Origin of the sequence: Rhizobium sp. AN6A, from assembly GCF_900215635.1 — a bacterium.
Taxonomy (GTDB): Bacteria; Pseudomonadota; Alphaproteobacteria; order Rhizobiales; family Rhizobiaceae; genus Agrobacterium; species Agrobacterium tumefaciens.
Window position 1 is genome coordinate 2,760,219 of record NZ_OCNC01000004.1, and the last position, 109,368, is coordinate 2,869,586.

Consider the following 109,368-nt stretch of genomic DNA (forward strand, 5'->3'; position numbering starts at 1 on the left):
TAGGGCGACAGGTTGAAAGAGCCGTCCCTGCCCTTCGAGCCAATCCAGCCGATCGGCCGGGGCGCGACGATAGCCTTGAACGGATCATGCGGCAGGCCGTGCTGGTTGGTGTCGGTAGTGTAGAACATCATACGTCCCCAACCCAGGTTACCACATCCGCAAGCTCCGGCCGTGGCCGCTCCACAAGCGGGAATGTCGTCGAGCCTATATGAATATATCCGGCGACCTTTTCGTCTGCGGCAATCCCCAGTTCCGACAGGAAGGCCGGGTCGAAGGCAAGCCATTCCGTCAGCCAGTTCGCCGCATAACCATTGGCGTTGGCGGCGAAGATAAGATTGAGACACACCGCACCGGCGGACATGACCTGTTCCCATTCCGGAATCTTGAAATGCGGCTTGGCGGTGCTGATGACGGCGATGACGACGGGAGCGCGCGTGAAGCGGGTGCGCTCCGCGTCCTGCTGCTGCAGGTCCAGTTCCGGGTTCTTCTCAAGCGCGATCCGGAGAGCCTCCTCGCCAAGACGCACGCGGTCTTCGCCGCGATAAACGATGAAGCGCCACGGCGCCAGTTTGCCATGGTCAGGCACGCGCACGGCAAGGCGCAGGATTTCCTCGATTTCCGCTTTCGATGGACCCGGCTCGGCAAGTTGCAGGGCGGGGGTGGAGCGGCGAACCTTGAGATAGTCGAGGAGCTTGATGTCACTTGTCATGATCAAAATTCTTCCATTGTGCTGTCATCGCGAAATTATGGGCCTTGAAATAGCCACGGCATTGGTTTTGAAGTGATGCGGGAAAATCAAGAAGTCAATCGGTATCGAAAATGTCGGCAATCAAAATCGCGGCACGTCTGGCCATTGCGTTCGCCGCGGTCGGCGTTTTATCACAGGCAGCCTTTTCGCAAGACGCTTTCAAGGACTTCAAGCAGCTTGGCGGCACGCCTAAAATGCCGAAACTTAATGCTTTCACCGCTCCTACCGCCCCGAATGCCCCCGCAAGCACCGCCCGCGATATCGCCATGGAAGCGAAGCTGACGAGTGAAGGCGAAGCGGTGAAGGAAGGCCTTTCCTGGCGCGTCTTCAGCCCCATTCCGGGCGCTGACGGCAAATTGCCGATGCTGGCAAGCTCCGAGGGTGGTTCGGCGCAGTTCCATCTGGTACCCGGCGAATATTTCGTCAACGTTGCCTTCGGGCGCGCGGGTGTTACCAAGAAACTCAATGTTCCAAGTTCCGGTAATGTCCAGAAACAGGTGCTGATTCTCGATGCTGGCGGTTTCGTTCTGAATGCGATCGCGGGTTCCGACAAACAGATCTCCGCTAACCAGCTCAAATTTTCCGTCTATTCCTCCGACGCGCGTCCGGATGGCGAGCGCGGCCTTGTCATGGCCGACATCAAGCCCAATACCGTCGTGCGCCTCAATGCCGGCACCTATCATGTCGTTTCCGAATACGGCAACGTCAATGCGGTGGTGCGCGCCGATATTCAGGTGGAGGCAGGCAAGCTGACCGAAGCAACCCTGCAGCATCAGGCGGCACAGATCACGCTCAAGCTCGTCTCCGAACAGGGCGGCGAAGCCATTGCCGATACGGCCTGGTCGGTGCTGAACGGCGGCGGCGACGTTGTGAACGAAAGCGTCAGCGCGTTTTCGACCATGGTTCTGGCGGAAGGCGAATATACCGCCATGGCCCGCAACAAGGACAAGGTCTACCAGCGCAACTTCAAGGTCACGTCAGGCCGGGACGCCGATGTGGAAGTGCTGATGAAGGATCAGGCGCCGGAAGACATGACAGGCGATTTCGAATAGGCCTCACTACCCTCAGCCAGTAACGAAAACGGCCCCCGAAGGGGCCGTTGTTTTTTGTCACGCAACCTGCTTCTTCGCCGCAAGCTTGCGCTTCACATCCGGCGGCGTCGCCTCTTCCACGAGGCTTGTAATCGCATCTTCGAGCGACATCGGCGTCTGGTTCTGCGAACCGAGACGGCGGATGTTGACAGTGCGCTCTTCCGCTTCCTTGCGTCCGCAGACGATGATGACCGGAACCTTGGTCACCGAGTGCTCGCGGACCTTGTAGTTGATCTTCTCGTTGCGGAAGTCGGTTTCGACAGCCATGCCCGCCTCGCGCAGTGCTTCGGCAACCTCGCGGCCATAATCGTCCGCATCCGAGGTGATCGTCGCGACCACGACCTGAAGCGGCGCGAACCACAAGGGCATATGACCGGCAAAGTTCTCGATCAGGATACCAAGGAAGCGCTCCATCGAGCCGCAGATGGCGCGATGGATCATCACCGGCTGCGTCTTTTCAGAGTTCTGGTCGATATAGAAGGCGCCGAAACGTTCCGGCAGGTTGAAGTCCACCTGAGTCGTGCCGCACTGCCATTCACGACCGATAGCATCCTTCAGCGTATATTCGAACTTTGGCCCGTAGAAAGCGCCCTCGCCCGGCAGAATGCCGGTCTTGATGCGGCCGCCGGACTGTTCCTCGATGGTCTTCAGAACCTCCATCATGACGCTTTCAGCGCGGTCCCAGAGATCGTCGGAACCGACACGCTTTTCCGGACGGGTCGAAAGCTTGACGACGATCTCGCTGAAACCGAAATCCTCATAGACCGAGAGGATCAGGTCGTTGATGCGCAGGCATTCCGCCGCCATCTGCTCTTCCGTGCAGAAGACATGCGCATCATCCTGCGTGAAGCCGCGAACGCGCATCAGGCCATGCAGTGCACCTGAAGCCTCGTAGCGATGGACATTGCCAAATTCAGCAAGGCGAACGGGCATTTCGCGATAAGACTTCAAGCCATGCTTAAAGATCTGCACGTGGCCGGGGCAGTTCATCGGCTTCAAGGCAAAGACGCGCTGGTCCGCATCCTCGTCATCGGGATGGGTAAAGGCATGGGCGGATTTCACCGCGAACATGTTTTCCTGATACCAGCCCCAGTGACCGGAGGTTTCCCACAACGACTTGTCCAGCACCTGCGGCGCGTTGACTTCCTGATAGGTATTGGCGAGCCGACGGCGCATATAGGCCGTCAACGTCTGGAACATGCGCCAGCCTTTGCCGTGCCAGAAGACCACACCCGGACCCTCTTCCTGGAAATGGAACAGGTCCATTTCCCGGCCGAGGCGACGGTGGTCGCGCTTTTCGGCTTCGGCCAGAACGTGCAGGTAATTGTCCAGCTCTTCCTGGGTCGCCCAGGCGGTGCCGTAGATGCGCGACAGCATCGCATTGTTGCTGTCGCCACGCCAATAGGCACCGGCCACCTTCATCAGCTTGAAGGCCGTACCGACCTGACCCGTGGACGCCATATGCGGGCCGCGGCAAAGATCGAACCAATCGCCCTGATAATAGATCTTCAGGTCCTGACCTTCGGGAATGGCATCGACCAGCTCGACCTTGTAGTTTTCACCCTTTGCGGCAAAGACTTCCTTGGCCCTCTCGCGCGACCAGACTTCGCGGGTAAACGGCTTGTTGCGCTGAATGATCTCCTTCATCCGCTTTTCGATCTTCGGCAGATCTTCCGGCGTGAAAGGTTCGTTCTTGGCAAAGTCGTAATAGAAGCCATTCTCGATGACAGGGCCGATCGTCACCTGCGTGCCGGGCCACAACTCCTGCACGGCCTCGGCCATGACGTGGGCGGCATCGTGGCGGATGAGTTCCAGCGCGCGGCTGTCCTCACGCGTGACGATTTCTATCTTGCCATCGGTGATTGCCTCGGACAAATCGCGCACGGTGCCATCAAGCGCAATGGCGACAGCCTTCTTCGCAAGCGATTTGGAGATGGATTCGGCGACCTCGCGGCCGGTCGTGCCGGCGGGATAGCTGCGTACGGAACCATCGGGAAATGTAAGGGAAACGGTTTGTGACATCGTCGAATGCTCCTGATCCAGTCCCGCCAACGAATGCGGGTGGTGTTGGAATAAAAAGAACGCCCTCTTTCGCAGATGGGCAGGCAGGCTGATAAAGAATTTTGCCGTTCCAGTCAAAGGTGAACGGCGGCTCAGCGAAGCATTTCGGCAATTCCATTGACGGTATTGGCGTTGCGGGTCGTGCCGATGCCGAGCTTCTTCGTGGTCAGCGCAGAGAGAAGCCGGCTTTCGCTTGGCTTTCCGCAAAAGTCGATCCATAGGTCACCGCCGACAATGGCAATCTTTTCCTTCTGGCGGTACTTCTCGAAGAGTCCGAGATAATCCCCGGCAAGCGGCTCGCGCATCACCCTTATGCAGACATCCGGTGGATTGCCATCCGGAAACGGGTTCTTGGCAGTCAGGGCCAGCCAATCGGGCGCTGAGCGAACGAGAATATCGACATGTTTGCCGAACCGTTTTTCAAAGGCGCGCTCCAGCGCCTCCTCGATTTCGCAAACAGGCGCCTCCGGTGCACGGAAGACCAGATTTCCGGTCGCAACCAGCGTCCTGCATTCCTCAAAGCCCAGCTCCTGCGCCATTTCACGCAGATCGGCCATGATGAGCCGCTTGCCCGCGCCGAGCACGATGCTGTGCAGAAGAGCGACATAGGTCATCGATGCAGCATCCAGTATCGCCAGGGCGTCCACCAGTGCTTGTCAGCGGCCAGCGTTTCCGGCACGGGGTCCAGCCCGCTGGTGCCGCCTGGACCGCAACGCGCGACGCGAAACAGTGTCATCCACCCGCCCGGCCAAAGTCCGTGGCGGGCGATCGCCTCATAGCCATATTCGGAACAGGTGGGAATGTGGCGGCAGGAATTGCCGACGAAACCCGACAAAGTCAGCTGATAGAGCCGGATGAAGCCAACGCCGAAAAGACGGCCGGGGGTCTTCGCAAAGGCTCCGCCCCAGTTGCGGGATCGCCCGACCTTCTCCCCCGTCTTCTGATGTCCGCAGTCCGGTTCACCGCACATCGCCTAACCCGCAGCGTTCAGAACCGGCCGGGCTTCGATCTGGTCGAGAGCATCGACCACCGCTTCGAAGGTCAGCATGGTCGAGGCGTGGCGTGCCTTGAAATCCCGGACGGGTGAAAGCACCCGCATATCCTCGAAACGGCCTGTCGGCCCCTCGCCGCCCTGCTTCAGCATGGCGAGCATGTCTTCCCGCGCCTGCCTAATATCACCGCTGGAAGCGCCGACGACATGATGCGCCATGATCGAGGCGGATGCTTGGCCGAGGGCGCACGCGCGAACCTCGTGTGAAAAAGCCGTGACGATGCCGCCTTCGACCTTGAGATAAACCTTGAGTTTGGAGCCGCACAGCCGCGAATGTTTTTCAGCGCTGGCATCGGCATCATCAAGCACGCCGGTCAGCGGAATATTTCCGGCAAATTCCAGAATTCGGTTGTTGTAGATATCGTCCATCATCAGGTATCCGGCGTTCAAGAATGCCCAAAAACGGGACAGGTCATTTTTTTCAAACACAGCGTTTGTCGCAGTGGAGCTTTCCTGCCCTTCATTCCCATTATATGCTAACGAGCTTTCTGGACATCAAGCCGATATGAAATTAACGGCTCCGATACCGAAATATCAGCATCGGCCTTGCCAAAATGCTGTAAAACAACCAGATAGCAGCAACGGTGGACGAAGTCCCCGCTACGAAAAACAAAGTTCAGGTGCGGCCTTGACCCGCATCGGGAGAGACGGAATGGATGCGATCGTGAAGAATTTCCCCGGCGCTGGCGCAAAACCCGATGTGGCAGAGGCTCGCCCAAGCCAGACGGAAGCGGAAGAAGCAGTGCGCGTTCTTCTGCGCTGGGCAGGAGAAAATCCCGCCCGCGAAGGACTTCTGGACACGCCGAAGCGCGTTGCCAAGGCCTATCGCGAACTGTTCGCCGGTTATGAGCTGAACGTCCAGGACGTTCTCGGCACGACCTTCGAGGAAGTTGGCGGTTATGACGATGTAGTGCTGGTGCGCGACATCCCCTTCTTCTCCCATTGCGAACACCACATGGTTCCGATCGTCGGCAAGGCGCATGTCGCCTATCTTCCGGCTGGGCGCGTGCTCGGCCTGTCGAAGATCGCCCGCGTCGTCGAAATCTTTGGCCGCCGCCTGCAGACGCAGGAAAACATGACCGCGCAGATCGCAAGATCCATCGAAGAAACTTTGAAGCCGCGCGGTGTGGCCGTCATGATCGACGCCGAACATATGTGCATGTCCATGCGCGGCGTAAACAAGCAGGGGTCCACGACCCTCACCACCAGCTTCACCGGCACCTTCAAGAACGACCCGGCAGAGCAGGTGCGCTTCATGACCATGGTGCGGAACCGCTAACGGTTCCGCTTTTTCCCCGGGGTAGCAATGTCCATTTCGTTTCCGTCCGCGCCTGCGGACAAGGAAGTGCTTGAAAATTCAGGTCTCTTCTCACCGAAATTCGATGCCCACGGCCTTGTCACCGCCGTGGTCACCGATGCGCGTGATGGTGAATTGCTGATGGTCGCCCATATGAATGCGCAAGCCCTGTCGCTGACGCTGGAAACGGGCATCGCCCACTATTACAGCCGCTCGCGCGACAAGATCTGGAAAAAGGGCGAAACCTCGGGCAACCTGCAGACGGTGAAGGAATTCCGCACCGATTGCGATCAGGACGCCGTATGGCTGAAGGTCTCCGTCGCCGGCCATGACGCGACCTGCCATACCGGCCGCCGCTCCTGCTTCTACCGCACGGTCGAGTTGGCCGATGGCAATGCCATGACCAGAATCACCGACGATACCCGCCATTTCGACCCGGCGACTACCTATTCTGGCACGTGAACGGCCACCTTCCATCCGCCGCACCAATTTGCTACCAATAATTCAGGATTCGGGGAGGAATAGACCGGGTCCTGGGAGCAGGCAGGGAGTGTACGGTCATGTTGGGCTGGGGAAGCAATCGTCACAATGCTCTTGCGGCTGGCAACACCGAAACAATCGTCAACGAGATCGTTGATACTCGCCGGATTGCGCTTGCGCTCGGCGGTGGTGCTGCGCGCGGCTGGGCCCATATCGGCGTCCTGAGGGCACTAGACGAGGCCGGGGTGAAGATCGGCATGATTGCCGGAACCTCGATCGGCGCGCTGGTCGGCGGTTGTTATCTCGCCGGAAAGCTCGATGAGCTGGAGGAATTTGCCCGTTCGCTGACGATGCGGCGCATTGCCGGCCTGCTCGATCTGACGATCGGCGGCGGCGGTCTCTTCGGCGGCATGCGGCTGACCAAGCGCATGCAGGAGCATCTCGAAGGCTTGCGCGTCGAAAACCTCGAGCATCCTTTCATCGCCGTCGCCACGGAATTGCGCACCGGCCATGAGGTCTGGATTCACCAGGGCGACCTGGTCACCGCGCTTCGCTCATCCTATGCGTTGCCGGGCATTTTCGAGCCCGTGCAATGCAACGGCCGCACCCTGATCGACGGTGCTCTCGTCAACCCCGTGCCGGTTTCGGTCTGCAGGGCCTATGAGCAGGCGCTCGTCGTCGCCGTCAATCTCAATTACGATCTGTTCGGCCGCTCTGCCGTGGTCAAACATTCCTCTTCGCCCCCGAATGGCGCAACACCTTCCCTGGAAGGTCCGCCGCGCCCCGGCCTGCCGGGCGTCATGGTGCAGGCCTTCAATATCATTCAGGACCGGATTTCGCGCTCGCGCCTGGCGGGCGACCCGCCCGACCTCATGCTGCATCCCCGTATCAACGATATCGGCCTGTCGGAATTCCATCGCGCCAGCGAAGCCATCGACAGGGGATACGAGGAAACACGCGCCCGCGTTCCCGAGCTGGAGCGCATGCAGCAGGCGTTCCGACGCTAACGTACACCACAAATAGTCGTGCTGAGCATTCCAGCTTGCGGTAGCAGCGGCCTCCTACGCCGTCATTCCTGCGCGTACCACAGGAATGACGGAGTCGTTTCGAAATGACTATTGCGGACGCGCCGGAAACGAAACCTCATCCGGCGATATAGGCCTTGATATGTTCGGCTTCCGCCTCGATCTCGCCGATCCGCGCCTTTACCACGTCACCGATGGAGATGATGCCGGCCAAACGACCGTCGTCCTCAACCGGAATGTGGCGGAACCGCCCTCCGGTCATGATTTCCATCAACTCGTCGGTGGTGGAATTGTGATGACAGCGGATGACGTTCTTGGTCATGGCCACCGAAACGGATTGCATAAGGGAGGCAGCGCCCTCGCCTGCCACGACCTTCACCAGATCGCGTTCCGTGAAAATACCGAGAACGACGCCGTCGGCATCGGTCACGACGAGTGCACCGATCTTGTGCGCATTCAGCGTTGCTGCCGCCTCGCCGATGCTTACGCTCGGTCCCACAGTCACGACATTCCGGCCCTTGCGGTCGAGAAGATCTTTTACGAATGTTGCCATGCCTTCCTCCTCCTGTCAGCAATCTGCAACGCGGCAAAGTCTCTCCGCGGTTGCAAATCATGGAACATGGTGCGCTGAGGCCTATGCGAATGCAATCCCGGATGGGACCTGCACAAGCAAATTTGCGCCACGACCGACAAGGAGCGTGATCGCCCTAGAGCGGGTGTTCCACACTCTCACTGGAAAGGTTTCCGCGGATCGGGCGATCGAACAGGCCGAAGAACAGAAAGCCGAGCAGAAAGCCGAAGACATGCGCATCCCAGGCGACTTCACCGCCGACATCGCCAAACAGCGGCACGCCGACAGCAATCAGGACATTGCCGAAAAGCCACATCAGCGTGAAGATCAGCACGGTCCTGTTCGAAAGCGCCGCGACAATGCTCTGCCTCGGCATCAGATGGCCGAAAGAGGCGCTGTAGCCGCCGCGTGACGGGAAAGCGAAACGGCATGCGGCTCCCATCAGCGCCGAAACGACACCGGATGCTCCGATCAGAACCGTCACATCGCCCCAGTTCAGCGCCGCGTGGCCAAAGGCCGAAACGGCGGCGGATATGCACCATAACAGTACGAAGCGAAGCGTTCCGATCCGGCGCAGAACCGGCGCGCCAAAGGCCATCAACCACAATCCGTTAAAAAGAATATGCTCGATGCCGCCGTGCAGAAAAGAATATGTCACCGGCGTCCAGAGCCATTCCAGCCCCTGCTGGGATAATGGCACCGCGTAACGCAGCGGAATGAAGCCGAAGGTGAAGATGAACCAGCCGTTGCCATCCTCCGACAGAAGATAGGCCGGAACCACAAAGGCCAAGAGCAGCGCCGCCAATATGCCGACCAGAAGCGGCGGCAGGTTGAAGACGGGATTATGTGCGTCCTCTTTCAGTTCCTGACTTTCCGAAACCGGCGGCTGTTCGCCGTCGCCGTTGGACATGATTCCATCCCTGTTTTTGTGGAAATTTGCGTCTCCCGAGCAATATAGGAAGCCCGGGTGAAAAAAAAGCCGTCCTGCCTTTCGGGCCACGACGCAAAAACCGCAATCGGTTCAAGCGCCTGTACCCAGGGGCAGTCCGGCCTGCACGCCCGCCGTAAAATTACGGGCGAAAGCATCAATTGTGCTGACTGGGAGCATGTCCCCGACATGGCCGCAGCGATGCCACGGCCTTGGTCGCCGCGCAATCTCAACCATTTGTTAACCTTAACAAAATCGGTTGGCATGAAATTCGCTACACCACAAGTAACAGACGTTCGGATGGACATGATGTCCCAAAAACGAACATGGAGAACGATGCTATGAAGAGCATGGCCGGACTGGAGATATATGCCTATTGGGACGCCCTGCGCGGCAATAAACCGGCGCCCCGCCGAGAAGACTTCGATCCCGCAAAGCTGAAACATCATCTCGGCGACCTCTTCATCCTCGCGGACAAGGGAGAAAGAACGCCATTCTTCCGCCTTGCAGGCACACACCTGTGCGACCTGTTTGGCCGGGAATTGCGGGACAGCCCGTTCTCGGATCTGTGGCCGGCGGCAAGTGCCACCTTCCCCTGCCGTGTCGCACGCGGCATCCTGCAACATCAATTGCCCGTGGTGTTCGATATCGAAGCGGAGGACGACCATGGCGCGGCGCCGCTTGCTTTCGAAATGCTGCTGTTGCCGCTAAGTTCGGATAATGACGCCGCCCCGAGGTTGCTCGGAGCGCTGCTGCCGGAGCGGCCCCGTCACGAATTCGCAGCACCGATCAGTTGCCTCGTCATGAAAAGCAGCCGCCTGCTACGCATGGATATCGCGCCGACAACGTATTCTACGAATGCGCGAACCGCTGTCATGCCGCATGCGGTAACCCGCTGACTGCCGTGTCCCACCCCGCATGGTGAGGGTGGATCGCGTATGATCGCGCCGGAATTTCGCACGAAATACGTCAAAGCTGTAACGATTTTGACGATTGGAAAAATTGTAAGGGTTAAACAATACAGTCTGTTAACCCGGGCGGCGTAGAGATTTCCCATCATCATTGGTTACAATTGCGCTGTCCATGTTCTCATCACGTTCGGTCAACACTGCCCAAACCCTGCGTCCGGTTGAAGAGGTTCACTTCGACGATCCCGTCCGTGTGTCCTTCACCGGCCGCCTCATGTTGCCCGATCACCAGGAATATGATTGCACCGCAACCGAGATGACCGCCGAAAGAGCGCTGTTCGCCTGCTCGGGCATTGCGCGCAACGGTGATCGCGTCATCGCCTATCTCCAGCATATCGGCCGCATCGAAGGAACGGTTACGGCGCTTACCGCGTCGGGCTTCGTCATTGCCATCAATGCGCCCGAACGCAAGCGGGAAAAGCTGGCCGCCCAGCTCGCATGGATCGCCAAGCGCCAGCTGCTCGGCCTGCCCGAAGACCGCCGCCACGACCGCCTGACACCACGCAACACCCGGGCACATCTGATGCTGGAAGACGGCGTGCTTCTCGCCTGCCGGCTGATCGACCTTTCCTTGTCGGGCGCAGCCATCGAGATCGAAAACCGGCCTCCACTCGGCACCAGGGTCCAGCTTGGGAAGAACATGAGCGGCAAGATCGTACGCCACTTCATGGAAGGCGTTGCGGTCGAATTCGACCGGGTCCAGTCGCCCGACGCCCTGATCGAATTTCTCTAGATCATTTTCCAGTAATACCGTGGAGCGGTATGTCCGTGCAGCAAGTGCGGCATTCGCCAGATCTTGTCACGGCTATCGCTTTCCGGTGCTCGGGCCCTGAGCCGGAATACAGGCAGCCCAGGTCTCTGGGCTGAAAGAGCTTTTCCCGCCACACAGACGCACATCGATCCGATTCCGGCTCAAGGCCGGAATGATGGGAGCAGAGTGCTTTCGTCTACAAAAATGCCGCTCGTGCATTTGCGCCGACAGTTTTAAATGCTGCTTTCCCGCATTGTGGATTCCGTTGAAACCGACTGATGTACTATCCGGTCAGAGTGCCCGGCGCGCTCCATTTCGCGTTAGTTCTCGCGCACAACAGCACTGGAAAATCCCGCTCCAGGCATTTCTTCCAAGAAAAAAACAGTTTTCTTGAAGTTTTTTTCGCTGCCTTTTTGCCCTGTCCCGACTTGAAACACCAATCCCAAAACGGGAAATCCGCGTCTTCGGTACGCTCCGCGGCCTGACTACCCAGCATCGCAAAAATATCTCTGTGGCGAAAATCGCTTTCAATACAGCCACCTAAATGGCTACCAAAAACCTAAGGTCGAGATGCGTAAAATTGTAATAAAATTTGCTTCAAACACGCGTAAAAACTAACTCGAATACAGTTCAAAACAACCGCTAATTTGCTGAAATATAAGCTCAAATTGACACGCGCATCTTTCCGCGGGGTCAAAATATACATGCGAGTGTCTCCTCAACACGGGGAGACAAGCAATGAACAAAAACAACCGTTTCGGTTTCTTTCTGATCGCATTCATCGTCAGCGCCATCGCCCATCAGGCCAGCGCTTCGCCATCCGCCGCCATGCGCGTGATCGGCAAGGCCAACCCGCCGATCGGCCACTACGAGTTCTGCCAGACCTATCAGAGCGAATGCCAGCCGACATCGGTGGATAACGGCCCGATGAAACTGACCGAAGAGCGCTGGAAGACGATGCTCGACGTCAACTATACCGCCAACACCACGATCACGCCGATGACCGACATGGAAATCTACGGTGTCGAAGAGCGTTGGGCCTACCCCACCACGGTCGGCGATTGCGAAGACTTCGTGCTTCTGAAGCGCAAGATGCTGATGAACAAGGGCTTCTCCGCCAACAACCTGCTGATCACGGTTGTTCTGCAGCCGAATGGCGAAGGCCATGCAGTTCTGACCGTTCGCACCGATCGCGGTGATTTCGTCCTCGACAACATGCGCAACAAGGTCATGAACTGGTCGGAGACCGAATATACCTACCTGAAGCGTCAGGACACCGCCAATCCCGGACGCTGGGTGAAAATACAGGATGGCCGCGCCACCACTGCGGTTGGCGGCATCAACTGAAGCCAGCCAAACCCACGCAAATACCGTCTCCCCAAATGAAAAAGCCGGCTCCGCAAGGAAGCCGGCTTTTTCATTTCAATCACATCCATTGACGATCAGAGCAGGCCTAGCTCGGCCAGTTCCCGCTTGAGGTCGGAGGGCATCTCCTCGCCGCCGAAATCACCGCCGCCGAGATCGCGTGGGGCCTCGTTGTCCTTGAGGTAGCGCCAGCCCTGAAACGGCCGCTTCGGCGCAGGCGACGTCTCGATCACCTCGGGGCCGAGAATGAGGTCGCAGCGGGTAATGCCGTCGTCGCCCTTGAAGGAACGTATGTCGAGAAGTTTCTGCCGTGCCTGCACCTGGCCCTTGATGACCCAATAGAGCGAACCGCCTTCCAGCAATTCTTCAAGCCGTTTCGGGATCATCCGCGTGGTATGGACGCTGTGCGGCTCAAGGCCAGCGGCGATCGCAGTCAGCGAGCGATGCGCGACCCAGTCTCTCAAATCCTGGAGTGAATCCGCGCCGACGCAAAGTTTTATAAGATGTAGAGGCATATGCTTATCAATGCCTTTTTGCGGCGGGCGTCAAGCATATGGGCCATGCCTGACGCCCTGCCCGCTCAGCATTCCACAACGTTGACGGCAAGACCGCCGGTGGAAGTTTCCTTGTACTTGTCGCTCATGTCGTTGCCGGTCTGGCGCATGGTTTCGATACAGGCATCGAGCGGCACGAAATGCTGGCCGTCGCCCTTCAGCGCCAGGGACGCCGCCGTCACAGCTTTCACCGCACCCAGCGCATTACGCTCTATGCATGGCACCTGCACCAGACCGGCGATTGGGTCGCAGGTCATGCCGAGGTGATGCTCGAGCGCGATTTCGGCGGCATTCTCCACCTGTTCCGGCGAACCGCCCATGACGGCGGCAAGGCCTGCGGCCGCCATGGCGGCAGCGGACCCAACCTCGCCCTGACAGCCGACCTCGGCACCTGAAATAGATGCATTATGCTTGATGATGCCGCCGATGGCGGCCGCCGTCAGCAGGAAATCGCGAACATCATCAACGGTCGCATCCTCGTGGAAATGCCGGAAATACCGGACCGTGGCCGGAACGACGCCCGCAGCACCGTTGGTCGGCGCTGTCACCACGCGCCCGCCCGCAGCATTTTCCTCGTTCACGGCCATGGCATAGACGCTCAGCCAGTCATTCGCCATGACAGGATTGAGCCGGTTGCTGCGCCATTCCTCATTCAGCTTCTCGTAGATGGAGCGGGCGCGGCGGCGCACCTTCAGGCCACCCGGCATGATGCCGTCCACCTTCAGCCCACGCTCGATACAGCCGTTCATCGCCTCCCAGATCTGGTCGAGGCGCTCGTTCAGCTCGTCGCGGGAGATTACCGTTTCTTCGTTTGCGCGCTTCATCTGGGCGATGGTGCGGCCGGAGCGGCCCGCCATCTCAAGCATTTCCCGCGCCGTGGCGAAAGGATAAGGCACGCGCGGACCATTATCGATGGTCTTGCCGCGCTGCTTGATCGCTTCCAGTTCCGTATCGGTCACGACGAAACCGCCACCGACGGAATAATAGATGCGCTTGAGAAGCAGCCTGCCCTGATTGTCGAAAGCGGAAAAGGTCATGCCGTTGGCATGGCCGGGCAGCGGGTTCTTCTTGTCGAAGACCAGATCCTCGGCTGGGTTGAACTCATAGGAGGGGTGGCCGGGTGGCGACACGGTGCCGGCCTTTTCAACCTTTTCGATGATCGGGTCCATGGCGTCGGGGTCGACGAGATCCGGCCGCTCGCCCGTCAGGCCGAGAATGACCGCACGGCCGGTGCCGTGGCCAATGCCGGTAAAGGCAAGCGAACCGTGCAGGCTGACCTTCAGGCGCGATACGGAAGCACCCGCCGGACGCGGCCATTCATCACCGAGGATCAGCGCAAGAAAGCGGTTCGCCGCCGTCATCGGCCCCATCGTATGCGAGCTGGAAGGACCGATACCGATCTTGAAGACGTCGAAGACCGAAAGAAACATGAGGCTTACCTTGAATAAGAATGGATTCCACCGCCATCATATCCAAAGCCGCGACGGATCGCCACAAAAGAGCGGCACCGGCTTTTGCAGCTGCGACATGCGGGCCGCAGAAACGAAAACAGCACGGTTTCCAGAGGAAACCGCGCCGTTTCAAAACCCGTCATTCATGAGAAGTGCTTATGGGCTGCCAAAAATGTACGTCAATGCGAGAAATGCGGCAAAGCCTGCAAGCGCGCGCAAGGTGACGGCCCAACAGGATTTCTGAGCGGTTTCTTCCATGATTACTCCAGCTATTCACTCTCCGGGCGATCTTCAAGACCGGGCCCGTTGGGGGAAGCATTTATTAAAATCCGGCGCAGAACGCAAATGCAAAAAGCGGCTAAATGAAGGCGTTTTTGACGGGCTGCCATTCGCCACTTGCATAGGTGTGTGAAAAAACAAGGCGTTAGATCTGAGCTTTCGGGTTACCCCTTTTCGCCGTTCGCCTCAATTTGAACCAAAGTGTAACCGGTTTATGAAGGTTTCGCACAAACACCTGTTGAAGCCAGCGGCAATCGGCATTCGAGGGTTGAATTTCCGTGTCCGGACTGTTGTGCCTTGAAAGCCTTTCGGCTCTGCCTTATCGACAGAAGCCGGCAACGGGATTCGTCATTACATGCAGCAGGCATCATCTTTTCCGGACCGCGAGACGGTCGCATCGAAACTTGCCTCGCTTGCAAGCGAGGACAAGGCGTGGGTGCTGCTTTTGATGGAAAACGTGTTGCAGGATGAAAACCTGCTGGCCGGCCTCAATCTCTATCTCGATCAACAGGCCAATGCCCGCTTCCTCAACAGCCTGAAACTGGAGACATCAGGCGAATGGCTGGGCTGTAACGCCCCTGCCCGGCTGCAGATACGCATCACGGAAGCGGCCAAGGCCAGCCAGCATCCTGCCTATCTGGCCTTCCGCAAGGGACTGACGGCATCGGCAGGCCTCGAAAAAGCCTACCCCAAGGCACCGATCTGACTTAGTCAGGCACCCTGTCGACGACAGCGATAATCGGCCCCATGGGAAACAGGGAATCGCGTCTTTTCATCGCGGGAATGTCGACACTGGAAATCGTCCCGTCGAGATAAAGCGCGTTTGGCGCATCCAGTACATCCCTGAACAACGTCGCGAAGTCGTAAAAACGCACGGTGTTTTCCGAAATCGCGAAATGCACCATGCCGTCGCGCGACACGCCGACGCCGTTGCGGCGTTTCAGGCTGTCGCTATCGGGCAGAAATCGCGGATGCAGCTTTCCATCGATCACCAGCATCGGGCCGGACTGGGTGGCAAAATCCGGCTTCAAGCCGGCAGAGACATAGGCCTGCGTTTCCAGAACGCCCGCCATTGCACCCTTCAGATAAAACACGCCATTCGGCAGAAGATGGAAATTGCCCCACCCGCCGCCGGTAATAATCGGCGAACGTTCGACGCCGTTTTCGACAAAGAGGCCAACGGGAGAATAGTCGGAATGATACATGCCGCCATTCATGGCGAAGACGCTGAACATGTGCTGCCGCCACAGGGCGGAGGATAGATTGGAGAAGGAGCGATATCCCTCACCCGAGACATGATCTCGGTCGTAAATCCGGATCATGCTTTTCGCCGGATCGAAACTGCAGACAATGTAACGTCCGCCAGCATGCTCCAAGGTTTTGCAGAAATCCGCCTGTCCGCCCGCCTCAGCCGAAAACGGCAAAAGCAATGGCAGGAGCAAGCCAATCAGTGTTTTCATCGGTCTTTTCATCGACGCCCGTTCATGCCCTCTCGCCCCGTCTTAATACGGCGCGATTCTTACACATGAACTGTGACGGTGAAATCAGGTCAAAGAAAAGGCGTCCCCTTCATTCAGGGAGACGCCAGACCTTGGAGGGGAGAGACTTAGCGACGCGCGGCGCGGTCTACGTTACGTCCTGCGTCCTGCGTGGCGTCTACTGCATTTGCCGTATCCCGGCCAACGCCGCGAATGGTATTACCGCAGGAACTCAAGGTCACGACGGTCAACAAAGCCACGAAAACGGTCGAAAGAATACGTGTGATCATTTGAAATAACTCCCCTATGACTTGCCGTCCAAAGGCAAGCGCCGATGTGATATGCGTCACAATAACGTGAGCATTGGAAATCGGTTCCACCGGCGTTTGAAAAAATCCCGTCGGTGAAAATTAACATGGTTTTGAACTTCGCGAGGGAAACTCGGGCGCAGGGATCATGATCGGGAAAATCGTGTGGGTGACATGACTGAGATAAACAATCGGCTACTGGTGATGACGGCGGGCGGGCTGAACCCCAATGTCATGATTAATGCGCTGGCCGCCCGGTTTCCGGATATCCATGTCATCGTGGAGCAGGCGGAGAGCAAATCGGCCATTCTGAAGAGACGGGCGCGGCGGCTCGGCTGGATGACGGCCGCAGGCCAGATGGCGACGATGATCGCCTCCCGACTCGGCAAGCGCTTCACTGTTCGGCGCACCAATGAGATCATTGCCGAACATGGCCTCTCTGCCGATCTCGGCCAGGCCGTTCCCGTTACACACGTTGCCTCCCTGAACGACGAAGAGTGCCACAAGGCCGTCAACACCTTGCAACCGGCAGCGATCTTCACCATTTCCTGCCGCCTTCTGACACCGGCAACCCTTCAAGCCCTGCGTTGCCCGGTCATCAATTTCCACGCCGGCATAAATCCCGCCTATCGCGGCCAGATGGGCGGTTATTGGGCGCTGGTGGAAAAGGACCGGGGTAATTTCGGCGCAACCGTGCATCTGGTCGACAAGGGCGTGGATACCGGCGCAACCCTTTACGAAAAGCGGCTGAAGCCCTCGCCTTCCGATACCATTGCCACCTACCCCCTGCTTCTGACCGCCGCCTCTGTAGATATTGCGGTCAGCGCTATCGAGGACGCCCTTTCCGGCAGCCTTGCGCCGCAACCGCCCTTGCCTGGCAAATCGGTGCTGCGGTTTCCGCCGGCGATCTGGACATGGCTGTGGAACGGCCTAACCAAACGTGTGTGGTGAGAACAACCAGCCATTGCCGCCAGCCGAACGCATGAAATCAAGCTTCGTCGCAGATGCAGGGCTGTCTTGCCGCAACAGGCAAAGACGTGGGCAAAAAACCGGTGCATGATAAGGAAAAGGACCAAATTCAAATTGCACGATATCTCGACCTCTCCCGCCATTGCCGCCTCCATTGAAGCCTCACCCGCACAGGTGCTCGGCCCGGCAAGTCTTGCCGGTCTCTTTCCACAGGGCGTGCGTGTCTATCTGACCGACACCGGACAGGCCTCGCAGGACAGGCTGGTCGACGCTGCAAAACATCTTCGCGATCTCGGCTACACACCAGTGCCGCATCTCGCGGCACGGCGCATATCGTCTCGCGTGCAATTCGAGGAGCAGGTGAAGCGGCTGGCAGGCGAAGCGGGTGTGTCGGATGTGCTGGTAGTAGGCGGTGGCGTCGCCACGCCGGCTGGTCCCTTCGCATCCAGCATGGATATGCTGTCGACCGGCATCTTCGATCACTGCGGGATAAATCAGATTGCAATCGCCGGCCATCCCGAAGGCAGCCCCGATTTCAGCGAAGAGATGGCGACGGCCGCCTTGAAGTTGAAGTATGATTTTGCCGAAAGAAGCGATGCGGCAATGCGCATCGTCACCCAGTTCGGCTTCGACCCCGCGCGCTTCATTGCCTGGGCGGAAGGACTTGCCGCCTCCGGCATCGACTTGCCGGTGCATATCGGCGTCTCCGGCCCGGCCAGGATCACGACGCTGCTGAAATATGCAGCACTCTGCGGCGTCGGCAATTCCATCGCCTATCTGAAAAAGAACGCACTCTCCCTGACGACGCTGGCCAAGGGCCATTCACCGGAAAGCGTGGTCGGCCCTATCGAACGGCACTGGCAGGCAAATCCGGCAGGCCCGATCCGGCAAATCCACGTTTTCCCCTTTGGTGGGCTACAGAATTCGGCAGACTGGCTGGTCGGTCGTGGAAGCTGGCAAACCGGCGATGCGGACTTTTCCGCAAAGCGGGACACGGTAGCGATCTAAGCCCACCTTTGCCTATGGCGCGACGGACGCTCGCCGTCGCGCACTCCCGTTATAAAGATCTACCTCAGGCCGCCTTGGCGACCTCGACAAAGGCATTGCGGATGCTTTCCGCGACCGCAAGGATGGGGCGCGAGGGTCTTTCGCCCGTGATCAGGCGAATATCGAAATAACCAAGTTCCGGCAGGCCTTCCTTGTCGCTGAGAATGACCATGTCGTTCTGCACATAGGAGCGCGGCAGGGGCGCGATGGCGAGATCGGCGGCAATTGCTGCGCGCTGCGCCATGGTATGGCCGCTGAGATAGGCCACGCGGAAATTGCGCCCGCGCTTTTCAAGCGAGTTGATTGCCTCCGAACGCCAGATGCAACCTTCTTCCCAGATCGATATGGGCAGCGGATCGCGCAGATAGGCCGTGCCGCATTTCGCCCCTGCCCAGACGAGACGTTCGCGCATCAGCACCTCGCCCGTATCCCGCAGCGGATGCGACGCACAGTTGACCAGTGCCAGATCCAGCCGCCGTTCATCCATGCGCTTGTAGAGATTGGAACTGGAATCGATCGTGACATCGATCATGATGCCGGGGAAAACCTCGGCAAAACGCTTGAGGATACCCGGGAGCAAACCGCGCTCGCCAATATCTTCCGGCGCACCGAGCCGGACGACGCCAGACAGTTCAGGCATGACGAAACGCGACACGGCCTCGTTGGACAGCGCGATCATGCGGCGCGCATAGGTAAGAAGCGTTTCGCCATGCGCCGTCAAAGTCACCGAGCGGGCATCGCGCAGGAACAACGTCGTCTTCAGCTGTTCCTCCAGCTTCTTTATCTGCATGGAAACGGCGGACGGCGTTCTGAACACCACCTCTGCGGCGGTGGAGAAGTTCCCGGTCTCGGCAATCGCGACGAAGGTTCTCAGAATGTCGTTATCCAGCAGCGGCAACGGTTGGCGGAAAGTTACGGTCATGGCACGAACCTTCAAATATTTTGATTTATAGATGGATATCATTTCGTTTGATTGAATGTCAACACGGGCGCACCATCCGGGACATCGAATGACAGGGCAACTAATGCCTTGTCGGAATGAAGCGCTGGCCCATCACGGAAAGACAGAAAGTCCGGCAGGCGGCGAGCGCAGGTCATTCCTAAAATTGATGAATGACATAAAATTCATTCTCTTGTTTGATGAGATATGTAAGCGCATACCGAAGTCGTAAACAGGATCGTGGTTCACGAAAGGATCAAGACATGGCCATGATACATTATCACCCCGCAGCGAACCGTTCGTCGCAACGCCACTCGACCGGTAGCTGGCTCCAGCGCCTGTCAGGCCAGATTTCCGATCTCCATGCGTCATGGAAGCGCGCAAGAATGCTCCGCGCGCTGGAAGCTTTGCCGCCTGAAACATTGAAGGACATTGGATGGCCGACAACCGACAGCAACCGCATCAGGGTCATCCGCAAATGATGCGCAACCCCATGGCTCGCAACCGTCTCAGGACTTGCGAGCCATCCGCCAATCCCGAAACGCCGCGGCAGAGGCGTAAAATGACCTGCCTGTTTTACATGCGACATGACGCCCTTTAAAAAGGCTTGTCGCAAATTTTGCATATTTCAAAAGCTATTTTTTGACAGCCCGGATTCCACGGCGTATTTTTCGTTAAAGATGTCGGAAACAGGACATCCAGAAGACCGATTCCAAGGGAGGAATTGCGTATTCGCAACGGAGCACGGGCAAATGAGCAGGAACTCCCAGAAGAAACGCTCAATCGTCTTTTTTCTCATTCCGCAATTTACCATGCTGCCGTTCGCCGCAGCGGTTGAAACGCTTCGCATCGCCAATCGCATGCTGGGGTATCAGGCTTACGAATGGCGCCTCGCCTCGCTCGACGGCCAGAAGGTCATGTCATCAAGCGGCATCTGTCTTGAGGTCGACACCTGTCTTGCCGATGAGCGCCGATATGTCAGCGGCGAAAACCGCGTTGAAATGGCGATCATCTGTTCGGGCATCGATGTCGACCAGCACATCAACAAATCCGTCAATGCCTGGCTGCGTGAAGCCTATAATCGCGGCATCGCCATCGGCAGCCTCTGTACCGCCGCGCATATCCTCGCGCAGGCCGGTCTCTTGAACGGCAAACGCTGTGCGATCCACTGGGAGAACCTGCCTGGTTTTTCCGAAGCCTTCCCGCAGGTCGAAGTCTATGCAGATCTCTTCGAGGTCGACAGCAACATCTACACCTGCGCCGGCGGCACCGCGTCGCTCGATATGATGCTGAGCCTGATCGGTCAGGATTTCGGCGAAAATCTCGTCAACCGCGTCTGCGAGCAGCAATTGACGGACCGGGTGCGCAGCCCCAACGACCGCCAGCGCCTGCCACTGCGTGCGCGCCTCGGCGTTCAGAATAGCAAGGTCCTGTCGATCATCGAATTGATGGAGGGCAATCTGTCCGAGCCGCTGTCGCTGCTCGACATCGCCGATGCGGCCGATCTGTCGCGCCGACAGGTGGAGCGTCTGTTCCGGCAGGAAATGGGCCGCTCACCCGCCCGCTACTATCTTGAAATCCGCCTGGACCGCGCCCGCCACCTGCTGGTGCAATCGGCCATGCCGGTGGTCGAGGTTGCCGTTGCCTGCGGTTTCGTCTCCGCTTCGCATTTCTCCAAGTGTTATCGCGAAATCTACAATCGCACGCCGCAACAGGAACGGGCGGAACGCAAGCTGCTGATCAGCGCCTCGCGGATGGCAACCGCGAGCCAGGGCAAAGCCGCGCACTGACGCGGCTTTGAACCTCTAGCACGAAAAAGCCCTCGCCTCAGGGATGAAAGCCTCTCCTCCGTCATGCCGGACTAGATCCGGCATCCAGCCACGGCGCGTCTGCGCAGTGAAAGGTATTGCCTGCGATCAAGTCCGGGGTGACGGAGTGGACACCAACTCAAGGTCACGCAAACGGCCGCACCGCGTGGGCCAGATCCTCTGCCGTCATACCTGCACCCGCCCTGCTGCCCGCCTCGCCATGCAGCCAGACACCGGCAGCGGCGGCCTCAAAGGCCGGCGTTCCCTGCGCAAGCAATGCGCCGATGATCCCGGCCAGCACATCGCCTGACCCCGCCGTCGCAAGGCTCGACGGCGCATTGGTATTGACCAGCGCGCGGCCGTTCGGCGCGGCGATGACCGTATCCGCACCCTTGTAGACCAGCACTGCGCCGATGCGCGCCGATGCGGTCTGCGCCTTCTCGATCTTGCTCAGTGACATGTCAGTGGCGAGATCGGGAAACAGCCGAGCAAACTCGCCCTCATGCGGCGTCAACACGAATTTCCCCGCGCCTGAAATCATCCGGTCGAACAGGGTTTCCGGGCAGTCCTTGAAAGCGGTGATCGCATCGGCATCCAGCACCACCACCTTGTCCCCGAGCAGGGACACGAATTGCCGCGCCTTTTCGAGATCGCCGAAACCGGGACCGAGGACGAAAGCGCCGTGGCGTTTGTCGTCCAGCCAGTGGCGCAGATCGTCCGCATCATCCAGACCGGTGCTCATCACCGCCGTCAACGTCACCGAAAGCACGTCGAGCGCCTGCTTCGGCGCGGCGATGGTGACGATGCCCGCCCCCGCCTTCAGCGCCGCAATTGCCGTCATGCGGCTTGCTCCCGTCGCGTGTGGCGGTCCGGAAAAGACGGTCAGATGCCCACGGCGGAATTTATGCGTTTCCATTTCGGAGCGGGGCAAGGTGTCGCGCCAGACAAGTGGATCGTTTTCCGCAACCGATCCCGCATGAGCGGCGAGAATGCGGCAGGGTATGCCGATATCGAACACCTCAAGCGTCCCGCACAGTTCCCGCCCCGGCATCAATAGATGGCCGGGTTTTCGCGCCATGAAGGTTACGGTCCGCTCCGCCTTGAACGATGCACCCAGAGGCACGCCCCTCCTGCCGCAAAGACCAGACGGCAGATCGACGGCGAGAATCGGCACGGCCGCCTGCGTCACCGCATCGATCACGCGCCGAAGCTCCGACGGAATCTCGCGGGACAATCCGGCACCGAACACCGCGTCAATCAACACGTCACCCGCCATGGGCACATAGTCGCCAAGCGGCAGGGCTGTGACGCCGCTGCCCTCGAAAGCCGTGCGGGCATCGCCTTTCATTGCCGTGACGTGGCCAAGATGATGAACCGCAACTGTCGCCCCGCTTTGCACAAGCGAGCGTGCGGCAACGTAACCATCACCGCCATTATTGCCGCCTCCGCAGAGCACGACGAAACGCAGCGCGTCCGGATAGTGGCGAAGGGCCGAAGCAGCGACCGCCTGCCCTGCCCGCTCCATAAGATCGTATAGGGGAATGCCGGATTGGCTTGAGGCCGCATCGATGCGGGCCATCACAGCAGGGTCGATAAGAGAGAGATTCAATAGGGATTTCATGACGCGATCATCCCTTCAAAACGCCGGAAAGGCAATCGATACAAAAATAAGCAAATGGCTGCGGCGAAATAATAATCAAATGCATAAAATATAAACAAATCAACAAAACGCCGTCAGTGCATTCCGAAATATTCAACATAACTAAAATAAGGAAAACCGACAGAATTGATGACGGATTTTTCGGGTTTTGGTGAGAAATTGGCTGGAAAACAACAAAAAGCGAATGCATTTTGTGCCAGAAAGCCGGGCAAGCGAAGTTTTTTCTTCAAGCCCGCTTCCGATCTGGCACAATACGTGCATTCTTGTGGCAGAGCGGGAATAACCTGCTTTAACGGGAGAAGCGGAGAGATATTTTCTCATGAAAAAGATCGAAGCGATCATTAAGCCTTTCAAGCTCGATGAAGTGAAGGAAGCCCTTCAGGAAGTCGGACTTCAGGGAATCACGGTCACGGAAGCAAAAGGCTTTGGTCGTCAGAAGGGCCACACGGAACTCTACCGCGGAGCAGAGTACGTCGTGGACTTTTTGCCGAAAGTGAAAGTCGAAGTCGTACTGGCGGACGAAAATGCGGAAGCCGTCATTGAGGCTATCCGCAATGCGGCACAGACCGGACGTATCGGCGACGGAAAGATTTTCGTTTCCAACGTCGAGGAAGTCATCCGAATCCGTACCGGTGAAACAGGCGTGGACGCCATATAATCGGAACCAGGTCCTGAGCCGGGGAGGCTCAGGTTTTTCACCTCGTCACCACACACTCAAGGAAAACGTTTAAATGACGACCGCAAACGATATCTTGAAGCAGATCAAGGATAACGACATCAAGTTCGTGGACCTGCGCTTTACCGATCCCAAGGGCAAGCTGCAGCATGTCACCATGGATGTTGTCTGCGTAGACGAAGACATGTTCGCCGATGGCGTCATGTTCGACGGCTCCTCGATCGCCGGCTGGAAGGCCATCAACGAATCCGACATGGTGCTGATGCCCGATCCGGCAACTGCCCATACCGATCCGTTCTTCGCCCAGTCTACCCTCGTCATCCTTTGCGACATTCTCGACCCGGTTTCCGGCGAAGCCTATAACCGCGACCCGCGCGGCACCGCCAAGAAGGCCGAAGCCTACCTCAAGGCCTCCGGTATCGGCGACACCATCTTCGTTGGCCCCGAGCCGGAATTCTTCGTCTTCGACGACGTGAAGTACAAGGCAGACCCTTACAACACCGGCTTCAAGCTGGACTCGTCGGAACTGCCGTCCAACGACGACACGGATTACGAAACCGGCAACCTCGGCCACCGTCCGCGCGTCAAGGGCGGTTACTTCCCGGTTCCGCCGATCGACAGCCTGCAGGACATGCGTTCCGAAATGCTGACGGTTCTCGCTGAAATGGGCGTCGTCGTCGAAAAGCACCACCACGAAGTCGCCTCCGCGCAGCACGAGCTGGGCGTGAAGTTCGACACCATGGTATCCAGCGCCGACAAGATGCAGATCTACAAGTACGTCGTGCACCAGGTCGCCAATGCCTATGGCAAGACGGCAACCTTCATGCCGAAGCCGATCTTCGGCGACAACGGCTCTGGCATGCACGTGCACCAGTCGATCTGGAAGGGCGGCAAGCCGACCTTTGCTGGCGACGAATATGCCGGCCTGTCTGAGAACTGCCTGTACTACATCGGCGGCATCATCAAGCATGCCAAGGCCATCAACGCCTTCACCAACCCGACCACCAACTCCTACAAGCGTCTGGTGCCGGGTTATGAAGCTCCGGTTCTGCTGGCCTATTCCGCCCGCAACCGCTCCGCATCGTGCCGCATTCCCTTCGGCTCCAACCCGAAGGCAAAGCGCGTCGAAGTCCGCTTCCCGGACCCGACCCAGAACCCCTACCTCGGTTTTGCAGCCATGCTGATGGCCGGCCTCGACGGCATCAAGAACAAGATCCATCCCGGCAAGCCGATGGACAAGGACCTTTACGACCTTCCTGCCAAGGAACTGAAAAAGATCCCGACCGTCTGCGGCTCGCTGCGCGAAGCGCTGGAAAGCCTCGACAAGGATCGCAAGTTCCTGACCGCCGGCGGCGTGTTCGACGACGACCAGATCGACTCGTTCATCGAGCTGAAGATGCAGGAAGTCATGCGCTTCGAAATGACCCCGCATCCGGTCGAATTCGACATGTACTACTCGGCCTGACCGGCATTTGGGACGCCTTTAGAGGCGTCCCTTCCCGCTCGGCGGTTTTCCCCTGGAAAGCCGCCGTTTTCTTTTGATGCCCAGCCATGTCGCGAACAATGTCGATCAAGCCAGCCTCTCAGCAAACACGCCTCACGGACTGGCTCATCTTTCTGGCGGTACCGTTCTTTTTCTCCAGCAACATCATTTTCGGCCGCGGCGTCATCGGCGAGGTCTCGCCCTTTATTGCCGCCTTCATTCGCTGGATCGGATCGAGCCTCATCATCGCCCCCTTCATGATCGCCGACTGGCGGAACTGCCTCGCCTTCGTGCGCCAGAAAACGCTGCTCTGGCTCGTTCTTGGCATTCTCGGCATGGGCGTCTGCGGCGGCGTGGTCTATTGGGGCCTCACAATGACGACGGCTGCCAACGGCACGTTGATCTACACGACTTCGTCGCTGTTCATCATCCTGTTCCAGCGCATCTTTCAGGGCCGCCCGATCCGCAGGCTCGAAGTGGCGGGCATGATCATCGCTTTTGCGGGCGTGGCGGCAATCGTGCTCAAGGGCGATATGTCCGCTCTCTGGCAGATGAAATTCAACATTGGCGATTTCGCCATTCTGACGGCAGCGATTGCCTTTGCGGTCTATTCGCTGCTGTTGCGCGATCCCGCGGCGCGGCAAATGGCCTCGTTCAGCCTTTTCGGCCTCATCGCCTTCTCCGGCGCGCTGGTCCTGCTCCCACCCGCAGCGGTGGAACTGGCGCATGGTGGCCTGCTGCCGGCCACGGCCATCGCCTGGGCCAAGATCGGCGGCATCATCCTGTTCGCCTCGCTGCTTGCCTTTTATTGCTTCACCCATACGGTCCGCGTTTTCGGCCCCGCCACGGCAGGCATCACGCTTTACATGATGCCACCCGTCTCGATTGTCATGGCCACGCTTTTCCTTGGTGAAACGTTTGAAACATATCACGCCATCGGCATCGTGCTGGTTACAGGCGGCGTCGTCATCGCCACCGCACCGATCGGCCGCAGGGTCGCTTAAGAGCATCACGGGAAAAAGGGCCGGATACCGCTAGCCCTTGATATTTCCCATTCCGCACCCAACTATTAGTGGGAAAGGAAGTTCATACCATGAAACAAAGAGACGCAAAATTTACGCTTGGCGAGATCGTCCGCCACAAGGTGTTTCCGTTCCGCGGTGTGGTGATTGACGTGGATCCGGAATATGCCAATACGGAAGAGTGGTGGAACGCCATCCCCGCCGATATTCGCCCGGAGCGCGACCAGCCCTTCTACCATCTCCTGGCCGAAAACGATGAGACGGAATATGTCGCTTACGTTTCCGAACAGAACCTCGTCCACGATGAAAACGAGGCGCCTCTCCGCAACCGCAATATCGAGCGGATGTTCGACAAGGCGCCCAACGGCGAGTGGCGGCCGAAGATGTCGCTGGCGCATTAGAGCACGCCCGGTTTGACAACAACCATAAGGGCGCTGTGCGTTTTTACTGAAAATACGTCGGGATCAAAACCGCGCATAAAAAAACCGGCCTGAAAACAGGCCGGTTTTTTCGTGTTCTCGTAAAGAGATCAGGGCTTCGGCGCGCCCTTTGCGGCGTCCTGAGCAGCTTCCAGCTTCTTGCGGGCCTCTTCAGCCTTTTTCTGCATGCCTTCCTGAAGGCTGCGCTGGCTTTCCGCGAGCTGCGACTGTGTGATAGCCGCGCCGTCATAAGCGCCGGTAAAGCCGGTAAGCGCGATCTTGATGGGGTTTGGCGCGCGGCGGAAGTTGATCGAGGTGAAGACGATCTCGTTGCCCTTCTTCAGCGACGCAATCATGGCGTCCGTCAGCGGAACTTCGGCCGTGCACTTGTCGGGAAGGCAAACAGCGTAATCGAGCTTCTGACCCTTGCCACCGTCGATCTGCATCATCACACCCGGGGGAATGAGGCGCGCGGTCGGAACGGAAACCTGGAGCAGCTTGCGGTTGACCTTGCCCTCGACAGTGATGAGGCCGACGGCAGTGATCATCTGGCCGTTCTGGGCAAGAACCACGTTCTGCACGACGCAGACATCGTTGTCTTCCTGCTTGGAGCAGGTCTTGAACCAGCCGAGCGGCGGAGCGCCAGCGCCCTGATTGGCGGGAGCATCCTGTGCCTGCGAGATGGCCGGAGCGGAAACCGCGCCCAGGGAAAGAACGAGAGCGGACAGAGCTGTCCGGGTGAATGTGTTTGCCTTTTGCATCATAAGAGTTCCGTCTCCTGAATGTCTGCCAGAACAGAACCGCGGGTCCTGCTCGCCGATGGCGGTATCCTTCTGCCCGTTCAACTGTCGTTTAAATGAGGCAAATGCGTGACCCGTCTCTTCCGGCCACCCTGTTACATGCCGTTCGCGGCGATATCCAGCACTTCTTTAACTTTTTCTTGAGGCAACCCAAGATTTCCCGCCCTCGCATGGGTCCAGCCATGGGCTTGTGCTACATATTCGCCAGAATCATAACAAAAAACCAATCGTGACGATAACCGACCACGACGACAAAACGGACCGACAGTTGAGACAGGATAGTGACATGCGCAAGCTTGCGGCCCTCATCCCCGCATTGTTTCTTTGGGGAACGGCGCTGCTTTCTCCGGAAATTGCCGTGGCGCAGCCGCTTCACGGCATTTCCATGCACGGCACGCCGGAACTTCCCGCCGACTTCCGGCACTTCCCTTATGTCAATCCGGACGTGAAAAAAGGTGGTCGCATATCCTACGGTGTCGTCGGCACCTTTGACAGCCTCAACCCCTTTGTTCTCAAGGGAATGCGCACCACGGCGCGCGGCGTCTGGGACCCTGAATTCGGCAATCTCCTCTACGAGCCGCTGATGCAGCGCTCGAGCGACGAGCCTTTCAGCCTTTACGGCCTGCTTGCGGAAACCGTGGAGTGGGACGAGGAACGCACCTTCACCCAGTTCAACATCAATCCCAAGGCCAAGTGGTCGGATGGCGAGCCGGTGACGCCTGACGATGTTATCTTCACATTCAATCTCCTGAAGGAAAAAGGCCGTCCGCCGTTCAACAGCCGCCTAGACGGCGTGGCGAAACTGGAAAAGATCGGCGAACACGGCGTCCGCTTCACCTTCAACGACAGGGCGAACCGCGAAACGCCGCTCATTCTCGCCTCTTCCACCCCGATTTTGCCGAAACACGCAATCGATCCGGAAAAATTCGAGCAGGCGGGCCTCGGCGCTGTTGTCGGGTCGGGTCCATACCGAATCAAGACATTGCGGCCGGGTGAACGAATCATCTGGGAGCGAAACCCGGACTATTGGGGCAAGGATATCCCGAGCAAGGTCGGCTTCGAGAATTACGACGAGATCAGCATCACCTATTTCCTTCAGGTCACCACCATGTTCGAGGCCTTCAAGAAAGGCGATATCGACATCTATCCCGAAGGCGACGCCATCAACGGCACCTCCGATACGTCTCATTGGGGCCAGGCCTACAACTTCCCCGCCGTTCATCGCGGCGATATCGTCAAGGATGTGTTCCAGCCGCGCCTGCCATCGGGCATGTTCGGCCTTGTCTTCAATACCCGCCGCGCGGTCTTTGCAGACGAAAAGGTGCGCGAGGGCCTGTCCTATGCGCTCGATTTCGAGTGGATGAACAAGAACATTCTCGGCGGCGCCTTCAAGCGCACACAGAGCTACTGGCAGAACTCCGCGCTCGGTGCCTATGGCAATGCCGCAGATGAGCGCGAACTTGCGCTGCTTGGCGATGCGGCCAAGAGCATGCCGCCGGAACTTCTGGCGGGAACCTATGCCATGCCCACCACCGACGGGACCGGCGCGGACCGCAAGGTCCTGAAGCTCGCCGTCGATAAGCTGAAAGAGGCCGGATACAGCATCAAGAACGGCAGGATGTCCGACGCCAATGGCCGCCAGCTCGCATTCGAGATCATGACGCAGAACCCGGCGCAGGAACGCATAGCGCTTGCCTATCAGCGTTCGCTGAACCTGATCGGCGTCGCCATGGGCATCCGTTCGGTTGACGATGGCCAATATCAGGCACGCTCCAACAGCTTCGATTACGACATGATAATCCGGTCCCTGCCCTCATCGCTCTCGCCGGGCGCCGAGCAGCTCAACCGCTGGAGTTCATTGTCGCGGGATGCGCAGGGCAGCTTCAACTATGCGGGTGCGGCCAGCCCCGACATCGACCGAATGATCGAGGCCCTGTTGCAGGCCCGATCCACGGAGGATTTTCAGGCGGCGGTGCGTGGCTATGACCGCCTTCTCGTCGCCGGCCACTATGTCATTCCGCTCTACTACATTGGCGCGCAATGGATAGCCCGCTGGAAATATATCGACCGCCCGGATATGACCCCGATATCAGGCAATCAGAAACAGACCTGGTGGGATGCGCGGGCGCAATAACCCGCCCCTGCCCGGTCCAAGACAACGGAAGATAAAGCCATGGAACGCATCGTTATCGACGTCGTATCGGATATGGTCTGCCCCTGGTGCTATCTGGGCAAGGCAAGGCTCGATCTTGCCATTGCCGAGGTGCAGGACGAAATCAGCGTCGACGTGAACTGGCGACCTTACCGGCTCAACCCGGATTACCCGCCTGAAGGCGTTGACCAGAAGGCCGCGCTTGAGGAAAAGCTCGGCAAGGAGCGTCTAGAGCAGGCCCATGCCTCGCTGGTTGAACTCGGCAAACAGGTCGGCATCCATTACGATTTCGATGCAATCAAGATTGGCCCGAACACGCTCGACGCACATCGCCTGTCGCTCTGGGCACATGCGGAAGGCCGCGACGTTCAGGAAAGGATCGTCACCGCTTTGTTCAAGGCGAATTTCGAGGAAGGCCGCAATATCGGCGATCATGCCGTGCTGACCGATATCGCCGAAAAGGCAGGCATGGACGCCAAGGTGGTAACACGGCTTCTGGCATCGGATGCGGACAAGGACACGGTAATTGCCGAAATTGACGCGGCGCAGCAAATGGGTGTTTCCGGCGTACCGTTCTTCATCGTCGACCAGAAATACGCCATCAGCGGTGCACAAACGCCTGATGTATTGATTGCTGCACTGCGGGATATTGCAAAAATCAAGGCGGACGAGCATAAGTCGATGAACTGACGGTCGAACACCGGCAGCTTGCCCTAATCGATAAACTGTTGGTGTTTTCCCGTGTCCGACCAGACCCTGAAAGGCATTCTGCTTGCCTTTGCCGCCTTCGCTGCCTACGCATGGAGCGACGCGAGCGTTAAACTCATAGAAGGCCAGATTTCGCCGATCGAATCGGCCTTCTTCGGTGCCCTGTTCGGCCTCATCGCCCTGCCCTTCATCCGCAAGCGCAATGATCGCTGGATGGATGTGGTGAAGACGACCAACCGGCCTTTATGGATCATCCGATTTTTCGCCGCCGGTACGGGTGCCGTTGGCAGCGTCACCGCTTTCACCCATCTTTCCATGGCCGAAGCCTTTGCGCTGATCTTCCTTCTTCCTTCGTTCGTCACCATCATGTCGGTGGTGTTTTTGAAGGAACAGGTGGGCATCCGCCGCTGGTCTGCGGTCATCATCGGTTTCCTCGGGGTGCTGGTCATCCTGCGGCCGGGTTTCCGTGAACTCGGCATCGGCCATATCGGCGCCATCATCGGCGGCTTCAGCGGCGCACTCAGCATCGTCATCTTCCGCGCCATGGGCCCATCGGAAAAGAACGTCTCGCTGTATGGGGCCGGCGTATTGGGCTGTCTTACCATCAGCGGCATCGCCATGCTGCCAACCTTCATCATGCCGGGCGGTGAACAATGGTTGCTGCTGGCGGGATATGGACTGTTAGGGGCGCTTGGCAACGTGCTTGTCATGTATGCTGCCCAATATGCACCCGCCGCCATGATCGGCCCAACGCAATACAGCCAGATGCTCTGGGCCATCCTGTTCGGTTACCTGATTTTCGGCGACCGTATTGATGGCTGGATGTTGATGGGCATCGCCCTGATCGTCGGCTCCGGCCTGTTGACGCTCATCCGTGAGAAGCAGCGAAAAGTGCCGCTGCCCGCCTCCATCGCCGCAACCGACCAGAATGTGGCCGTCGGGATCACGCCGGAAGACGAGCGCTAAAGTCGAAAATGCATGAGAACCAGCGACGCATGTTTGCGTCGCTGGCATGGCATTCGATCAATCACAAACCCTGACCCGATACATGTCGCCCCAGGCGTTCTGTCGCCAAGCCACGTGGCAGCGCGGATAAACCGGTTGGTAAGCAACAGGCGGTCCATAAGCTGGCGCGGCGTAGACGGGTGGACCGTAGGCTGGTGCATAATAAGCGGGGCCATAAGCGTAACCGGGATGCCTTGCCCCGGCGATGAGCGCTCCGCCAATGATCGTTCCTGCGATCCCGGCGGCAAGGCCGCGGCCGAAATTATTGCGCGCTTCCGCCTGACTGGTGGTGGCAATTGTGGTGCCCGCAATTGTCAAAGCAACCAGACCAGCGGTGGCAAACCTGTTGATGTTGGTCCACATCGTCCTGCTCCTTCAAGACCCGGCGGCTTTACGATCCGCCGCACCGGGTATGAAGGAAAGATTACGCCCACGAAGACTACCGATACATGTCCGTCTCGTTACATCGCGGTAATGTCGCTGAGCCTTTGCTGGTTGGGTTTTACGAGGACTGACCAATGGATAATGAACCGAAGGAGGGTGTGGCTTACCCCCCTCTGCCCTGCCGGGCATCTCCCCCACAAGGAGGGAGATCGGCAAGACGCGCTGTCACCACTTCATTCTCCAACGTCAAGATGGGCAAAACTTCGCCGCATATTGATCTCCCCACCTGTGGGGGAGATGCCCGGCAGGGCAGAGGGGGGTAAACCCCACCCACCTTCGGTCAGTTGTCGAACGGGCAACCCCCTGAAGCTCAAATCTACGACCGAGCCAGCTCCGCCAATTGCGTCATGACCATCGCCGCACCCGCCAGCCGTTTTTCCGGCGTCGGCAGATCGCGGTTCAGGAACAGGCTGTGGTCCGGGCGGATTTTCGCCATCGAACCCTGCTTGCCAATGTAACCGACAAGCGCTGCCGGATTGGGGAATTCCTTGTTGCGGAACTGCACAACCACGCCTTTCGGCCCGGCATCCACCTTCTCGACATTGGCCGTGCGGCAGAGCGACTTGATGTAGACGATCTTGAGCAGATGCTGCACTTCCTTCGGCAGCGGGCCGAAACGGTCGATCATTTCTGCACCGAAACCGTCGATCTCGCTTATATCCGCAAGCTCGCCGAGACGGCGGTAGAGACCCATGCGCAGATGCAGATCCGGCACGTAGTCTTCCGGGATCATCACCGAGGTGCCGACCGAGATTTGCGGCGACCAGCCGCTGTCGCGCACCTCTTCGTCACCCTTCACTTCGGCCACGGCCTCTTCCAGCATCTGCTGGTAAAGCTCGAAACCAACTTCCTTGATGTGGCCGGACTGTTCTTCGCCAAGCAGATTGCCCGCGCCGCGAATATCGAGATCGTGGCTGGCAAGCTGGAAACCGGCGCCGAGTGTGTCGAGCGATTGCAGCACTTTCAGCCGCCGCTCCGCCATCGTCGTCAACACCTTATTGACTGGAAGGGTGAACAGCGCGAAGGCGCGGACCTTGGAACGACCGACACGACCACGCAGCTGGTAAAGCTGGGCAAGACCGAACATGTCGGCGCGGTGCACGATCAGCGTATTGGCGGTTGGCACGTCGAGGCCGGATTCGACGATGGTGGTCGAAAGCAGCACATCGTATTTGCCGTCATAGAAGGCGTTCATGATGTCTTCGAGTTCACCCGCCGCCATCTGGCCGTGCGCCACCGCCACCTTCAGTTCCGGCACGTCCGACTGCAGGAATGCATGGATATCGGCGAGATCGGCAAGGCGCGGGCAGACGTAAAAGCTCTGGCCACCGCGATAATGCTCGCGCATCAGCGTTTCGCGGATTACCAGCGGATCGAAGGGTGAAATGAAGGTGCGAACCGCCATGCGGTCCACTGGCGGCGTGGTGATGAGCGACAGCTCGCGCACGCCGGTCATGGCCAGCTGCAAGGTGCGCGGAATGGGCGTTGCCGACAGCGTCAGCACATGCACGTCGCTTTTCAGCTCCTTCAGGCGCTCCTTGTGCTTCACACCGAAATGCTGCTCCTCATCGATGATCAGCAGGCCAAGATTGGCAAAGCTGATGCCCGCACCGAGCAGCGCATGGGTGCCGACGACAATGTCGGTCTTTCCATCAGCCACTTCCTTCTTGGTGAGCGCAAGCTCCTTCGAACCCACAAGGCGCGAGGCCTGCTGCACCCGGATCGGCAGACCGCGAAACCGTTCGGAAAAGGTACGGAAATGCTGTCGCGCCAGAAGCGTGGTCGGCACCACCACCGCCACCTGAACGCCATTCATGGCGGCAAGGAAAGCGGCGCGCAAGGCCACTTCGGTCTTGCCGAAACCGACATCGCCGCAGATCAGACGATCCATCGGCCGCCCGGCACCGAGATCGTCGCGAACAGCGTCGATGGCGTTCAGCTGGTCCTCGGTCTCGTCATAGGGGAAACGGGCGGCAAACTCGTCGTAAAGCCCGTCCGGTGCGATGAGCGCCGGCGCGTGGCGCACCAGACGCGCGGCTGCAATGCGGATAAGCTCGTCGGCCATATCGAGCAGGCGCTTCTTGAGCTTGGCCTTGCGCATCTGCCATGCGCCGCCGCCGAGCTTGTCGAGCGTGGCTTCCGCGGCATCAGAACCATAACGCGAGAGAAGATCGATGTTTTCGACCGGTAGGAACAGCTTGGCGTCGTCGGCATAATGCAGCTCCAGACAGGCGCGCGGCGCGCCCGCTGCCTCGATGGTCTGGAGACCGACGAAGCGACCGATGCCGTGTTCGGCGTGAACCACGAGCGAGCCTTCGTCCAGCCCCGCCACTTCCGCGATGAAATCCGCGCCGCGCTTGCGGCGCTTGGAACGGCGCACCATGCGGTCGCCAAGAATATCCTGCTCGCCGATGATCGCGAGCGTTCCGGTCTCAAACCCGGCTTCGAGGCTCAGCACCGCCGAAGCCGCCTCACCCTTGCCGAGTTTCTCCACCTCTTTCAGAGATGTCACCGGCTTGATCTTTTCAAGCCCGTGTTCGTTCAAGACCTGCAACAGCCGGTCGAGCGAACCTTCCGACCAGCCGGTGATCAACACCTTCCAGCCCTTGGCCCGGCGCTCGGCAATGTGCTTTACCGCCAGATCGAAAACATTGACCCGCTCTTCGCTATCGCCTTCGGTCGGTGGACGTGCCCAGCGCGGTCCCACATGGGCATCAAGCGTCGCGACCGGGCGGCCTCCGCTATCGTGTTCGTTGAAGGGCGTCAGCCGCACCGCATTGACGCTCGCAAGCGCCGCCTCGAAGCTCTTGCCGTCGAGATAGATTTGCCCAGGCGATACCGGCTTGTATGGCGCGCCCTGCGTCGAGCCCTTGGTCTCGCCGGAAGCCCGCCGCGCCTCGTAATAATCGAGGACCAGCTTGGAGCGTTCCTTCGCCGCCTCGCGCGCCGTATGGTCGGTGACGATACGGAAACCGCTGAGATAATCGAAGGCGGTTTCCAGCTCTTCGTAAAACAGCGGCAGCCAGTGCTCCATGCCGGCATAACGGCGGCCTTCGGAGACGGCCTGATAAAGCGCATCGTCGCGCGTCGCCGCACCGAATAGCGACAGGTAATTCTTGCGGAAACGGCCGATCGTATCCGGCGTCAGCGTCACTTCGCTCATCGGATTGAGATCGAGCGAGCGCGCCTGTGCGATGGTGCGCTGGCTGGCCGGATCGAAGGTGCGGATGCTTTCCAGCGTATCGCCGAAGAAATCGAGCCGCACCGGCTCTTCGGTGCCCGGCACGAAGACATCGAGAATGCCGCCGCGCACGGCGAATTCACCCACTTCACGCACCGTCGCCACCCGGTCGAAACCGTTGCGCTCCAGCCGCGCGGCGATGTCCTCCATGCGGATCTGGTTGCCGGGCTTGGCCGAAAAGCCCAGGCTCTCGATGATGTCGCGCGGCGCCATCTTCTGCAGCATGGCGTTGACAGTGACGAGAACGATGGCCGGATGCGGTTTCTTGGCGTGATTGATGAGGCCGGCAAGTGCCGCGAGCCGGCGCGCCGAGGTGTCCGCACTCGGTGACACGCGGTCATAAGGCAGACAATCCCAGGCCGGCAGCGTCAGCACCGGAATATCCGGCGCGACAAAACCAAGGATCTGTTCGAGATCGGCGACCCGTTGGCCGTCCGACATCACGTAAGCCACCGATGTTCCCGCCCGCGCCATATCGGCGAGCAGCAGGGCTTCCATGCCGGAGGGCACGTTTCCGATGGTCAGCGGCGTATCGGCCGACGCCACCAGCTTTGCATCGAATCCGGCTATCATGTTTCAGGCCTTCAGGGTTTCGGCTGTGACGAGATCGAAATCGGGACGGTAAGAGGCGATCTTCTCGAACAACGGGGTCTGGAATTTTTCCGGCACCGGCAGGGCACCTGTCACCATCTTGACGAGGTCGTTATCCTCTTCCGCCATGATGATTTCCAGCTCGTCGAGCTGATCGTCGGAAAGCCCGGCAATATTGTCTTCCGCAAATTGCCCGAGCACCAGATCCATCTCGCGAATGCCCCGGTGCCAGCAGCGGTAAAGTATCCGCCTGCGCCTCGGATCGAGGTCGGCGCTCGTGCGCACCAGTCCAGTCATCGCATTCACCTTTCGGTTGGCTATTCAACAGGATGTTGATTGCGCCCTCCTATAGAACAGGAGGCGAACGCTTGGAACCGGTTTTTATCGAAATAATGCCACGGCGACTAAAATCTGCCGGTGATAAACAGCCTTTGTCGGGCGCCACGTCTTGCATAACGCGTCCCCTTCCCCGATTTTGCTGAGCATGCGTCCCGCCATTCTCGATCCGCTATTTGCTTCCGTCTCCACCCTTGCCGGTGTGGGGCCGAAGCTTGCCGACCTTCTGGCCAAACTGCTGAGCCGGGAAAATGCCGACGACACCCGCGTGATCGATCTTCTGTTCCACGCACCATCAAACGTCATCGACCGGCGCAACCGCCCGGGCATCGCTCTTGCCACTCCCGGCGCCATTGTCACCATCCAGGGACGTGTCGACCGGCATCAGCCAGCTCCACCAGGCAATCGTTCCGCACCCTACCGTGTTTTCCTGCATGACGAGACCGGGGAACTGGCGCTGACCTTCTTCCGCGCCAAGGGAGACTGGCTTTCCAAGGCCTTGCCCGTCGATGAAGAGGTTCTCGTCAGCGGCAAGGTGGACTGGTTCAACGGCCGCGCCTCCATGGTGCATCCAGATTTCATGGTGAAGCTTTCCGAGGCCGAGAACCTGCCGCTGGTCGAAGCCGTTTATCCCATGACAGCCGGGCTGTCTCCGAAGGTGCTGCGGCGGGCAATCGAAGGCGGGCTTTCGAAACTGCCGGTCTTTCCCGAATGGATCGACGAGGCCCTGAAGACCCGTCAGGGATTCGGCGACGTGGCATCGAGCTTCCGTGAGCTGCACGACCCACGCGACAGCGCCGATATAGAGCCGCAGGCCCCGGCGCGTAGACGGCTTGCCTATGACGAATTCCTCGCCGGACAATTATCGCTGGCGCTGGTGCGGCAAAGACTGCGCAAGGTCGCGGGCCAGCCGATCCGCGCCAAGGGGGACATTGCTGCAAAAATCCTGTCGCAACTGCCCTTCTCCCTGACGCCGAGCCAGAATGCCTCGGTGAAAGATATCCTGACCGATATGGCCAGCGAGGACCGTATGTTGCGGCTGTTGCAGGGCGATGTCGGCGCGGGCAAGACGCTGGTGGCGCTGATGGCTATGGCAACCGCCGTCGAGGCCGGCGGACAGGCCGTGCTGATGGCCCCGACCGAAATTCTTGCCCGGCAGCATTTCTCCACCATCTCCAAACTCGCCAATGCCGCGGGCATCACGGTTGAGGTGCTGACCGGCCGCACCAAGGGCAAGGAGCGTCGCGAGATCGAGGAACGCGTGGCCTCCGGTGAGGCACAGATCGTCATCGGCACCCACGCGCTGTTCCAGGACAGCGTGAGTTACAAGAACCTCGTGCTGGCCGTGGTGGATGAGCAGCACCGTTTCGGCGTACACCAGCGCCTGCGTCTCACCGCCAAGGGCATCACGCCGCATATGCTTGTTATGACCGCCACGCCCATTCCCCGCACGCTGGTGCTGGCCGCCTTCGGCGACATGGATGTGTCGAAACTCACCGAAAAACCGGCCGGACGAAAACCCATCCAGACCGTGACGATCCCCACAGAGCGCATCGGCGACATCGTTGAGCGGCTGCGCGCCGCGCTGAAGGAGGGCAAGAAGGCCTACTGGATCTGCCCGCTGGTGGAGGAGACGGAAGAGTCCGACCTGATGTCGGCTGAGGAACGCCATGCGGTTCTCTCGCAGATGCTCGGAGCCAATATCGGTCTCATCCATGGGCGCATGAGCGGCCCGGAGAAGGACGCCGCCATGCTGGCTTTCAAGAACGGCGAAACCCGGCTGCTGGTGGCAACGACGGTGGTGGAAGTGGGTGTCGACGTTCCGGACGCCACGATCATGGTCATCGAACATGCCGAACGTTTCGGCCTTGCCCAGCTTCACCAGCTGCGTGGCCGGGTTGGACGCGGTGACGAGGCCTCCACCTGCATCCTGCTCTACAAGGGGCCGCTCAGCGAAAACGGCCGCGCCCGACTTTCCATCCTGCGCGACAGCGAGGACGGCTTCCTGATTGCGGAAGAGGATTTGAAGCTGCGCGGCGAAGGCGAACTCCTCGGCACCCGCCAGTCCGGCACCCCGGGCTTCCGCATCGCCAGCCTCGAAGCCCATGCCGACCTCCTGGAAATCGCCCGCAAAGACGCCGCCTATGTCATCGAGCGCGACCCCGAATTGACCGGCCCGCGCGGCGAAAGCCTGCGCACCCTGCTCTATCTGCACCGCCGCGACGAAGCCATCCGCTTCCTGCACGCCGGCTGAAAGTGAACCGCCATGAACATGATCGACCCACGCCGCCCACCGCCCGCCTTCAGAAAGGGCTACGCGCTCTGCTCGCCGCAGAATGTCCTGCAACCCGACACCTTCGCCAAAAGCCAGAAGAAAGCGATCGGCAAGGCCTTCAAGAAGCCCGGCCGCAAGAAGGCATGGACGGAGGCACTGGAACAGGGCTGGAGCGTGCGGCTGGTCTATATGCGGCTTTTCGTCCCCGTGTTCCACGCGACCACGACGGGAACAGAGGTGGATGATCTCGATGACGAGGATTGATCGAGGCGTCTGAGAAATAGTTTGGTTAAAGTGCCGACGGCCATCGCTGCGAGGTGTGAATAACCGTCAGGATTTCGATATCCCGGCCAACACGATAGACAACGATGTAGGAAATGTCGGACAGCACGGCTTCCCGCGTTCCCCTAATGCGCCCGACCCGTCCCATAGCTGGTTGCTCCACCAAGATATCGGCCGCTGAAACAACACGGGAAATCACGCGGGCGGCAGCGGCCGGATTGTCCGTTTCGATATGCCTGCCGATTTCATCGAGCCGTCGCAGCGCCCGCACAGTCCAGCGAATTCTCCGGTCGCTCATGACGGCCGAGCGGACTTTACATATTTTCCGACAATGTTTGCCAGATCGTCTTGCGTTCCAAACTCGCCGCGATCCGCTTCCGCCAAACCGGCCTCGATTTCCGCGAGCTGCCACTCTTCGCGAGCAACAAAGTCCTCAATCGCCCGTGCCGCCATGTAGGACCGCGAGCGATCAAGCTTTTCCGCCAGCTGTTCAAGCTTGTTGGCAACTTCGTCCGGCAAGCGCACCGTGAATGCAGTCATGGTTGCGACCTTTCGTGGTTCACTATGATTATCGGTGAACCACATTGGTTCGTCAACCTTGGGCATCAAAACTCAAGGGAGAACAGAGCAGCGAACCCAGTGCGTGACAAATCCTCAAACCGGCGCAATCATTTTCGGCGGCGTGAAATCCGGAGCCACCAGACCACCTGATATCAGCAGTTTCGCCGCGTCTTCCGGTGTCATGTCCAGCATCACGATCTTGTCCTTCGGCACGAACAGCAGGAAACCCGCCGTCGGCACCGGAGTCGGCGGCAGGAAGACCGCGACCATCTCCTGGCCCATCTCGTTGAAGCGATGGGCAAGCTCGCCCTTGACCTCCGAGGATACGAATACCATCGCCCAGGTGCCGGGTGACGGAAACTCGATAAGGCCGACCTTCTTGAAAGAGTTCGAATGCTCTTTCAGGACGGATTCGAACAGCTGCTTGATGCTCTTGTAGATAGGCCGCACCAGCGGCATGCGGTTGAGAACGGATTCGCCGACGCCAACGATCCATTTGCCAATGAGGTTGTTGCCGAGAAAGCCGATGAGCGTGATGCCGATAACGGCGATCAGCAGGCCGAAGCCGGGAATCGCCACATCGAAATATTGCTCGGGATCGTAACGGGCGGGAATATAGGGCTTAACCCAGCTATCCGCCCATTGCAGGAAGCTCCATACCAGCCACATGGTGATGGTGACAGGCGCAAGGATGAGGACGCCCGTAAGGAAGCTGTTGCGCAGACGGGCTGCGAATGAAATTTTGACTGGAATATCGGTCATTTACCGTTCGGAATTAAGCGTTGTCGCTATCGAAACCCGGATGAAAACCGACAATGCCGGATGGAGTTCCACCATGCAAGCGAAGAACTGTGAAATATTCGTCAGGAATTCCGGTGGCGCTCATGCCCTCAACATGGCGAAAACCGAAGCGGCCGTAATAGTCCGGATCGCCCGCGACAACTGCACCAGAAGCACTCAGACGGTCCAGCGCGGCAAGCCCTTCCCGAACCAGCCCTGAACCGACACCCTGCCTTTGCCGGTCCGGCGCCACCGATAAGGGCGCAAGACAGAACCAGCCGGTCTCGCCGCCCGACAGTGTTACCGGTGAAAAACCGACATGGCCGATGATGCCTTCGCTGTCCTCGGCAACCAGAGAAACAGTCAGCGCACCGGCCTCGCGAAGCCGTTCGATGATCAGATGTTCCGTCTTGTCGCTGTAATCGACGTTACGGAAGGCATCTTCCGTAACGCGAGCAATCGCTTCTTCATCGCCCTGCCGCTCAGGCCGGATGATCATTCCACCGTCACCGATTTCGCCAGATTGCGCGGCTGGTCCACATCCGTGCCCATGAAGACGGCGGTGTGATAGGCCAGCAGCTGGATCGGCAGCGAGAAGACCATCGGCGCGATCAGCTCGTCGACATTCGGCAGCGTGATCGTCGCCATGGTGTCGAGCTTGGAGGCAGCTGCGCCCTTCTCGTCGGTTATGAAGATGATGCGGCCGCCGCGCGCGGCCACTTCCTGCATGTTCGAAACCGTTTTTTCAAAGAAGCGGTCATGCGGCGCGATGACGATAACAGGCATGTTCTCGTCGATCAGTGCGATTGGCCCATGCTTCAGCTCGCCGGCTGCATAACCTTCGGCGTGGATATAGGAAATTTCCTTGAGCTTCAGTGCGCCTTCCAGCGCCAGCGGGAAGCTGGTGCCGCGGCCAAGATAAAGTACATCCTTGAAACGCGACAGATCGCGCGACAGCGCCTCGATCTGTGGCTGGATAAGGTTCAGCACCTTGCTCATGATGCGGGGCATCTCGATCAACTGCTGTACCAGTTCCTTCTCCTCGCCCGGCTTAAGCGTACCGCGCGCCTTCCCAGCGGCGATTGCCAGAGACGCGAGAACCGCAAGCTGACAGGTGAAGGCCTTGGTGGAGGCAACCCCGATCTCCGGGCCTGCAAGGATCGGGAAAATGGCGTCCGATTCGCGCGCGATGGTCGATTCCCGCACATTGACGATGGCGCCGATCTTCAGCCCCTCCTGCTTGCAGTAGCGCAGCGATGCGAGCGTATCGGCGGTCTCGCCCGATTGCGAGATGAAGAGCGCCGCCTGAGACGGCTGAAGTGGCATTTCGCGGTAACGGAATTCCGATGCGACATCGATTTCCACCGGCAGGCGCGCATAACGCTCGAACCAGTATTTGCCGATCAGGCCGGAAAGATAGGCCGTGCCGCAGGCGGAAATGGCAAGGCCGGAAAGCCTGGCGAAATCGATCGCCTTATCGGCATCCTTCACGGTTTTGGAGGCGAAATCCACATAGTGACTGAGCGCATGGGAAATGACTTCCGGCTGCTCGTAGATTTCCTTTTCCATGAAATGGCGGTGGTTGCCCTTGTCGACCACGAAAGCCGTCGCCTGCGAAATCTGGCGCTCGCGTTTCACCGGCTTGCCGGAGAAATCGATGATTTCCGCACCTTCACGGGTCACGATTGCGCAGTCGCCATCCACCAGATAGGTGATCTCATTGGTGAAAGGCGAAAGCGCGATCGCGTCGGACCCCAGGAACATCTCGCCCCTGCCGTAACCAACGGCAAGCGGCGGGCCGGAACGCGCCGAAAGCAGCGTATGGGGATCGTCCTGAAACATCACCACCAGCGCATAGGCACCCGTCACATGGTTCAGCATCTTCAGCATTGCCTCGCGATGGCCAAGCCCTTCGCGGGTGTATTTTGCCAGAAGCTGCGCCACCACTTCGGTGTCGGTCTGGGTGGTGAAGGTTGCACCCTCTGCGCTCAGTTCCTCGCGCAATTCGGAGAAGTTTTCGATGATGCCGTTATGAACGACGGCAACGCCTTCGACGAAATGCGGGTGGGCGTTGGTTTCGTTCGGCACGCCGTGCGTCGCCCAGCGCGTATGCGCGATGCCGACGACACCTGGCAGCGGCTTTTCAGAGACCAGCTTTTCCAGATTGAACAGCTTGCCTTCCGCCCGGCGACGGTCCATCGCGCCATTGTCGATGGTGGCGACACCCGCCGAATCGTAACCGCGATATTCGAGGCGCTTCAGCGCATCGACAAGCCGTTCAGCAACGGGCTCGGTTCCGACAATTCCGACAATTCCGCACATATATTTCTCCAGACGGCGATCTCTTCACCGAAACTTCCAGAGTATTTCCGCCTTTCCCTGAAATGCGAAAATACTCCACCTTTTTGTTCTGACGCATTTCCTGACGTAAAACCGCTGCGCACCTTTACTGGAAATGCTTTAACCGTTTCTCTGAAATCGGCAATTATGCCGCCGGTCACTTTCAGTATCGCTCGGTAACGTCTCTCAAGAGGATTTTTTCTTCGCTTCCTTCAGCGCTTTCGCCCGCTCGCGCAAGGCGACCGCCCTGCCCGGTTTCACCTCCTGGCGCGCCCGCCCGAAAGCCAGCGCATCGGCAGGAACGTCATCGGTAATAACGCTGCCGGAGGCGATATAGGCCCGCTCTCCAATGGAGACGGGAGCAACCAGCGACGAGTTAGAACCGATGAAGCTGTTGGCTCCGATCCGCGTTTCGGACTTGTTGTAACCGTCATAATTACAGGTGATGGCACCCGCGCCGATATTGCTGCCTGCACCCACGAAAGCATCGCCGATATAGGTCAGATGGTTGACCTTTGCGCCCTCGCCGATCTCGGCCTTCTTGACCTCACAGAAATTGCCCACCTTGGCATTGGCGTGCAGGTTTGCACCCGGACGCAACCGCGCAAATGGACCGACAACCGCACCCTCGGCCAGATAGGCCCCTTCCAGATGCGAAAATGCATGAATGATCGCACCCGGCTCGATCGTCACGCCGGGACCGAAAACGACGTTGGGTTCGATCAGGACATCCTGACCGATCTTCGTATCGAAGGAAAGGAATACTGTCTCAGGCGCGATCATCGAAACGCCGTCGACCATCAATTCGTGACGGCGGCGCTCCTGCCAGAGCCTCTCGATGAAGGCGAGTTCGGCGCGGTTGTTGCAGCCGGTCAATTCCTTTTCCGGCGCATCGATGGCAATGGCGCGGCGGCCGAGAGAACGGGCGATCTCGACGATGTCAGTCAGATAATATTCGCCCTTCGCATTGCTGTTGCCGATCCGGCCGAGCAAATCCAGCGCATTGCGGCCGTTGATCGCCATCAATCCGCTGTTGCACCAGGTGACCTTGCGCTCCTCGTCGGTGGCGTCCTTTTCCTCGCGGATCGCGACCAGCTCGCCATTCTCGACCAGAAGCCGCCCGTAACCCGTGGGCCGCTCGGTGTGGAACCCGATGACGGCCACATCGGCACCGCCGGCAATCGCCTCGCGCGCCCTGTCGAGAGTGGCTGAGGTGATGAGCGGCACATCGCCATAAGCGACGATGACATCGTCAAAACCGCGTTCGATCGCCTCGCGTGCGGCAAGAACCGCATGGCCGGTGCCCTTGCGTTCCTTTTGCAGGAAAGCCTCGACCTGCAGGCCCTTGAGACTTGCCGCAGCAGCGACATTGTCGGCATCGCGCCCTACCACCAGCGCCACCGCGCCGACGCCCGCTCCAGCAACAGCCTCCACCACATGTCCGATCATCGGGCGTCCAGCGACCGGATGAAGCACCTTGGACTTCGAAGACTTCATGCGCGTGCTGTCGCCCGCTGCGAGAATAACGGCTAGAGAGCTGCGCTCCATAAGACCTCCAACACCCCGTCACCGGCCACAGGTGGCCCGGACAGGGGCAATGTTTGACTTTACGCCGGCCAGCATTGCGGACGGGCGTATGGGTGATTTCTTTCCGGCACTGCTATAACGGCGCCCCACTTAAGAAACCATGCAAATCTCCACCAAATTTCCACGCCGATTTTCATCAAACGTGATCAGCGGCAGGCTGACATGATCTATGGGCGGGAGTTACGGGCCGTGAATTCGAGTATCTGCTGACGGCCGTTTTCAATCAGCCTTTCCATCTCGCGCCGGGCTGCCGCCTCATCGCGCAGGCGAAACGCTTCGACGAGTCGCAGGTGAGAGGCAGACACGTCGGAAATCTCGTTGGGATCGGCTTCCGGGTTGCTCATCCGGAAAATGCCCGCCAGCGCCGCCTTTATCAGCGAACCGACGGTGCGCATGAACGGGTTGCCGGACATTTCGGTGATGAGGACGTGGAAATTCATATCCGCAAGCGCGCGCTTTTCCTTGGAATAAGCCGTGTTGCCCATCTCGTTGGCGTAAGCGACAAGCCTTGCGATATCAGCGTCTTTTGCCCTGGCGGCAGCAAGACCCGCGCCATAGGGTTCGAAAGCCTGGCGGATATCGTAGAGATGCAGCAGGAATTCCTCGCTGACACCAGCCTCGAAGTGCCAGAGCAGCACCTCGCTGTCGAACATGTTCCAGCTTTCGCGCTCCGTCACACGGGTACCGATGCGCGCCTTGGGGGAGATCATGCCCTTGGCGGTGAGCGTCTTCATCGCCTCGCGAAGCACCGTTCGAGAGACTTTCAGCCGCTCCATCAGCTCGGCATCGCCCGGCAGGATGTCACCCGTCTTGAAAAATCCGGACACGATATCGAGACCGAGCTTGTGAACGACCTGAGCATGATTTGTCCGCAACTTTCGAAAACCGATCGCCGCATCGAGCATTCCGCGCTGCAAATTCCATGTCCTTCCGTTCGGTTGAAGATGTAAAAATCGCGCCTGACTTGTGTAATCCAGGAAAGCAGCCCGATTTTCAACGCAGAATACAGTGAAAAACATCAACGCGCGTGAAAAGCAAAGCCAAACTTCGTTCGAACAATAAAACACATCAAAATAACAAAGACCGCGCATGAATTGCATGCGCGGTCCCGTTAGCAGCTAGTACCTGCGTGTCACATTATTGCGGCAGCTTGTCGTCCACGCCGGCAACGTAGAAGTTGAGGCCGAGCAGAACACCGTCTTCAGCCTTCTCACCTGCCTTCAGCCATTCCGAACCATCCTGCTTCTTCACCGGACCGGTAAAGGGATGCAACTCGCCCGACTTGATCTTGGCTTCGGTTTCCTCAGCCATCTTCTTCACGTCATCAGGCATGTTGGTGTAAGGCGCCATGGTCAGGATGCCGTCCTTCAGGCCGTCCCAGATGGATTCGGACTTCCACGTGCCGTCAAGCAGGGCCTGCGTGCGCTTGATGTAATAAGCGCCCCAGGTGTCCTTGATCGCGGTCAGCTGTGTCTCCGGACCGGCCTTGATCATATCGGAAGCCTGACCGAAGGCCTTGATGCCGCGCTCGGCTGCAACCTGCATCGGAGCCGTCGTGTCGGTGTGCTGCGTCAGGATATCGACGCCCTGGTCGATAAGCGCCTTGGCGGCATCGGCTTCCTTGCCGGGGTCGAACCAGGTGTTGGCCCAGACGACCTTGACCTTGAACTCAGGATTGACGGACTGCGCGCCAAGAACGAAAGCGTCGATGCCCATCACCACTTCCGGGATCGGGAAGGAAGCGATGTAACCGGCAACACCCTTCTTCGACATCTTTGCGGCGATCTGGCCCTGAATGTAGCGGCCTTCATAGAAACGCGAATTGTAGGTCGCGACGTTTTCAGCGTTCTTGAAGCCGGTGGCATGCTCGAACTTCACCTTGGGGAATTTCTGGGCAACCTTAACGGTCGCATCCATGAAGCCGAACGAAGTGGTGAAGACCAGCTCACAGCCGGAACGTGCCATACGCTCGATGGCGCGTTCGGCATCCGGGCCTTCCGGAACGCTTTCGAGGAACGGCGTTTCGATCTTGTCGCCGAAATGCTTCTGCAGCTCTTCGCGACCGATTTCATGCGCCTGCGTCCAGCCGCCATCGGTGCGGCTGCCGACATAGATGAAGCAGACCTTCTTTGCGTCGGCGGCCTCAGCCGAAGAAACGACGCCTCCAAGAGCCGCTATGGAAGCAGTAAGTGCGATGACCAGTTTTTTCATTTTTACCCCTGTTTGGTTTGGAGACTGGAAGTTTTTCTCACCGGTCCGGCACGAAGGATTTGCCCAGTGATGCCGGCGTGTTGATCAAGGTCGTGCGGCGATTATGCGAGATGATGACCAGCACGACAATAGTTGCGATATAGGGCAGCGCCGAAAGCAGTTGCGACGGCACGCCGATGCCGAATGCCTGGGCGTGCAATTGCCCGATGGTGACAGCGCCGAACAGATAACCGCCCGCGAGCACCCGCCATGGACGCCAGGACGCGAAGACGACGAGCGCCAATGCGATCCAGCCACGCCCGGCCGACATGTTTTCCACCCATTGCGGCGTATAGACCAGCGAAAGCTGCGCGCCGGCAAGCCCCGCGCACGCACCGCCGAACATGACAGCCAGATAGCGTGTGCGGATGACGTTGATGCCAAGCGCATGGGCAGAACCGTGATTGTCGCCGATGGCGCGGATCTTGAGACCCGTGCGGCTCTTGAACAGAAACCAGCTGATGCCGGCAACGAGCGCGATGGACATGTAGAAGATCAGGTCTTGCCGGAACAGCAAGGGGCCGATGAAGGGTATCTCCGACAGCACCGGAAAGACGATGGGCTGCAGCTTGACGCCCGGCAGGCCAACGAAGCTTTCGCCCAGCATGCCGGAAACGCCAAGACCGAGAATGGTCAGCGCAAGGCCGGTCGCCACCTGGTTGGTAACGAGCGTCAGCGTCAGGAAACCGAAGAGGAGCGAGAAAACCGCGCCCGACGCGATACCGGCCAGAATGCCGAGATAGGGCGAACCGGTCATATGCGCGGCAGCGAAAGCGCAGACCGCGCCCATGATCATCATTCCCTCGACGCCGAGATTGAGGACGCCGGAGCGCTCCGCCACCAGCTCGCCCGAGGCGGCAAGGACGAGCGGTGTCGCAGCAGTGATGACGGTGAGAAGGATGGCCTGAAGCATATCCATCATGCCGCTCCTTGGCTGTTATGCGCCTTGCCAGTCAAGACGACCCTGATGCGGTAGAAGATCAACGTATCGCAGGAGAGTACGAAGAACAGCATCAGCCCCTGAAACACGCGCGTCACCTTGTCCGACACACCGATGGAAAGCTGCGCCGCCTCACCACCAAGATAGGTCAGTGCAAGCACCAGCCCGGAGAGGATGATACCGAGCGGATTGAGGCGGCCGAGAAAGGCGACGATGATGGCGGTGAAGCCGTAACCCGGAGAAATGCTGGGCTGAAGATGACCGATGGAGCCCGAGGCTTCCGAAATGCCCGCAAGCCCGGCAAGCGCGCCGGAAAGCAGCATCGAAAACCAGACCATGCGGCTCGATGAGAAACCGGCAAAACGCCCTGCCCGCGCCGATTGGCCGAGAACCGTGACCTCGAAGCCTTTCAGCATGTAACGCATCATGAACCACAGCGCGATGGCCGCCACGATGGCAAACACGAAACCCCAATGCGCCCGCCCCGATGCCAGCATTTCCGGCAGCACTGCGCTCTCGTTGAAGGGCTTCGTCTGCGGGAAGTTATAGCCGCCCGGATCGCGCCACATGCCGCGCGTCAGCCAGTCGAGAAAAAGCTGCGCGACATAGACCAGCATCAGGCTGACGAGAATTTCGTTGGTGTTGAACTTCGTCTTCAACAGCGCCGGAATACCGGCATAGAGCGCGCCGCCGATGGCGCCCATCACCAGCATCAACGGCAGGATGAGTGGCGAATGCCAGTCCGGATAAAGCACCGGCAGAATGGAACCGGTGATCGCGCCGATGGTGAATTGTCCTTCCGCGCCGATGTTCCAGTTGTTGGAGCGATAACAGATAGACAGGCCAACCGCGATCAGGATCAGCGGTGCGGCCTTGATCGCCAGCTCATGCAGCGACCAGACCTCCAGCACAGGCTCGATGAAAAAGGCGTAAAGCGCATCGAGCGGATTTTTGCCGAGTATGGCGAACATGATGGCGCCGACGAGCAGCGTCAGCACCAGTGCCAGAAGCGGCGAGAGAAGGGTAAATAGCTTCGAGATCCCTGCCCGTTTTTCAAGCTCAATGCGCATGCTGGGCGGCTCCTGACTGTGTGTGGACGCCGCCCATCAGCAGGCCGATCTTTTCAAGCGTCATGTCTTCCACCGGATAGGCCTGCGAAAGCTGCCCATCGGAAATGACCGCGATATTGGTAGCAACCTCGAAGATTTCATCGAGGTCCTGGCTGATGACGATGACGGCCGAGCCGGCCTTGGCGAGATCGACCAGCGCCTGCCGGATACGGCTCGCCGCCCCCGCATCCACACCCCATGTCGGCTGGTTGACAACAAGCACGGCGGGCTGGCGATCAAGTTCGCGCCCGACGATGAATTTTTGCAGGTTGCCGCCTGACAGCGATCCCGCCAGCGGGTCCGCGCCGCTTTTGCGTACATCCATAATTTCCGATATCCGCCGCGCCGCCGCCTTGATAGCTGAACCCCTGACGATGCGCAGAAAACCGCCCGTCAGAAACGCCTTGCGGTCGGAGCGCGCCCGCGCCAGCAGAAGATTGTCGGAAAGGCTCATGCCGGGAACGGCGGCATGGCCATGGCGCTCCTCGGGTACGAAACCGGCGCCCATCAGCCGCCGGCCATTGATGCCGATGCGACCGACCGGCTTGCCACGCAGATGGATCGCATCATTATTATAGACCGGATATTCGCCCGAAAGCGCATCGAACAACTCGCCCTGCCCGTTTCCGGCAACCCCGGCAATCGCCAGCACTTCGCCGGCGCGCACAGTCATGGAAACCGCTTTCAACGCCACGGCAAACGGCGTGCGCGGCGCAACGGAAAGCCCCATGACTTCGATCTGCGGTTGACCGAGGGCATCGCCCGTCGGTCGCGAAACGCTTGCGACATCGCTGCCCACCATCATGCGCGCCAGAGATGCCGGTGTTTCCTTGCGCGGATCGCAGGCGCCCGTAACCTTGCCATGGCGCAGAACGGTGGCGCGGTCGCAGATACGCTGCACCTCTTCCAACCGGTGGCTGATATAAAGTACCGAACGGCCTTCGGCCTTCAGCTTGGCCAGCGTCTCGAACAGCTTGTCCGCCTCCTGCGGCGTCAAAACCGAGGTCGGCTCGTCGAGAATGATAAGGCGCGGGTTCTGCAACAGGGCACGCACGATCTCGATACGCTGGCGCTCGCCAACCGAAAGATCGGCCACATGCGCATTGGGATCAAGCGGCAGGCCATAGGCGCGCGAAAGCTGTTCCGCTTCCTTGGCGATTTCCTTCAATGAAATTTTCGGGTCCAGCGACAGGGCGATGTTTTCAGCAACCGTCAACGCCTCAAACAGGGAGAAATGCTGGAAAACCATGCCGATGCCGAGCCTGCGGGCCTCGCTTGGCGAACCTATGGAAACCGGCTGACCCTGCCAGACGATATCACCCTCGCTCGGCGAGAGCACGCCGAACAGCATCTTGACGAGCGTGGACTTGCCCGCGCCGTTTTCACCCAGAAGCGCGTGGATTTCGCCCGGCGCTATATCGAGGTCGATGCCGTTGCATGCGGCGAAATTGCCGAACAGCTTGGTCAGCTTGCGAACGGACAGGAGAGGCACGGCCTCCGGCGCCATAGTTCCAGTCACGAATTCCCTCTCTACACCGGCTGCCCATGCTTTCTTCGAAGCATTTCAGCAACCGTGGTCATTGTTCCCAATCAGGCCGCAACACGTATGCAATGCTGCGCGATCATGATTTATTGATAACTGTTTTGCTGCTGCGCACAACTGAAAAAGACGTTGCTTAAATGCAATTTGCACAAGCAATAAACGGCTTTACGCTTTTCTTATTTCGCGCCGAGCGCGGGGAAAAACTGCAATATTCCGCCGATGCAATAGAGATAAAGCCCGCTCGCCACAAAGCCGATCACCGCCCAGTATGGCGTTTCGAAATGCATCAGCAACGCATAACCGCCAAGCGCACACCAGACGAACACGATTGCCAGATTAAGCGGCCGCAATCGCTTCACGCGCACCGGATGCAGGAAATTGATCGGCAGGAATGTCAGGAACACCGAAACGGTAACGACGGTCATGGCTGTTGTGGCGCTGGCATCCATGACGAACAGCGTGAACACCACCATGTTCCACACCACCGGAAAGCCGGAGAAGAAATATTCATCTGTCTTCATGCCCATGTCGGCATAATAAATGGCGCTGGACACCACGATCATGCCAGCCGCAACGAAGGACAGCGGCTCGCCGATCATGCCGCTCTGGTAAAGCGCAAAGGCGGGCAAGAGCACATAGGTGACATAGTCGATGATATTGTCGAGCGTATCGCCGGACCAGTTGGGCAGAACTTCCTTCACCCGAACCTTGCGGGCGATGGGTCCGTCAATGCCATCCACCAGCAGCGCAAGCCCCAGCCACCAGAACATATCGACAAAGCGGTGTTCGGAAGCGGCGACGACGCCAAGAAAAGCCAGAAACGACCCGGATGCCGTCAAAATATGAACGGAAAAGGCGCGGATTTCCGCGTAGGGAACACGCTTGTAGTTGAAAATTTTCATGGTCAGCGTCTGCGCCCCGCTTTTCATCCGCCCTATTCATTCCGGTATGCGGCCATTCACCACGCTTTGCAACCGGCTGATCTGGCTTATCCTAGGACTAATATAGCGGTACAACCAACGAATGTTTACGCCGGGATGTTCCGGGGTCAAAGTGGATTTACCCACGCAAAGCCTTTATGATGCCTTGGAAATAACAACGGATCAGGACCATGAGACACTTCGATATCGCCATCACCGGTGCGGGACTTGCGGGCCAGATTGCGGCCATAGCGCTTGCGCGGGCGGGCCGCCACGTGGCGCTTGTTGCGCCCTCCAGCGAAAAGAAGGACCGGCGCACGACGGCGCTGATGGACCAGTCGATCCGCTTCATGGACCGCCTTGGCCTCTGGTCGCGCATAGCGCCTGCCGCAGCCCGTCTTTCCACCATGCAGATCATTGACGGCACCGACCGCCTGCTGCGCGCGCCCACCGTGCAGTTCCGCTCCTTTGAAATCGGGCTGGATGCATTCGGCTGGAATATTCCCAACGCGGCGCTGCTTGGCGTGCTTAGCGAAGCGGTCGAACAGGAACACAATATTACCCGCTTCGACACCACCGCCGAGACGATCGATATCGGCAACGACCGTGTATCGGTAACGCTTGGCGACGGTGAAGCGCTCTCCGCCGATTTTCTGATCGGCGCGGATGGCAGGAAGTCGATGGTGCGGGATGCAGCCGCGATCGGCGTCAAATCCTGGTCCTATCCGCAGACGGCCATCGTTTTGAACTTCAGCCATAGCCGCCCGCACGGCAATGTCTCGACAGAATTCCATACGCCCACGGGACCTTTCACGCAGGTTCCCCTGCCCGGCGACCGCTCCAGCCTCGTCTGGGTTGTCACGCCGGCGCAAGCGGAAGAGCTGACGGCGCTGCCGCTTGACGCGCTCAGCCTCAGGGTTGAGGAGCGCATGCAATCCATGCTCGGCGCCGTTACGGTGGAAGACAGCGTACAGGCATGGCCGCTGTCTTCCATGACCGCGCACCGCTTCGGCAAGGGCCGCGTCGCCCTTATCGGCGAGGCTGCGCATGGTTTCCCGCCCATCGGCGCACAGGGTCTGAACCTCAGCCTGCGCGACATCATCGCCCTCACCGAACTGCTCGGCGCCGTCTCCGACCGCCCGATTGCGGCGGATGCCGGCAGCAGCTTCGACCGCAAGCGGCGGGCGGATGTCTACACCCGCACCCTCAGCGTCGATCTCCTCAACCGGTCGCTGCTTTCCGATCTACTGCCGGTGCAGATGGCGCGTGCGGCGGGCCTGCATGTGCTATCCGGCATCGGCACGCTCAGAAGCATGGTCATGCGCGAAGGCATCGAGCCGGGGCGCGGATTGAAGGCCCTGCCCTCGCTGCTGTTCGGCAGCTTCAAAAAGGCTGGATGAAATAAACCACGCCCGTCAGCGTGAAGACCGAAAGCACCGTCGAGATCAGGATCGTCGCCGACGCCCTCTCCTGCCAGACGTGATATTGCTGGCCGATGACGAAGACATTCGTCGCGGTCGGCAAGGCCGCAAGCAGCACGGCGGAATAGATCCATACCGGCTCAAACCGCCCGAGCGACGAGAGCACAAGATAAGCGGCAAGCGGATGCAAGATAAGCTTTGCCGGGACGATATAGCTGATTTCGACCGGCACCCGCTTCATTGGCCGCAGCGCCAGCGTGACACCCATGGCAAACAGCGCGCAGGGTGCTGCCGATTGCGCCAGATAATCCACCAGCCGCTGCACCGCCTCCGGCGGCTGCCATGACAGCGAAGCAGCCAGAAAACCGGCGATTACCGACACGATGAACGGGTGAGTAATGACCTTGCGCGCCACATCCAGCGCAAGCCTTGCCGCAGAGCGCTTGTCACCGCCCGCAACCGCCATCATCGCCGGTGCGACGATGAAATGGGCGGCGTTTTCGAGACAGACGATCAGCGCGACGGGCACTGCCGCTTTTTCACCGAGCGCCAGAAGCGCAAGCCCCGGCCCCATATAGCCAATATTGCCGTAGCTCGCCGCGAAACTCTGGATCGTCGTTTCGGCGAGATTGTTCTTTCTCACGAACCGGCCGATCAGGAACACCAGCAGGAAAATACCGTAGGTGCAGGCAAGACTGGCGGCAACGAAATCCATGCGCGTCAGTTCTTCCACCGGCGTTTTCGACACCAGCTTGAAAAACAGCGCCGGAAGCGCCGCGTAGATGATGAAGGTGTTCAGCCAGCCCATCGCCTCGACCGGCTGTTTCGTTATGCGCGCCGCGCCGTAGCCGATGAAGATCAGGCCGAAAAACGGCAAAAGCAATCCGACGATATCGGCCACAGTCTTTCCCCCGCGTATGAAATACGCGGGGAGGCTTAGCCGATTTTCATCAGGATCGGAAAGGTCTCCTGGAACCATATCGCCACATTGGTGATGAAACCGGTCATGAAAGCGAGGCCGGTGAGCACCAGCAACACACCCATCAGCTTTTCCACAAGACCGAGATGGCGGCGGAAACGGACGAGGAAACGCATGAAGGAACCGGAAAAGGCGGCAGCAATCCAGAACGGCACTGCAAGGCCAAGCGAATAGACCGCAAGCAACATCGCGCCATCGCCAACCGTGTCACGCGAGGCGGCAACGCCGAGGATCGCGCCGAGGACAGGACCGATGCAGGGCGTCCAGCCGAAGGCAAAGGCAAGGCCCATGACATAGGCGCCGGAAAGCGTGGCCGGTTTGCCCGCCCCCTGAAACCGCGCCTCGCGCGAAAACAGGCCAATGCGGAAAACGCCGAGAAAGTTAAGGCCCATCAGGATGATGATGAAACCGCCAATCTTGGCGAGAATATCGAGGTTCTGGCGCAACAGCGTGCCGATCGTCGAAGCACCGGCACCCAGCGCCACGAAGACCGTGGCAAAACCAAGCGTGAAGAAGAAAGCCGAAAACAGCACGGCCCTGCGGATTTCAGGCCGCGGCGCGGTATTCTCCGTCCTGAACTGCTCCACCGAAACACCGGCCATATAGCAGAGGTAAGGCGGCACCAACGGCAGGACGCAGGGCGACAGAAATGACAGGGCACCGGCCAGAAGCGCGCTGAACAGGGAAATATCGGCAATCGACAAGAAAGAACTCCGCATTGACGCATGTCTCCCAAAAGCGGGAATCGGTTTTGGGATAACGTCACGCGCAAAAAGATAAGCAAGGCGCGTCGCGATTCCCGAGATTCGCCGCGTTTCACGCTCTCATTTTGGCGCATGCCATTGCCGCAAAACGATTTCACCCGTTTCCCAGACATGTCTGAAGCCGCTTTTATCCCCAGCCGCCCCCTCTCTCCAATCACCTTTTCGGGGGTGCGACAAAAAAAACCGGATTGATTGTAGAAAGCGCTTTTTTTGGGTTGACCGAACGGATCGCTCTACCTATGTTCCGCGCACTTCCGAAGGGCATCCCAGCCCCGACACGGGAGAGCGTAGCTCAGCCGGTAGAGCAACTGACTTTTAATCAGTAGGTCCAGGGTTCGAATCCCTGCGCTCTCACCATAAAAATCAATCACTTAATATCGAAACCGGCCTAAAATCAGCTAGAATAATCCTGACACATGTCTCGCGCCGTATGAGATGGTGAAATGGACTCGCGTTCTGTTCTCGGTGATAAGGTCCGCGTCTACCGCCGTGCCGACAGCTCCCTATGGTAATGCTCCACCTACCTCGAAGGAAGGGAGTGGCGCGTCAGCACAAAAACCGACAGTCTGTCTCTGGCCAAAGAGTTTGCCGAGGACTGGTATCCGGAGCTTCGCGGCAAGAGCTGTATCGGCCAGTTGAAGACCGAGAAGACTTGTACCCAACGCGACTAAAACAGTTTCTACTGGAGTAGGTACCGCTCACCAACGGCCAGCGCAATCCGCGCTATATGAAGGATCACGAGGCGGGTATCGACAACAACATCCTACCCTACTTCGGCAAGATGAGCCTCAGTGCCGTCACGGCGGCCACGGTGCGAAGGGGTTTCGGGCGATGCAGCGCCAGCCGCAAGCGGCGGCCGCCACTCCTCCAGTCAGTAAATCATAGATCTTTTTCTCAGGTGGATACAAGATAGTGCCATGGACCATAAGTCACCCTATCTCGTTAGAGTAATAGATGAAAGAGATGCCGCTATGTTCGAAAATGCATCTTTCAATTCTTTAGCGTTTTTCGCATCAAAGTAATACTTCGGCGATGTCGCGCAGCTACGCATCGCATTTTCGCCTATCCGGTCATCAACCAGAAACGACACCGTATACACGTCAATTTTCTTGGATTGAGCATACGAGCATATCGACTGCATGTCGCTATACGTCTTACTCAACTCATTGTCGTTGCTGGTGTCGAGATGTTTTCCAGTCGATTGATCGAGCTTCATCGTATTGGCCCCATCTGTCATAAGCACCAGCACTTTTCGGGGGCGTCTGTTATCGTCATCGTAGGCAAGACCTTCCGAGAAGGGTCTCGTTGGCGAGAGGATATTGACCCCCCAAATTAGCCCAGCCGGAATATAGGTCGAAGGCTTATATGCCCCCACCTGTACGACCATGTTGACAATACCCGAACGCACCTGATTAAGCTCAGAGGTGAGCGGAATTATCGGATCCAGGCAATTTTTCGTGGGGCTTAAGATCCCCGGATACCGGTCGCTTGGCGAAGCGTCTGTCAGGCGTAATGTCCCTGAAGTTCGAGAACCCACACATCCATGCCAACTATATTGCTCCCCCCCTACACATCGCTCATAAGGCATGACGTTTCTCATTTCACATCGATACGGTGTGCAGTCGTACCTTTCAGTAACGCCGTCTACAGTTCTTGAGCAACTCTTAGACTCGCCGCGTTCGCATATCCTCTCCGTATTCTTCCATTCACACGAACGCTTAGTAGTGAACTCATCTGGAACAGAGACCCAACTACGAAAGCGATTATACAATCCTACATTCACGTAATCGGCGTAAGGGACGAGACCGATCTTAAGAATCCCACCCGGCTCCTTGTTTTTCTCCAATACGCTGACCAATTCCGTTGCAGCCTTCTTGAGCGCTTGTAATTTCTCCCCATTCATCGACCATGTGTTGTCCAGTACCATAGCGACCTCAATGGTCTGTTCCGTGGCCCATTTAGCCTCCGCGGTTATTGAAAATGTCAATTCTTTGATATTAACCAATTTCATAAAGGTTGTCGTAAGAGTACCGCTGGCTGATGCGGATAGGACATTTGGATTTCGAGAGCGGTTGAATTCTACCAGCGAGATCGCACCCGACAAACCTGGCCTTTGGCCCTCGAGAAAGTTGATCACAATCTCCTTGAGTTCACTATCTTCGGATCTTCCCGCCACAGCAGCCGCGAGTACAGCCGCGTCGAGTGATCCTTGCGCCTCGGTCTTTGCAGCTAACAATCTCGATAAATCTAAAGCACAACCAGCCGCAATAATAATGCAGGGCAATAAAATGGCGCTCAGTACAGCAAATGTTCCTTTTTCATTTTGCTTGTAAGATTTCCATTGTTTTAGAATATATTTACGTGAATTGCGAAACGCCAGATGTATAGCGCGCATGGGTATAGTCCTCAAGAAATGCGTCATAATAGGGATAAGTTGATAGGTATCGTCACCTTGCAACTGGCGTTGATCGAGCCGATCAAAGATTGGTAATCAGCACGCTCACCAACCTGACGGTAACTTGCTGACCGCGCGCTGCGTCATGAGGGCTGAGCGATGGAGAGGTCGAGATCAGCGCGAGCGATCTGCAAAGCCGATTCAGCGTTTCGAAGATCAGCCTCCGAACTGGCGTGACCGGAATGAAGTTCTCGGGTTCGCAGCCACAGTGCCAATTAGGACACCCCATTTGACGAGGTCCGCCAAAGCGGAATCACCGCCTGGATCAACCGCTGCAAAGAAACAAAAAAGGACGGAATTTCCATTGAAAATGATTCACATATACACGATTAAACGGTTACTCTCCGCTTATAACTCAAAATGATAAATATCAATATTACAAAAACCTGAAAACGCACAATAGTTACCTAATTATTTTTTCGAAAAACTATATTTTTTATCACTAAAACTATATGTATACTTAAATTACACTTCAAAGCTGCATTAAACCGATTACCAGCAGGAACCTGCGTATCAGCGTTGCGTTACGACAGATCTCGTCCCTGAAACTGCCTTCAAGATAAACGCAAATCGCCGCGACACGCCGTCCCCTGGCTAGCGAACGGGCCAATAAAGCCGATCATGCAAAGCATGGTAAGGTGAGATGTCGCAATACCCGACCGGTCGGGGGCAATATGCGGGCGGCCTTCGGTCCGGAGGCGGTCGTCGGATTGGCGCGGGCCAAGGGAGAAAGAGCAATGGCAATCCATATCGAAGACGACAGTGACATGCTCATACCTCAAGATCTGGCGGAGGGAGCGAGCCGTTATCTGGGGAAACCGCTTGAGCTGCTGCCGGACAGGGAAAAAGCAATATTTCGTCGTCTTGCAGCAAGGCGCACCATCTCGACGGACGCGAATGCGGTTTTCGACGAGAGACTGACGCCCGGCCAGCGGCTTGCGGATGCGGTTGCCAAATTCGGCGGTTCCTGGACCTTTATCCTTATATTTGCGGCTTTGCTTGCGATATGGCTGAGCGCAAACATCATCGCGGCTTCGAACGCCTTCGATCCCTACCCGTTCATTTTCCTCAATCTCATCTTATCCATGCTCGCAGCGGTTCAGGCGCCGGTGATCATGATGAGCCAGAACCGCCATGCGGCCAAGGATCGGATCGACGCCGCACACGACTACGAGGTCAATCTGAAGGCGGAGATCGAAATCATGGCGCTGCACGATAAGTTCGATCGGATGCGCTCTATCGAGCTGAAAGCCCTCGTCGATAAACAGCAGCAGCAGATCGACCTTTTGACAAAACTCGTGCTGAAACAAACAGGCTAGAAAATTTACGCCAAAATACGGAAAATCGCGCCTGCGCGCTGATTCCATGTGCAACGGAACGCGCTTTGTGCGCCGGTCGTACAGTAGCAGCTGCAGCACTTCAGGGATGGTTTCCAGACGAGCTATGTGCTTGCGCATCCCTCATATAGAGCGCAGAATAAATCAATGGCAGCATTTGAAGCGGGCGCTGTTGTGTGAAGGCGCATCTGCCTTGGCCCCAACCAAAGGAGGACGAAATGTCTTCCATCAATCGAAAACGAAATGTCGATCCAGATCGTGCGCCCCTGCTCGTCAAGGCGATCGACAGGCTTGAAAAAGGTGCTGCAACGTTATGCGGCTCCACGAAACTCGACGCGTGCAGGCGGGTTCTGATCGCCGCCATTCGACGCGGTTCCGGCAGGCGTAAACCAATCCCGTCTGCGTCGGCTCCTCACCATAAGAACCGGGACATATTGCAGTCTACCCAAAAATCCGGAAGCCCGGCTGTCGAGAGATGGGAAAATGAAGGCGGCGCGATCAGATGATCGTTGTCGCCTGCCCAGAACGGAGTGATCATCATGGCGTCAAGTGTCCATCTGGAAGAAATGACATCGGCGGAATGCATCGCATTCCTTTCCCGGATAAGCTTCGGGCATCTTGCCTGTATCGATCATGACAGGCCCTATGTCGTGCCGATCCATTTCGTGTTTCACGAGGGTGGAGTCTACAGCTTCTCGATGATGGGAGCCAAGATAGAGAATATGCGCCTGAACCCTCATGTTTGCCTTCAGGTCGATGAGGTCAAAAACACCAGCACGTGGACAAGCGTAATTCTTCATGGCCTCTATCAGGAGCTTGAAGATAACGAGCAATGGCAAAGTGAGCGGATCTACGCCTGGTCTCTGATCCAGAAACACCCGAACTGGTGGGAGCCGGGAGGCTCAACGATCCATCCGCACGAAACTGGAACGGACTCCACCAAGCCGATTTTCTTCAGCATTCAAAAAGAAAGTCTCACGGGCCGCAAAGCGGTCCAGAGGGAAGATTTCGTGCGTTAAGCGGCCTCCCTCTATAGATAGGCGTACACATACCGCGCGATATTGTCATAAAAACTGGAGAGATAGGCTGGCACCCGGTTCAACCGGGCAAATTTGCTGCCGCGATATTCCGCGCGCGTGCCGACCAGCGTGTCCGGATCGCCGAACGGCAGAAAATCCTTTTCGGTGACGTAGACATGCGTGCCGTAACCCCAGCCGCATTCCAGCGCCCGGTCGAAAGGCAGCGTCATCACCCTTGCCGCTTTCAGAAACCGCTCCGCTCCACCGCGTGAGATGATATAGCAGGCCGACGATCCCTGTGGCCCATATATGCAGCGCCCCAGCTTGTCTCCGAGAGCGCTGGTCTTCCGGGCTCTGAAACCTCTGTGGCGGTGATTGGTCAGCTTTACGATGGAATTCTCAGGCATGATCGCGACCATTGCCTTGACCCGATCGGAGAAGTCAGGCGTGAAGGCAACATCATCCTCGACGATCACGGCCACCGGCGCATCCGTGGCGAGGAAAATCTCCAGTGCCTTGATATGGCTGGCATAACAGCCATACTCCCCGGGCAGGGCACGACGGCCGTTGCGAAGCTCAAAGCCGCGCCTGTTAAAATCCGTCCATTCGGCAGCGGGGATGGTCTTGCCGTCAACACCTTCCACCGGGCGCAAATCCAGCCCGAGACCTGATGCTCCGTTCAGCATCTTTTCAAGACGGGCGCGCGCTCTGGCGATAGAGATGATGTAAACGGGAAAAGCGGATATCGGCAGCATTCGGAAAGCACCATGCGCATAGGGTCGGGAAACCGTCTCCTACAGCATGTGGCGCACCCTGTCTGCATGCCGTGATTTCCACACCGGCAGAATTTCAGGCGAGAAACGCGCAAGCTTTGATGGTTCGAGAATCCGGCGCGAGATTATTTACGCGGGGCGGTGCGGCGGCAGCGCCAGTTCCAGTCTCTGGCTTCGCCCGTATCCATGTGGACCGATTCGGTGTGGCAATAGGTGCCTACACCACCACGCTGCGGCATCGACCGCAGATAGGACGCAAGCTCCCATTTGGAAACGCCCTTGATCTGGATGTCGGCTGCATCGCAGGTGTAGTGCTTGGAACCCTGCCTTATGCCCTTTGGCGGGCGATAACCCGAGGTGACGATAGCCGGGCTGTTGTAGTGGCGCTCGACATCCTTGATCATGCGCACCAGTTCCGGCTTGAAACAACCGACTTCAACATGATCGGTCTGCAGGAAAAGGCCGTTCGGAGAAACACGGGTGAGGCCGGAGAGCGAGGCAAGCTTCATCAGGCCGGCCGGCTGGTCATCCTCGTCTTCGAGATGCGCATCGTCGAATTCGTCAGACATCATCGAACGGCCGGAAAGCGCAATACCCATCGTCCTGTCCGACCCGCCGGAGAGCGCCGCAACCTGCGTATTCTCCGCCGTACCGTTTTCGATCATTTTCGGAAGGCGCTTCTTTGCCGCACCGGCGAAAAAAGCTGCAAGCGGCACGACCGTGCCCTCACTTTCCTGCCCCTCGCCTGCCCGTTTCCCGTCTCCGGAAGACTGCGCTGAAGCAGCGGCGAGCTGTTCCGACGCATGTTGCGGCACCGGTACGGGAACCACCTGACGGTTTTCGCTGTGCTGTTCTGCCGGTACCGGTACAGCAGTCGGCACTTGTCCCGTTGCGGATACCGGTTGCGGCTGTGTCGCCAGCACTGGTGCCGAATAGACGCTGCTGACGGCGGGTGCGATCCCCTGGGAAGGTGCACCCGCTGCGGCTGTAGCCCCTGCCGCAACGGCGGGTCTGCTGGAATAGATGCTTGATGTACCCGCGGAAATCGCCGTCGGCTGCGTCGTCAGGCCGCCAATATCGGCGGCGGCACCGTAGCCCTGTGCGGGGCCGCCGAGCGCCTGCGGCTGGGCCGCAACGGCCCCGCCGGTCGCCGAGGCCACGGCGGGATCCACATAATGCCCCTGCTGCTGTTTGGCGGCCGGGTTATGAACCGCCGATGCCGCCTGCGCCTTCTGCTCGGCGGAAATCGCCGGCTTCTTGCTATTGGCAGCCATGTCGTCATCCGTCACCGCTGAAACGCATCCGGCAAGCCCGAGCAACGAAACCGCGACAACAAGACGCTGACAGGCAACGCGTCCTTTCGCGCTATCGACAGCTTTCATGGGTGGCCTCCGTATCTTGCATTTACAACAGCAGCACGGGAACGGAATCGTCTGCTTTTTTCAAAACAGGACATGCCGTTTCGATTCGCGGACTATGCCTCAACCCATCCGGACAAGGCAAGAGTGACCGAAATCGTCGCTTCTGGTCAGGAAAACCCTACCAGGAACCCGTATTCTGCATAGATATCCACGGTTCGGCTGGCGCGAGGCTTTCGCCCTTCTGCAAGATTTCGAAGGAAATACCGTCGGGCGAACGAACGAAGGCCATGTGACCGTCACGCGGCGGCCGGTTTATCACGACGCCATTTTGCTGAAGGTGGGCACAGAAGTCGTAGATATTGTCGACCTCATAGGCCAGGTGCCCGAAATTGCGGCCGCCGGTGTAATCTTCGGTGTCCCAATTGTAGGTGAGTTCAAGGGAAGGCGCCTTTTTTTCCCGCGCCGCAGAGATATCGTCGCGCGCTGCAAGAAAAACCAGAGTGAAACGGCCTTTTTCGTTTTCGATCCGGCGTATTTCCTCGAGACCCATCAGGTCGCAATAGAATTTCATTGATTCGCCAAGGTCTTTGACGCGAACCATCGTGTGCAGATACCGCATTTTCTTCCTCTCCAATACGCTTTTCCGGGCCATAAACGCATGATCGCAAGCCCCGGACAAGGACGGCGACATAAAAGCAGCTACGCAAATCAAAAACTAGGGCTTGCGTGGAACCGTTACCAAGATGTTAATCTGGTACACAGGAATCAGTTGACCGGTGTGTGGCGCGTAATCGAGGGGTTGGCAGGATATGGCTGATAGGATGTCATCGAAAACGATAGTCGATGTCGAGGACCTTTCGGCCGATGCCGTGGACCTGACCGAAATCACCGGCGCGGTGAAATGGTTCGACGTTGCCAAGGGTTTCGGCTTTATCGTGCCTGACAATGGCATGCAGGACGTGCTGCTGCATGTCTCCTGCCTGCGCCGCGATGGATATCAGACCATTCTTGAGGGTACGCGCATCGTTGCCCTCATCCAGCGGCGTGACCGCGGCTTTCAGGCCTTCCGCATCCTGTCGATGGATCAGTCCACCGCCGTTCACCCGTCGCAGCTGCCGCCGGTGCGCACCCATGTGCAGGTCACGCCGTCAAGCGGGCTTGAGCGTGCAATCGTCAAGTGGTTCAACCGCACTAAGGGTTTCGGCTTCTTGACGCGCGGCGAAGGAACCGAAGATATTTTCGTGCATATGGAGACGTTGCGCCGTTTCGGCCTCACGGAACTGCGGCCGGGCCAGGTGGTGCTGGTGCGCTTCGGCGATGGCGACAAGGGTTTAATGGCGGCGGAAATCCACCCCGACAACCCTGCCCCGATCGGGATGTCGCACTGATGGCCGCTGTGTTTCGCAACTTGATGAAGAGCGCCGTTCTGGCGCTTCTTTTTTTCACGCTCTCAAGCGCCACACAGGCTCAACAGCAGCAGACGTTTCAATCCGAACCGCTGACGATCAAGACCGCTTCAGGAGAAACCCACGAATTTGTTGCGGAACTGGCGCTGGACAACGCCCAGCGCGAACAGGGCCTGATGTTTCGCAAGTCCATGCCGCTTGGAAGCGGTATGCTGTTTGATTTCGGCAAGGAGCGGGATGTGGCCATGTGGATGAGGAATACTCTCATTCCGCTCGACATGCTGTTCATTGCCCGGGACGGGCGCATAACCCATATCCACGAAAACGCCGTGCCGCATTCGGAAGCGATCATAAGCTCCCGTGGGTCGGTAAAATTCGTGCTTGAACTGAATGGCGGCACTGCCAAACGCTACGGTATCAGACCGGGCGATGTGGTCCGCAGTGCACAAATCGGCAACCGGAAATGACGTTGCCGCGTTACTGCGTCTGAAAAGGCCGGACGACGTTTCGCCCGGCCGGCAAGATGTCAGTAGACCGGCTCGATATGGCTCAAAATCCGGCAATTGGAAATGGATGCGGCAAGATTGATGGCAATGTCGATTGCCTCGACCGAATCCGCCGTCCCTTCAAGATAGATCACGTCATTTTCGACGGTTGCGGAAATCCGCGACTTCTCGAGACCGTTTTCGAAAGCCAGTGCAGAGGTGATAGCCTCGCACACACCCGCCATGCGGTCTCCAAAGAAGCTTTCCTGAATGCCTGACAAATTGAACATGTGCGTTCTCCTTCTTGGCTATTACAATGCCCGAATCACGGTTTTGTTCATCTCCGGTTCATCAATTCGTTCATCTTCCATTCATCTTGGCAAATTGGAACCCCCTGCCCGATCACATTTTAGGTGATCGGGAACCATTTCGTGAGGTGAGCATTTCGCGCATGGGAGTGAAATCTGCCGTCAAGGCGCATGAAACAGGGAGGAGAATGACATGCTGATTAACAGAACGGAGCCGTGTCACCACGCCTCGTGGATGAAGCCGGTGGCGATCCACCTGCCGCTATCCGCAGCGGTGGAAATCTACAGCCCGCTAGTGGCGCTGGACATGCTGATGTACCGCTGGCCGGAAGAACACGGACCGGAATATGAGGACGCACGCAGGAACTGTCTCGATGCTATCGCCGGAAAATGCGACATCGAAAAAGCGCGGGAATCGTTTCTGGTCGCAAGCAGCCACGCGCATATTCTGAACATCCACTAGGTCGTCATGCGGAAGGTTTGGCGAATATTATAGGCTAAATATCAATCACTTACGGTGATGACAACCGGATGAGCGGCAGGTCGATCTGCGTTCGTCAACATGCCTCCAGAGGTCAAAACGACGGGCAATCCACCTGCGTGGATCGCCCGTTTTATTGAAGCCTGAGCTTTGTCCCATTCAAATGACCAGGAGCAAAGGGATCGAGGGTTGCTGTCAGATACATCGTCTTAATTTTCCTCAGGCACCGGCAGTCAATACTCGGATAGATTTCGTTCTTCCAATCGGTGTTTCGACGTGACTATTCCTGACACCGCGACACGCCCGCTTCGTCGTTATGGCATTCAAACCAGGCAAACAACCGTCTCCCCTCGCGAACAGGGAGCCTGCAAAAACTGTTCACGCTTTCTCGGTAACAAACGCGGCATCGACCGGTGCGCCAGAGGCGCATGAACGACCGAAGTCGGATCCTGCCCGCGGAAGATGACATGTAACTGTCATGCAAACGTTATAATCCGCAATGACGAATTCCATGGAATCGGTTGGCGGGTAAACCGCTGAAAGCTTGGGAGTGGAACTGGCCAGCATGGAAACTGTTTTTGCCCTTTGTGCAATTCTGCTCCTCGCCTTCAATCTTCTCGGCGTCGTTCTGGCAGGCTGGCGGCTGAAAAGACGCGATACGGACAGTGCACTCGTCCGGCAGAAACCGCCGGTATCGCTGGTGGTGCCGCTGCGCGGCATCGAAACTTTCACACCGCTGACGCTGTCGCGCGCCTTCCAGCTCAACTGGCCGGACTATGAGCTGCTGTTCTGCGTCGCCGACGAGTTCGATCCCGTGATCGAGGAAGTGCGCAAGGCAAGCGCGGCCTTCCCCGCAGTTTCAGCGCAATTGCTCATCGGCGATGATCGCATCAGCGCCAATCCCAAACTGAACAATTGCGTCAAGGGCTGGCGTGCTGCCCGGCACGAATGAGTCATTCTGGCCGATTCCAATGTTTTGATGCCGCAATCCTATATCGAAACCATGATGTCGGCCTGGCGGCGGGATAGCGGACTGGTCTGCTCGCCGCCACTCGGCTCCCGGCCGGACGGCTTCTGGGCACATGTGGAATGCGCCTTCCTCAACGGCTCGCAAGGCCGCTGGCAATATGCGGCGGAAGCCATCGGCATGGGCTTCGCGCAGGGCAAATCGATGTTGTGGAACAAGCCGTTCCTGGAAGAGCGCGGCGGCATCCGCGCGCTCGCCGCCGAAATCGCCGAAGATGCCGCCTCCACGAAGCTGGTCAGAAATGCCGGTCGCAAGGTACATCTGGTGTCGGCCCCGTTCGAGCAGCCGCTCGGACAGCGCCATGCCGGTGAGATCTGGTCGCGGCAGACCCGCTGGGCGCGGCTACGGCGCGTCACCTTCCCGCAATATTTCGCCCCGGAAATACTCACCGGCGCGCTTCCCCCGCTCCTCTTCGCACTCGCTGCCGCCGTTGCCGCGGATGCGAACCTTGCCGTCACCGCGGTTGCCGTACTCGCCATCATGTACGGCCCGGAACTGGCGCTCGCAGCTCTCAACCGGTGGCCGATATCTCTCTATACCCTTCCGGCAATGGTCGCGCGGGATGTCATCATGCCATTCGTCTGGGTACGCAGCTGGATCGGCAGCGCGGTTGCATGGCGCGGCAATGTCATGACGATCGGCACGGCCGAAAGCACTTTGGCCGGACCTTCAGCGGACTGAACGGAAGCTATTCTTTGAAGGGGTTACGCCGACAAGCGAATGTTTCGCTTTAAATGGTCGGAGTGGAGAGATTCGAACTCCCGACCCTCTGGTCCCAAACCAGATGCGCTACCAGACTGCGCTACACTCCGCCGAGGCGATGGCTGGGGAATACACGGTTCACCCGCAGTCCGCAACAGGGAAATTCATCTTTGTTGAGCCCATTGTCTCGATTATCGAAAACTCATGCAAAGCGGTGGGACCTTGAAGAGGCCGCAAGGGATAATCGTCTTGACTCTCACATGGAGTCGGTCCATTTCAAATTCAGCGTTCCTGACACGATTTGGTTATTCTATTCAGGTACGTGAATAGTAATCCGGGGCGCATGCCCCACCGCCCAACCGGAGCAGTTTCGACATGTCTGCGAAGATTTACCGCCCTGCAAAGACCGCCATGCAATCCGGCAAGGCGAAAACCAATGTCTGGGTTCTGGAATTCGACGCTGAGGTCCCGCGCAAGATCGATCCGATCATGGGATACACCTCGACATCCGACATGAAGCAGCAGGTCAAGCTGACATTCGAGACGCAGGAACAGGCTGAAGCCTATGCGCAGCGCAAGGGCATCGAATACCGCGTCATCCAGCCGAAGGAAGCGACCCGCAAGGTTGTATCCTACACGGATAATTTCCGCTTCAACCGCACCCAGCCCTGGACGCATTGAAGAAGACGCACTGAACGATTTTCAGCCGGAGCAATGATAGTCCGGCACGACGGCCCCTTAGCTCAGCTGGATAGAGCGTCGACCTTCTAAGTCGAATGTCGCAGGTTCGAATCCTGCAGGGGTCGCCATCTTCATCTAAACTGCCGCTTTCGGGATCCAGATCGCGGAAATGTCGTCGCCATACGGCACTGCCTCACTCTCCAAAGCACAGATCCCTACCCAGGCGCACACGACGGCATCCATCTTGTCCTCGAAAGCCTTCATCTCCCATCCCTTCGCGTTCGTCGCGGGAATGATGAGTGCATCGGCAACCCCATCTATCCGTCGATCGAGATGTGCGATGATGAACGACAAGACCTCGAGGAGTTTGGCGCGACGGTCTGCGGACGTATCCGACCGCCAGTAGCTGCCGACTTTTCCCTGCTTATACGGAAGCCGTTTCGCGGCTTTGGTCAGTTCAACGAGCGCAGGGTGCGGGTAGACTTCGAGCAGACCGGGACTGCTGATTTCCCTGGTTAATAACGGATATCCCGCAAGTTCAAACCCCATTTTGAGATCATCACTGACCTTGCCGGGCCTGATTGCATTTGGGGTGTGGGTGCCGCATTGCCGGGAACCATAGGCGGAAGACACCAGATTGTCCGAAGCACGGCGGGCAATAATCGGTTGATGCGAGAGCGGCATATCAATCGTAACGAGATCGATCTTGCATCCCGCAAGGGCTTCTGCGGCCGCCAGAAGCGCTGATGCTTCGGCAATTGATCCCCTCGGGCGATCAGCGAGAACCGAGATATCGGTTCCACAGGCAAGGAAGCCAACGTAGGAAGATGCGGCGGCACGCAGCGTCCAGCCTGTTCCGTCGTTGATGACCAAGGCGACCCCGCTCGGCTGGGTAACAGTCCATGAGGCGTCTATACCCAATACGGCTTTCAGAATGTCACCCCTGCCCGAACAGCGTAAAATACCCCCAGGCGGCGGCAAAAAAAGCGATGATGGCGGCGATCGTCAGGGCTTTTTTCGATTTTGGCCCAAGCGGCTGGCGCGGCTTTTTCGGGGGCGCCGGTTTGCGGAACTTCACCACATTGTCGTTCATTATATCATCGTCCTGCATGTCGCTGCTGAAACCGGCGCCACATCAATGGCATCGGCCTTTTCGGATTTATCTCTAGCAGACCAGAGCTATCATAAATATTACCAAGTTTTCACTTCCCCCTTTGGGCAAGCTATGTCACTTCCCACAATCAGAGGAATACAAACAGCGACAGACGGACCGGAAACAGGGGTTGGAAACAATCCTCTGTGGTATTTTGAATTTTGCGGGTGACGAAAATGAATGACGCCAACACCAATGGCCGCGACACGGAAAACAGCCAGCCCGATCTGCGGGACATTCTGGGTACCAGCAGGTCAGGTAGAAAGAAGAAGTCGCGCCGCTATCTCTATGCCGCAGCAGCCGTGGTGCTGATCGGCGGGGGCCTTGGATATTATTACCAGTCGCGTGCCGCAGGCGTCGCCTATACCTACACCACGGAAGCGGCGAGACAGGGCGACCTTTCCGTCATCGTAACCTCCACCGGCTCAGTCCAGCCGACCGATCAGGTCGACATATCGAGCGAATTGTCCGGCACCATTCGCAAGGTCAACGTTACCTATAACAGCCCGGTCAAATCAGGCGATATTCTGGCGGAGCTGGACACCAACAAGCTGGAGGCCGACGTGCAGAGCGCCCGCGCCAAGCTTGCCTCCGCCAAGGCCAATGTGCTGAAGGCGCGCGCCGATCTCGGCTCGGCAAAAACATCGATGGAGCGCCTGCGGTCGCTCGTCCAGAGCCGGGTCTCCAGCCAGCAGGATCTGGACGCCGCGCAGTTCAACCACGATGCCGCCGGCGCCACGCTACAGGTCAACGAGGCGACCGTGCTTTCGGCGGAAGCGGATTTGCGACTGGCCGAGGTCAATCTCGGCAAGGCGAAGATCGTCTCGCCCATCGATGGTGTCATCCTCACCCGCAGTGTCGATCCCGGCGCCACCGTCGCCTCCTCGCTCAACGCTCCCGTGCTGTTCACCATTGCCGGTGATCTGCGCCATATGGAATTGCAGGTGTCGGTGGATGAGGCGGATGTCGGCAAGGTTGAAACCGGGCAGACGGCCACCTTCAATGTCGATGCCTATCCCGACCGCAGCTTCCCGGCGGAAATAGAGACCGTGCGTTTCGCCTCCGAGACCGTGTCGAACGTGGTGACCTACAAGGGCATATTGACAGTGGACAATGAGGAATTGCTGTTGCGCCCCGGCATGACGGCAACCGCCAATATCGTCGTCGAGGAGATCAAGGATACGCTGCTTGTGCCGAATTCCGCGCTCCGATATACGCCGCCACGCGAATCCGCCTCCCGTGGCGGTGGCTTGATGAGCCTGTTCCGCCCTCCCCGCATGGGCCGGTCGCAGAACCGCGATGCCGGTCCGGCCGCGACAGGCAAAAGAACGGTGTGGGTGCTGCGCAACAACACGCCCGTCTCGGTTTCGATCGAAACCGGCTCCACCGATGGCCAGCATACCGTGGTAAAATCGGGCGAGTTGAAGGCCGATGATCTGGTGATTACCGACGCCTCAGCCCGCAACGCCGGCTGACGGAGGAAAACCGCATGCAACAGCAGCCGCTCATAGAATTCCGCGATGTCGTCAAGCAATATGGCCGGGGCGAAGCGACGATCCGCGCGCTTGACGGCGTCAGCCTGTCGATCCACGAGAAGGAATTCGTCGCCATCATGGGGCCATCCGGCTCCGGCAAATCCACCTCGATGAACATCATCGGCTGCCTGGATGTGCCGACATCGGGCGAATATCTGTTTCAGGGCGTGCCGACCAGCGGTTTCGACAATGAACATCTGACGCTGCTGCGCCGCCACATGCTGGGTTTCGTGTTTCAGGGCTTCAACCTCCTGTCGCGCACCTCGGCGGTGGAAAATGTCGAGCTGCCGCTCGTGTACCGGGGCATGAAAGCCTCGGAACGGCGCGCGCGCGCCATGGAGGCGCTGGCACAGGTGGGTCTGAAGGGCCGCGAGCACCATACGACGCAGGAGCTTTCCGGCGGTCAGCAGCAACGTGTGGCCATTGCACGGGCCATCGTCACCCGCCCCGCTCTGCTTCTGGCCGACGAACCCACAGGCAACCTCGACACCAAAACCAGCGCCGAGATCATGGAGCTGATCACCACGCTCAACCGCGACAAGGGCATTACCGTCGTCATGGTCACGCATGAAGAGGATATCGCTGCCCATGCGGGACGCCTCCTGCGTTTCGTGGACGGCCATCTCGCCTCCGACAGCGCAGCGGAAAACAAGGAGACTTCCGATGTTCTTTGAAACGTCGCGTCTTGCGCTGCGCGCCATCAGCCGCAACCTGCTCCGCTCCTTCCTCACCGTGCTCGGCGTCGTCATCGGCGTGGCCGCCGTCATCGCCATGGTAACCATCGGCAACGGCACGACCGAGCAGGTGAAATCGGAATTGTCGCGGCTCGGTACCAACATGCTGTTCGTGCGCCCCGGCCAGTTCGGGCCCGGCCGCGCCAGCACGGAAGCCAAACGTTTCGATGATCGCGATGTCGAGGCGATCCGCAACCAGATATCAGGCATCCGCGCAGTTGCCCCGCAAAACCGCAGCTCCGCCGCAACAGTCATTTTCGGCGGCAAGAATCATCAGACGAGCGTCATCGGCACCACCAATGACTACCTTGTGGCACAGGACTGGACGCTTGCGCTGGGCCGTGACTTCCAGCCGGCCGAAGATCGTGGCGGACAGATCGGCTGCATCATCGGCGAAACGGTGCGGCAGGAACTCTTCGGTGCGGAAAACCCGGTCGGCCAGACGGTACGAGTCAGCAACATCTCCTGCCCCGTCATCGGTGTTCTCGCCCGAAAAGGCCAATCCGGCCTCGGCGACGATCAGGATGACACCATCATCATGCCGCTCAAAATCCATCAGCGGCGCATCGGCGGCACCACCACCATTTCCTCGATCATGGTCTCCGCGCAGGACGGCGTTTCCACCGCCAAGGTGCAAAGCGACCTGCAGAACCTGCTGCGCGAGCGGCGGCGCATCAACATTGGCCGCGAGGATGATTTCACCGTCAACGACATGACGCAGATCGCCTCTGCCATGACCGGCACAACGACGCTGCTGACCGGGCTTCTGGGTGCGGTTGCAGCCGTCAGCCTGCTGGTCGGCGGCATCGGCATCATGAACATCATGCTGGTTTCGGTAACCGAGCGCACCCGCGAGATCGGCATTCGTCTCGCCATCGGCGCATTGGAAAAACAGGTGCTGACGCAGTTTCTGGTGGAAGCCGTCATGCTCTCTGCCCTGGGCGGCACGGTCGGTATCTTGACGGGCCTTGGCCTTGCCTATGGCGTCGTCAGCTTCCTCAACGTGCCCTTCGTCACCAGCCCGTCGATCATCTTCCTCGCCTTCGCCTTCTCGGCTGCCATCGGCGTGATTTTCGGCTATTTCCCGGCGCGGCGGGCAGCGAGTTTGAGCCCGATCGAGGCGCTGCGACACGAGTGAGACGAGCCGTCGAGGCTGCAACGGCCTCGACCGAATAGGTTCATGATTTACGGAGAGTTTCGATGTTCAAATCGGTATCGGATAGCGCCGCTGCCGCAGACGGCGGTTCGCTTGCGCTCTTCGTGGAACGAATTGACGGACAAACGGAACTGTTTGTGATCAATCGCTCCCTCGCGTCACGCGGAACGCCCGACTACAACAAAGTCAGCTCCAGCCTTCGACCACTTGCCGAGGAGGATTGCGGGAAGATCGCAGCAGCTCTCGAGCCGCTTTTGAAAACGACGCCATCGATTCATCCGCTGGCGGATTTTATCGATACGTTGAAACAGCAATCATCCCGCTGATCGGAAAAGGGCGCAGCCAATCAAACGCTGGCTTCAGCCTCGCGCTGCTTCGCCAGCGCCGCCAGATCGGCAGGCTTCAGTTCCACCGATTCACCGCAGCCGCAAGCGGACGTCTGGTTCGGGTTGTTGAAGGTGAAGCCGGAGCGCATCTTGGTCACTTCAAAATCCATCTGCGTGCCGAGCAGATAGAGCACGGCGGAGGGCTGAACCCACACCTTGGCTCCATCGAATTCGACCAAATCGTCCTTCGCATCCGCTTCCGTCACGAGGTCGATGGTATATTCCATGCCCGCGCAGCCGCCCTTCTTGATGCCGACGCGCACACCCTTGGCGTCCGGGCCGGAATTCTCGACGATTGCTTTAACGCGCGAGGCAGCAGCCCCGGTCATGGTCATGATCGCAAAGCCCATGGGCTTAATTCTCCTTCGACAATCGAGTTCAAGGCTCGATGTTTATGGATTTCAATTTAATAGCGCTTGAAGGCGCCATCAAGGGATGACGCCTGTCAAAATCACGTCAGTCTCAATACCAGCCGACGGCGACCTGCGCCTCTTCCGACATGCGGTCCGGCGTCCATGGCGGATCGAAGGTCATCGACACTTCGACCCCGGAAACACCTTCGACCGCGCCGACGGCGTTTTCCACCCAGCCCGGCATTTCGCCGGCCACCGGGCAGCCGGGCGCTGTCAGCGTCATCACGATCTTGACCATCCGGTCGTCCTCGATATCGATCTTGTAAACGAGACCGAGTTCGAAAATATCGGCCGGAATTTCCGGATCGTACACGGTTTTCAGCGCCGCAATCACGTCGTCGCTAAGACGCGCCAGTTCGTCGGGCGCAATGGAAGACGGCTTTGCAGCGTCTTCGGTCACATCATGGGTCTTTGCAGTGGCTTCGGCAGTCATGGTCCTGAACCTCAATCCTGATATCAGGCGAAAAATTTGCGCGCATAGTCAAGCGCCTCGACAAGACGATCTACTTCGGCGCGGGTATTGTAAAGGCCGAACGATGCTCGGCATGTGGAGGTGACGCCGAACCGTTTCAAGAGCGGCATGGCACAATGGGTGCCGGCACGCACGGCAACGCCGCGCCGGTCTATCACCATCGACACGTCATGGGCATGGATGCCCTCGAGTTCGAAGGAGAAGATACCGCCCTTATCAGGCGCATTGCCGATGATTCGCAGTGAGTTGACCTCGCGCAGCCGCTCGGCAGCATAAGCAGCAAGATCAGCCTCGTGGGCTGCAATCGCGGCACGGCCGAGATTGTCCATATAATCAAGCGCATAACCAAGACCGATGGCCTGCACGATGGGCGGCGTTCCCGCTTCGAAACGATGCGGCGGCTCGTTATAGGTCACATTGTCTTCGGACACGTCGAGGATCATCTCGCCGCCGCCCTGGAACGGCCGCATCTCGCTCAGGCGGTCAGCCTTGCCGTAGAGCACGCCGATGCCCGAGGGACCGTAAAGCTTGTGGCCGGTCATGACGTACCAGTCGCAATCGATATCGCGCACGTCGACCGGCATGTGAACCGCGCCCTGAGAGCCGTCGACAAGCACCGGAATGCCGCGCTCATGGGCGATGCGGCAGATTTCCTTGACCGGCACGATGGTGCCCAGCGCATTCGACATATGGGTGATGGCAACGAGCTTGGTGCGCTCCGTCAGGCTCTTTTCGAAAGCCTCGATATGGAACGCGCCGTCATCATCGACAGGCACCCAGACCAGCTTGGCGCCCTGCCGCTCACGAATGAAATGCCACGGCACGATGTTGGAGTGATGCTCCATGATCGAGATGACGATCTCGTCGCCCTCGCCGATCTTTGGCATGCCGTAACCGTAAGCAACCGTATTTATCGCTTCGGTGGAGGATTTGGTGAAGACGATCTCGTCCACCGAACCGGCATTCAGGAAACGGCGCACCTTTTCGCGCGCCGCCTCATAGGCGTCGGTTGCGGCATTGGAGAGGAAGTGCAGGCCACGATGCACATTCGCATATTCATTGGAATAAGCATGCGAAACGGCGTCGATCACCACCTGCGGTTTTTGAGCGGACGCGCCGTTGTCGAGATAGACCAGCGGCTTGCCATAGACTTCGCGCGACAGGATCGGGAAATCCTTCCGCACTGCTTCAACGTCATAAGGGGCCGCCAATGCGGCGCGTTCGCTCTCAGGCATGATGTTCCAGCCAGCCGGAGATGATCGTCTCCAGCGCCTCTACCAGATTTTCTTCTTCCAGTTCCTCGGCGATTTCAGCGACGAAGGCGTTGACGAGCATCGCCCGCGCCTTTGCCCGCGGCACGCCGCGCGCCATCAGATAATAGAGATGGTTGTCGTCGATATCGGCAACCGTCGCACCGTGACCGCACTGAACATCGTCGGCGAAGATTTCAAGCTCCGGCTTTGCCGAGAACTCGCCATCATCAGACATCAGCAGCGTGTTGCACGCCATCTTCGCATCGGTCTTCTGGGCATCGGGGGCAACCCGGATCATGCCCTGGAAAATGCCCTTTGCACGGTCGAACACCACGTTGCGGAACACTTCCGTCGAGGTCGTGTTCGGCACGTTGTGGCCAAGAACCATCGTCACGTCGGTATGGGTTTCGCCGCCCAAGAGGTTGACGCCGCGAACGATGAGGTCAGTACCTTCGCCGTCCACGTCGATGCGCAGTTCCTGCCGCACCAGCTTGCCGCCGGCATTGATGACGAACAGACGAATCTTGGCGTCCGCACCGATTTTCATGCGCAGCTGGCCAAGATGAATATCGGCCGCGCCCTGTTGCTGCAGGATGATCCAGGTCACTTCCGCACCGTCTTCGACAACGATGTCGGTGACGGAGGAAACCAGGGCCGCATCCGAAGTCACCGAAAGGTGACGTTCGATGACGGTCGCCTTGGAACCCTTGCCGAAGCGCACCGGGAAGCGGCTGTGAACCTGACCCGCGCCATGGATTGCCTGCAATTCGATCGGCTTTTCGATCTCGGCATCCGCGGGAACGTCGAGCATCAGGCCGTCACGCACGAAGCTGCCGTTGATACGGCCGATCACGTCGTCCTTGCTGGCTTCCGCAAGGCCTGTGGCGGCCGAGCCGTCAAGCAGGCTCTCGGCAAAGCTGGAAACGCTGATGTCTTCGATCTTGCCGACATTGGCCGTGCCATGCAGCACATAGGCGACGGACGAGCCGGCGACAACAGACGCCTGCTTCTCGATAACAGGTGCGGGCTGGTCCTCGGGAATGGCGCGCAACAGGCTCTTGAGATCGGTATAGTGCCACGCCTCGATGCGGCGGGTCGGAAGACCGCCGGTCTTCAGATCGTCGAACAGCACATCACGGGCGGCGACAACCGCACCATTGCCCGGCAATTCGCTGAACTTGGCGGTATAGGCGTCGATCAGCGCGGTTTCCGCTGGCGTCAGCCGATTGGTCGTTTGAATGTTCATGGACATCACCTCCTGGCCTCTGGCTTAGGCCGCTTCACCGATGATGTCGGCGTAACCATTGTTTTCCAGCTCCAGCGCCAGGGCCTTGTCGCCCGAACGGATGATCTTGCCCTTGTAGAGAACGTGAACGCTATCAGGCACGATGTAATCGAGCAGGCGCTGGTAGTGGGTGATGACGACAGTGGCGCGATCCGGCGACTTCAGCGCATTGACGCCATCTGCCACGATCTTCAGCGCGTCGATGTCGAGGCCGCTATCGGTTTCGTCGAGAACGCAGAGCTTCGGCTCCAGCAGCGCCATCTGCAGGATTTCGGCGCGCTTCTTCTCACCGCCGGAGAAACCAACGTTCAGCGGACGCTTCAGCATGTCCATGTCGATCTTCAGGTCGCCGGCAGCTTCCTTGACGCGGCGGATGAAGTCCGGCGTCGTCAGCTCGGCCTCGCCGCGCGCCTTGCGCTGCTCGTTCATAGCAACCTTGAGGAACTGCATGGTGGCAACACCCGGAATTTCGACCGGATACTGGAAGGCCAGGAAAATACCCTTGGCAGCGCGCTCGGCCGCATCCAGTTCCAGAATGCTTTCGCCGTTGTAGAGAATGTCACCGGAGGTGACTTCATAGTCTTCGCGGCCCGACAGGATGTAGGACAGCGTCGACTTGCCGGAACCGTTCGGGCCCATGATGGCCGCAACTTCACCGGCAGCAACCTTCAGGTTGAGGCCCTTGATGATCTCGGTTTCGGTATCGGCGATCTTTGCGTGCAGGTCGATGATTTCAAGCATGGTATGGTTCCTGTTCATGGTGCGGTTTCAAGGACCGCCTCGTAGACCCGGTTCACGGGTCGCTCTCAATTCTCACATCCGTCATCCTCGGGCTTGTCCCGAGGATCTAATCACGTCAATTGTAGTCGCCCCACTGCCGCGTATTTTCGTGCGGCCGATAGGCATTTTCGATCTCGTTGATGCGCTCGCAAAGGTCCATCCAGGTCGGATTTAGTTCTTCTATCAACCTGATTTTCCATTCACGCAGATAACGCTTCAAAGATTTCTCCCGCTGGATTGCCAGCACGATATTTGGATGGGTTTCGAACCAGACGAGGCTCTTTGCCCGGTATTTTTCGGTATAACCCTTCTGCAAAGCGTTTCGATGTTCAAACGTCCTGTTTTCCAGATCACTCGTGACGCCGGTGTAAATCACCCCACGGGGTTTGTCAGACATCATGTAGACGAAGCCGCTCATCTCCGTATTCCGCGTTGCAGATCCTCGGGACAAGCCCGAGGATGACGTCGAGCAAGAGTTAACCCACGCTTCCTTCCAGCGAAATGCCGATCAGCTTCTGCGCTTCAACCGCAAACTCCATCGGCAGCTGCTGGATGACGTCCTTCACGAAGCCGTTGACGATCAGTGCGATGGCCGACTCCTCGGGAATGCCGCGCTGCAGGCAATAGAACAGCTGGTCTTCGGAAATCTTCGACGTGGTCGCTTCATGCTCGAAATGAGCAGAGGAGTTCTTCGCCTCGATATAGGGCACGGTATGCGCGCCGCACTTGTCGCCGATCAGAAGCGAGTCGCACTGCGTGAAATTACGCGTGTTGGTCGCCTTGCGGTGAGCCGAGACCTGGCCGCGATAGACGTTTTCCGAGAAACCGGCAGCAATGCCCTTGGCGATGATGCGGCTCGACGTGTTCTTGCCGAGATGGATCATCTTGGTGCCACTGTCGATCTGCTGATGGCCGTTGGAAACCGCAATCGAATAGAATTCGCCACGGCTGTCGTCGCCGCGCAAAATGCAGGACGGGTATTTCCAGGTGATGGCAGAACCGGTTTCAACCTGCGTCCACGAGATCTTCGAACGGTTGCCACGGCAATCGCCGCGCTTGGTCACGAAGTTGTAGATGCCGCCCTTGCCATCCTTGTCGCCCGGATACCAGTTCTGGACGGTGGAATATTTGATTTCGGCATCGTCGAGCGCCACCAGTTCGACCACGGCGGCGTGAAGCTGGTTTTCGTCGCGCTGCGGCGCGGTGCAGCCTTCCAGATAGGAGACGTAGGCGCCCTCTTCAGCGATGATCAGCGTGCGCTCGAACTGGCCGGTGTTCTTTTCGTTGATGCGGAAATAGGTGGAAAGCTCCATCGGGCACCGCACGCCCTTCGGCACGAACACGAAGGAACCATCGGTAAAGACGGCCGAGTTCAGCGTTGCGTAGAAATTGTCCGTCTGCGGCACGACCGAGCCGAGATATTTCTTCACCAGATCAGGATATTCGCGCACGGCTTCGGAGATCGACATGAAGATCACGCCGGCCTTTGCCAGTTCCGCCTTGAAGGTGGTGACAACGGAGACGCTGTCGAACACGGCATCGACGGCCACACGACGGTTTTCCACGCCGGCCAGGATTTCCTGTTCCTTCAGCGGAATGCCCAGCTTCTCGTAAACCTTCAGCAGCTCCGGATCGACTTCGTCCAGCGACTTCGGGCCGGGCGTGCTTTTCGGTGCGGCATAATAATAGAGATCGTTGAAGTCGATCTTGGGGTAGCTGACGCGCGCCCATGTCGGCTCTTCCATCGTCAGCCAGCGCTTGTAAGCCTCAAGACGCCATTCCAGCATCCATTCCGGCTCCTGCTTCTTGGCCGAGATGAAGCGGATCACCTCTTCCGAAAGGCCCTTCGGGGCCTTGTCGACTTCGATTTCGGTTTCGAAGCCGTATTTATACTGGTCCACATCGATCTGGCGAACCTGATCGATCGTTTCCTGAACCGCTGCCATGTCGTTCTCCAATCTCGCCGGAGCCAAGGTCCGGTGGCTTGTCAACGTATCAAGGCGGATAGCCGCCTTCATCCATCTTCGGGCAAATAATCCGGGCCCGTATAAACGGGGCGGAGCTTATACCCATGTAAGTGCGGGATGGCGCTTTTCACACATCCCGGCAAGCGGAAAATTGCTATTCCGCAATTCTTTGCCGCATTTTAAGCGGCCTGACCGGTCAGCCTGCGCCGCCCGGCAATTTTCGTAAAGGCTGCGAGCGCGCGCTCGATATCCGCCTCATCAGTCGCATGACCAAGGGAAATCCTGAGTGCGCCAAGCTTGGGATCGCGTCCCATCGCCGTCAGCACATGGCTTTCACCCACCTTGCCGGATGAGCAGGCCGAACCGGCCGAGAGCGCAATGCCTTCGATATCGAATGCAATCTGGCCCGTTTCCGCCTTCAAACCGGGCAAGGTGAAAAACGTGGTATTGCCGACACGGCCGACATCCTCACCGTAGATGATCACGTCAGGCGCGACTGCCCGCATGCCGTCTTCCAGCCTTGCGCGCAGCGCTGCAAGACGCGTCGCTTCGGTCTCGAGGTTTTGCGCAGCAATAGCGGCGGCGGCACCGAAACCGATGACCGACAGGGTATTTTCAGTACCGGAACGATGTCCCTTTTCCTGGCCGCCACCATGGATCAGCGGCTTCGGCATCATCACCTCGCCGCGGGACACCAGCGCCCCCGCACCCTTCGGGCCACCAAGCTTGTGGGACGAGATCACAAGGAAATCGGCATCCAATGCATTGATATCGAGCGGAACGCGGCCGGCAGCCTGCACGGCATCGACGACCATCAATCCACCAGCTGCATGTGCAAGCCGCGCCGCTTCACTCACCGGCTGAAGAATGCCGGTCTCATTATTGACCAGCATACAGGCGACCATGGGCAAGCCGGCGGATTTATCGTGCGCAGACAGCAACGCCTCAAGGGCCGCAAGATCGATGACACCCGCTGACGTAACGGGAATTTCCGTAACGTCAGCCTTGCCGAACCGGCCTCCTTCGCGAAAAGCGGGGTGTTCGATCGCCGAAACGTAAAGACGACCATAGCGTACGGGAGCGCGCCCCATCTTGAATTCAGGCGAAAGCACCAGATTGGCCGCTTCGGTCGCACCGCTCGTAAAGGTCACATGCGACGCCTGAGCGCCGCAGACCACAGCAACGTCACGACGCGCGGCCTCGACGGCCGCACGGGCTGCGCGCCCTTCCCGGTGTACGGAGGACGGATTACCCGTGGTATCGAGAGCGCGGACAAGAACATCCCGCACGGCGGGCAAAAGCGGCGCCGTGGCGTTCCAGTCCATATATGTGCGCGTCAAAACCGTCATCGCGGAAAAGCTTCGCTCAATCTTCCATGCGCCAAAACGCATTTTTCTTGAAATTACAGTTGCGCTTGCCTTATGACACGGTCCGAGTGCTTAAGCACACGCAAAGTTTCGAATTATTCTAAACTGCGTTCTAGAAAAGATGACACAGTTCGTCAAGTCTTCTCGTCGGAAGAATGCGGTTGGAGAATGAAAAAACACGACCGGAGTACCAATGCCCGAAGTCATTTTTAACGGCCCTGCGGGTCGCCTCGAAGGCCGTTATCAACCCTCCAAGGAAAAGAGCGCGCCGATAGCGATCATCCTTCATCCGCACCCGCAGTTCGGCGGCACGATGAACAACCAGATCGTTTATCAGCTCTTCTATCTTTTCCAGAAGCGCGGTTTCACGACGCTCCGGTTCAACTTCCGCTCCATCGGCCGCAGCCAGGGCGAGTTTGACCATGGCGCCGGCGAGCTTTCCGATGCCGCGTCCGCTCTCGACTGGGTGCAGAGCCTGCATCCCGATTCGAAAAGCTGCTGGGTCGCGGGTTATTCCTTTGGCGCCTGGATCGGCATGCAGCTTCTGATGCGTCGCCCGGAAATCGAAGGTTTCATGTCGATTGCGCCGCAGCCCAACACCTACGACTTCTCCTTCCTCGCCCCCTGCCCGTCTTCCGGTCTCATCATCAATGGCGACGCCGACAAGGTCGCGCCTGAGAAGGACGTCAACGGTCTGGTCGAAAAGCTGAAGACCCAGAAGGGCATTCTCATCACCCACCGCACCCTTCCCGGCGCCAACCACTTCTTCAACGGCAAGGTTGATGAGCTGATGAGCGAATGCGAGGACTACCTCGACCGCCGCCTGAATGGCGAACTGGTTCCGGAACCGGCAGCGAAGCGCATTCGGTGATTTAGGAGCGCAGCTTAGGTCAGTGTTGATCTACCTACAATGATCGACGGCGGGCTTGGCTGCACCCCTCTGCCCTGCCGGGCATCTCCCCACAGGTGGGGAGATCGAATCGTGGTGACCTCCCGACGCTCTTTAACGTAGCGACTCAGGCGGAGATCAGGCGTCTGGCCAATCTCCTCCTTGTGGGGGAGATGACCGCCAGGGCAGAGGGCGGTGAGCCAAGTCCGCCATCGTCTATTACGCCCTCACCAAAACCCCACCCGTAACCGGCTCATTCACACCGGTCGTCCCCGGATAGGTTAGCGGCAGCCCCTTCAGCGATCGCACCGCCAGATAGGCCCAGGCCTCCGCCTCCATCGCCCCGCCGTCGAACCCCGCCTCTTCCGCCGCGATTACCCGCGCACCCTGCTTTGCAGCAAGGCTCGCAAACTCTTCCATGATAACAGGATTGAGCCGCCCGCCGCCGCAGATCACATAGGTCTTAGCCGCTTCCGGCAGATAGCTCGCCGATTTGAGGATCGCGGCACCCGTCAGATGCGACAGCGTGCGTGCGCCGTCCGCCAGCGAAACCTCGCCCTTTTGCGGCGGCACGAAATCGCTGCGGTCAAGCGAGCGGCGGATATTGGCCGAGAAGAACGGGCTTTCCATGTAGCGCGTGACGAGCGAGGCAACGACGCTGCCGCCCGCCGCCGTCCTGCCGCCCTTGTCGAAGGCTTTGCCCGTATGCGCCTCGATCCACTGGTCGATCAGCATATTGCCGGGACCGCTGTCGAAAGCCGCAAGCCGCCCTCCCTCGCCGATATAGGTGAGATTGGATATGCCGCCGATATTGACGAAGACGGCGGGCGTTTCGAAGCCATCAGGCAGATTGGCGGAGAGCGCCATGTGGTACGCAGGAATGAGCGGTGCGCCCTGCCCGCCATGCACCATGTCGTTGGCGCGCATGTCGTAAACCACATCGATACCGGTTTCCTCGGCCAGAAGTGCGCCGTCGCCGATTTGCACGGTCAACGCCTCATCCGGCCGATGCAGCACCGTCTGGCCATGAAAACCGATCACGTCTATATCGCTGGCTTCAAGCCGGTGGCGGTGGAGGAAGGATTTGACTGCCGCCGCATGGGCAAGCGTCAGCTTGCGTTCCGCATCCGCGAGGTCACCCGGACGCTCGCGCCGTTCGCGAATGGCTTTGGCCGTAACCAGCGCCTTCTGCCACGTGGCGCGCAGGCCCGGATCATAGGGGAAATAACCGCTCGGCCCATGCCGGACCACGTTTTCGCCATCCGTGCGCAACAGGGCGATATCGATGCCGTCCATCGATGTCCCGCTCATCAGCCCGATTGCAGTTTTGACCTCGCCCACGCGCTGCTCCCTTTCAATATCGAATCATGCGGAGATGAATCGCCGTTATTCATGGCCGAAACGGGTGCACTTTTCAAAAAACAATGGTAAAGCCCCCCGCGTTCATTGACAGACAATGACGGCAAAGGTCCAACCAGAAAGAAAAAGGTTATGTCCAGGTTCAAGTCCGATTTCCTCCGCACGCTCGATGAGCGCGGCTTCATTCACCAGATCTCCGACGAGTCGGGTCTCGACGAACTGTTCGCCAAGGAAACCGTGACCGCCTATATCGGCTATGACCCGACGGCCTCCAGCCTGCATGTCGGCCACCTCACCCAGATCATGATGCTGCACTGGATGCAGAAGACCGGTCACCAGCCGATTTCGCTGATGGGCGGCGGCACCGGCATGGTTGGCGATCCCTCCTTCAAGGAGGAGGCCCGCAAGCTGATGACGATCGACATGATCGAGGACAACATCACCTCGCTCAAGCACGTCTTCGCCAACTACCTCGATTACGATCGCGCGGAAAATCCGGCGCTGATGATCAACAATGCCGACTGGCTGCGTGGACTCAACTACCTCGAATTCCTGCGCGACGTCGGCCGCCACTTCTCGGTCAACCGCATGCTGTCCTTCGACAGCGTGAAGACGCGCCTCGACCGCGAGCAGTCGCTGTCCTTCCTCGAATTCAACTACATGATCCTGCAGGCCTACGATTTCGTGGAGCTGAACCAGCGTACCGGCTGCCGCCTGCAGATGGGCGGCTCTGACCAGTGGGGCAACATCATCAACGGCATCGACCTCGGTCACCGCATGGGGACACCGCAGCTCTATGCGCTGACCTCCCCGCTTTTGACCACGTCTTCGGGTGCGAAGATGGGCAAGTCCGCTTCCGGTGCCGTCTGGCTCAACAAGGACCTGCTGCCGGTCTATGATTTCTGGCAATACTGGCGCAACACGGAAGACGCGGACGTGGTTCGCTTCGCGAAGCTCTTCACCACGCTGCCGATGGATGAGATCGCACGTATCGCCGCCCTTGGCGGATCTGAGATCAACGAGGCGAAGAAAATCCTCGCAACCGAAGTCACGGCCATTCTGCATGGCCGTGCCGCTGCCGAAGAAGCCGCCGAAACGGCGCGCAAGACTTTCGAGGAAGGCGCGCTTGCCGAAAACCTGCCCTCTATCGAGGTTCCGGCATCCGAACTCGATGCCGGCGTCGGCGTCCTGTCGCTCATCGTCCGCGCTGGCCTTGCCGGCTCGAATGGCGAAGCCCGCCGTCACGTTCAGGGCGGTGCGGTGAAGATCAACGACAAGGGCGTGTCGGACGACCGCCAGATGATCGGTTCCGCCGAAATCACCGGCGATGGCATCATCAAGCTTTCGGTTGGCAAGAAGAAGCACGTTCTCGTTCGCCCGGCGTAACACCCGCGCAAATCATCAGATGAAGGGCCGCGGAAGCGGCCTTTTTATTGAAACTCGAAAATCTGCCTGAAGACGCCGGGCGCTATCAGCGACAGCGGGTTTATAGTCAGCTTCGGCTGGTCCGTCTGGCCGGAAAGCTTGAAGGTGATGCCGAGCAGCCCGCGGTCGCGGGCCGTTGCCGAGGAAGATGCCGATGAAGGGCAATTCGCCGAACAGCCGGTTTAGGCCATAGGCGGGCATGAAGGTGCCTGTCATGTCCATACGGCCGTTCTGGTCCTTCAGCAGGCCCTGGAAGGTCGCACCGATCTGTTCGCCGCGCACCACGCCGTTTTCCACCGCAACCGAGCCGTTGACGTAAACGAGCCGGGCAAAACCGCGCTGGAATTTCTCCGAGCTGACATCGATATTGCGGCGGACCGCCGTGTTGAGGCTCCGGCCGTCGTCGCCCGTCGGCGTGGCGACGATATCCTGAAGCTTCGCTTCGTTGACGACGGCGAAATTGCGCAGATCGAGCGAGCCGCTCCAGTCGCTGCCGTTGACGGTCGAGAGTGCGAGATTGAGAAGACCACCACGAATGCGGGTGTAGATATTGGTGAAACGGGCAAGAGAACCGGCGTCGCTGCTGGTAAGCGTCACTGTTCCCGTCGCGCCGCGATTGGTCGTCTGGGCCACAACCGCCTGGCCTCTGCCGGTGACGCCGCGAAAATCGACCGAACGGACCTTGCCGTCACGCACACTGACATCGGCACTGACATTGGAAAGGATCTCGTCGTTGAAGCCGTAGACCTTGTCGAGTTGCGCCTTGATGGCAAGGGACGGCTGCGAACGCGATGTGCCGTCACCTGCCCCTGAGGAACTGCGAAGCTTTGAGAGGAAAGGCCGGAGATCGGCCGATTTTCCCGAAGCGTTGATGCTGTATCCGTTTTTGGAGGCAGTCACGGCGACGGCGTAATTGTCGGAAGGTGACAACTGCACGCGGCTGAGATCGGCCGAAATCAGCCCGTTCTTGGTGAAGGTGACATCTCCAGCAGCGCCGAAGCCGTCCCCGGTTAGGGAGAAATCACTGATCGTCGTGCGGCCATCGCTGGTTTCCAGGGTAAAGGTCGCTTTTGCCGGAATACCGACGCCCTTGCTCCATCCAAGCCCCGGCAGAATGATAGACGCCTTCGCCAGATCGAGCTGTATCTCCTGACTTTTCGTATCCGCGCCATCGATTTCCACAACGGTCGTGCCGCCAAGAACCGTGGAAAGCTCCGGTGCAAGCTTGGCGACCTGCGTCTCGTTCAGGGTTGCTTTCAGCGACAGCGTTGGAGCAACGTCGCTGTTCTTGCGCACCGGCTCCGTCATCTCGATAGACATCGGCACATCGTCCACCCGGCCCTTGCCTTCCAGCTTGAGCTGCCGGTCGTTGATGGACATGAAACCGTCAAGCGCGGTCACCTTGCGGCCGGCAAACGGCTTTGTCAGCGACAGGTTCTTCAGATCGAGATCGGCCGTCCACACCGGCGGCGGTGGATTTTGGCTGGAAAGCATGCCGACGGTCAGCTTTGCATTCGCCGTCACGTCGCCGGTGAAGTCATCCGGCTTGAACTGCGTATCCTTGAGCGCATTGATAGGCTTCAGCGTCGCAAGCTCCGCCACGGCATCGGCCGAGCCCGAAACGTTCAACTCGAGATTCCCAAGCAGGGGCTTTGCATAGACGTCGGACATGGAGAACCGGCTGTCCTCCAGCGCAAGCGACCGATTGGAGGCGAAATAGGATGTCGCGTTCTTGAGATCGACATTCATCCGGCTGCCGACGAGATTGAAATGCGCATCAACGTCGCGCAGCGGCGGAATGTCGCCGGTGGTATTGAGACGCGTACCGTCGATATCGAAGCGGATCTGCATTTCGCTCTCGCCCAGCACCAGCGGGCAACCGGGACCGCACATCCGTCCCTGCGGAATGAAGATCGCAATCGAGCCGTTCGTGACCGTGCCGCCATAAAGATTGGACACCACCCACTCGCGCGGCTTGTGCGCCATCCAGAACGGCCAGAGCTGCTTGACCGCCGTGGCCTCCATCTTGGGAATCTGTCCGGCGAAGCTGATTTCGGGCGAGCCCTGGCCGAAGCGGATTTTCAGCGAGCCTGCCATGTCTCCAAGCGGGCCGGTAACGTATAGCGAGGGAACCTCGAGCTGCCTGGTCGCGACATTGAATTGCCCGTCCGCCTTCAAGCTGAAAGGAACGGGTTCTTCGCCAGAGGCTTCGGCCGAGGCGACCGCATTGTCGATCCGCAGCGAAAGACCGAAGCCCTCTTGGGTATCCGTGATTTCCCCAGTGACCGGAATAGCCGTTCGCCCGAGATCGATCCGCGAATTCTCAATGACAAGACTGCTTTTCTGAAAATCGTAGCGCGCGTTGACGGTGCCGGCAGTGAAGGGCTGAGCCTCGCCGCCGATAAGAAGCATTCCATTGCCCATGCCGAGCGAGATTTCCAGCCGCGGCTCATGTCCGGGCATGGAACGCCGGGCGAGGATGCTTACACCGGTCTTGACGTTCAGCCCCTCATGAAGATTGCCCTCAGGATCGAATTTTTCCAGAAAAGGACCGATGTCGAAACCGTCTATGCGCGCGTCGAAACCATCGATCACGCCGCCTGCTCCCGATGTCTTCAGCGACAGGCTGGCGATTTCGCCGTTAAACAGCGTTTCACCCTCAAGCGAATATCCGCCCTGCTGGTCAGGGGTCAACGAAAGTTCGCGCACTTCAACGACGCGTGGCTTGCCGGCTTCGCTCGGCGGCAAGTGGATCGAAACGCTGGAAATATCGATTTCCTCGGTTCCGCTGCTTAAAAACGCCTGCGCCAATTTGTCCAGCTGGGAAAACGCCGCCTGCAACTGCTGCGGCACGGCGTCCATCCGGATGCTGGCGAGATCGAAACCGTTACCCTTGGGCAAAAGGGCCGTATCGAGTTCCATCCCGTCGGCCTCAAGGCTTTGCACGGAGACGCGTCCGGTCAAAAGCGCTAGCGGATCAAGCGCCATCCCGATAGCCCTTGCCCGGCTCAGATGCTGGCCGGATTCCTTCTCGACGATATCCACATCCTCGGCCACCAGCGCAAGCCGCAGGCCGGTCGAGAACCGTATGGCGGAAGAACCGATTCGCGCGCTGTAGTGGGGTCCGAGCGCCCGTTCGAGCGCCTGCTGCGCCTGGCTGGAAAGGGCATTGTCGATCGATCCGGTTTCGACGGAGACGATGATGCCGCCGATGGACAGGAAGGCCAGTACGAAAAGAGCAGCGAAAATCTTGATGAGAGCACGCGCCATGGAGCGCGGCGCCGGGCAATGCACGATGAGAGGATCTTCGGCCTGCGCCGAAGGAAGATCATGCAGCGCAACGATATCGCGCTTGCTGAACTTGACCTTTTCACCCCTCACTTCAGCCATACGCCCGTGTTTGCCCCTGAATAGCTTTTGTTTCGCCTCAACACTGGACGACGCCCGGTTTCGCTATATATCGAATGTGGCGACTTTCACTCAACATCCCGGCGAAAGAAAGATGATTATGACAGAACTGACGATTGGCAGCCCTGCTCCGGATTTTACTTTGCCCCGCAACGGTGAAGGAACGGTGACATTGTCCGGCCTGCGAGGCAAGGCGGTCGTTCTCTATTTCTACCCGAAGGACGACACATCCGGCTGCACCGCCGAAGCGATAGATTTCAGTGCCCTTGGCGCGGAATTCGAGGCCGCCAATACTGTTGTCATCGGCATTTCTCCTGATAGCGTCAAAAGCCACGACAAGTTTGCTGCAAAACACAAGCTTTCCGTGATGCTGGCCGCCGACGAGGAACGGAAGGCTCTCGAGGCCTACGGCGTCTGGAAGGAAAAAAGCATGTATGGCAAAAAATACATGGGTGTCGAACGCACCACCGTCCTCGTAGCACCTGACGGTACGATCGCGGAAATCTGGAACAAAGTGAAGGTTCCGGGCCACGCACAGGCCGTTCTCGACGCCGCACGGAAGCTCTGAGAGACGCCCCCTATCGTGACGCCCACCTTCAAGATCATCTCGCTGCGCGGCGGCGCCACCGAGGCGATTGCCTGCGCCGATCTCGACAGAAAAACCGCACTGGCGCAGGAAACGGCGACACGATGGTTCGAGCGCCGCCTGTCGCTGCGCTCCCCCCTCGATCCACCCCTGCCCGAACGTCCGGGCAGGCCGGAGAAACCGGAACTCGTTCCGCCGACCGCCGTCGAGCGCCGCTCCCTCCACAGCGTCAAGGGCCGCATAGCGCTGCTGCACGCCATCGCCCATATCGAGCTGAACGCCGTTGACCTCGCGCTCGACATCGTCGCCCGTTATGCCAGCGAGCCGGTGCCGCATTCCTTTTTCGACGGCTGGATGCAGGTTGCCTTCGAGGAGGCGAAACATTTCCGGCTGGTGCGGGAAAGGCTGCGAAACCTCGGCGCGGATTACGGCGATCTGCCCGCCCATGACGGGCTCTGGCAGGCGGCGCATTCAACCCGCAACGACCTCACCGCGCGGCTCGCAGTCGTGCCGCTCATCCTCGAGGCGCGCGGACTGGACGTGACGCCCTCCCTGCAGGCGAAGATGCGCGAAACCGGAGACCTCGAAAGCGCCGCCGTTCTCGATGTCATCTACAATGACGAAAAGGGCCATGTCGCCATCGGCGCCAAATGGTTTCGCTTCCTGTGCGCCCGTGAAAAGAAGGACCCGGCCGCAACCTTCAGGCAACTGGTGCGTGCCAATTTCCGCGGACCGCTGAAACCGCCCTTCAACGACCTCGCCCGCGCCGAAGCGGGATTGACGCCATCCTTTTACCGCTCGCTCACCGGCGTCAGCAACAGCAACTGACGCCCGCAGCCCGGCGCATGGTGCAAAACTTCGTTAACCTTAACGAAGTATGATTTCCTGTGAGAAATCGGCCAGTCCGGAGAGAGATTTTGACTGATACAGCGGAAAACCGGGTATTCGGCAAAAAGCGGCAGCAGCACGTTCTGGTGCTGGCAAGCGGTGACAAGGTCCGGCACATGACGATCCGGCCGTGGATGACGGCGCTTGCCGGCTGCACGATCGGCCTTTTCTCGCTCGGTTATCTCGGCGCCACCGGCTATCTCATCCTGCGTGACGACCTGATCGGCGCGACCATGGCGCGCCAGACCCGTATGCAGCACGATTACGAAGACCGTATCGCCGCGCTGAGGGCGCAGGTGGACCGCGTTACCTCAAGGCAGTTGCTCGACCAGCAGGTGGTTGAAAAGAAAGTGGAAAAGCTGCTGCAACAGCAGGCGGCACTCACGTCCAGACACGGGCGCATGAGCGAATTGCTGGAGCGCGCGGAAAATTCCGGCATCGCCGCCTCCACGGCCACAGCCCCCATTCCAACCGCGCCCTCCTCGCTCTCGAACGCGATGGCACCGGAAAAACGCGCCGATCTGACAGGTGGTCTCTCCGCCATAGAAAATCTGATGGCCCCCCGCCCATCGCAGCCGGAAAAGGCAGCCGGAACCGACAAGCGGGCGTCCTATGTGCCCGACAACGGCGAAACGCCTTCCGACCGCGCCGACCGCGTGTTTTCCAAGGTCACGCTGTCGCTGAAGGATATCGAACGCCAGCAGATATCCCGGATAGCCAGACTGACCAGCGACGCCGAGGACAAGGCGAGCGCGATGCAGGATATCATCCGGCAGGCGGGTCTGAAAATCGACGAAAGTGGCACGGACGGTGTCGGCGGCCCCTATGCGGATCCGCAGGGGAATGAAACCGATCCCTTCAATATGTCTCTGACCAATCTAGACAATGCGCTCAATCGGCTGGATATCGTCAAGGAAACCGCAACCGCCCTGCCCTTTGGCAATCCGGCCCCCGGCAGGGCGATCACCAGCCGATTCGGAAACCGGCTCGACCCGTTCCTTGGACGGCCCGCCTTACATACCGGCATCGATTTTCGCGCCGAAACAGGCGCCGACGTCAAGGCGACGGGCGCTGGAAAGGTAACGGTTGCGGAAAACTCCGGCGGCTACGGCAATATGGTCGAGATCGATCACGGCCAGGGCGTATCGACGCGATTCGGCCATCTCTCCACCATTCTGGTCAGAGCCGGGGACAAGGTGGAGGCCGGCGACATCGTTGGCCGTGCTGGCAGCACCGGCCGCTCCACCGGTCCGCACGTACATTACGAGGTCCGCCGCAACGACACGCCTGTTGATCCGATGCGATTTCTGGTCGCCGGGGCCGAGCTTAAAACCTATCTCAAATAGCAGTCCGATTTTAACGCTTTTTTCGCCCTTTTTACGATAAATCGCCCGAAACCGCGCCGAAGGCTCAAAAGCCTCGCCAACGTGTCGCCGTTTCGCGCGCATTTCCGGTTGTTTCCTTGACTTTCTGGCAATTTGGGCATATCCCCGCGCCAAGTCTTTGCAAGTGTCGCAGCGGCACGCAGGTATTCTTACCGAACCAGAACGGAAAAAGTTCTTCCTTTGACAACATTCTCTGATCTTGGCCTGAGCCAAAAAGTTCTTTCCGCTATTGCAGATGCCGGCTACACGACGCCGACACCCATTCAGGCTGGCGCAATTCCGCCCGCTCTCGAAAAGCGTGATATCTGCGGTATCGCACAGACCGGCACGGGGAAAACCGCATCCTTCGTTCTGCCGATGCTCACACTGCTGGAAAAAGGCCGCGCACGCGCCAGAATGCCGCGCACGCTGATCCTCGAGCCGACCCGCGAACTAGCGGCTCAGGTAGCCGAAAACTTCGAGAAATACGGCAAGAATCACAAGCTGAACGTCGCCCTTCTGATTGGTGGCGTTTCGTTTGAAGATCAGGACCGCAAGCTTGAGCGCGGCGCCGATGTTCTCATCTGCACGCCCGGCCGCCTTCTCGACCATTGCGAGCGCGGCAAGCTCCTGATGACCGGCGTTGAAATCCTCGTGATCGATGAAGCCGACCGCATGCTGGATATGGGCTTCATTCCCGATATCGAACGCATCGCCAAGATGATTCCCTTTACCCGGCAAACCCTGTTCTTCTCGGCCACCATGCCGCCGGAAATCCAGAAGCTTGCCGACAGGTTCCTGCAGAACCCGACCCGTATCGAGGTTGCCAAACCCTCCTCCACGGCTAAGACCGTTACCCAGCGCATCGTCGCTTCACATAACAAGGACTATGAGAAGCGCGCTGTCCTTCGCGATCTCGTCCGTGCTGAAGAAGCGGAACTCAAGAACGCGATCATTTTCTGCAATCGTAAAAAGGACGTTGCCGACCTCTTCCGTTCGCTGGATCGTCACGGCTTTTCCGTCGGCGCGCTGCATGGCGACATGGACCAGCGTTCGCGCACGACCATGCTGCAGAACTTCCGGGACGGTCAGCTGACGCTGCTGGTCGCTTCCGACGTTGCAGCCCGCGGTCTTGATATTCCCGATGTCAGCCACGTCTTCAACTTCGACGTTCCCATTCATGCCGAAGACTATGTCCACCGCATTGGCCGTACCGGTCGTGCTGGCCGTTCGGGCAAGGCCTTCACCCTCGTCACCAAGAGCGATGCGAAATATCTCGACGCGATCGAAAAGCTGATCACCGAGAAGGTCGAATGGCTGAACGGTGACCTGTCCTCCCTCCCCGCGCCCATGGAAAGCTTTGAAAGCAATACCGGCCGCCGGGGCACCAAGGAACGTGGCGGCAGAGGTCGCGACAGAAACCGTCGCGATGCACCTGCATCGCCGGTCGAAAACATCAATCAGGGTGCACAATCCACTACTGTGGATACGGACATCGCGGCTCACGGAGAAGACAAGGTGAAGGCAGAACGCAGACCGGAAAAGACCCCGCGCAATTCCGAGCGCAACAGCCGCAACCTGAACCCGCTGCACGCCAATGACGACAACCGCGACCGTCGCCGCCATTATCGTGACCATGACGATGGCCCGACGCCTGTTGGTTTCGGCGATGACATTCCCGCATTCATGCTGATCGTGGCCAACGCCAAGGGCTGAGCCCCAAAGGCCTGACGCAGGAAACAATACGCATGACGCCGACGATCAAGCCAGGACAAGATTTTCCGGGCGTCGGCGTTGGGCTTGCCATATTGCGTGATGGCCGCTTGCTTTTATGCCGGCGCTTGAAAGCGCCGGAAGCCGGATACTGGAATATTCCGGGCGGCAAAGTCGATCACCTGGAATCATCCCTCGCCGCAGCACGGCGAGAGGCTGAAGAAGAGACCGGGCTGACAATCGGCAAGGTCGAATTTCTCTGTCATAGCGAATATATCAATGTTGCAGACCGGCACCATTGGGTCTCGCTGATCTTCGTCACCCGCGACACGCAGGGTGAGCCGGTACTTACAGAACCGGACAAGCTTTCCGATATCGGCTGGTTCGACCCCGACAACCTTCCCGAACCTATCTCTGCCTTTGCAAAAGACGCGCTGGCTGCTCTGGCGAAATAAAGCCGCATAGCGGACGGAAGCGGCATCAGCGCTGACCGGCGTGGGATTTTCGCGGCTTTCAACTGCGCCTTGAGCCACACCAAAAACAGGGCTCGACTGCGACAGACGCAACGCTCCTGCGCGATTTCCTTTCGGAAAACCCAATACTGGAAGAATATCTTTTCGGGAAGCTTTTCGAATGCAATTTAAAATTGCTTAAATTAGCACTAGATAAAAAACCGCCCCGGTTGCCCGAAGCGGTTTATACGTAATGAAAATAATAGAATATAGAATGTAATATAGTTTGGCAGTGCTTACGTTCGGAACACTTCCGAGGCTTGTTACAGCCAATTTCAGTCGTCCCCTGAAACACCTATATCTAATCTAATCATTTACTTTTCGTCAAGCAGATCTTCTCGCAAATGCGAAAAAAACATGGCAAAGCACAAATAAAACCCAGGGAAATATGTATATTCCCTTTTGATATCAATAAATTAGATGAGTGGAAATAAAATGTGCATTTTATTGGGGTGCACTATAAAAGGCATAATCGCAAACCCGCCCTTATAAAACTGTGCTTATACGCACTGCATGTTACAGTTTTATAAAGTAAAAATGCTCTAAACCATAACGCGCAGTACTTCCGCTCTCATGAAATTACAGAGTGAATTGCGGACCTCAAAAAATGAATCTCGGCAAAAAACAATCGCGCGCGATCATATTGAATATATACAACCATAACGCGTCATTGCGGACTGCTGTTTCAAATTGGATGAGTTGCGATCAAAACCGCCGTGCAGTGAACGATGATGTGCGATTATGATGGGTGTCAGCGATTTTTCCTTTGGAAAACCAGTTGTTGCCGATAAACATCAAACCGGGACAACAGGATTTCGCGCACGTCATGCTTTCACTTCGCCTGCTAACGATCATCGCCGGTTTTGCCTTTGCGGGCTCAGCATGCGCGGCGTCGATCGGCATCGTTGCCCCGCAGAACGGCCCATACGAACTCCTGGGGCAACAGGTCAGGCAGGGCGCGAAGGCCGCGGCCGCCAAACTCGGGCTAGATGTCGTTGAAATCCATGAAAGCTGCGAAGACGGCAGCGGCGGCGCGATCGCCGATGGTCTCGTGGCCGCCAAGGTCAGCGCGGCAATCGGCTTCTTGTGCACGGAAACGCTTCAGGGCGTTCTGCCGCCTCTGAAGTCAGCCGCCATTCCAGCGATCACGCTTTCCAGCCGTGCCCCGATCCTGATGGAAGACGCTCTGAAATATGGCTGGCCGCTTTTCCGCCTAGCGCCATCGGACAAGGCCGAATCGGACCGGGCCGCAGAAATCATCCTGCGCGACTGGAAGGGACATTCCATTGGGCTCGTGGATGATGGCACGATCTTCAGCCGCGATCTGGTTGATCGCATCCGTTCCACGCTGGAGGAGAACGGGCTGAAACCGACACTCACCGATACGCTGCGCCCGGCACAGGAGCAACAGGTGGCGCTTGTGCGCCGGCTGGGGCGCACCGGCATCACCCATGTCTTCATCGGCGCGGAACGCAACGACGTCGCGATTGTCGCCAGAGACGCCGGCTCGGAAAACATTCCGCTCACCATCATGAGCGGCGACGCCATGAATGCGGCAAACAACCCCGTGCCACTTGCGGCAAATGTGCTAGCGGTCACGCGCCCGGCCTATGACACATTACCTTCGGCACAGGCCGTCGCCGGCGAATTGCGTGCCGCCAATATCGAGCCGGAAGGTTACGTCCTGCCCTCCTATGCGGCTGCGGAACTGACTGCGGCGCTTGCCGAAGCAGCCCAATCCCAAGGGAAACCCGCACCGGAGATACTGGCGAACGGCACCGTCTTCAAAACCGTGCTCGGCGATATCGCTTTCAACCCTTCGCATGAGCTTGCAGACAATCCCTATCACCTGCAGCGCTGGAACGGCCAGCGTTTCCAACCGGCGGACAAGGCCGAAAGACAATAGGTGAAGCCGGCATCGCTGGAAATTCAGTAAGCCGCGGCTGAAAACCGGCGGCAACCGCGCGACAAACCGTTTCAAACCCTGATACTTGATGCTAAAGGCAGCTTACGCAACGCGTCGAGAGGAGTTTGCCCCATGTCCCTGCCCATCCGGATAGCACCGTCCATTCTGGCGTCCAATTTCGCCAAGCTGGGACAGGAAGTCGCCGATGTGACGGAAGCGGGCGCAGACTGGATCCATCTCGATGTCATGGACGGCCATTTCGTGCCCAACATCTCGTTCGGTCCTGACGTCATCAAGGCGCTGCGCCCGCACAGCAATGCCTTTTTCGACTGCCACCTGATGATTGCCCCGGTTGATCCCTACCTCGAAGCCTTCGCCAAGGCCGGCTGCGACGGCATTACCGTCCATGCGGAGGCCGGCCCGCATCTCCATCGCTCGCTCCAGACCATCCGCACGCTCGGCAGGAAGGCCGGCGTGACGCTCAACCCCGCCACGCCGCTTTCGGTCATCGAAAACGTGCTTGACGATGTCGATCTCGTGCTGATCATGAGCGTCAATCCCGGTTTCGGCGGACAGAAATTCATTCCGGCCATGCTCGACAAGATCCGTGCGGCAAAGGCCATGATCGGCGACCGGCCGATCGAACTTGAAGTGGACGGCGGCGTGACGGCGGAGACAGCCGGCGCCATCGTCGCAGCCGGTGCCAACGCGCTGGTGGCCGGTTCGGCCGTCTTCAAGGGCGATGGCGTCGCAGACTATCGCAAGACGGTTTCGTTGTTGCGCTCGGTGTCGGAAGCCGCCCGGTCCTGACCCGCCGCAGCAGCCGGATACGCCGGAGACGGGACGGCAGGGCGTTTGGGTGGGGGCTTTGATGAACAGCGACAGGCGGAATTTCCGCAACGTGATCCCGGCAGCGCTGTTTTCGCTCCTCGCTCCGCTTGTCTGGGCCGCCATCTCGGCAGCCACCGCTACCCTCGGCCTCTATCTCCGCAACCGGCTGGAAACCGACCATGCCGCCGATATCGCCATGCTGTTCTTCTTCGGCGGTCTCCTGGGCTGGCCGCTGGCCATGGTTGCCTTGCGCTTCCTGCCCGCATCCACCAGCCTGCCGCTGCGCTTTGCGGCAAGCTGTCTTGCCATCGCTTTTTTCACGATCGCGGTCGCGGCGGCATTTTTCGCGCTCCAGTACCGCATCTTTTATGCGCAATGGCACGCGCCGGCATTCTCCCGCATCTGGTTTTTCCAGCAGTTTTTCACCTCGCTTGGTGCGATCTACCAGTTCTGCATTCTCGGCCTCGGCCTCTATTTTCCGTTCGCCGCCATTCCGCTTGCGCTGGCAGGCGCAATCCTTTGCCGCCGGGCGCACAGAGCGCCACGCGTCCGTTCGGACGTACAAAGGACGCTCTAGCATTTTGAATGTACGCATCAGGCCGATGCGCAGGCTTGATAGATTGAGATTCGCGGAACACTTTGCTAAACGGGCAGCAAAATTCCTCCACAAAGAAAGTCATTGCCATGATCCCTCGTTACTCCCGGCCGGAAATGGTCGCCATCTGGTCGCCGGAAACAAAATTCCGCATCTGGTTCGAGATCGAGGCGCATGCCTGTGACGCGCTGGCCGAGCTCGGCGTCATTCCGAAATCGGCAGCACAGACCATCTGGGAAAAAGGCGGCAGCGCGACTTTCGACGTCGCCCGTATCGACGAGATCGAGGCCGTCACCAAACACGACGTCATCGCCTTCCTCACCCATCTTGCCGAATTCGTCGGTCCAGACAGCCGTTTCATCCACCAGGGCATGACCTCGTCCGACGTGCTGGACACAACCCTCAACATCCAGCTCGTGCGCGCTGCCGATCTGCTGCTGGCCGATATGGACCGCGTGCTGGCGGCGCTCAAGACCCGCGCTTTCGAACACAAGAACACGGTACGCATCGGCCGCAGCCACGGCATCCACGCCGAGCCGACCACGATGGGCCTGACCTTCGCCCGCTTCTACGCAGAGATGCACCGCAACCGCGAGCGTCTCGTCAATGCGCGCGCCGAAATCGCCACGGGCGCGATCTCCGGTGCTGTCGGCACCTTCGCCAATATCGATCCGCGCGTCGAGGAACATGTCTGCGCAAAGCTCGGCCTCGTGCCCGAGCCGGTCTCCACGCAGGTCATCCCGCGTGACCGCCACGCCATGTTCTTCGCCATCCTCGGCGTCATCGCCTCGTCGATCGAAAACGTCGCCATCGAAATCCGCCACATGCAGCGCACCGAGGTTCTGGAAGCGGAAGAGTTCTTCTCTCCCGGCCAGAAGGGTTCGTCGGCCATGCCGCACAAGCGTAACCCGGTTCTCACCGAAAACCTCACGGGCCTTGCCCGCCTCGTGCGCATGTCGGTCGTTCCCGCGCTTGAAAACGTGGCGCTCTGGCATGAGCGTGACATCAGCCACTCCTCCGTGGAGCGCGCCATCGGCCCCGACACCACAGTCACCCTCGATTTTGCGCTGAACCGCCTTGCCGGCGTCATCGAAAAGCTGGTGATCTATCCCGACAACATGCTGAAGAACATGAACAAGTTCCGAGGCCTCGTGCATTCGCAGCGCGTTCTTCTGGCGCTGACGCAGGCCGGCGTTTCCCGCGAGGACGCCTACCGCCTGGTGCAGCGCAATGCCATGAGGGTCTGGGAACAGGGTGCAGATTTCCTTGAGGAACTGCTGGGCGACGAGGAAGTGCGCGCCGCCCTTCCCGAAAGCGTCATCCGCGAAAAATTCGACCTCGGTTACCACACCAAGCATGTCGACACGATCTTCGCCCGCGTCTTCGGCAACGCCTGAGGCGAGGCTCCCGAAGTTAATGCCGTCGCGACCTTGATCGTGACGGCATGAAACCACAGATATGGGCCCATGAAAGTTTCAGAAGCAGATATTCTCATCGTACCGGGTTACACCAATTCCGGTCCTGACCACTGGCAGACCCGCTGGGAGCGTAAGCTTTCGACAGCGCGCCGCGTCGAGCAGGCTGAATGGTCAAAACCGGTGAAGGAAGACTGGATCGCGCGGCTGGTGGAAGAGGTCAACGCCTCGACCAAGCCCGTTGTCATCGTCGCCCATTCGTTGGGCGTGCCGACCGTCATCCACGCCCTTCCGGAAATCGGCAAGAAGGTTGCAGGCGCACTTCTGGTGGCGCCGCCGGATGTCGCAAATCCCGATATCAGGCCGAAACATCTGATGACCTTCGGTCCCTATCCGCGCGATCCCCTGCCGTTTCCGGCGATCACAATCGCCAGTCGCAACGATCCCTTCGGCTCCTACGAACATGCCGACGATATTGCCGCCGCCTGGGGTGCCATGTTGGTGGATGCAGGCATGTCCGGCCATATCAACGCCGAGTCTGGCCATGGCCCCTGGCCCGAGGGTGGCATGGTATTTGCCCAGTTCCTGAGCCGCCTCAAGGTGAACGAGCCCTGACGATTGCGGCCAGCCGCTGAAGCCGGTCGATTTTCGGCCGGGCAACATTCTTCCGCCCGACACAAGAATTGAAGGGAAGATATGCGAGCCGCATTGTAGAATGCACTCTTTTCCTTTATGGGACCGCTCAAAGACAGAAACGCAACGCCACCAGAATCGGCGTAAACCAAGAGACCTGCCATTATGAACCGTCGCCGCCGTATTTACGAAGGCAAGGCCAAGATCCTCTACGAAGGTCCGGAGCCAGGCACGCTTATCCAGTTCTTCAAGGACGATGCGACTGCCTTCAACAAGAAAAAACACGAAGTCATCGACGGCAAAGGTGTGTTGAACAACCGGATTTGTGAATATGTCTTCACGCATCTGAACAAGATCGGTATTCCCACACACTTCATCCGCCGCCTCAACATGCGCGAGCAGTTGATCAAGGAAGTCGAGATGATCCCGCTCGAGATCGTCGTGCGCAATGTCGCCGCCGGCTCGCTGTCGAAGCGCCTCGGCATCGATGAAGGCGTGGTTCTGCCGCGCTCCATCATCGAGTTCTATTACAAGTCTGACGAGCTGGAAGACCCGATGGTCTCCGAAGAGCACATCACCGCCTTCGGCTGGGCCAACCCTGCCGAGCTTGACGACATCATGGCACTGGCGATCCGCGTCAACGACTTCCTGTCCGGCCTGTTCCTGGGCGTCGGCATCCAGCTGGTCGACTTCAAGATCGAATGCGGCCGCCTGTTCGAAGGCGATATGATGCGCATCATCCTCGCCGACGAGATTTCGCCCGATAGCTGCCGCCTGTGGGACATCGAGACCCAGAAAAAAATGGACAAGGACCTGTTCCGCCGCGACATGGGCGGCCTCGTGGAAGCCTATTCCGAAGTGGCACGCCGTCTCGGCATCATCAATGAAAACGAACCGATCCGCGGCACCGGCCCTGTCCTGGTAAAGTAATTTCGGCCTCGTGAAATAATATCGGCCCAGCAAGGTAAAATCAGGAGAAGATCAGGTGATCAAGGCACGGGTGACTGTTACGCTGAAGAACGGCGTTCTCGATCCGCAGGGCAAGGCAATTGAAGGCGCACTCGGCAGCCTCGGTTTCGGTGGCGTCGGCCATGTCCGTCAGGGCAAGGTCTTCGATCTGGAACTGGAAGGTGCAGACAAGGCCAAGGCTGAGACCGACCTGAAGGCGATGTGCGAAAAGCTCCTGGCCAATACGGTTATCGAAAACTACTCTATCGCCATTCTCTAAAGCCGCAGGAGCCGCCGACCATGAAATCCGCTGTCGTCCAACTTCCCGGCCTCAACCGCGATCGCGACATGATCGCGGCACTCACGAAAATCTCCGGCAAGGCGCCCGTCACCATCTGGCAGACGGAGACGACTATTCCGGATGTCGACCTGATCGTCATTCCGGGCGGTTTTTCCTATGGCGACTATCTGCGTTGCGGTGCGATTGCTGCACGCATGCCGGTCATGCAGGCCATTCGCGAAAAGGCTGAACAGGGCGTCAAGGTTCTTGGCGTCTGCAACGGCTTCCAGATTTTGGTCGAAGCGGGCATGCTGCCGGGCGCGCTGATGCGCAACGCCTCGCTGAAATTCGTCTGCCGCGAAGTGAAACTCGAAGTCGTCAACAACGATACCGAATTCACCCGCGCCTATGACAAGGGTCAGGTTCTGCGCTGCCCCGTCGCCCACCACGATGGCAACTATTTCCTCGATACGGATGAGCTTAAGTCCGTCGAAGACAACGGTCAGGTCGTTTTCCGTTATGCTGATGGCACCAACCCGAACGGCTCGCTGAACGACATTGCCGGCGTCATCAACGCCAAGGGCAACGTTCTTGGCATGATGCCGCACCCGGAAAACCTGATCGAAGCTGCCCATGGCGGCAATGACGGCCGTGGCCTCTTCGCCTCGGCGCTTGGCGTTATCGCAGCCTGACAAGCGGGCGGGCCACCCGCCTGCCCTCTTCCCGATGATGCTCTTTACGGCTCCAGTTTTTGGCCCTTACCTTGGATGACGCGATGAACCGCCTGCTCCGTTCCCACGCCCCGAAGGCCGCTGGATTGCTTCTCGCCGCAGCAGCGCTTGCTGCGTGCCAGCCCAAGCCGCAACCGGCATCGTCCTCCGCATCCCGTGCGGCATTACCGACGATGGAGCGAATCGCGCTTGGCGCCAATGCCTGCTGGTTCAAATCGGGCGATCCGGCGTTCAAGGCCTATCGTCTGGCGCCCGAACTCAACTCCTTCTCGGGCCGTCCGCGCATTCTGCTCGTACCGCGCAACAGCCCGGAATCGCGCCCGATGCTGGTCATTCAGGCAGAAGGTAACCCGGCAAAGCTCGACGCTTTCGGCCCCGTTATGAACGAAGCCATCTCCGGCCGCATCGCAACCGACGTCAAACGCTGGGCGAATGGCGGCAAGGGCTGCTGATTGGGCAAAACTGCGCTAAAAGCCGACCAAATACAAAAAAGACCCGCCGACGCCGGTTGGGACTGGCGTGGCGGGCCTGCCGAATGGCTGTTCAGGCACCGGGGAAAGATGGCGCCGCTCTCCGGCAGAAAATCAAAGCGGCCGTGACGGCCATGAAAACAGCTGCGATCTCGTGGCCTCCTTCAAGGCCTCGTCCCGCGTAACGCCGATATCGTCCAGAAGATCGTCGGACAATTCCCGCAAGGCAAGCCGTCCCTGACGTTTGCCATGCCAGTTGGACAATCCCGCAATCAGGCGGCCAATAAGCGTGTGAGCGATCCGGGCCGGAAAGGGCGACGGTGCGACCATGTCGCCGGTATCGCGGAACACGCGTTCCCGTTCGTAGCCGTCAGGATAAAGCGTATCCGCTGTCGAAAGGTATTGATCCATCTTGCGCATATTGCACCTATTGTCTCCGTGCGTTTGATCTCATTGACTGCATCCGATAAATACAATTGACTTGCGGACAGATACAATGCATAAATTGTCACCATGACAAATTGGCTTCCCGATATCACCGAGGGCAACGGCCCCATTTACCTTCGCCTCGCGGACAAGATCGAAGGCGCAATTTCGGATGGCATCTTGCAGGCCGGGTCGAAATTGCCGCCGCAGCGCAATCTCGCTTTCGATCTGGGCGTTACAATCGGTACAATCAGCCGGGCATATGCCCTCATCCACGAACGCGGCCTCGTCAGCGGCGAAGTCGGCCGTGGCACCTATGTCAACGAGCGTAAGGCTGCCGCCCCGTTATCACGCGTGGAACCGACGGCATCGGCATTCGGCGGCACGCGCTACGCCGTGGACACGAGCGCCGAATTCCGCCTGAACACCACGGCTGCTCCCGATGTCGGGCAGAGCGCGCTGGTCAGCAAACACGTCGAGGCGGTGACGAGAGAGCATCCGTTCGAAATTTCCAACTACACCCGCTCCTTTCCCGACAACTGGTGCATGGCGGGCGTTCGCTGGCTTTCCCAGAACGGCTGGTCGCCCAAACCCGAAAACATCGTTTCGACGCTTGGCGCCCATGCTGCGGTGATGAGCGTGGTAACGGCAATGACCGCGCCGGGCGACCGTATCGTTTTCGAACCCCTCACCTATTCCCATATCAGCCGCAGCGCCGCCCTTGCCGGACGGCGGGTGACACTGGTGGAAGTGGATGAGAAAGGCATTATCCCCGATGATTTCGAGCGCGTTTGCGCCCAGCAGCATCCAAAAATGATCTTCCTGATGTCGGCGGGCCAGAACCCGACCTGCGCCACCCTGCCCGAGGAGCGGCGGCGGGCGATCGCCGATATCGCCCGCAGATACGGCGTATGGATCGTGGAGGACAATCTCTATGGCGCCATGACGCGGGATGCGATCCCACTCATTGCGGAATTCGCGCCCGATCTTACCTTCGTTGTCGGCGGCCTGTCGAAATCCGTTTCCGCCGGCGTCAGGGGCGGCTGGGTCGCCTGCCCGGCGCAATTCGCCTCGAGAATTCGAATTTCACATTCGATGATAACCGGCGGACTGCCGTTCATGCTGGCCGAACTGAATGCACGCCTCGTCAACAGCGGCGACGCAGACGACATCCGCAAGGACTGTATCGCCGAGATCAACCAGCGCGAGGCCCTCGCCAGACGCATTTTTGCGGGTCTGGAATTCAACTCCCTGCCGGACATCGCCTTTCTGTGGCTGAGGCTGCCTGAACCGTGGCTGTCTGGAACCTTCCGCAGCGCCGCCATGAAGGAAGGTGTGCTGATAGACGACGAGGACGAGTTCAAGGCCGGGCGCACGGAGAAGGTTTACCACCGTGTCCGCATCAGCCTTTCCGGGCCGTCAAACCAGGAAGAACTGAAGCATGCCCTGGGTATCCTGCGGCATTTGCTCGACAATGGTTCAGCCGGTTACGAAAGCGAGGCGTGAGCGGGAACGAGTCTTTCCTGCAACACGCCCCCTAATTCAGTAACTCATTATTTACCACGCCGACGAATCTGCCATCCTTTCCCTACTTCGGAGCGGGGAATGATTCGATGGCAGCATTCGGTTCCATATCCGCCAGGGCATTTGTTGCTCTCGCGATGGTTTTCGCAGCATGTGTGTTGAGTGACATGACACCGGCCGCCGCCGCAGACGGCACGGTGTTCGATGAATTGCGTTTCGGGGTCACAACCTCGCTTGCCGATCGCAATGGTGGCGGCGAAGATGGCGTATTCCCGGCCTTCACTGCCTATTTCGATCCTTTCGCGAGCGCCTCGGCCGTCACCTTTGGCGAAAAGCTTGCCCGACCGCGTCTGCATCTGGGTGCGGAAATCGGCACCGAGGGCGAAGCAAATACCATTTACGGCGGTATCAACTGGACCTTCGACCTCAATCCGAAGATTTTCGTCGACCTCGGCTTTGGCGGCCTGTGGCATGACGGCAGGCTGAGAAACGGTCCGGGCGAAACTGGCGCGGAATTCGGTTGCCGCGTGCTTTTTCATGAATATGCCGCCATCGGATATCGCTTCAACAGCAACTGGAATATTTCGACCCAGATCGAACATGCCTCCCATGCCAATCTGTGCGACGGCCCCAATGACGGGCTGACGCGTGTCGGACTTATGGTCGGCTACAAGTTCTGAATAACCCAACAAAGCAGCGTTTTGCTGGCAAAACTGCGCATTTTCCTGTCGCACGGAGAGGCCTCTTGCGCTAAAGAACCGGAAACTTTCCTCGGCTCGAACCGCGTGAGACCTATGTCGATTCCAAACTCCATCAAGATCACCCCGGAACTCGTTGCATCCCACGGGCTGAAGCCCGACGAATACCAGCGTATCCTCGACCTGATCGGACGGGAGCCGAGCTTTACCGAGCTTGGCATTTTCTCGGCCATGTGGAACGAGCACTGCTCCTACAAGTCCTCCAAGAAATGGCTGAAGACCCTGCCCACCACGGGCCCGCGTGTCATTCAAGGCCCCGGCGAAAATGCCGGCGTAGTGGATATCGATGATGGCGACTGCGTCGTCTTCAAGATGGAAAGCCACAACCATCCGTCCTACATCGAGCCCTATCAGGGTGCGGCAACCGGCGTCGGCGGCATCCTTCGCGATGTCTTCACCATGGGCGCACGCCCGATCGCGGCCATGAATGCGCTGCGTTTCGGCGCACCCGACCATCCGAAGACCCGCCACCTCGTGGCTGGCGTCGTCGCCGGTGTCGGCGGTTACGGCAACTCCTTCGGCGTGCCGACCGTCGGCGGCGAAGTGGAATTCGATCCCCGCTACAACGGCAACATCCTCGTCAACGCCTTTGCCGCCGGGCTTGCCAAGTCCGATGCGATCTTCCTTTCGGAAGCCAAGGGCGTCGGCCTGCCGGTGGTGTATCTCGGTGCAAAGACCGGCCGCGACGGCGTCGGCGGCGCGACCATGGCCTCTGCCGAATTTGATGAGTCGATCGAAGAAAAGCGCCCGACCGTTCAGGTCGGCGACCCCTTCACCGAAAAGTGCCTGCTGGAAGCCTGCCTCGAGCTGATGAAGACCGGCGCAGTCATCGCCATTCAGGACATGGGTGCCGCCGGCCTTACCTGCTCGGCCGTCGAAATGGGCGCCAAGGGCGATCTCGGCATCGAACTTGATCTTAACGCCGTACCGGTGCGCGAAGAGCGCATGACGGCCTACGAAATGATGCTATCGGAAAGCCAGGAGCGCATGCTCATGGTTCTCGAGCCCTCCAAGGAAGAAGTCGCCAAGGCGATCTTCGTCAAATGGGGCCTGGACTTCGCCATCGTCGGCAAGACCACCGACGACCTGCGTTTCCGCGTGCTGCACAATGGCGAGGAAGTCGCCAACCTGCCGATCAAGGATCTCGGTGATCAGGCTCCGGAATACGACCGCCCGTGGACGCCCGCCAGGGTTCAGGCTCCGCTTGCCGAGAACGACGTTCCTGATGCAGACATTGCCGACGCATTGGTGTCGCTGGTCGGTTCGGCCAACAACTCCTCGCGCCGCTGGGTCTACGAGCAGTATGACACGCTGATCCAGGGCAATTCCCTGCAGCTGCCGGGTGGCGATGCCGGCGTTGTCCGCGTTGAAGGCCATGACAAGAAGGCGCTCGCCTTCTCCTCCGACGTGACACCGCGTTATGTCGAGGCAGACGCCTTTGAAGGCGGCAAGCAGGGCCGTGGCCGAATGCTGGCGCAACATCACCGCAACCGGCGCCCTGCCGCTCGCGGCCACCGACAACCTCAACTTCGGCAATCCGGAAAAGCCCGAGATCATGAGCCAGCTCGTCCATGCCATCAAGGGCATCGGCGAGGCCTGCCGCGTGCTGGAATTCCCGATCGTTTCCGGCAACGTCTCGCTCTACAACGAGACCAATGGTCAGGCGATCCTGCCCACCCCCACCATCGGCGGCGTTGGCCTGCTGAAGGACTGGGGCCGTATGGCACGCATCCGCTTTGCCGCCGCGGACGAAGTCGTGCTGCTGGCGGGCGCACCTGCCGGTCTTGGCACCCATATTGCCCAGTCCGTCTACATGCGCGACGTGCATGGCCGCATCGATGGCCCGGCACCGCATGTCGATCTGGAAGCTGAAAAGAGAAATGGCGATTTCGTCCGCGCCCTTATCGCAGACGGTCTTGCCACAGCGGTTCACGATTGCTCCTCGGGCGGCCTGGCTCTCGCGGTTGCCGAAATGGCAATTTCCTCCGGCATCGGTGCGACGATCGATGCGGTCGAGGGCCATAACCCCGTCCTCACCTTCTATGGCGAAGATCAGGGCCGTTATGTGCTGACCGTCAAGAGGAGCGATCTGGATGAAGTGCGCGCGGCAGCGAAGGCAGCGGGCGTTCCCTGCCCTGCGATCGGTGTCACCGGCGGCTCAAGCGTAAAGCTGGGCACGGCACGCGCTATCGAGATTAAAGAATTGCACTTGGCCTATGAATCGTGGTTCCCTCAATTCATGGATGGCGAAACTCTAATCGCCGCAGAATGAATTAAGGAGATACACCATGCCCATGAAACCCGGCGACATTGAAGACATGATTAAGGCGGGAATTCCCGGGGCAAAGGTCACGATCCGCGATCTGGCCGGTGATGGCGATCATTACGCGGCGGAAGTCGTCGCGGATGCTTTCAAGGGCAAGACCCGCGTGCAGCAGCACCAGATGGTCTATGACGCGCTGAAGGGCAATATGGGCGGTGTTCTGCACGCCCTTGCCCTGCAGACCTCGGCTCCCGAATGACTGCGCCCGGAAAAGCGTCTCCGGCAGGACGGTTTCACTGTCCTTGCCACGGCAACGCTTGAAGCTACGAATTGAAAAAGGCCCGCGTGAGACTGTCACGCGGGCCTTTTCTTTTCCGAAAAAATGACGCGTGCCGCTCACAAAACAGGTGGCTGTTGCGACTCCAGATCGGCAAAGGAGGCAGACGGCAACGGCCCAGCCGTCAGCAGGGTAAAATCGTAACCGGACTTGCGATCCGGCCCCAGAACATATTGCCGGTGCATGCGCAGGAAGTTGCGCTTATTCTTTTTGTAGCGTTCGCGTGAAAGCGAGTGCTTGAAACGGATCGGCACGATCTTCGGCTGCGGCGCATCCTTGTGCCCCGTCAGCGCCACGGTGTTGCAGCGGTAGAGGTGGATCGGATCCGTCAGGCATTGGATATCGAACCATGTCACTTCAGGGTGACGCGCAATCACGCCGACGCTCTGGCGAAGCCTGTCCGCACTCGACAGCAGCGCGCATTGCAGCGCAGCGCCACCGAGCGTCGCAAAGGACAGCTTCCGGCCATCCAGCGCATCTGGCCGCAGCTCCAGCACACGGCCTATCACGGCGAGCGCCAGGCTGGCGCCCATGCTATGCGACACGACCAGAACCTCCTCTGTGGGCTGCTCCAGCGCCTTGAGAACGAGGGCTGCCTTCTCTTCGATCCAGTTGCGGGCAATCGGCTCATCGCGCCCGACGGCCAGCGCAAAGCGCCAGTCGGCATAAAGATGCAACGTATGAAACCGCTCGGCGAAAGGCAGAAACGCCTTCACGAAGAACAAGGCCGCAGCGGGAAGACTGATCGCCAGCAACCAGAGCGGCAAACCGAACAGCCATGGCGAGAGCGCGATCCCCGCCGCAAGCGCACCACCCACCAGCATCAGCAGGAACGGGAAAATGAAGAACAGGCCGAAACGCCAGGCATGACGGAGGTAACGCCCTGCCCCACCTTCCGCGACGATACCGGCCGCAGCTGCAAAGCCTAGTACGATCTGCCGCCAGAGTGGCGTATCCCGCAGGCGCGATATCACCGCATTGTGGTCGTAGACGAAGATCGTGGAACGCGTCCGCCAGTCACCGGCCGAGGCCTCCACCGTGAAGGTTTCGCCAGCCGGCGAGTTCTCCAGCGCGCCCACGGCATAATTGACATCCCACGTCTTGCCGGCAAGCGCTGCCGCCCGCTGATAGCGCAGATGATGCGCAGCCGCATCGAGCGGATCGAAGCCCGGGAAATAAAGAACAAGTCGTGACTTGACGGTCGGCATGCATAAACCCTCGGGCTGGAGACACCCGAAAGGATCGCTTGATACAGTGGGCGATGCACGTATAGTAAAAAACGCGACGGAAATATGATTTATTTGTTGGCGAGGAAATTTTGTCTGGGATCGTCGATCAATTGCTAAACGGCGTCGTCAAAGGCGCTCTGTCCGAAGTCCTGGCCAAGACAGGCCTTCGCAAAACCCGCCGCATCCGCCGCCGGACAAAAAGCAACACGTCCCTCGCAGGCGGCATCGTCGGCTCCGTGCTGGAAGCGGCAATCAACGCCGCAGTCAAACCCAAGCCGGCCAAAAAACAGGTGAGCAAAAGACGCACCGCCGCGGCCCGCAGCAGACAGCGGCTTCGATGATGCATCACCTCCGCCTGCTTCCCACCTTTTTGGTGTTGGTGATTTCGGGGCCGCTACAAGGTGCCGCAGAGGTTAAGAGCAGCAAAGAGATCAAGATCGGCTTCGTCGTGGAGCTTGATGGTGCTGATCGGATATCCGGCACAGCCTTCTGCAAAACCGGCAACACCTGCCGCCTGGTGGACCAGAAAAGTCCAAAACTAATTATCGATATCAAAGCGGGTCGCTTCTCTAGCGAGATCGAAATCAAGTGCAAGGATGACTGCTCACTGAATAGCGGGCACGAAACCATGACGTTCGACAACAAACAGGAACTCAATATTTATAACGGCAGATCAGGTCCGATAATAAAATCAGTCTTCAGGCGGCGGGAGCCGATCGGGAAGATAATGCTCAACTTTTCTTACCCGCCTGGGACGACACGCTGGTAACCAGGGTTTCGACCCTCACTTTGCGACGACACAGCGGCGTATTTTTTACGCTCCACGGGTGGAAATCGCGCCGCGACATGTTATTTAGGGACAAAGTCAAAGCAGCGGCCTTGAACCGCATGTGAAAGGAATAGGCCTATGAGCGGCATTCACGATATGATCGACAGCGAAGTGAAGAGCAACGACATCGTTCTTTTCATGAAGGGAACCCCGCAATTCCCGCAGTGCGGTTTTTCCGGTCAGGTCGTACAGATTCTCGACTATCTCGGCGTCGACTACAAGGGCGTCAATGTGCTCGCCGATGCCGATATCCGTCAGGGCATCAAGGACTATTCCAACTGGCCGACCATCCCGCAGCTGTACGTCAAGGGCGAATTCGTCGGCGGCTGTGACATCGTAAGAGAGATGTTCCAGTCCGGTGAACTTCAAAATCACTTCCAAGAACAGGGTATCAGCGTCCGCGGCGCGGCCTGATTTCGGCCGGTTCATCCGGCCCACCCTGATTGTCAGAAAACTTATGCCAGGCGTTGCTTCATGCAACGCCTTTGCCGTTCTTTTTGGGGCAATCCTGTGACAGAACTTTCACAATCCACCACTTCGCGCGCCGTTTCGATGGGGCGCACGGAATTCATCGCGCTTGCCGCGATGCTGATGGCGCTGAATGCGCTTGCCATCGACATCATGCTTCCCGGCCTTCAGGAAATCGGCGCATCACTTGGCGTCGTCAATGAAAACCACCGTCAATACGTCATTTCCAGCTATCTTCTAGGCTTTGGTATTGCCCAGCTTCTGTACGGACCGATCTCGGACCGTTTCGGGCGCCGCAAGCCGATGCTCGTCGGGCTGGCAATCTACATCGTTTCGGCCATTGCCGTCGTCTTCGTACCGTCATTCACTGGCCTGCTGGTTCTGCGCTTCATTCAGGGCATCGGCTCTGCGGCGACGCGCGTCATCACCATTTCGATCGTGCGCGACATCTATGGCGGCCGTCAGATGGCGGAAGTCATGTCGCTGATCATGATGGTCTTCATGGTCGTTCCCGTCATCGCGCCCGGCACTGGCCAGATCGTGCTGTTTTTTGGTGACTGGCACCTTATCTTCGCCTTCATGGCCGGAATTGCGGCCATCGTGACCGCCTGGATGTATTTCCGCCTGCCGGAAACCCTGCATGCCGATGACGTCAGGCCTTTCACGGTTCGTTCGATCCTAGGTGGCTTCAAGATCGTCCTCACCAACCGCATCGCGCTCTGCTATACGCTCTCCAGCACCTTCATCTTCGGTGCGCTGTTCGGCTTCATCAATTCCGCCGAACAGGTCTATAAGGGCATCTACGGGCTGGGCGCATGGTTTGCGGCCGCTTTTGCGGGCGTTGCCCTGTTCATGGCCTTCTCGTCCTTCATCAATGCAAGGCTTGTCGGCAGGTTCGGCATGCGCAAGCTGTCACACGGATCGCTGCTCGGCTTTATCGCCATCACCTTCGTGTGGCTGGTGGTACAGATGGTTGGGCCGGAACCGATGCCCTTTGCGATCTTCATCGTGTTCTTCGCGCTTGCCATGTTCCAGTTCGGCTGGATCGGCTCGAACTTCAACTCGCTCGCCATGGAGCCGCTCGGCCATGTCGCCGGCACGGCCTCGTCCGTCATTGGCTTCATGGGAACCGTCGGCGGTTCGCTGATCGGTTGCCGTTATCGGTCAGGCTTTTGATGGCACGGCGCTGCCAATGGTAGCCGGCTTCTTCGCCGTCTCCATTATCGGCCTCGTCTTCGTGCTGATCGGGGGAAAAGGGCGTGCTGTTTTCAGGCCCACAACAAGCCAACGCACTAAGGGCGGACAGACAAATAAAAAGGGCGCGGAACTCGGTTCCGCGCCCTTTTTGTTGAATAAACCCGAACTTCACTCAAACCGTAAAAATCTTCTCGCGCAGCAATTCCCATGTCTCCTGATCAGGAGCAAGCAGCAGGCCACCTTCAAGGTGGCGCGGCAGGTAAGGCGAGCCGTCGAAACGGGCGGCGTAGGCGGCCCCGCTTCCTGCGAAAGCAGGGTGCCAGCGAGATGATCCCAGGGCATCAGCTTGTTGTACATCAGGAAATGCATGTGGCCGCCGGCAGAACACGCGGTATTCGTGCGCAGCACAACGGTAGCTGGTGAAGAGCCGCACATCCGCGAGGTTCATGAGAATCTTTGCGGCGGGTCTCCACGTCAAAATAACCGGTGTTGGCGATACCGACCATCTGCGACAATGCCGGTGCCGGCACGACGGACATCTGGGTCTGCGAGCCATCGGCGGCACAAAGCCATGCGCCGGAACCCTTTTCGGCAATCGCCCAGTCATTGCCCATCGGATCGAAAATGAGACCGGCAACGGTCTCACCCTTGGAGATGACGCTCATCATCACGCCAAACAGCGGCAGGCCCGAGGCGAAGTTGTAGGTGCCGTCGATCGGATCGACCACCACGGCAAGATCCGCATCCGCAAGCTTGCCAAGCAGCGAGGCATCCGCGCAACGGCCTCTTCACCGATGAACAGCGCCTGCGGCATGATTTCCTGCACGCGGGCGCGGATCAGCCGCTCAGCAGCCTCGTCAGCCTCGGTTACGAGGTCTATCGCCTCGCTCTTTATCCTGACGTCGCCCTCACCCAGATTACGGAACCTCGGCAGGATTTCCACTGCCGCCGCCTCCTGAAGCGCATTGGCGAGAGAGGCGATGTCGAGTTCGATAGCCATGGGCGATATCCTTCTATTTAAGCATCAATATTATAAGGCCACGATTTCCCGGCGCAGCATCTTCCAGCTTTCCTGTCCGGTGCCGACAGTATGCCGCCTGTCGTCTGTCCCGGCCGGTAGGGCGTATTGTCGAAACGAGCCGTGTAGCCGCCTGCTTCCTGATGAATGAGAACGCCGGCGAGATGATCCCAGGGCATCAGCTTTTCGTGGCCGATGAAGTGCAGCTTGCCAGTCGAGGCAAGCCAATATTCATGAGCCGAGCAATTGATTGAAAGCGCCATCTTGATCTTGGCCATATTGGCGGCGATCACCGGGCGGCGATCTTCATGGCTGTGACCCCAGGAAAATATGCCGACCATTTCGGACAATGGCACGGGATCGGCAACCTTGAGCCTTGCCTGTGAGCCGTCCTTGCGGTGGAGATAAGCGCCCTCGCCTTTGAGAGCAAGGATGGTATCACCCATGACAGGATCGTGGATGATGCCTGCGACCGTCTCACCCTTGACGGTAACGGCGAGCAGCGTGCCGAAAGCTGGAAAACCGGAAGCATAGTTGAAAGTGCCGTCGATTGGATCGATCACGAAGGCAAATGGTGCATCGGCAAGGGCAGGAATAACGGATTGATCCGCGTCATAGGCCTCTTCGCCGACGATATGGGCCTTCGGAAACCGTTCCAGGAGAGCGGCGGTTATCGCCTTTTCCGTAAGAATATCCGCCTCGGTGACGAGATCGACGGCAGAGGTCTTTTCGGAAATCGCGCCTGCGTCGAGATTGCGGAAGCGGGGCATGATTTCCTGGCGGCCGGCAGCGGCAACGGTGGAAATCAGAAAGTCGATATCTTTATCGGAAAGGGTCATCGCTAAGGGCACTTCTTCATAAGGGAGGGCTGGCCTCCGTACGCTCTTCAGGTGACGCCCCGGTGACAGAAAGCGCCGAGAAATCAAAAAGCTTCGGGTCGAGCAGATGCGATGGATTGACATGGGCAAGCGCCCGCAGCATCACGTCCTTGCGGCCCGGCATGCGCCTTTTCGATGTCAGCCAGCATCTCCTTCATGGCATTGCGCTGAAGCCCGTCCTGCGAGCCGCAGAGGTCACAGGGAATGATCGGGAATTCCATCGCCGCCGCGAATTTCGCCATATCCTCTTCGGCGCAATAGGCAAGCGGGCGCAGCACCATCAGGTCGCCCTCGTCGTTCATCAGCTTTGCCGGCATGCCAGCCAGACGGCCGCCATGGAAGAAGTTCATGAAGAAGGTCTCGAGAATATCCTCGCGGTGATGGCCGAGCACAAGCGCGTCGCAGCCCTCTTCCCGCGCAATACGGTAGAGATTGCCGCGCCGCAGCCGCGAACAGAGCGAACAATAGGTGCCACCCGCCGGCACCTTTTCCTT

108 protein-coding genes, 3 tRNA genes and 7 pseudogenes (1 of these 118 cut by a window edge) are annotated in these 109,368 nt (G+C 58.7%); 63 read left to right on the forward strand and 55 right to left on the reverse strand.

Annotation, left to right across the window (positions count from 1 at the left end):
- Both CRO62_RS26185 and CRO62_RS26190 read right to left on the reverse strand, forming a co-directional pair.
- Positions 1–128 carry the start of a flavin reductase family protein gene (locus tag CRO62_RS26185; protein ID WP_097103349.1) on the reverse strand. The gene continues 484 nt to the left of window position 1, outside the view, so 128 of the gene's 612 nt are visible here — the first part of the coding sequence; it begins with the start codon at positions 126–128; its stop codon lies beyond the left edge, outside the window.
- Positions 128–709 (reverse strand): nitroreductase, encoded by a 582-nt coding sequence (locus CRO62_RS26190; protein ID WP_065659312.1) that lies wholly within the window; start codon positions 707–709, stop codon positions 128–130. The genes CRO62_RS26185 and CRO62_RS26190 overlap by 1 nt, the downstream gene beginning before the upstream one ends.
- 110 nt (positions 710–819) lie before the next feature.
- On the opposite strand from CRO62_RS26190, the gene CRO62_RS26195 reads away from it, so the two are divergent.
- Entirely contained in the window at positions 820–1,800 is a 981-nt protein-coding gene (locus CRO62_RS26195; RefSeq protein ID WP_097102845.1) for a hypothetical protein, read from the forward strand.
- A gap of 57 nt (positions 1,801–1,857) precedes the next feature.
- On the opposite strand, the gene thrS is transcribed toward CRO62_RS26195, so the two are convergent.
- The 4 genes from thrS to CRO62_RS26215 all read right to left on the reverse strand — a co-directional run bounded on the left by thrS (position 1,858) and on the right by CRO62_RS26215 (position 5,320).
- The gene (gene thrS, locus CRO62_RS26200) at positions 1,858–3,861 is read right to left on the reverse strand and encodes a threonine--tRNA ligase (RefSeq protein WP_097102847.1); all 2,004 of its coding nucleotides are present in this window, start codon (positions 3,859–3,861) and stop codon (positions 1,858–1,860) included.
- A gap of 131 nt (positions 3,862–3,992) precedes the next feature.
- On the reverse strand, positions 3,993–4,514 hold the full coding sequence (locus CRO62_RS26205; RefSeq protein WP_097102849.1) for a DUF1697 domain-containing protein: 522 nt from the start codon (positions 4,512–4,514) through the stop codon (positions 3,993–3,995).
- On the reverse strand, positions 4,511–4,870 hold the full coding sequence (yidD, locus tag CRO62_RS26210) for a membrane protein insertion efficiency factor YidD (protein WP_097102851.1): 360 nt from the start codon (positions 4,868–4,870) through the stop codon (positions 4,511–4,513). The genes CRO62_RS26205 and yidD overlap by 4 nt, the downstream gene beginning before the upstream one ends.
- Before the next feature lie 3 nt (positions 4,871–4,873).
- Positions 4,874–5,320: an iron-sulfur cluster assembly scaffold protein gene (locus tag CRO62_RS26215; protein ID WP_097103352.1), complete on the reverse strand. Its 447-nt coding sequence runs from the start codon at positions 5,318–5,320 to the stop codon at positions 4,874–4,876.
- 283 nt (positions 5,321–5,603) lie between these two features.
- On the opposite strand from CRO62_RS26215, the gene folE reads away from it, so the two are divergent.
- The 3 genes from folE to CRO62_RS26230 all read left to right on the forward strand — a co-directional run bounded on the left by folE (position 5,604) and on the right by CRO62_RS26230 (position 7,735).
- Positions 5,604–6,230 (forward strand): GTP cyclohydrolase I FolE, encoded by a 627-nt coding sequence (gene folE, locus CRO62_RS26220; RefSeq protein ID WP_003515674.1) that lies wholly within the window; start codon positions 5,604–5,606, stop codon positions 6,228–6,230.
- A 27-nt stretch (positions 6,231–6,257) separates the two neighbouring features.
- Positions 6,258–6,710: a phosphoribosyl-AMP cyclohydrolase gene (hisI, locus tag CRO62_RS26225; RefSeq protein ID WP_097102853.1), complete on the forward strand. Its 453-nt coding sequence runs from the start codon at positions 6,258–6,260 to the stop codon at positions 6,708–6,710.
- Positions 6,711–6,808: 98 nt separating this feature from the next.
- Entirely contained in the window at positions 6,809–7,735 is a 927-nt protein-coding gene (locus CRO62_RS26230; RefSeq protein ID WP_097102854.1) for a patatin-like phospholipase family protein, read from the forward strand.
- Between the two features lie 136 nt (positions 7,736–7,871).
- On the opposite strand, the gene CRO62_RS26235 is transcribed toward CRO62_RS26230, so the two are convergent.
- Positions 7,872–8,306, reverse strand: coding sequence for a CBS domain-containing protein (locus CRO62_RS26235; RefSeq protein ID WP_097102856.1), 435 nt, complete (start codon positions 8,304–8,306; stop codon positions 7,872–7,874).
- Between the two features lie 154 nt (positions 8,307–8,460).
- On the reverse strand, positions 8,461–9,234 hold the full coding sequence (locus CRO62_RS26240) for a rhomboid family intramembrane serine protease (RefSeq protein WP_097102858.1): 774 nt from the start codon (positions 9,232–9,234) through the stop codon (positions 8,461–8,463).
- Between the two features lie 57 nt (positions 9,235–9,291).
- Here CRO62_RS26240 and CRO62_RS27100 point away from each other — a divergent pair, with 57 nt between their 5' ends.
- From CRO62_RS27100 to CRO62_RS26260, 4 genes are all read left to right on the forward strand, one after another.
- Positions 9,292–9,597, forward strand: a complete 306-nt coding sequence (locus CRO62_RS27100; protein ID WP_143539413.1) for a hypothetical protein — start codon at positions 9,292–9,294, stop codon at positions 9,595–9,597.
- Positions 9,594–10,151, forward strand: coding sequence for a PAS domain-containing protein (locus CRO62_RS26245; RefSeq protein ID WP_097102860.1), 558 nt, complete (start codon positions 9,594–9,596; stop codon positions 10,149–10,151). Before CRO62_RS27100 ends, CRO62_RS26245 begins: the two co-directional genes overlap by 4 nt.
- Positions 10,152–10,335: 184 nt before the next feature.
- Positions 10,336–10,953 carry a PilZ domain-containing protein gene (locus CRO62_RS26250; protein WP_097102862.1) on the forward strand — a complete coding sequence of 206 codons (618 nt, stop codon included), beginning with the start codon at positions 10,336–10,338 and terminating at the stop codon, positions 10,951–10,953.
- A gap of 756 nt (positions 10,954–11,709) precedes the next feature.
- On the forward strand, positions 11,710–12,318 hold the full coding sequence (locus CRO62_RS26260) for a transglutaminase-like cysteine peptidase (RefSeq protein WP_097102866.1): 609 nt from the start codon (positions 11,710–11,712) through the stop codon (positions 12,316–12,318).
- 95 nt (positions 12,319–12,413) lie between these two features.
- Here the strand turns inward: CRO62_RS26260 and CRO62_RS26265 are convergent, their stop codons facing one another.
- Positions 12,414–12,851 (reverse strand): DUF1489 family protein, encoded by a 438-nt coding sequence (locus CRO62_RS26265; protein WP_003515697.1) that lies wholly within the window; start codon positions 12,849–12,851, stop codon positions 12,414–12,416.
- A 65-nt stretch (positions 12,852–12,916) separates the two neighbouring features.
- Positions 12,917–14,320, reverse strand: coding sequence for an L-serine ammonia-lyase (locus CRO62_RS26270; protein WP_013636313.1), 1,404 nt, complete (start codon positions 14,318–14,320; stop codon positions 12,917–12,919).
- Here CRO62_RS26270 and CRO62_RS27320 point away from each other — a divergent pair.
- Complete coding sequence (locus CRO62_RS27320) at positions 14,319–14,585, forward strand: hypothetical protein (protein ID WP_025593682.1); 267 nt, start codon at positions 14,319–14,321, stop codon at positions 14,583–14,585. The two genes, CRO62_RS26270 and CRO62_RS27320, sit on opposite strands and share 2 nt — an antisense overlap.
- A 390-nt stretch (positions 14,586–14,975) precedes the next feature.
- A complete protein-coding gene (locus CRO62_RS26280; protein ID WP_003515702.1) occupies positions 14,976–15,326 on the forward strand; it encodes a hypothetical protein in 351 nt (116 codons plus the stop codon).
- A 1-nt stretch (position 15,327) separates the two neighbouring features.
- On the opposite strand, the gene CRO62_RS26285 is transcribed toward CRO62_RS26280, so the two are convergent.
- Positions 15,328–16,080 (reverse strand): phosphodiester glycosidase family protein, encoded by a 753-nt coding sequence (locus CRO62_RS26285; protein WP_179784082.1) that lies wholly within the window; start codon positions 16,078–16,080, stop codon positions 15,328–15,330.
- Positions 16,081–16,226: 146 nt separating this feature from the next.
- The gene (locus tag CRO62_RS26290) at positions 16,227–16,388 is read right to left on the reverse strand and encodes an entericidin A/B family lipoprotein (RefSeq protein WP_097102870.1); all 162 of its coding nucleotides are present in this window, start codon (positions 16,386–16,388) and stop codon (positions 16,227–16,229) included.
- 192 nt (positions 16,389–16,580) lie between these two features.
- On the opposite strand from CRO62_RS26290, the gene CRO62_RS26295 reads away from it, so the two are divergent.
- Together CRO62_RS26295 and CRO62_RS26300 are read left to right on the forward strand one after the other, a co-directional pair.
- The gene (locus CRO62_RS26295; protein WP_097102872.1) at positions 16,581–17,357 is read left to right on the forward strand and encodes a formyl transferase; all 777 of its coding nucleotides are present in this window, start codon (positions 16,581–16,583) and stop codon (positions 17,355–17,357) included.
- A gap of 105 nt (positions 17,358–17,462) precedes the next feature.
- Positions 17,463–18,383 (forward strand): methylenetetrahydrofolate reductase, encoded by a 921-nt coding sequence (locus CRO62_RS26300; RefSeq protein WP_097102874.1) that lies wholly within the window; start codon positions 17,463–17,465, stop codon positions 18,381–18,383.
- 64 nt (positions 18,384–18,447) lie between these two features.
- Here CRO62_RS26300 and CRO62_RS26305 read toward each other — a convergent pair whose 3' ends face one another.
- Positions 18,448–19,386, reverse strand: a complete 939-nt coding sequence (locus CRO62_RS26305; RefSeq protein WP_003515711.1) for a LysR family transcriptional regulator — start codon at positions 19,384–19,386, stop codon at positions 18,448–18,450.
- A 239-nt stretch (positions 19,387–19,625) separates the two neighbouring features.
- Between CRO62_RS26305 and CRO62_RS26310 the strand changes: the two genes are divergently transcribed.
- A complete protein-coding gene (locus CRO62_RS26310; RefSeq protein WP_097102876.1) occupies positions 19,626–19,844 on the forward strand; it encodes a hypothetical protein in 219 nt (72 codons plus the stop codon).
- A 270-nt stretch (positions 19,845–20,114) separates the two neighbouring features.
- Positions 20,115–21,152: a GlxA family transcriptional regulator gene (locus CRO62_RS26315; protein ID WP_003515714.1), complete on the forward strand. Its 1,038-nt coding sequence runs from the start codon at positions 20,115–20,117 to the stop codon at positions 21,150–21,152.
- A 163-nt stretch (positions 21,153–21,315) separates the two neighbouring features.
- On the opposite strand, the gene CRO62_RS26320 is transcribed toward CRO62_RS26315, so the two are convergent.
- Both CRO62_RS26320 and CRO62_RS27325 read right to left on the reverse strand, forming a co-directional pair.
- Entirely contained in the window at positions 21,316–22,791 is a 1,476-nt protein-coding gene (locus CRO62_RS26320; RefSeq protein WP_097102878.1) for an NAD(P)H-hydrate dehydratase, read from the reverse strand.
- Positions 22,792–22,904: 113 nt separating this feature from the next.
- On the reverse strand, positions 22,905–23,060 hold the full coding sequence (locus tag CRO62_RS27325; RefSeq protein ID WP_179784634.1) for a hypothetical protein: 156 nt from the start codon (positions 23,058–23,060) through the stop codon (positions 22,905–22,907).
- Positions 23,061–23,149: 89 nt separating this feature from the next.
- Here CRO62_RS27325 and CRO62_RS26325 point away from each other — a divergent pair, with 89 nt between their 5' ends.
- The 4 genes from CRO62_RS26325 (at position 23,150) to hspQ (ending at position 26,412) form a co-directional block, all read left to right on the forward strand.
- Entirely contained in the window at positions 23,150–23,488 is a 339-nt protein-coding gene (locus tag CRO62_RS26325; RefSeq protein WP_003515720.1) for a P-II family nitrogen regulator, read from the forward strand.
- A 73-nt stretch (positions 23,489–23,561) separates the two neighbouring features.
- Positions 23,562–24,971, forward strand: a complete 1,410-nt coding sequence (gene glnA / locus CRO62_RS26330) for a type I glutamate--ammonia ligase (RefSeq protein ID WP_003515722.1) — start codon at positions 23,562–23,564, stop codon at positions 24,969–24,971.
- 98 nt (positions 24,972–25,069) lie between these two features.
- Entirely contained in the window at positions 25,070–25,993 is a 924-nt protein-coding gene (locus CRO62_RS26335) for a DMT family transporter (protein WP_075807527.1), read from the forward strand.
- Positions 25,994–26,082: 89 nt separating this feature from the next.
- Positions 26,083–26,412 (forward strand): heat shock protein HspQ, encoded by a 330-nt coding sequence (hspQ, locus tag CRO62_RS26340; RefSeq protein ID WP_003515726.1) that lies wholly within the window; start codon positions 26,083–26,085, stop codon positions 26,410–26,412.
- A 128-nt stretch (positions 26,413–26,540) separates the two neighbouring features.
- Here the strand turns inward: hspQ and CRO62_RS26345 are convergent, their stop codons facing one another.
- A complete protein-coding gene (locus CRO62_RS26345) occupies positions 26,541–27,194 on the reverse strand; it encodes an invasion associated locus B family protein (protein WP_013636323.1) in 654 nt (217 codons plus the stop codon).
- 322 nt (positions 27,195–27,516) lie between these two features.
- On the opposite strand from CRO62_RS26345, the gene CRO62_RS26350 reads away from it, so the two are divergent.
- Genes CRO62_RS26350 through CRO62_RS26360 form a run of 3 tightly spaced genes read left to right on the forward strand, consistent with a single transcriptional unit; the run spans position 27,517 to position 31,056 of the window.
- Complete coding sequence (locus tag CRO62_RS26350; RefSeq protein WP_013636324.1) at positions 27,517–29,364, forward strand: extracellular solute-binding protein; 1,848 nt, start codon at positions 27,517–27,519, stop codon at positions 29,362–29,364.
- A 39-nt stretch (positions 29,365–29,403) separates the two neighbouring features.
- Positions 29,404–30,072, forward strand: coding sequence for a DsbA family oxidoreductase (locus CRO62_RS26355; RefSeq protein WP_003515731.1), 669 nt, complete (start codon positions 29,404–29,406; stop codon positions 30,070–30,072).
- Positions 30,073–30,123: 51 nt separating this feature from the next.
- A complete protein-coding gene (locus CRO62_RS26360; RefSeq protein WP_097102880.1) occupies positions 30,124–31,056 on the forward strand; it encodes a DMT family transporter in 933 nt (310 codons plus the stop codon).
- 57 nt (positions 31,057–31,113) lie between these two features.
- On the opposite strand, the gene CRO62_RS26365 is transcribed toward CRO62_RS26360, so the two are convergent.
- From CRO62_RS26365 to CRO62_RS26380, 3 genes are all read right to left on the reverse strand, one after another.
- Complete coding sequence (locus CRO62_RS26365; protein WP_097102882.1) at positions 31,114–31,458, reverse strand: hypothetical protein; 345 nt, start codon at positions 31,456–31,458, stop codon at positions 31,114–31,116.
- A 397-nt stretch (positions 31,459–31,855) separates the two neighbouring features.
- Positions 31,856–35,353, reverse strand: a complete 3,498-nt coding sequence (gene mfd, locus CRO62_RS26375; RefSeq protein WP_097102884.1) for a transcription-repair coupling factor — start codon at positions 35,351–35,353, stop codon at positions 31,856–31,858.
- Positions 35,354–35,356: 3 nt separating this feature from the next.
- The gene (locus tag CRO62_RS26380) at positions 35,357–35,668 is read right to left on the reverse strand and encodes a succinate dehydrogenase assembly factor 2 (RefSeq protein WP_003515739.1); all 312 of its coding nucleotides are present in this window, start codon (positions 35,666–35,668) and stop codon (positions 35,357–35,359) included.
- A gap of 187 nt (positions 35,669–35,855) precedes the next feature.
- Between CRO62_RS26380 and recG the strand changes: the two genes are divergently transcribed.
- Both recG and CRO62_RS26390 read left to right on the forward strand, forming a co-directional pair.
- Positions 35,856–37,961, forward strand: a complete 2,106-nt coding sequence (recG, locus tag CRO62_RS26385) for an ATP-dependent DNA helicase RecG (protein WP_097102887.1) — start codon at positions 35,856–35,858, stop codon at positions 37,959–37,961.
- A 12-nt stretch (positions 37,962–37,973) separates the two neighbouring features.
- The gene (locus CRO62_RS26390) at positions 37,974–38,246 is read left to right on the forward strand and encodes a hypothetical protein (RefSeq protein WP_097102889.1); all 273 of its coding nucleotides are present in this window, start codon (positions 37,974–37,976) and stop codon (positions 38,244–38,246) included.
- Between the two features lie 25 nt (positions 38,247–38,271).
- On the opposite strand, the gene CRO62_RS26395 is transcribed toward CRO62_RS26390, so the two are convergent.
- The 12 genes from CRO62_RS26395 to pcsA all read right to left on the reverse strand — a co-directional run bounded on the left by CRO62_RS26395 (position 38,272) and on the right by pcsA (position 50,276).
- Complete coding sequence (locus CRO62_RS26395) at positions 38,272–38,562, reverse strand: type II toxin-antitoxin system RelE/ParE family toxin (protein ID WP_097102891.1); 291 nt, start codon at positions 38,560–38,562, stop codon at positions 38,272–38,274.
- On the reverse strand, positions 38,559–38,804 hold the full coding sequence (locus tag CRO62_RS26400; protein WP_077982071.1) for a CopG family ribbon-helix-helix protein: 246 nt from the start codon (positions 38,802–38,804) through the stop codon (positions 38,559–38,561). The genes CRO62_RS26395 and CRO62_RS26400 overlap by 4 nt, the downstream gene beginning before the upstream one ends.
- A 114-nt stretch (positions 38,805–38,918) precedes the next feature.
- Positions 38,919–39,587 (reverse strand): DUF502 domain-containing protein, encoded by a 669-nt coding sequence (locus CRO62_RS26405; protein ID WP_003515749.1) that lies wholly within the window; start codon positions 39,585–39,587, stop codon positions 38,919–38,921.
- 13 nt (positions 39,588–39,600) lie between these two features.
- Positions 39,601–40,104: a GNAT family N-acetyltransferase gene (locus CRO62_RS26410; protein ID WP_097102893.1), complete on the reverse strand. Its 504-nt coding sequence runs from the start codon at positions 40,102–40,104 to the stop codon at positions 39,601–39,603.
- Positions 40,101–41,927: a glutamine--fructose-6-phosphate transaminase (isomerizing) gene (gene glmS, locus CRO62_RS26415; RefSeq protein ID WP_097102895.1), complete on the reverse strand. Its 1,827-nt coding sequence runs from the start codon at positions 41,925–41,927 to the stop codon at positions 40,101–40,103. Before glmS ends, CRO62_RS26410 begins: the two co-directional genes overlap by 4 nt.
- Positions 41,928–42,131: 204 nt before the next feature.
- A complete protein-coding gene (gene glmU, locus CRO62_RS26420; protein WP_097102897.1) occupies positions 42,132–43,493 on the reverse strand; it encodes a bifunctional UDP-N-acetylglucosamine diphosphorylase/glucosamine-1-phosphate N-acetyltransferase GlmU in 1,362 nt (453 codons plus the stop codon).
- A gap of 206 nt (positions 43,494–43,699) precedes the next feature.
- The gene (locus CRO62_RS26425) at positions 43,700–44,437 is read right to left on the reverse strand and encodes a FadR/GntR family transcriptional regulator (RefSeq protein WP_097102899.1); all 738 of its coding nucleotides are present in this window, start codon (positions 44,435–44,437) and stop codon (positions 43,700–43,702) included.
- Between the two features lie 232 nt (positions 44,438–44,669).
- Entirely contained in the window at positions 44,670–45,743 is a 1,074-nt protein-coding gene (locus tag CRO62_RS26430) for a BMP family ABC transporter substrate-binding protein (RefSeq protein WP_097102901.1), read from the reverse strand.
- A gap of 37 nt (positions 45,744–45,780) precedes the next feature.
- A complete protein-coding gene (locus CRO62_RS26435) occupies positions 45,781–46,701 on the reverse strand; it encodes an ABC transporter permease (protein WP_019566110.1) in 921 nt (306 codons plus the stop codon).
- Complete coding sequence (locus CRO62_RS26440; RefSeq protein WP_097102903.1) at positions 46,701–47,792, reverse strand: ABC transporter permease; 1,092 nt, start codon at positions 47,790–47,792, stop codon at positions 46,701–46,703. The genes CRO62_RS26435 and CRO62_RS26440 overlap by 1 nt, the downstream gene beginning before the upstream one ends.
- Positions 47,782–49,338 carry an ABC transporter ATP-binding protein gene (locus CRO62_RS26445; RefSeq protein ID WP_179784667.1) on the reverse strand — a complete coding sequence of 519 codons (1,557 nt, stop codon included), beginning with the start codon at positions 49,336–49,338 and terminating at the stop codon, positions 47,782–47,784. Before CRO62_RS26445 ends, CRO62_RS26440 begins: the two co-directional genes overlap by 11 nt.
- Before the next feature lie 212 nt (positions 49,339–49,550).
- Positions 49,551–50,276, reverse strand: a complete 726-nt coding sequence (gene pcsA / locus CRO62_RS26450) for a phosphatidylcholine synthase (RefSeq protein WP_097103357.1) — start codon at positions 50,274–50,276, stop codon at positions 49,551–49,553.
- 209 nt (positions 50,277–50,485) lie between these two features.
- Between pcsA and CRO62_RS26455 the strand changes: the two genes are divergently transcribed.
- The gene (locus CRO62_RS26455) at positions 50,486–51,694 is read left to right on the forward strand and encodes a UbiH/UbiF family hydroxylase (RefSeq protein ID WP_097102905.1); all 1,209 of its coding nucleotides are present in this window, start codon (positions 50,486–50,488) and stop codon (positions 51,692–51,694) included.
- Here CRO62_RS26455 and CRO62_RS26460 read toward each other — a convergent pair.
- Entirely contained in the window at positions 51,678–52,616 is a 939-nt protein-coding gene (locus CRO62_RS26460) for an AEC family transporter (protein ID WP_097102907.1), read from the reverse strand. The two genes, CRO62_RS26455 and CRO62_RS26460, sit on opposite strands and share 17 nt — an antisense overlap.
- 35 nt (positions 52,617–52,651) lie before the next feature.
- Positions 52,652–53,398 carry a cytochrome c biogenesis CcdA family protein gene (locus tag CRO62_RS26465; RefSeq protein ID WP_025593718.1) on the reverse strand — a complete coding sequence of 249 codons (747 nt, stop codon included), beginning with the start codon at positions 53,396–53,398 and terminating at the stop codon, positions 52,652–52,654.
- 341 nt (positions 53,399–53,739) lie between these two features.
- Between CRO62_RS26465 and CRO62_RS26470 the strand changes: the two genes are divergently transcribed.
- Both CRO62_RS26470 and CRO62_RS27755 read left to right on the forward strand, forming a co-directional pair.
- Positions 53,740–53,815: transfer RNA gene (locus CRO62_RS26470), tRNA-Lys, on the forward strand.
- A gap of 370 nt (positions 53,816–54,185) precedes the next feature.
- Positions 54,186–54,371: a hypothetical protein gene (locus CRO62_RS27755; protein WP_323455519.1), complete on the forward strand. Its 186-nt coding sequence runs from the start codon at positions 54,186–54,188 to the stop codon at positions 54,369–54,371.
- A gap of 21 nt (positions 54,372–54,392) precedes the next feature.
- Here the strand turns inward: CRO62_RS27755 and CRO62_RS26480 are convergent, their stop codons facing one another.
- Entirely contained in the window at positions 54,393–55,853 is a 1,461-nt protein-coding gene (locus CRO62_RS26480) for a Tad domain-containing protein (RefSeq protein WP_179784635.1), read from the reverse strand.
- A gap of 797 nt (positions 55,854–56,650) precedes the next feature.
- On the opposite strand from CRO62_RS26480, the gene CRO62_RS26485 reads away from it, so the two are divergent.
- On the forward strand, positions 56,651–57,232 hold the full coding sequence (locus CRO62_RS26485; protein WP_097102911.1) for a DUF1003 domain-containing protein: 582 nt from the start codon (positions 56,651–56,653) through the stop codon (positions 57,230–57,232).
- A 527-nt stretch (positions 57,233–57,759) separates the two neighbouring features.
- Entirely contained in the window at positions 57,760–58,269 is a 510-nt protein-coding gene (locus CRO62_RS26490) for a pyridoxamine 5'-phosphate oxidase family protein (protein ID WP_323455520.1), read from the forward strand.
- A gap of 11 nt (positions 58,270–58,280) precedes the next feature.
- Here the strand turns inward: CRO62_RS26490 and CRO62_RS26495 are convergent, their stop codons facing one another.
- The 3 genes from CRO62_RS26495 to CRO62_RS26505 form a co-directional block, all read right to left on the reverse strand.
- On the reverse strand, positions 58,281–59,024 hold the full coding sequence (locus CRO62_RS26495; protein ID WP_097102915.1) for a glycosyltransferase family 25 protein: 744 nt from the start codon (positions 59,022–59,024) through the stop codon (positions 58,281–58,283).
- Between the two features lie 143 nt (positions 59,025–59,167).
- The gene (locus CRO62_RS26500) at positions 59,168–60,424 is read right to left on the reverse strand and encodes a YcbK family protein (RefSeq protein ID WP_179784636.1); all 1,257 of its coding nucleotides are present in this window, start codon (positions 60,422–60,424) and stop codon (positions 59,168–59,170) included.
- Between the two features lie 157 nt (positions 60,425–60,581).
- On the reverse strand, positions 60,582–61,022 hold the full coding sequence (locus CRO62_RS26505) for a VOC family protein (RefSeq protein ID WP_003515949.1): 441 nt from the start codon (positions 61,020–61,022) through the stop codon (positions 60,582–60,584).
- 190 nt (positions 61,023–61,212) lie between these two features.
- Here CRO62_RS26505 and CRO62_RS26510 point away from each other — a divergent pair, with 190 nt between their 5' ends.
- Positions 61,213–61,791, forward strand: coding sequence for a cold-shock protein (locus CRO62_RS26510; RefSeq protein ID WP_013636345.1), 579 nt, complete (start codon positions 61,213–61,215; stop codon positions 61,789–61,791).
- A complete protein-coding gene (locus tag CRO62_RS26515) occupies positions 61,791–62,276 on the forward strand; it encodes a DUF192 domain-containing protein (RefSeq protein WP_179784637.1) in 486 nt (161 codons plus the stop codon). Before CRO62_RS26510 ends, CRO62_RS26515 begins: the two co-directional genes overlap by 1 nt.
- Positions 62,277–62,335: 59 nt before the next feature.
- On the opposite strand, the gene CRO62_RS26520 is transcribed toward CRO62_RS26515, so the two are convergent.
- On the reverse strand, positions 62,336–62,584 hold the full coding sequence (locus CRO62_RS26520) for a BON domain-containing protein (protein ID WP_003515953.1): 249 nt from the start codon (positions 62,582–62,584) through the stop codon (positions 62,336–62,338).
- A 211-nt stretch (positions 62,585–62,795) separates the two neighbouring features.
- Here CRO62_RS26520 and CRO62_RS26525 point away from each other — a divergent pair, with 211 nt between their 5' ends.
- Together CRO62_RS26525 and CRO62_RS26535 are read left to right on the forward strand one after the other, a co-directional pair.
- Positions 62,796–63,065, forward strand: a complete 270-nt coding sequence (locus CRO62_RS26525; RefSeq protein WP_097102917.1) for a DUF982 domain-containing protein — start codon at positions 62,796–62,798, stop codon at positions 63,063–63,065.
- Positions 63,066–63,648: 583 nt separating this feature from the next.
- Positions 63,649–64,791 (forward strand): annotated as a pseudogene (locus tag CRO62_RS26535) (ceramide glucosyltransferase).
- 54 nt (positions 64,792–64,845) lie between these two features.
- Here the strand turns inward: CRO62_RS26535 and CRO62_RS26540 are convergent.
- Positions 64,846–64,922, reverse strand: a tRNA-Pro gene (locus CRO62_RS26540).
- Positions 64,923–65,187: 265 nt separating this feature from the next.
- Here CRO62_RS26540 and CRO62_RS26545 point away from each other — a divergent pair.
- Together CRO62_RS26545 and CRO62_RS26550 are read left to right on the forward strand one after the other, a co-directional pair.
- The gene (locus CRO62_RS26545; protein ID WP_003495468.1) at positions 65,188–65,493 is read left to right on the forward strand and encodes an ETC complex I subunit; all 306 of its coding nucleotides are present in this window, start codon (positions 65,188–65,190) and stop codon (positions 65,491–65,493) included.
- Positions 65,494–65,544: 51 nt separating this feature from the next.
- Positions 65,545–65,621 (forward strand) — tRNA-Arg (locus CRO62_RS26550).
- 7 nt (positions 65,622–65,628) lie between these two features.
- On the opposite strand, the gene CRO62_RS26555 is transcribed toward CRO62_RS26550, so the two are convergent.
- The gene (locus CRO62_RS26555; protein WP_097102923.1) at positions 65,629–66,366 is read right to left on the reverse strand and encodes a DUF429 domain-containing protein; all 738 of its coding nucleotides are present in this window, start codon (positions 66,364–66,366) and stop codon (positions 65,629–65,631) included.
- On the opposite strand from CRO62_RS26555, the gene CRO62_RS27330 reads away from it, so the two are divergent.
- The 5 genes from CRO62_RS27330 to CRO62_RS26580 all read left to right on the forward strand — a co-directional run bounded on the left by CRO62_RS27330 (position 66,359) and on the right by CRO62_RS26580 (position 70,397).
- Positions 66,359–66,817 (forward strand): hypothetical protein, encoded by a 459-nt coding sequence (locus CRO62_RS27330; RefSeq protein WP_179784638.1) that lies wholly within the window; start codon positions 66,359–66,361, stop codon positions 66,815–66,817. The genes CRO62_RS26555 and CRO62_RS27330 overlap by 8 nt on opposite strands.
- Positions 66,818–66,822: 5 nt before the next feature.
- Positions 66,823–68,121 (forward strand): efflux RND transporter periplasmic adaptor subunit, encoded by a 1,299-nt coding sequence (locus CRO62_RS26565; protein ID WP_097103363.1) that lies wholly within the window; start codon positions 66,823–66,825, stop codon positions 68,119–68,121.
- A gap of 14 nt (positions 68,122–68,135) precedes the next feature.
- Positions 68,136–68,855 carry an ABC transporter ATP-binding protein gene (locus CRO62_RS26570; RefSeq protein ID WP_097102925.1) on the forward strand — a complete coding sequence of 240 codons (720 nt, stop codon included), beginning with the start codon at positions 68,136–68,138 and terminating at the stop codon, positions 68,853–68,855.
- Positions 68,845–70,053 carry an ABC transporter permease gene (locus CRO62_RS26575; protein ID WP_097102927.1) on the forward strand — a complete coding sequence of 403 codons (1,209 nt, stop codon included), beginning with the start codon at positions 68,845–68,847 and terminating at the stop codon, positions 70,051–70,053. The genes CRO62_RS26570 and CRO62_RS26575 overlap by 11 nt, the downstream gene beginning before the upstream one ends.
- A 62-nt stretch (positions 70,054–70,115) precedes the next feature.
- Positions 70,116–70,397: a hypothetical protein gene (locus CRO62_RS26580; RefSeq protein ID WP_097102930.1), complete on the forward strand. Its 282-nt coding sequence runs from the start codon at positions 70,116–70,118 to the stop codon at positions 70,395–70,397.
- A gap of 20 nt (positions 70,398–70,417) precedes the next feature.
- On the opposite strand, the gene sufA is transcribed toward CRO62_RS26580, so the two are convergent.
- From sufA to CRO62_RS26620, 8 genes are all read right to left on the reverse strand, one after another.
- Positions 70,418–70,807: a Fe-S cluster assembly scaffold SufA gene (gene sufA / locus CRO62_RS26585; protein WP_003515971.1), complete on the reverse strand. Its 390-nt coding sequence runs from the start codon at positions 70,805–70,807 to the stop codon at positions 70,418–70,420.
- A 112-nt stretch (positions 70,808–70,919) separates the two neighbouring features.
- Positions 70,920–71,303 (reverse strand): SUF system Fe-S cluster assembly protein, encoded by a 384-nt coding sequence (locus tag CRO62_RS26590; RefSeq protein ID WP_003515972.1) that lies wholly within the window; start codon positions 71,301–71,303, stop codon positions 70,920–70,922.
- Between the two features lie 23 nt (positions 71,304–71,326).
- Entirely contained in the window at positions 71,327–72,577 is a 1,251-nt protein-coding gene (locus CRO62_RS26595; protein WP_003515973.1) for a cysteine desulfurase, read from the reverse strand.
- On the reverse strand, positions 72,570–73,841 hold the full coding sequence (gene sufD / locus CRO62_RS26600) for a Fe-S cluster assembly protein SufD (RefSeq protein WP_097102932.1): 1,272 nt from the start codon (positions 73,839–73,841) through the stop codon (positions 72,570–72,572). The genes CRO62_RS26595 and sufD overlap by 8 nt, the downstream gene beginning before the upstream one ends.
- 24 nt (positions 73,842–73,865) lie before the next feature.
- The gene (gene sufC, locus CRO62_RS26605) at positions 73,866–74,621 is read right to left on the reverse strand and encodes a Fe-S cluster assembly ATPase SufC (RefSeq protein WP_003507958.1); all 756 of its coding nucleotides are present in this window, start codon (positions 74,619–74,621) and stop codon (positions 73,866–73,868) included.
- A gap of 115 nt (positions 74,622–74,736) precedes the next feature.
- Positions 74,737–75,078 carry a GIY-YIG nuclease family protein gene (locus CRO62_RS26610; protein ID WP_097102934.1) on the reverse strand — a complete coding sequence of 114 codons (342 nt, stop codon included), beginning with the start codon at positions 75,076–75,078 and terminating at the stop codon, positions 74,737–74,739.
- 58 nt (positions 75,079–75,136) lie between these two features.
- Positions 75,137–76,606 (reverse strand): Fe-S cluster assembly protein SufB, encoded by a 1,470-nt coding sequence (gene sufB / locus CRO62_RS26615; RefSeq protein WP_003507956.1) that lies wholly within the window; start codon positions 76,604–76,606, stop codon positions 75,137–75,139.
- Between the two features lie 200 nt (positions 76,607–76,806).
- Positions 76,807–77,976 (reverse strand): cysteine desulfurase family protein, encoded by a 1,170-nt coding sequence (locus CRO62_RS26620; RefSeq protein WP_097103366.1) that lies wholly within the window; start codon positions 77,974–77,976, stop codon positions 76,807–76,809.
- Between the two features lie 211 nt (positions 77,977–78,187).
- Here CRO62_RS26620 and CRO62_RS26625 point away from each other — a divergent pair, with 211 nt between their 5' ends.
- Positions 78,188–78,865 (forward strand): alpha/beta hydrolase, encoded by a 678-nt coding sequence (locus CRO62_RS26625; protein ID WP_003507952.1) that lies wholly within the window; start codon positions 78,188–78,190, stop codon positions 78,863–78,865.
- A 237-nt stretch (positions 78,866–79,102) separates the two neighbouring features.
- On the opposite strand, the gene CRO62_RS26630 is transcribed toward CRO62_RS26625, so the two are convergent.
- On the reverse strand, positions 79,103–80,224 hold the full coding sequence (locus CRO62_RS26630) for an anhydro-N-acetylmuramic acid kinase (RefSeq protein ID WP_019567102.1): 1,122 nt from the start codon (positions 80,222–80,224) through the stop codon (positions 79,103–79,105).
- A gap of 150 nt (positions 80,225–80,374) precedes the next feature.
- On the opposite strand from CRO62_RS26630, the gene tyrS reads away from it, so the two are divergent.
- Positions 80,375–81,628, forward strand: a complete 1,254-nt coding sequence (gene tyrS / locus CRO62_RS26635) for a tyrosine--tRNA ligase (RefSeq protein ID WP_003515978.1) — start codon at positions 80,375–80,377, stop codon at positions 81,626–81,628.
- A gap of 44 nt (positions 81,629–81,672) precedes the next feature.
- Here tyrS and CRO62_RS26640 read toward each other — a convergent pair.
- A pseudogene (locus CRO62_RS26640) lies at positions 81,673–85,057 on the reverse strand (DUF3971 domain-containing protein).
- Between the two features lie 118 nt (positions 85,058–85,175).
- Between CRO62_RS26640 and CRO62_RS26645 the strand changes: the two are divergent.
- From CRO62_RS26645 to CRO62_RS26710, 14 genes are all read left to right on the forward strand, one after another.
- The gene (locus tag CRO62_RS26645) at positions 85,176–85,643 is read left to right on the forward strand and encodes a peroxiredoxin (protein WP_013636380.1); all 468 of its coding nucleotides are present in this window, start codon (positions 85,176–85,178) and stop codon (positions 85,641–85,643) included.
- 15 nt (positions 85,644–85,658) lie between these two features.
- Positions 85,659–86,489 (forward strand): ferritin-like domain-containing protein, encoded by an 831-nt coding sequence (locus tag CRO62_RS26650; RefSeq protein WP_097102936.1) that lies wholly within the window; start codon positions 85,659–85,661, stop codon positions 86,487–86,489.
- An 89-nt stretch (positions 86,490–86,578) separates the two neighbouring features.
- Positions 86,579–87,895 carry a peptidoglycan DD-metalloendopeptidase family protein gene (locus CRO62_RS26655; RefSeq protein WP_097102938.1) on the forward strand — a complete coding sequence of 439 codons (1,317 nt, stop codon included), beginning with the start codon at positions 86,579–86,581 and terminating at the stop codon, positions 87,893–87,895.
- A 219-nt stretch (positions 87,896–88,114) separates the two neighbouring features.
- Complete coding sequence (locus tag CRO62_RS26660) at positions 88,115–89,629, forward strand: DEAD/DEAH box helicase (RefSeq protein WP_019567097.1); 1,515 nt, start codon at positions 88,115–88,117, stop codon at positions 89,627–89,629.
- Between the two features lie 32 nt (positions 89,630–89,661).
- Positions 89,662–90,081, forward strand: coding sequence for an NUDIX domain-containing protein (locus CRO62_RS26665; RefSeq protein ID WP_097102940.1), 420 nt, complete (start codon positions 89,662–89,664; stop codon positions 90,079–90,081).
- 883 nt (positions 90,082–90,964) lie between these two features.
- Entirely contained in the window at positions 90,965–92,044 is a 1,080-nt protein-coding gene (locus CRO62_RS26670; protein WP_097103369.1) for an ABC transporter substrate-binding protein, read from the forward strand.
- Positions 92,045–92,176: 132 nt separating this feature from the next.
- Positions 92,177–92,854, forward strand: a complete 678-nt coding sequence (gene rpe / locus CRO62_RS26675; protein WP_003515995.1) for a ribulose-phosphate 3-epimerase — start codon at positions 92,177–92,179, stop codon at positions 92,852–92,854.
- A 61-nt stretch (positions 92,855–92,915) separates the two neighbouring features.
- A complete protein-coding gene (locus CRO62_RS26680; protein WP_097102943.1) occupies positions 92,916–93,452 on the forward strand; it encodes a hypothetical protein in 537 nt (178 codons plus the stop codon).
- A gap of 107 nt (positions 93,453–93,559) precedes the next feature.
- The gene (gene purB, locus CRO62_RS26685; protein ID WP_025593893.1) at positions 93,560–94,867 is read left to right on the forward strand and encodes an adenylosuccinate lyase; all 1,308 of its coding nucleotides are present in this window, start codon (positions 93,560–93,562) and stop codon (positions 94,865–94,867) included.
- 69 nt (positions 94,868–94,936) lie between these two features.
- On the forward strand, positions 94,937–95,500 hold the full coding sequence (locus tag CRO62_RS26690; RefSeq protein WP_003516000.1) for an alpha/beta hydrolase: 564 nt from the start codon (positions 94,937–94,939) through the stop codon (positions 95,498–95,500).
- 183 nt (positions 95,501–95,683) lie between these two features.
- Positions 95,684–96,448 (forward strand): phosphoribosylaminoimidazolesuccinocarboxamide synthase, encoded by a 765-nt coding sequence (purC, locus tag CRO62_RS26695; RefSeq protein WP_003516002.1) that lies wholly within the window; start codon positions 95,684–95,686, stop codon positions 96,446–96,448.
- A gap of 55 nt (positions 96,449–96,503) precedes the next feature.
- The gene (purS, locus tag CRO62_RS26700; RefSeq protein WP_003495372.1) at positions 96,504–96,746 is read left to right on the forward strand and encodes a phosphoribosylformylglycinamidine synthase subunit PurS; all 243 of its coding nucleotides are present in this window, start codon (positions 96,504–96,506) and stop codon (positions 96,744–96,746) included.
- A 20-nt stretch (positions 96,747–96,766) separates the two neighbouring features.
- A complete protein-coding gene (purQ, locus tag CRO62_RS26705; RefSeq protein ID WP_003516005.1) occupies positions 96,767–97,438 on the forward strand; it encodes a phosphoribosylformylglycinamidine synthase subunit PurQ in 672 nt (223 codons plus the stop codon).
- Between the two features lie 83 nt (positions 97,439–97,521).
- Positions 97,522–97,929 (forward strand): hypothetical protein, encoded by a 408-nt coding sequence (locus CRO62_RS26710; protein ID WP_003516006.1) that lies wholly within the window; start codon positions 97,522–97,524, stop codon positions 97,927–97,929.
- A gap of 132 nt (positions 97,930–98,061) precedes the next feature.
- Here CRO62_RS26710 and CRO62_RS26715 read toward each other — a convergent pair whose 3' ends face one another.
- The gene (locus CRO62_RS26715; protein WP_097102945.1) at positions 98,062–98,367 is read right to left on the reverse strand and encodes a DUF1127 domain-containing protein; all 306 of its coding nucleotides are present in this window, start codon (positions 98,365–98,367) and stop codon (positions 98,062–98,064) included.
- A gap of 93 nt (positions 98,368–98,460) precedes the next feature.
- Between CRO62_RS26715 and CRO62_RS26720 the strand changes: the two genes are divergently transcribed.
- The 4 genes and pseudogenes from CRO62_RS26720 (at position 98,461) to CRO62_RS26735 (ending at position 103,177) form a co-directional block, all read left to right on the forward strand.
- Positions 98,461–99,879: a PLP-dependent aminotransferase family protein gene (locus CRO62_RS26720; protein ID WP_003516009.1), complete on the forward strand. Its 1,419-nt coding sequence runs from the start codon at positions 98,461–98,463 to the stop codon at positions 99,877–99,879.
- 107 nt (positions 99,880–99,986) lie between these two features.
- Positions 99,987–100,577 (forward strand): acyloxyacyl hydrolase, encoded by a 591-nt coding sequence (locus CRO62_RS26725; RefSeq protein WP_065660805.1) that lies wholly within the window; start codon positions 99,987–99,989, stop codon positions 100,575–100,577.
- 114 nt (positions 100,578–100,691) lie between these two features.
- Positions 100,692–102,927: pseudogene (purL, locus tag CRO62_RS26730) on the forward strand (phosphoribosylformylglycinamidine synthase subunit PurL).
- 16 nt (positions 102,928–102,943) lie between these two features.
- On the forward strand, positions 102,944–103,177 hold the full coding sequence (locus CRO62_RS26735; RefSeq protein ID WP_003516012.1) for a BolA family protein: 234 nt from the start codon (positions 102,944–102,946) through the stop codon (positions 103,175–103,177).
- Positions 103,178–103,314: 137 nt separating this feature from the next.
- Here the strand turns inward: CRO62_RS26735 and CRO62_RS26740 are convergent, their stop codons facing one another.
- A complete protein-coding gene (locus CRO62_RS26740; protein ID WP_097102947.1) occupies positions 103,315–104,463 on the reverse strand; it encodes a hypothetical protein in 1,149 nt (382 codons plus the stop codon).
- Positions 104,464–104,573: 110 nt separating this feature from the next.
- Here CRO62_RS26740 and CRO62_RS26745 point away from each other — a divergent pair, with 110 nt between their 5' ends.
- From CRO62_RS26745 to CRO62_RS26760, 4 genes and pseudogenes are all read left to right on the forward strand, one after another.
- On the forward strand, positions 104,574–104,825 hold the full coding sequence (locus CRO62_RS26745) for a hypothetical protein (RefSeq protein WP_097102950.1): 252 nt from the start codon (positions 104,574–104,576) through the stop codon (positions 104,823–104,825).
- The gene (locus tag CRO62_RS26750; RefSeq protein ID WP_097102952.1) at positions 104,822–105,253 is read left to right on the forward strand and encodes a hypothetical protein; all 432 of its coding nucleotides are present in this window, start codon (positions 104,822–104,824) and stop codon (positions 105,251–105,253) included. The genes CRO62_RS26745 and CRO62_RS26750 overlap by 4 nt, the downstream gene beginning before the upstream one ends.
- 138 nt (positions 105,254–105,391) lie before the next feature.
- Positions 105,392–105,727: a Grx4 family monothiol glutaredoxin gene (grxD, locus tag CRO62_RS26755; RefSeq protein WP_003516034.1), complete on the forward strand. Its 336-nt coding sequence runs from the start codon at positions 105,392–105,394 to the stop codon at positions 105,725–105,727.
- 138 nt (positions 105,728–105,865) lie between these two features.
- A pseudogene (locus CRO62_RS26760) lies at positions 105,866–107,077 on the forward strand (multidrug effflux MFS transporter).
- Between the two features lie 73 nt (positions 107,078–107,150).
- Here CRO62_RS26760 and CRO62_RS26765 read toward each other — a convergent pair.
- The 3 pseudogenes from CRO62_RS26765 to CRO62_RS26775 all read right to left on the reverse strand — a co-directional run.
- Positions 107,151–107,978, reverse strand: a pseudogene (locus tag CRO62_RS26765) (inositol monophosphatase family protein).
- Between the two features lie 30 nt (positions 107,979–108,008).
- Positions 108,009–108,835: pseudogene (locus tag CRO62_RS26770) on the reverse strand (inositol monophosphatase family protein).
- A gap of 16 nt (positions 108,836–108,851) precedes the next feature.
- Positions 108,852–109,368 (reverse strand): annotated as a pseudogene (locus CRO62_RS26775) (ATP-binding protein); the annotation flags it as partial.

Coding starts and splice junctions, on each gene's coding strand:
- CRO62_RS26190 (WP_065659312.1), bottom strand. CDS start 709: ATGACAAGTGACATCAAGCTCCTCGACTATCTCAAGGTTCGCCGCTCC.
- CRO62_RS26195 (WP_097102845.1), top strand. CDS start 820: ATGTCGGCAATCAAAATCGCGGCACGTCTGGCCATTGCGTTCGCCGCG.
- thrS (WP_097102847.1), bottom strand. CDS start 3,861: ATGTCACAAACCGTTTCCCTTACATTTCCCGATGGTTCCGTACGCAGC.
- CRO62_RS26205 (WP_097102849.1), bottom strand. CDS start 4,514: ATGACCTATGTCGCTCTTCTGCACAGCATCGTGCTCGGCGCGGGCAAG.
- yidD (WP_097102851.1), bottom strand. CDS start 4,870: ATGTGCGGTGAACCGGACTGCGGACATCAGAAGACGGGGGAGAAGGTC.
- CRO62_RS26215 (WP_097103352.1), bottom strand. CDS start 5,320: ATGGACGATATCTACAACAACCGAATTCTGGAATTTGCCGGAAATATT.
- folE (WP_003515674.1), top strand. CDS start 5,604: ATGGATGCGATCGTGAAGAATTTCCCCGGCGCTGGCGCAAAACCCGAT.
- hisI (WP_097102853.1), top strand. CDS start 6,258: ATGTCCATTTCGTTTCCGTCCGCGCCTGCGGACAAGGAAGTGCTTGAA.
- CRO62_RS26230 (WP_097102854.1), top strand. CDS start 6,809: ATGTTGGGCTGGGGAAGCAATCGTCACAATGCTCTTGCGGCTGGCAAC.
- CRO62_RS26235 (WP_097102856.1), bottom strand. CDS start 8,306: ATGGCAACATTCGTAAAAGATCTTCTCGACCGCAAGGGCCGGAATGTC.
- CRO62_RS26240 (WP_097102858.1), bottom strand. CDS start 9,234: ATGTCCAACGGCGACGGCGAACAGCCGCCGGTTTCGGAAAGTCAGGAA.
- CRO62_RS26245 (WP_097102860.1), top strand. CDS start 9,594: ATGAAGAGCATGGCCGGACTGGAGATATATGCCTATTGGGACGCCCTG.
- CRO62_RS26250 (WP_097102862.1), top strand. CDS start 10,336: ATGTTCTCATCACGTTCGGTCAACACTGCCCAAACCCTGCGTCCGGTT.
- CRO62_RS26260 (WP_097102866.1), top strand. CDS start 11,710: ATGAACAAAAACAACCGTTTCGGTTTCTTTCTGATCGCATTCATCGTC.
- CRO62_RS26265 (WP_003515697.1), bottom strand. CDS start 12,851: ATGCCTCTACATCTTATAAAACTTTGCGTCGGCGCGGATTCACTCCAG.
- CRO62_RS27320 (WP_025593682.1), top strand. CDS start 14,319: ATGAGGCTTACCTTGAATAAGAATGGATTCCACCGCCATCATATCCAA.
- CRO62_RS26270 (WP_013636313.1), bottom strand. CDS start 14,320: ATGTTTCTTTCGGTCTTCGACGTCTTCAAGATCGGTATCGGTCCTTCC.
- CRO62_RS26280 (WP_003515702.1), top strand. CDS start 14,976: ATGCAGCAGGCATCATCTTTTCCGGACCGCGAGACGGTCGCATCGAAA.
- CRO62_RS26285 (WP_179784082.1), bottom strand. CDS start 16,080: ATGAAAACACTGATTGGCTTGCTCCTGCCATTGCTTTTGCCGTTTTCG.
- CRO62_RS26290 (WP_097102870.1), bottom strand. CDS start 16,388: ATGATCACACGTATTCTTTCGACCGTTTTCGTGGCTTTGTTGACCGTC.
- CRO62_RS26295 (WP_097102872.1), top strand. CDS start 16,581: ATGACTGAGATAAACAATCGGCTACTGGTGATGACGGCGGGCGGGCTG.
- CRO62_RS26300 (WP_097102874.1), top strand. CDS start 17,463: ATGATAAGGAAAAGGACCAAATTCAAATTGCACGATATCTCGACCTCT.
- CRO62_RS26305 (WP_003515711.1), bottom strand. CDS start 19,386: ATGATATCCATCTATAAATCAAAATATTTGAAGGTTCGTGCCATGACC.
- CRO62_RS26310 (WP_097102876.1), top strand. CDS start 19,626: ATGGCCATGATACATTATCACCCCGCAGCGAACCGTTCGTCGCAACGC.
- CRO62_RS26315 (WP_003515714.1), top strand. CDS start 20,115: ATGAGCAGGAACTCCCAGAAGAAACGCTCAATCGTCTTTTTTCTCATT.
- CRO62_RS26320 (WP_097102878.1), bottom strand. CDS start 22,791: ATGAAATCCCTATTGAATCTCTCTCTTATCGACCCTGCTGTGATGGCC.
- CRO62_RS26325 (WP_003515720.1), top strand. CDS start 23,150: ATGAAAAAGATCGAAGCGATCATTAAGCCTTTCAAGCTCGATGAAGTG.
- glnA (WP_003515722.1), top strand. CDS start 23,562: ATGACGACCGCAAACGATATCTTGAAGCAGATCAAGGATAACGACATC.
- CRO62_RS26335 (WP_075807527.1), top strand. CDS start 25,070: ATGTCGATCAAGCCAGCCTCTCAGCAAACACGCCTCACGGACTGGCTC.
- hspQ (WP_003515726.1), top strand. CDS start 26,083: ATGAAACAAAGAGACGCAAAATTTACGCTTGGCGAGATCGTCCGCCAC.
- CRO62_RS26345 (WP_013636323.1), bottom strand. CDS start 27,194: ATGATGCAAAAGGCAAACACATTCACCCGGACAGCTCTGTCCGCTCTC.
- CRO62_RS26350 (WP_013636324.1), top strand. CDS start 27,517: ATGCGCAAGCTTGCGGCCCTCATCCCCGCATTGTTTCTTTGGGGAACG.
- CRO62_RS26355 (WP_003515731.1), top strand. CDS start 29,404: ATGGAACGCATCGTTATCGACGTCGTATCGGATATGGTCTGCCCCTGG.
- CRO62_RS26365 (WP_097102882.1), bottom strand. CDS start 31,458: ATGTGGACCAACATCAACAGGTTTGCCACCGCTGGTCTGGTTGCTTTG.
- mfd (WP_097102884.1), bottom strand. CDS start 35,353: ATGATAGCCGGATTCGATGCAAAGCTGGTGGCGTCGGCCGATACGCCG.
- CRO62_RS26380 (WP_003515739.1), bottom strand. CDS start 35,668: ATGACTGGACTGGTGCGCACGAGCGCCGACCTCGATCCGAGGCGCAGG.
- recG (WP_097102887.1), top strand. CDS start 35,856: ATGCGTCCCGCCATTCTCGATCCGCTATTTGCTTCCGTCTCCACCCTT.
- CRO62_RS26390 (WP_097102889.1), top strand. CDS start 37,974: ATGAACATGATCGACCCACGCCGCCCACCGCCCGCCTTCAGAAAGGGC.
- CRO62_RS26395 (WP_097102891.1), bottom strand. CDS start 38,562: ATGAGCGACCGGAGAATTCGCTGGACTGTGCGGGCGCTGCGACGGCTC.
- CRO62_RS26400 (WP_077982071.1), bottom strand. CDS start 38,804: ATGACTGCATTCACGGTGCGCTTGCCGGACGAAGTTGCCAACAAGCTT.
- CRO62_RS26405 (WP_003515749.1), bottom strand. CDS start 39,587: ATGACCGATATTCCAGTCAAAATTTCATTCGCAGCCCGTCTGCGCAAC.
- CRO62_RS26410 (WP_097102893.1), bottom strand. CDS start 40,104: ATGATCATCCGGCCTGAGCGGCAGGGCGATGAAGAAGCGATTGCTCGC.
- glmS (WP_097102895.1), bottom strand. CDS start 41,927: ATGTGCGGAATTGTCGGAATTGTCGGAACCGAGCCCGTTGCTGAACGG.
- glmU (WP_097102897.1), bottom strand. CDS start 43,493: ATGGAGCGCAGCTCTCTAGCCGTTATTCTCGCAGCGGGCGACAGCACG.
- CRO62_RS26425 (WP_097102899.1), bottom strand. CDS start 44,437: ATGCTCGATGCGGCGATCGGTTTTCGAAAGTTGCGGACAAATCATGCT.
- CRO62_RS26430 (WP_097102901.1), bottom strand. CDS start 45,743: ATGAAAAAACTGGTCATCGCACTTACTGCTTCCATAGCGGCTCTTGGA.
- CRO62_RS26435 (WP_019566110.1), bottom strand. CDS start 46,701: ATGGATATGCTTCAGGCCATCCTTCTCACCGTCATCACTGCTGCGACA.
- CRO62_RS26440 (WP_097102903.1), bottom strand. CDS start 47,792: ATGCGCATTGAGCTTGAAAAACGGGCAGGGATCTCGAAGCTATTTACC.
- CRO62_RS26445 (WP_179784667.1), bottom strand. CDS start 49,338: ATGGCGCCGGAGGCCGTGCCTCTCCTGTCCGTTCGCAAGCTGACCAAG.
- pcsA (WP_097103357.1), bottom strand. CDS start 50,276: ATGAAAATTTTCAACTACAAGCGTGTTCCCTACGCGGAAATCCGCGCC.
- CRO62_RS26455 (WP_097102905.1), top strand. CDS start 50,486: ATGAGACACTTCGATATCGCCATCACCGGTGCGGGACTTGCGGGCCAG.
- CRO62_RS27755 (WP_323455519.1), top strand. CDS start 54,186: ATGAAGGATCACGAGGCGGGTATCGACAACAACATCCTACCCTACTTC.
- CRO62_RS26480 (WP_179784635.1), bottom strand. CDS start 55,853: ATGCGCGCTATACATCTGGCGTTTCGCAATTCACGTAAATATATTCTA.
- CRO62_RS26485 (WP_097102911.1), top strand. CDS start 56,651: ATGGCAATCCATATCGAAGACGACAGTGACATGCTCATACCTCAAGAT.
- CRO62_RS26495 (WP_097102915.1), bottom strand. CDS start 59,024: ATGCTGCCGATATCCGCTTTTCCCGTTTACATCATCTCTATCGCCAGA.
- CRO62_RS26500 (WP_179784636.1), bottom strand. CDS start 60,424: ATGAAAGCTGTCGATAGCGCGAAAGGACGCGTTGCCTGTCAGCGTCTT.
- CRO62_RS26505 (WP_003515949.1), bottom strand. CDS start 61,022: ATGCGGTATCTGCACACGATGGTTCGCGTCAAAGACCTTGGCGAATCA.
- CRO62_RS26510 (WP_013636345.1), top strand. CDS start 61,213: ATGGCTGATAGGATGTCATCGAAAACGATAGTCGATGTCGAGGACCTT.
- CRO62_RS26515 (WP_179784637.1), top strand. CDS start 61,791: ATGGCCGCTGTGTTTCGCAACTTGATGAAGAGCGCCGTTCTGGCGCTT.
- CRO62_RS26520 (WP_003515953.1), bottom strand. CDS start 62,584: ATGTTCAATTTGTCAGGCATTCAGGAAAGCTTCTTTGGAGACCGCATG.
- CRO62_RS26525 (WP_097102917.1), top strand. CDS start 62,796: ATGCTGATTAACAGAACGGAGCCGTGTCACCACGCCTCGTGGATGAAG.
- CRO62_RS26545 (WP_003495468.1), top strand. CDS start 65,188: ATGTCTGCGAAGATTTACCGCCCTGCAAAGACCGCCATGCAATCCGGC.
- CRO62_RS27330 (WP_179784638.1), top strand. CDS start 66,359: ATGACCAAGGCGACCCCGCTCGGCTGGGTAACAGTCCATGAGGCGTCT.
- CRO62_RS26565 (WP_097103363.1), top strand. CDS start 66,823: ATGAATGACGCCAACACCAATGGCCGCGACACGGAAAACAGCCAGCCC.
- CRO62_RS26570 (WP_097102925.1), top strand. CDS start 68,136: ATGCAACAGCAGCCGCTCATAGAATTCCGCGATGTCGTCAAGCAATAT.
- CRO62_RS26575 (WP_097102927.1), top strand. CDS start 68,845: ATGTTCTTTGAAACGTCGCGTCTTGCGCTGCGCGCCATCAGCCGCAAC.
- CRO62_RS26580 (WP_097102930.1), top strand. CDS start 70,116: ATGTTCAAATCGGTATCGGATAGCGCCGCTGCCGCAGACGGCGGTTCG.
- sufA (WP_003515971.1), bottom strand. CDS start 70,807: ATGGGCTTTGCGATCATGACCATGACCGGGGCTGCTGCCTCGCGCGTT.
- CRO62_RS26590 (WP_003515972.1), bottom strand. CDS start 71,303: ATGACTGCCGAAGCCACTGCAAAGACCCATGATGTGACCGAAGACGCT.
- CRO62_RS26595 (WP_003515973.1), bottom strand. CDS start 72,577: ATGCCTGAGAGCGAACGCGCCGCATTGGCGGCCCCTTATGACGTTGAA.
- sufD (WP_097102932.1), bottom strand. CDS start 73,841: ATGAACATTCAAACGACCAATCGGCTGACGCCAGCGGAAACCGCGCTG.
- sufC (WP_003507958.1), bottom strand. CDS start 74,621: ATGCTTGAAATCATCGACCTGCACGCAAAGATCGCCGATACCGAAACC.
- CRO62_RS26610 (WP_097102934.1), bottom strand. CDS start 75,078: ATGAGCGGCTTCGTCTACATGATGTCTGACAAACCCCGTGGGGTGATT.
- sufB (WP_003507956.1), bottom strand. CDS start 76,606: ATGGCAGCGGTTCAGGAAACGATCGATCAGGTTCGCCAGATCGATGTG.
- CRO62_RS26620 (WP_097103366.1), bottom strand. CDS start 77,976: ATGACGGTTTTGACGCGCACATATATGGACTGGAACGCCACGGCGCCG.
- CRO62_RS26625 (WP_003507952.1), top strand. CDS start 78,188: ATGCCCGAAGTCATTTTTAACGGCCCTGCGGGTCGCCTCGAAGGCCGT.
- tyrS (WP_003515978.1), top strand. CDS start 80,375: ATGTCCAGGTTCAAGTCCGATTTCCTCCGCACGCTCGATGAGCGCGGC.
- CRO62_RS26645 (WP_013636380.1), top strand. CDS start 85,176: ATGACAGAACTGACGATTGGCAGCCCTGCTCCGGATTTTACTTTGCCC.
- CRO62_RS26665 (WP_097102940.1), top strand. CDS start 89,662: ATGACGCCGACGATCAAGCCAGGACAAGATTTTCCGGGCGTCGGCGTT.
- CRO62_RS26670 (WP_097103369.1), top strand. CDS start 90,965: ATGCTTTCACTTCGCCTGCTAACGATCATCGCCGGTTTTGCCTTTGCG.
- rpe (WP_003515995.1), top strand. CDS start 92,177: ATGTCCCTGCCCATCCGGATAGCACCGTCCATTCTGGCGTCCAATTTC.
- CRO62_RS26680 (WP_097102943.1), top strand. CDS start 92,916: ATGAACAGCGACAGGCGGAATTTCCGCAACGTGATCCCGGCAGCGCTG.
- purB (WP_025593893.1), top strand. CDS start 93,560: ATGATCCCTCGTTACTCCCGGCCGGAAATGGTCGCCATCTGGTCGCCG.
- CRO62_RS26690 (WP_003516000.1), top strand. CDS start 94,937: ATGAAAGTTTCAGAAGCAGATATTCTCATCGTACCGGGTTACACCAAT.
- purC (WP_003516002.1), top strand. CDS start 95,684: ATGAACCGTCGCCGCCGTATTTACGAAGGCAAGGCCAAGATCCTCTAC.
- purQ (WP_003516005.1), top strand. CDS start 96,767: ATGAAATCCGCTGTCGTCCAACTTCCCGGCCTCAACCGCGATCGCGAC.
- CRO62_RS26710 (WP_003516006.1), top strand. CDS start 97,522: ATGAACCGCCTGCTCCGTTCCCACGCCCCGAAGGCCGCTGGATTGCTT.
- CRO62_RS26715 (WP_097102945.1), bottom strand. CDS start 98,367: ATGCGCAAGATGGATCAATACCTTTCGACAGCGGATACGCTTTATCCT.
- CRO62_RS26720 (WP_003516009.1), top strand. CDS start 98,461: ATGACAAATTGGCTTCCCGATATCACCGAGGGCAACGGCCCCATTTAC.
- CRO62_RS26725 (WP_065660805.1), top strand. CDS start 99,987: ATGGCAGCATTCGGTTCCATATCCGCCAGGGCATTTGTTGCTCTCGCG.
- CRO62_RS26735 (WP_003516012.1), top strand. CDS start 102,944: ATGCCCATGAAACCCGGCGACATTGAAGACATGATTAAGGCGGGAATT.
- CRO62_RS26740 (WP_097102947.1), bottom strand. CDS start 104,463: ATGCCGACCGTCAAGTCACGACTTGTTCTTTATTTCCCGGGCTTCGAT.
- CRO62_RS26750 (WP_097102952.1), top strand. CDS start 104,822: ATGATGCATCACCTCCGCCTGCTTCCCACCTTTTTGGTGTTGGTGATT.
- grxD (WP_003516034.1), top strand. CDS start 105,392: ATGAGCGGCATTCACGATATGATCGACAGCGAAGTGAAGAGCAACGAC.